Annotated in this window: 104 protein-coding genes, 1 tRNA gene, 1 pseudogene and 1 riboswitch (2 of these 107 only partly in view); of the genes and pseudogenes, 48 read left to right on the top strand and 58 right to left on the bottom strand. The window is 61.4% G+C overall.

Annotation, left to right across the window (positions count from 1 at the left end):
* The 4 genes in view from ABWV64_RS08940 to ABWV64_RS08925 are tightly spaced (at most 5 nt apart) and all read left to right on the top strand, a layout consistent with a single transcriptional unit that may run on beyond the window.
* Positions 1-534, top strand: partial view of an ABC transporter ATP-binding protein gene (locus ABWV64_RS08940; RefSeq protein WP_353344193.1) — the 3' portion only. The gene continues 591 nt to the left of window position 1, outside the view; only the last 534 of its 1125 coding nucleotides appear in the window; the start codon falls outside the window, past its left edge; the stop codon is at positions 532-534.
* A 3-nt stretch (positions 535-537) separates the two neighbouring features.
* Entirely contained in the window at positions 538-1428 is an 891-nt protein-coding gene (locus ABWV64_RS08935) for an ABC transporter permease subunit (RefSeq protein WP_353344191.1), read from the top strand.
* On the top strand, positions 1425-2240 hold the full coding sequence (locus ABWV64_RS08930) for an ABC transporter permease (protein ID WP_353344189.1): 816 nt from the start codon (positions 1425-1427) through the stop codon (positions 2238-2240). The genes ABWV64_RS08935 and ABWV64_RS08930 overlap by 4 nt, the downstream gene beginning before the upstream one ends.
* 5 nt (positions 2241-2245) lie before the next feature.
* On the top strand, positions 2246-3574 hold the full coding sequence (locus ABWV64_RS08925) for an NAD(P)/FAD-dependent oxidoreductase (RefSeq protein ID WP_353344187.1): 1329 nt from the start codon (positions 2246-2248) through the stop codon (positions 3572-3574).
* Positions 3575-3597: 23 nt separating this feature from the next.
* Here the strand turns inward: ABWV64_RS08925 and ABWV64_RS08920 are convergent, their stop codons facing one another.
* The 9 genes from ABWV64_RS08920 to ABWV64_RS08880 all read right to left on the bottom strand — a co-directional run bounded on the left by ABWV64_RS08920 (position 3598) and on the right by ABWV64_RS08880 (position 15252).
* Entirely contained in the window at positions 3598-4521 is a 924-nt protein-coding gene (locus ABWV64_RS08920; RefSeq protein ID WP_353344185.1) for a DMT family transporter, read from the bottom strand.
* Between the two features lie 165 nt (positions 4522-4686).
* On the bottom strand, positions 4687-5187 hold the full coding sequence (gene msrA, locus ABWV64_RS08915; RefSeq protein ID WP_353344183.1) for a peptide-methionine (S)-S-oxide reductase MsrA: 501 nt from the start codon (positions 5185-5187) through the stop codon (positions 4687-4689).
* Complete coding sequence (gene msrB / locus ABWV64_RS08910; protein WP_353344181.1) at positions 5184-5633, bottom strand: peptide-methionine (R)-S-oxide reductase MsrB; 450 nt, start codon at positions 5631-5633, stop codon at positions 5184-5186. The genes msrA and msrB overlap by 4 nt, the downstream gene beginning before the upstream one ends.
* Positions 5634-5712: 79 nt before the next feature.
* Positions 5713-6750 (bottom strand): tRNA epoxyqueuosine(34) reductase QueG, encoded by a 1038-nt coding sequence (gene queG / locus ABWV64_RS08905; RefSeq protein ID WP_353344179.1) that lies wholly within the window; start codon positions 6748-6750, stop codon positions 5713-5715.
* A 12-nt stretch (positions 6751-6762) separates the two neighbouring features.
* Positions 6763-7428, bottom strand: a complete 666-nt coding sequence (gene fzlA, locus ABWV64_RS08900; protein WP_353344177.1) for an FtsZ-binding protein FzlA — start codon at positions 7426-7428, stop codon at positions 6763-6765.
* A 58-nt stretch (positions 7429-7486) separates the two neighbouring features.
* Positions 7487-8122 carry a monofunctional biosynthetic peptidoglycan transglycosylase gene (gene mtgA, locus ABWV64_RS08895; protein WP_353344175.1) on the bottom strand — a complete coding sequence of 212 codons (636 nt, stop codon included), beginning with the start codon at positions 8120-8122 and terminating at the stop codon, positions 7487-7489.
* A gap of 193 nt (positions 8123-8315) precedes the next feature.
* Entirely contained in the window at positions 8316-12854 is a 4539-nt protein-coding gene (gene gltB, locus ABWV64_RS08890) for a glutamate synthase large subunit (protein ID WP_353344173.1), read from the bottom strand.
* A 60-nt stretch (positions 12855-12914) separates the two neighbouring features.
* A complete protein-coding gene (locus tag ABWV64_RS08885; protein WP_353344171.1) occupies positions 12915-13673 on the bottom strand; it encodes a hypothetical protein in 759 nt (252 codons plus the stop codon).
* 145 nt (positions 13674-13818) lie between these two features.
* Positions 13819-15252 (bottom strand): NAD(P)-dependent oxidoreductase, encoded by a 1434-nt coding sequence (locus tag ABWV64_RS08880; RefSeq protein WP_353344169.1) that lies wholly within the window; start codon positions 15250-15252, stop codon positions 13819-13821.
* A 234-nt stretch (positions 15253-15486) separates the two neighbouring features.
* Here ABWV64_RS08880 and ABWV64_RS08875 point away from each other — a divergent pair, with 234 nt between their 5' ends.
* Positions 15487-16290: an undecaprenyl-diphosphate phosphatase gene (locus ABWV64_RS08875; RefSeq protein WP_353344167.1), complete on the top strand. Its 804-nt coding sequence runs from the start codon at positions 15487-15489 to the stop codon at positions 16288-16290.
* A gap of 64 nt (positions 16291-16354) precedes the next feature.
* Here ABWV64_RS08875 and ABWV64_RS08870 read toward each other — a convergent pair whose 3' ends face one another.
* Complete coding sequence (locus tag ABWV64_RS08870; protein WP_353344165.1) at positions 16355-17338, bottom strand: complex I NDUFA9 subunit family protein; 984 nt, start codon at positions 17336-17338, stop codon at positions 16355-16357.
* A 150-nt stretch (positions 17339-17488) separates the two neighbouring features.
* Between ABWV64_RS08870 and ABWV64_RS08865 the strand changes: the two genes are divergently transcribed.
* The 3 genes from ABWV64_RS08865 (at position 17489) to ABWV64_RS08855 (ending at position 19235) form a co-directional block, all read left to right on the top strand.
* Positions 17489-17574, top strand: a tRNA-Leu gene (locus ABWV64_RS08865).
* A 155-nt stretch (positions 17575-17729) separates the two neighbouring features.
* The gene (locus tag ABWV64_RS08860) at positions 17730-18512 is read left to right on the top strand and encodes a crotonase/enoyl-CoA hydratase family protein (protein ID WP_353344163.1); all 783 of its coding nucleotides are present in this window, start codon (positions 17730-17732) and stop codon (positions 18510-18512) included.
* Positions 18513-18632: 120 nt separating this feature from the next.
* Positions 18633-19235: a glutathione S-transferase gene (locus tag ABWV64_RS08855; protein WP_353344161.1), complete on the top strand. Its 603-nt coding sequence runs from the start codon at positions 18633-18635 to the stop codon at positions 19233-19235.
* Between the two features lie 95 nt (positions 19236-19330).
* Here the strand turns inward: ABWV64_RS08855 and ABWV64_RS08850 are convergent, their stop codons facing one another.
* Positions 19331-19990, bottom strand: a complete 660-nt coding sequence (locus ABWV64_RS08850) for an outer membrane protein (protein WP_353344159.1) — start codon at positions 19988-19990, stop codon at positions 19331-19333.
* A 223-nt stretch (positions 19991-20213) separates the two neighbouring features.
* Between ABWV64_RS08850 and petA the strand changes: the two genes are divergently transcribed.
* The 3 genes from petA to ABWV64_RS08835 are packed head-to-tail and all read left to right on the top strand — an operon-like array spanning position 20214 to position 22912.
* A complete protein-coding gene (gene petA / locus ABWV64_RS08845; protein WP_353344157.1) occupies positions 20214-20777 on the top strand; it encodes a ubiquinol-cytochrome c reductase iron-sulfur subunit in 564 nt (187 codons plus the stop codon).
* Positions 20778-20788: 11 nt separating this feature from the next.
* Entirely contained in the window at positions 20789-22102 is a 1314-nt protein-coding gene (petB, locus tag ABWV64_RS08840) for a cytochrome b (RefSeq protein ID WP_353344155.1), read from the top strand.
* Positions 22103-22117: 15 nt separating this feature from the next.
* The gene (locus tag ABWV64_RS08835; protein ID WP_353344153.1) at positions 22118-22912 is read left to right on the top strand and encodes a cytochrome c1; all 795 of its coding nucleotides are present in this window, start codon (positions 22118-22120) and stop codon (positions 22910-22912) included.
* A 139-nt stretch (positions 22913-23051) separates the two neighbouring features.
* Here the strand turns inward: ABWV64_RS08835 and ABWV64_RS08830 are convergent, their stop codons facing one another.
* From ABWV64_RS08830 to ABWV64_RS08815, 4 genes are all read right to left on the bottom strand, one after another.
* Complete coding sequence (locus ABWV64_RS08830; protein ID WP_353344151.1) at positions 23052-23744, bottom strand: thiamine ABC transporter ATP-binding protein; 693 nt, start codon at positions 23742-23744, stop codon at positions 23052-23054.
* On the bottom strand, positions 23731-25302 hold the full coding sequence (locus tag ABWV64_RS08825) for an ABC transporter permease family protein (protein WP_502902629.1): 1572 nt from the start codon (positions 25300-25302) through the stop codon (positions 23731-23733). The genes ABWV64_RS08830 and ABWV64_RS08825 overlap by 14 nt, the downstream gene beginning before the upstream one ends.
* Entirely contained in the window at positions 25278-26255 is a 978-nt protein-coding gene (gene thiB, locus ABWV64_RS08820) for a thiamine ABC transporter substrate binding subunit (RefSeq protein ID WP_353344147.1), read from the bottom strand. The genes ABWV64_RS08825 and thiB overlap by 25 nt, the downstream gene beginning before the upstream one ends.
* Before the next feature lie 37 nt (positions 26256-26292).
* A riboswitch (TPP riboswitch) is annotated at positions 26293-26401 on the bottom strand.
* A gap of 68 nt (positions 26402-26469) precedes the next feature.
* Entirely contained in the window at positions 26470-27837 is a 1368-nt protein-coding gene (locus ABWV64_RS08815; RefSeq protein ID WP_353344145.1) for a dicarboxylate/amino acid:cation symporter, read from the bottom strand.
* A 147-nt stretch (positions 27838-27984) separates the two neighbouring features.
* Here ABWV64_RS08815 and aroC point away from each other — a divergent pair, with 147 nt between their 5' ends.
* Positions 27985-29100 (top strand): chorismate synthase, encoded by a 1116-nt coding sequence (gene aroC, locus ABWV64_RS08810; protein ID WP_353344143.1) that lies wholly within the window; start codon positions 27985-27987, stop codon positions 29098-29100.
* Positions 29072-30049, top strand: coding sequence for an AEC family transporter (locus ABWV64_RS08805; RefSeq protein ID WP_353344141.1), 978 nt, complete (start codon positions 29072-29074; stop codon positions 30047-30049). The genes aroC and ABWV64_RS08805 overlap by 29 nt, the downstream gene beginning before the upstream one ends.
* Here ABWV64_RS08805 and ABWV64_RS08800 read toward each other — a convergent pair.
* The 4 genes from ABWV64_RS08800 to ade form a co-directional block, all read right to left on the bottom strand.
* Positions 30034-30918 (bottom strand): DMT family transporter, encoded by an 885-nt coding sequence (locus tag ABWV64_RS08800; protein ID WP_353344139.1) that lies wholly within the window; start codon positions 30916-30918, stop codon positions 30034-30036. The two genes, ABWV64_RS08805 and ABWV64_RS08800, sit on opposite strands and share 16 nt — an antisense overlap.
* 91 nt (positions 30919-31009) lie before the next feature.
* A complete protein-coding gene (locus ABWV64_RS08795; protein ID WP_110795824.1) occupies positions 31010-31297 on the bottom strand; it encodes an HU family DNA-binding protein in 288 nt (95 codons plus the stop codon).
* Between the two features lie 132 nt (positions 31298-31429).
* A complete protein-coding gene (locus ABWV64_RS08790) occupies positions 31430-32914 on the bottom strand; it encodes an AMP nucleosidase (RefSeq protein ID WP_353344137.1) in 1485 nt (494 codons plus the stop codon).
* A 29-nt stretch (positions 32915-32943) separates the two neighbouring features.
* Positions 32944-34749 carry an adenine deaminase gene (gene ade / locus ABWV64_RS08785; RefSeq protein WP_353344135.1) on the bottom strand — a complete coding sequence of 602 codons (1806 nt, stop codon included), beginning with the start codon at positions 34747-34749 and terminating at the stop codon, positions 32944-32946.
* A gap of 155 nt (positions 34750-34904) precedes the next feature.
* On the opposite strand from ade, the gene ABWV64_RS08780 reads away from it, so the two are divergent.
* Both ABWV64_RS08780 and ABWV64_RS08775 read left to right on the top strand, forming a co-directional pair.
* Positions 34905-35795: an SDR family oxidoreductase gene (locus tag ABWV64_RS08780; protein WP_353344133.1), complete on the top strand. Its 891-nt coding sequence runs from the start codon at positions 34905-34907 to the stop codon at positions 35793-35795.
* Positions 35796-35819: 24 nt separating this feature from the next.
* Positions 35820-36422 carry an exopolysaccharide biosynthesis protein gene (locus ABWV64_RS08775; protein WP_353344131.1) on the top strand — a complete coding sequence of 201 codons (603 nt, stop codon included), beginning with the start codon at positions 35820-35822 and terminating at the stop codon, positions 36420-36422.
* A gap of 6 nt (positions 36423-36428) precedes the next feature.
* Here ABWV64_RS08775 and dxs read toward each other — a convergent pair whose 3' ends face one another.
* Genes dxs through ABWV64_RS08760 form a run of 3 tightly spaced genes read right to left on the bottom strand, consistent with a single transcriptional unit; the run spans position 36429 to position 39540 of the window.
* Positions 36429-38363, bottom strand: a complete 1935-nt coding sequence (gene dxs / locus ABWV64_RS08770; protein ID WP_353344129.1) for a 1-deoxy-D-xylulose-5-phosphate synthase — start codon at positions 38361-38363, stop codon at positions 36429-36431.
* A 58-nt stretch (positions 38364-38421) separates the two neighbouring features.
* Positions 38422-39291, bottom strand: a complete 870-nt coding sequence (locus tag ABWV64_RS08765) for a polyprenyl synthetase family protein (RefSeq protein WP_502902628.1) — start codon at positions 39289-39291, stop codon at positions 38422-38424.
* Complete coding sequence (locus ABWV64_RS08760; protein ID WP_353344127.1) at positions 39292-39540, bottom strand: exodeoxyribonuclease VII small subunit; 249 nt, start codon at positions 39538-39540, stop codon at positions 39292-39294.
* Positions 39541-39680: 140 nt separating this feature from the next.
* Between ABWV64_RS08760 and ABWV64_RS08755 the strand changes: the two genes are divergently transcribed.
* Complete coding sequence (locus ABWV64_RS08755; RefSeq protein ID WP_353344125.1) at positions 39681-40652, top strand: phosphotransferase; 972 nt, start codon at positions 39681-39683, stop codon at positions 40650-40652.
* Here the strand turns inward: ABWV64_RS08755 and ABWV64_RS08750 are convergent.
* From ABWV64_RS08750 to ABWV64_RS08740, 3 genes are all read right to left on the bottom strand, one after another.
* Entirely contained in the window at positions 40649-41578 is a 930-nt protein-coding gene (locus tag ABWV64_RS08750) for a histone deacetylase family protein (RefSeq protein WP_353344123.1), read from the bottom strand. The genes ABWV64_RS08755 and ABWV64_RS08750 overlap by 4 nt on opposite strands.
* Positions 41579-41639: 61 nt before the next feature.
* Positions 41640-42341 carry a response regulator gene (locus ABWV64_RS08745; protein WP_353344121.1) on the bottom strand — a complete coding sequence of 234 codons (702 nt, stop codon included), beginning with the start codon at positions 42339-42341 and terminating at the stop codon, positions 41640-41642.
* Positions 42338-42835 (bottom strand): MarR family winged helix-turn-helix transcriptional regulator, encoded by a 498-nt coding sequence (locus ABWV64_RS08740; protein ID WP_353344119.1) that lies wholly within the window; start codon positions 42833-42835, stop codon positions 42338-42340. Before ABWV64_RS08740 ends, ABWV64_RS08745 begins: the two co-directional genes overlap by 4 nt.
* A 182-nt stretch (positions 42836-43017) precedes the next feature.
* Here ABWV64_RS08740 and ABWV64_RS08735 point away from each other — a divergent pair, with 182 nt between their 5' ends.
* Complete coding sequence (locus tag ABWV64_RS08735; RefSeq protein ID WP_353344117.1) at positions 43018-43887, top strand: branched-chain amino acid aminotransferase; 870 nt, start codon at positions 43018-43020, stop codon at positions 43885-43887.
* Positions 43888-43943: 56 nt separating this feature from the next.
* Here ABWV64_RS08735 and ABWV64_RS08730 read toward each other — a convergent pair whose 3' ends face one another.
* The 6 genes and pseudogenes from ABWV64_RS08730 to ABWV64_RS08705 form a co-directional block, all read right to left on the bottom strand.
* A complete protein-coding gene (locus ABWV64_RS08730) occupies positions 43944-44744 on the bottom strand; it encodes an SDR family oxidoreductase (protein WP_353344115.1) in 801 nt (266 codons plus the stop codon).
* A gap of 118 nt (positions 44745-44862) precedes the next feature.
* A pseudogene (locus ABWV64_RS08725) lies at positions 44863-45741 on the bottom strand (ABC transporter permease); the annotation flags it as partial.
* Between the two features lie 13 nt (positions 45742-45754).
* Positions 45755-47035: an ABC transporter permease gene (locus tag ABWV64_RS08720; RefSeq protein ID WP_353344113.1), complete on the bottom strand. Its 1281-nt coding sequence runs from the start codon at positions 47033-47035 to the stop codon at positions 45755-45757.
* 126 nt (positions 47036-47161) lie between these two features.
* Positions 47162-48274 carry an extracellular solute-binding protein gene (locus ABWV64_RS08715; RefSeq protein WP_353344111.1) on the bottom strand — a complete coding sequence of 371 codons (1113 nt, stop codon included), beginning with the start codon at positions 48272-48274 and terminating at the stop codon, positions 47162-47164.
* Positions 48275-48388: 114 nt separating this feature from the next.
* Positions 48389-49489, bottom strand: a complete 1101-nt coding sequence (locus ABWV64_RS08710; protein WP_353344109.1) for an ABC transporter ATP-binding protein — start codon at positions 49487-49489, stop codon at positions 48389-48391.
* A gap of 207 nt (positions 49490-49696) precedes the next feature.
* Positions 49697-51073, bottom strand: coding sequence for an aspartate aminotransferase family protein (locus ABWV64_RS08705; protein WP_353344107.1), 1377 nt, complete (start codon positions 51071-51073; stop codon positions 49697-49699).
* 261 nt (positions 51074-51334) lie between these two features.
* Between ABWV64_RS08705 and ABWV64_RS08700 the strand changes: the two genes are divergently transcribed.
* The 5 genes from ABWV64_RS08700 (at position 51335) to ABWV64_RS08680 (ending at position 56854) form a co-directional block, all read left to right on the top strand.
* Complete coding sequence (locus ABWV64_RS08700) at positions 51335-52516, top strand: M24 family metallopeptidase (protein ID WP_353344105.1); 1182 nt, start codon at positions 51335-51337, stop codon at positions 52514-52516.
* Positions 52513-53679 carry an acetylornithine deacetylase gene (gene argE, locus ABWV64_RS08695; RefSeq protein ID WP_353344103.1) on the top strand — a complete coding sequence of 389 codons (1167 nt, stop codon included), beginning with the start codon at positions 52513-52515 and terminating at the stop codon, positions 53677-53679. The genes ABWV64_RS08700 and argE overlap by 4 nt, the downstream gene beginning before the upstream one ends.
* A gap of 8 nt (positions 53680-53687) precedes the next feature.
* Positions 53688-54344, top strand: coding sequence for a GntR family transcriptional regulator (locus tag ABWV64_RS08690; protein ID WP_353344101.1), 657 nt, complete (start codon positions 53688-53690; stop codon positions 54342-54344).
* A 212-nt stretch (positions 54345-54556) separates the two neighbouring features.
* Positions 54557-55546 carry an NAD(P)H-dependent flavin oxidoreductase gene (locus ABWV64_RS08685; RefSeq protein WP_353344099.1) on the top strand — a complete coding sequence of 330 codons (990 nt, stop codon included), beginning with the start codon at positions 54557-54559 and terminating at the stop codon, positions 55544-55546.
* A gap of 138 nt (positions 55547-55684) precedes the next feature.
* Positions 55685-56854: a CaiB/BaiF CoA transferase family protein gene (locus ABWV64_RS08680; protein ID WP_353344097.1), complete on the top strand. Its 1170-nt coding sequence runs from the start codon at positions 55685-55687 to the stop codon at positions 56852-56854.
* Here ABWV64_RS08680 and ABWV64_RS08675 read toward each other — a convergent pair.
* The 4 genes from ABWV64_RS08675 to ABWV64_RS08660 form a co-directional block, all read right to left on the bottom strand.
* Entirely contained in the window at positions 56830-58230 is a 1401-nt protein-coding gene (locus tag ABWV64_RS08675) for a hypothetical protein (protein WP_353344095.1), read from the bottom strand. The two genes, ABWV64_RS08680 and ABWV64_RS08675, sit on opposite strands and share 25 nt — an antisense overlap.
* Before the next feature lie 75 nt (positions 58231-58305).
* On the bottom strand, positions 58306-59451 hold the full coding sequence (locus ABWV64_RS08670) for a zinc-binding dehydrogenase (protein ID WP_353344093.1): 1146 nt from the start codon (positions 59449-59451) through the stop codon (positions 58306-58308).
* 109 nt (positions 59452-59560) lie between these two features.
* Positions 59561-61858: a glycosyltransferase family 2 protein gene (locus ABWV64_RS08665; protein ID WP_353344091.1), complete on the bottom strand. Its 2298-nt coding sequence runs from the start codon at positions 61856-61858 to the stop codon at positions 59561-59563.
* A complete protein-coding gene (locus ABWV64_RS08660; RefSeq protein ID WP_353344090.1) occupies positions 61855-62898 on the bottom strand; it encodes a glycosyltransferase family 2 protein in 1044 nt (347 codons plus the stop codon). Before ABWV64_RS08660 ends, ABWV64_RS08665 begins: the two co-directional genes overlap by 4 nt.
* A 288-nt stretch (positions 62899-63186) precedes the next feature.
* On the opposite strand from ABWV64_RS08660, the gene ABWV64_RS08655 reads away from it, so the two are divergent.
* On the top strand, positions 63187-64059 hold the full coding sequence (locus tag ABWV64_RS08655; RefSeq protein ID WP_353344088.1) for a hypothetical protein: 873 nt from the start codon (positions 63187-63189) through the stop codon (positions 64057-64059).
* A gap of 67 nt (positions 64060-64126) precedes the next feature.
* Here ABWV64_RS08655 and ABWV64_RS08650 read toward each other — a convergent pair whose 3' ends face one another.
* The 4 genes from ABWV64_RS08650 to hemP form a co-directional block, all read right to left on the bottom strand.
* Positions 64127-65008: an FkbM family methyltransferase gene (locus ABWV64_RS08650; RefSeq protein ID WP_353344086.1), complete on the bottom strand. Its 882-nt coding sequence runs from the start codon at positions 65006-65008 to the stop codon at positions 64127-64129.
* Positions 65005-65859, bottom strand: a complete 855-nt coding sequence (locus tag ABWV64_RS08645; RefSeq protein ID WP_353344084.1) for a hypothetical protein — start codon at positions 65857-65859, stop codon at positions 65005-65007. The genes ABWV64_RS08650 and ABWV64_RS08645 overlap by 4 nt, the downstream gene beginning before the upstream one ends.
* Before the next feature lie 34 nt (positions 65860-65893).
* Entirely contained in the window at positions 65894-66778 is an 885-nt protein-coding gene (locus ABWV64_RS08640; RefSeq protein WP_353344082.1) for a hypothetical protein, read from the bottom strand.
* 159 nt (positions 66779-66937) lie between these two features.
* The gene (hemP, locus tag ABWV64_RS08635; protein WP_353344080.1) at positions 66938-67135 is read right to left on the bottom strand and encodes a hemin uptake protein HemP; all 198 of its coding nucleotides are present in this window, start codon (positions 67133-67135) and stop codon (positions 66938-66940) included.
* Between the two features lie 325 nt (positions 67136-67460).
* Here hemP and ABWV64_RS08630 point away from each other — a divergent pair, with 325 nt between their 5' ends.
* The 7 genes from ABWV64_RS08630 to pqqE all read left to right on the top strand — a co-directional run bounded on the left by ABWV64_RS08630 (position 67461) and on the right by pqqE (position 73498).
* Positions 67461-67913, top strand: coding sequence for a (2Fe-2S)-binding protein (locus ABWV64_RS08630; RefSeq protein WP_353344078.1), 453 nt, complete (start codon positions 67461-67463; stop codon positions 67911-67913).
* Positions 67914-67923: 10 nt separating this feature from the next.
* On the top strand, positions 67924-70191 hold the full coding sequence (locus tag ABWV64_RS08625; RefSeq protein ID WP_353344076.1) for a xanthine dehydrogenase family protein molybdopterin-binding subunit: 2268 nt from the start codon (positions 67924-67926) through the stop codon (positions 70189-70191).
* Positions 70192-70347: 156 nt separating this feature from the next.
* The gene (gene pqqA, locus ABWV64_RS08620) at positions 70348-70452 is read left to right on the top strand and encodes a pyrroloquinoline quinone precursor peptide PqqA (protein WP_353344074.1); all 105 of its coding nucleotides are present in this window, start codon (positions 70348-70350) and stop codon (positions 70450-70452) included.
* A 22-nt stretch (positions 70453-70474) separates the two neighbouring features.
* Positions 70475-71365: a pyrroloquinoline quinone biosynthesis protein PqqB gene (gene pqqB, locus ABWV64_RS08615; RefSeq protein WP_353344072.1), complete on the top strand. Its 891-nt coding sequence runs from the start codon at positions 70475-70477 to the stop codon at positions 71363-71365.
* Positions 71362-72117, top strand: coding sequence for a pyrroloquinoline-quinone synthase PqqC (pqqC, locus tag ABWV64_RS08610; protein ID WP_353344070.1), 756 nt, complete (start codon positions 71362-71364; stop codon positions 72115-72117). The genes pqqB and pqqC overlap by 4 nt, the downstream gene beginning before the upstream one ends.
* Positions 72114-72389: a pyrroloquinoline quinone biosynthesis peptide chaperone PqqD gene (gene pqqD, locus ABWV64_RS08605; RefSeq protein ID WP_353344068.1), complete on the top strand. Its 276-nt coding sequence runs from the start codon at positions 72114-72116 to the stop codon at positions 72387-72389. The genes pqqC and pqqD overlap by 4 nt, the downstream gene beginning before the upstream one ends.
* Positions 72386-73498 carry a pyrroloquinoline quinone biosynthesis protein PqqE gene (gene pqqE / locus ABWV64_RS08600; protein WP_353344066.1) on the top strand — a complete coding sequence of 371 codons (1113 nt, stop codon included), beginning with the start codon at positions 72386-72388 and terminating at the stop codon, positions 73496-73498. The genes pqqD and pqqE overlap by 4 nt, the downstream gene beginning before the upstream one ends.
* Positions 73499-73522: 24 nt before the next feature.
* Here pqqE and ABWV64_RS08595 read toward each other — a convergent pair whose 3' ends face one another.
* The 11 genes from ABWV64_RS08595 to ABWV64_RS08545 all read right to left on the bottom strand — a co-directional run bounded on the left by ABWV64_RS08595 (position 73523) and on the right by ABWV64_RS08545 (position 85284).
* Positions 73523-75739, bottom strand: coding sequence for a hybrid sensor histidine kinase/response regulator (locus tag ABWV64_RS08595; RefSeq protein ID WP_353344064.1), 2217 nt, complete (start codon positions 75737-75739; stop codon positions 73523-73525).
* Positions 75740-75749: 10 nt separating this feature from the next.
* Positions 75750-76907 carry an FIST N-terminal domain-containing protein gene (locus tag ABWV64_RS08590; protein WP_353344062.1) on the bottom strand — a complete coding sequence of 386 codons (1158 nt, stop codon included), beginning with the start codon at positions 76905-76907 and terminating at the stop codon, positions 75750-75752.
* A 40-nt stretch (positions 76908-76947) separates the two neighbouring features.
* Positions 76948-77679: a response regulator gene (locus ABWV64_RS08585; protein ID WP_502902627.1), complete on the bottom strand. Its 732-nt coding sequence runs from the start codon at positions 77677-77679 to the stop codon at positions 76948-76950.
* A gap of 187 nt (positions 77680-77866) precedes the next feature.
* On the bottom strand, positions 77867-79633 hold the full coding sequence (locus tag ABWV64_RS08580) for a PQQ-dependent methanol/ethanol family dehydrogenase (protein ID WP_353344060.1): 1767 nt from the start codon (positions 79631-79633) through the stop codon (positions 77867-77869).
* A 228-nt stretch (positions 79634-79861) separates the two neighbouring features.
* The gene (locus ABWV64_RS08575) at positions 79862-80305 is read right to left on the bottom strand and encodes a c-type cytochrome (protein WP_353344058.1); all 444 of its coding nucleotides are present in this window, start codon (positions 80303-80305) and stop codon (positions 79862-79864) included.
* Positions 80306-80478: 173 nt separating this feature from the next.
* The gene (locus ABWV64_RS08570; protein ID WP_353344056.1) at positions 80479-81024 is read right to left on the bottom strand and encodes a tetratricopeptide repeat protein; all 546 of its coding nucleotides are present in this window, start codon (positions 81022-81024) and stop codon (positions 80479-80481) included.
* A 74-nt stretch (positions 81025-81098) separates the two neighbouring features.
* A complete protein-coding gene (locus ABWV64_RS08565; protein ID WP_353344054.1) occupies positions 81099-81890 on the bottom strand; it encodes a lanthanide ABC transporter permease protein PedC in 792 nt (263 codons plus the stop codon).
* On the bottom strand, positions 81887-82621 hold the full coding sequence (locus ABWV64_RS08560) for a lanthanide ABC transporter ATP-binding protein PedB/LutE (RefSeq protein WP_353344052.1): 735 nt from the start codon (positions 82619-82621) through the stop codon (positions 81887-81889). The genes ABWV64_RS08565 and ABWV64_RS08560 overlap by 4 nt, the downstream gene beginning before the upstream one ends.
* A gap of 33 nt (positions 82622-82654) precedes the next feature.
* Positions 82655-83104, bottom strand: coding sequence for a cupredoxin domain-containing protein (locus ABWV64_RS08555; RefSeq protein ID WP_353344580.1), 450 nt, complete (start codon positions 83102-83104; stop codon positions 82655-82657).
* A gap of 19 nt (positions 83105-83123) precedes the next feature.
* Positions 83124-84080, bottom strand: a complete 957-nt coding sequence (locus tag ABWV64_RS08550) for a YVTN family beta-propeller repeat protein (protein ID WP_353344050.1) — start codon at positions 84078-84080, stop codon at positions 83124-83126.
* Between the two features lies 1 nt (position 84081).
* Positions 84082-85284 (bottom strand): lanthanide ABC transporter ABC transporter substrate-binding protein PedA1, encoded by a 1203-nt coding sequence (locus tag ABWV64_RS08545; RefSeq protein ID WP_353344048.1) that lies wholly within the window; start codon positions 85282-85284, stop codon positions 84082-84084.
* A 157-nt stretch (positions 85285-85441) separates the two neighbouring features.
* Here ABWV64_RS08545 and pedF point away from each other — a divergent pair, with 157 nt between their 5' ends.
* Positions 85442-86128 (top strand): cytochrome c-550 PedF, encoded by a 687-nt coding sequence (gene pedF, locus ABWV64_RS08540; protein WP_353344046.1) that lies wholly within the window; start codon positions 85442-85444, stop codon positions 86126-86128.
* A 1-nt stretch (position 86129) separates the two neighbouring features.
* Entirely contained in the window at positions 86130-87032 is a 903-nt protein-coding gene (locus ABWV64_RS08535) for a transporter substrate-binding domain-containing protein (protein WP_353344044.1), read from the top strand.
* A gap of 2 nt (positions 87033-87034) precedes the next feature.
* On the opposite strand, the gene ABWV64_RS08530 is transcribed toward ABWV64_RS08535, so the two are convergent.
* Both ABWV64_RS08530 and ABWV64_RS08525 read right to left on the bottom strand, forming a co-directional pair.
* Positions 87035-87931 (bottom strand): FAD:protein FMN transferase, encoded by an 897-nt coding sequence (locus tag ABWV64_RS08530; RefSeq protein WP_353344042.1) that lies wholly within the window; start codon positions 87929-87931, stop codon positions 87035-87037.
* On the bottom strand, positions 87928-90006 hold the full coding sequence (locus ABWV64_RS08525) for a 4Fe-4S binding protein (RefSeq protein WP_353344040.1): 2079 nt from the start codon (positions 90004-90006) through the stop codon (positions 87928-87930). The genes ABWV64_RS08530 and ABWV64_RS08525 overlap by 4 nt, the downstream gene beginning before the upstream one ends.
* A 132-nt stretch (positions 90007-90138) precedes the next feature.
* On the opposite strand from ABWV64_RS08525, the gene ABWV64_RS08520 reads away from it, so the two are divergent.
* Positions 90139-90525: a DUF1761 domain-containing protein gene (locus tag ABWV64_RS08520; RefSeq protein WP_353344038.1), complete on the top strand. Its 387-nt coding sequence runs from the start codon at positions 90139-90141 to the stop codon at positions 90523-90525.
* Between the two features lie 264 nt (positions 90526-90789).
* On the opposite strand, the gene ABWV64_RS08515 is transcribed toward ABWV64_RS08520, so the two are convergent.
* The 3 genes from ABWV64_RS08515 to ahcY form a co-directional block, all read right to left on the bottom strand.
* The gene (locus ABWV64_RS08515; RefSeq protein ID WP_353344036.1) at positions 90790-91131 is read right to left on the bottom strand and encodes a DUF2853 family protein; all 342 of its coding nucleotides are present in this window, start codon (positions 91129-91131) and stop codon (positions 90790-90792) included.
* A gap of 127 nt (positions 91132-91258) precedes the next feature.
* Positions 91259-91996, bottom strand: a complete 738-nt coding sequence (locus tag ABWV64_RS08510; protein WP_353344034.1) for an extensin-like domain-containing protein — start codon at positions 91994-91996, stop codon at positions 91259-91261.
* 66 nt (positions 91997-92062) lie between these two features.
* Positions 92063-93454, bottom strand: a complete 1392-nt coding sequence (ahcY, locus tag ABWV64_RS08505; RefSeq protein WP_353344032.1) for an adenosylhomocysteinase — start codon at positions 93452-93454, stop codon at positions 92063-92065.
* 404 nt (positions 93455-93858) lie between these two features.
* Here ahcY and ABWV64_RS08500 point away from each other — a divergent pair, with 404 nt between their 5' ends.
* From ABWV64_RS08500 to ABWV64_RS08485, 4 genes are all read left to right on the top strand, one after another.
* The gene (locus ABWV64_RS08500; protein ID WP_353344030.1) at positions 93859-94488 is read left to right on the top strand and encodes a VPLPA-CTERM sorting domain-containing protein; all 630 of its coding nucleotides are present in this window, start codon (positions 93859-93861) and stop codon (positions 94486-94488) included.
* A gap of 82 nt (positions 94489-94570) precedes the next feature.
* A complete protein-coding gene (locus ABWV64_RS08495; protein WP_353344028.1) occupies positions 94571-95164 on the top strand; it encodes an HD domain-containing protein in 594 nt (197 codons plus the stop codon).
* 91 nt (positions 95165-95255) lie between these two features.
* On the top strand, positions 95256-96485 hold the full coding sequence (locus ABWV64_RS08490) for a serine hydrolase domain-containing protein (RefSeq protein WP_353344026.1): 1230 nt from the start codon (positions 95256-95258) through the stop codon (positions 96483-96485).
* Positions 96482-98455, top strand: coding sequence for an acetoacetate--CoA ligase (locus ABWV64_RS08485; protein WP_353344024.1), 1974 nt, complete (start codon positions 96482-96484; stop codon positions 98453-98455). The genes ABWV64_RS08490 and ABWV64_RS08485 overlap by 4 nt, the downstream gene beginning before the upstream one ends.
* A gap of 58 nt (positions 98456-98513) precedes the next feature.
* Here ABWV64_RS08485 and ABWV64_RS08480 read toward each other — a convergent pair whose 3' ends face one another.
* Positions 98514-99065, bottom strand: a complete 552-nt coding sequence (locus ABWV64_RS08480; RefSeq protein WP_353344022.1) for an ActR/PrrA/RegA family redox response regulator transcription factor — start codon at positions 99063-99065, stop codon at positions 98514-98516.
* A gap of 85 nt (positions 99066-99150) precedes the next feature.
* Positions 99151-99780 carry an SCO family protein gene (locus tag ABWV64_RS08475; RefSeq protein ID WP_353344020.1) on the bottom strand — a complete coding sequence of 210 codons (630 nt, stop codon included), beginning with the start codon at positions 99778-99780 and terminating at the stop codon, positions 99151-99153.
* 94 nt (positions 99781-99874) lie between these two features.
* Between ABWV64_RS08475 and regB the strand changes: the two genes are divergently transcribed.
* The 8 genes from regB (at position 99875) to trxA (ending at position 111876) form a co-directional block, all read left to right on the top strand.
* A complete protein-coding gene (regB, locus tag ABWV64_RS08470; RefSeq protein WP_353344018.1) occupies positions 99875-101266 on the top strand; it encodes a sensor histidine kinase RegB in 1392 nt (463 codons plus the stop codon).
* Between the two features lie 75 nt (positions 101267-101341).
* Positions 101342-102928: a PAS-domain containing protein gene (locus tag ABWV64_RS08465; RefSeq protein WP_353344016.1), complete on the top strand. Its 1587-nt coding sequence runs from the start codon at positions 101342-101344 to the stop codon at positions 102926-102928.
* Positions 102929-102982: 54 nt separating this feature from the next.
* Positions 102983-103459, top strand: coding sequence for a tRNA (adenosine(37)-N6)-threonylcarbamoyltransferase complex ATPase subunit type 1 TsaE (gene tsaE / locus ABWV64_RS08460; protein WP_353344014.1), 477 nt, complete (start codon positions 102983-102985; stop codon positions 103457-103459).
* Entirely contained in the window at positions 103456-104490 is a 1035-nt protein-coding gene (locus tag ABWV64_RS08455; protein ID WP_353344012.1) for an aminoglycoside phosphotransferase family protein, read from the top strand. Before tsaE ends, ABWV64_RS08455 begins: the two co-directional genes overlap by 4 nt.
* Positions 104466-105155, top strand: coding sequence for a nucleotidyltransferase family protein (locus ABWV64_RS08450; protein WP_353344010.1), 690 nt, complete (start codon positions 104466-104468; stop codon positions 105153-105155). The genes ABWV64_RS08455 and ABWV64_RS08450 overlap by 25 nt, the downstream gene beginning before the upstream one ends.
* A complete protein-coding gene (gene addB / locus ABWV64_RS08445) occupies positions 105152-108115 on the top strand; it encodes a double-strand break repair protein AddB (RefSeq protein ID WP_353344008.1) in 2964 nt (987 codons plus the stop codon). Before ABWV64_RS08450 ends, addB begins: the two co-directional genes overlap by 4 nt.
* The gene (gene addA / locus ABWV64_RS08440) at positions 108112-111495 is read left to right on the top strand and encodes a double-strand break repair helicase AddA (RefSeq protein WP_353344006.1); all 3384 of its coding nucleotides are present in this window, start codon (positions 108112-108114) and stop codon (positions 111493-111495) included. Before addB ends, addA begins: the two co-directional genes overlap by 4 nt.
* 60 nt (positions 111496-111555) lie before the next feature.
* Positions 111556-111876 (top strand): thioredoxin, encoded by a 321-nt coding sequence (trxA, locus tag ABWV64_RS08435; protein ID WP_353344004.1) that lies wholly within the window; start codon positions 111556-111558, stop codon positions 111874-111876.
* A gap of 65 nt (positions 111877-111941) precedes the next feature.
* Here trxA and ABWV64_RS08430 read toward each other — a convergent pair whose 3' ends face one another.
* A complete protein-coding gene (locus ABWV64_RS08430) occupies positions 111942-112853 on the bottom strand; it encodes a hypothetical protein (protein ID WP_353344002.1) in 912 nt (303 codons plus the stop codon).
* 112 nt (positions 112854-112965) lie between these two features.
* Here ABWV64_RS08430 and hslV point away from each other — a divergent pair, with 112 nt between their 5' ends.
* The 3 genes in view from hslV to ABWV64_RS08415 are tightly spaced (at most 60 nt apart) and all read left to right on the top strand, a layout consistent with a single transcriptional unit that may run on beyond the window.
* A complete protein-coding gene (hslV, locus tag ABWV64_RS08425) occupies positions 112966-113523 on the top strand; it encodes an ATP-dependent protease subunit HslV (protein ID WP_353344000.1) in 558 nt (185 codons plus the stop codon).
* Positions 113520-114830: an ATP-dependent protease ATPase subunit HslU gene (hslU, locus tag ABWV64_RS08420; RefSeq protein WP_353343998.1), complete on the top strand. Its 1311-nt coding sequence runs from the start codon at positions 113520-113522 to the stop codon at positions 114828-114830. The genes hslV and hslU overlap by 4 nt, the downstream gene beginning before the upstream one ends.
* Positions 114831-114890: 60 nt before the next feature.
* A protein-coding gene (locus tag ABWV64_RS08415; RefSeq protein WP_353343996.1) for an alpha/beta hydrolase crosses the window boundary here: on the top strand, positions 114891-115343 show its 5' end (the start). Its footprint extends 663 nt past the window's final position; 453 of the gene's 1116 nt are visible here — the first part of the coding sequence; the start codon lies at positions 114891-114893; its stop codon lies beyond the right edge, outside the window.

The following is a 115343-nucleotide window of genomic DNA, read 5'->3' as shown; positions in this document are numbered from 1 at the left end:
GGCACGACATTCGTCATCGTCACCCACGACCAAGAAGAAGCGATGACCGTCGCCTCGCGCGTGGCGGTGATGGACGAGGGCCAGATCGTTCAAGTCGCAACCCCCGCGCAAATCTATGAAGCGCCCAATAGCGTCTATGTCGCGGATTTCATCGGTGATGTGAATATCATCGAAGGCGCGGCCTCGCCCTGTGCCGATGGCTATGAGGTCCGCTGGGCCGAGGGGCAGGCGCCTTTCGTCGCCAAAACCAAACAGGTGCTCGCCGAAGGCCAGCGTATCAGCCTCGCAATCCGGCCTGAAAAAGTCTCTATCTCTGCGCAAAAGCCCGAAAACGAGGTCAATGCCGTCGAGGGCAGAATCATCGACATCGCCTATTTGGGCAACCTGTCGACCTATCACGTCGAGGTGGCGGACGGCCTCATGATCAAGGCGCAAACCGCCAATACCCGCCGCCTGTCGCGCCGCGAACTGACGTGGGAAGACCGCGTCTGGCTCAATTGGACCGACACCGCCGCCGTCGTGTTGGAGCGCTGAGCGATGCGCCGGTTTGTCCTCATCGCGGTGCCCTATGTCTGGCTTGCGGCGCTGTTCTTGGTGCCCTTTTTGATCGTGTTGAAAATCTCGCTCTCCGACACGGCTTTGGCGATCCCGCCCTATACGCCCAAGCTCGATCTCGACGGCGGATGGGAGGGCATCCGCAGCTTCTTCCAAGGGCTGGATTTTGAAAATTTCACCTTCCTGACCCAAGATGCGCTCTATTGGAAAGCCTATCTGTCGAGCTTGAAAATCGCCGCCGTTTCGACGTTTTTCACCCTACTCGTCGGCTATCCCATCGCCTATGCCATGGCCGCCGCCCGCCCCGAATGGCGGCCCACCTTGATGATGCTCATCATCTTGCCGTTCTGGACCAGCTTCTTGATCCGCGTCTATTCGTGGATGGGGATTTTGAGCCAAGAGGGCTATCTCAACCAACTGCTGCTGTCCTTGGGGCTGATCTCCGAGCCGCTGATCATCCTCAACACCAATTGGGCGGTCTATATCGGCATCGTATATACCTATCTGCCCTTCATGATCCTGCCGATCTATGCGGCGCTCGAGAAGCTGGACGGATCATTGATCGAGGCGGCCGAAGACCTTGGCTGCTCGCGGCTGTCGGCCTTTTGGCTGGTGACCTTTCCGCTGTCCAAAGGCGGGGTTATCGCGGGGTGTTTTCTGGTCTTCATCCCCGCGCTTGGTGAATTCGTCATTCCCTCGCTCTTGGGCGGGTCGGACACATTGATGATCGGCAAAGTCCTGTGGGAAGAGTTCTTCTCCAACCGTGACTGGCCCGTGGCCAGCGCCGTCGCGGTTGTGCTTTTGCTCTTGCTGATCGTGCCGATCATCCTGTTCCAACGCAACGAGCAAAAGGCGCGGGAGGCAGACCAATGAGACGCATGTCATGGTTCAATACAGTCTCTATTACGCTGGGATTCGTGTTTTTATACCTGCCGATGGTGATCCTTGTGGTCTATTCGTTCAACGAGTCCAAACTGGTGACCGTCTGGGCGGGCTTTTCGACCAAATGGTATGCCGAGCTGTTGGGCAACGAGGCCTTCTTGGACGCCGCTTGGGTGACCATCAAGGTGGCGCTGGCCTCCTCGACGCTGGCGACGGTTTTGGGCACGATGGCGGCCTATGTTCTGGTGCGCGCGGGGCGGTTTCGCGGGCGCACGCTGTTTTCCGGCATGATCTACGCGCCTTTGGTGATGCCCGAGGTGATCACCGGCCTGTCGCTCTTGCTCTTGTTCATCGGCATCGGATTGGACCGCGGGATTTTCACCATCATCCTCGCCCATACGACATTTGCGATGTGCTATGTTTCGGTCGTGGTTTCCTCGCGGCTAGTGAGCTTTGATCGCGCCCTCGAAGAGGCGGCGCTTGATCTGGGCTGCACGCAATTGCAGGCCTTTCGCCTCGTGACCTTGCCGATCATCTTGCCCGCCGTGGTGTCGGGCTGGCTCTTGGCCTTTACCTTGTCGCTCGACGATCTGGTGATCGCCTCCTTTACCGCCGGTCCCTCCGCCACGACCCTGCCGATCAAGATTTTTTCGGCCGTGCGCCTCGGGGTCAGCCCCGAGATCAACGCACTGTCGACCATTATGATCGGCATCGTGACCATCGGGGTGATTTCCGCCTCGCTGATGTCCAAACGCCACAGCCTGCGCCAGCAGGCCGAGGAACAAGCCGCCGTGCGGGGCTGATCTCGGTGCGGCGCATCTATCCCGATCACACCTATGGGCCTGCGCCTCGCGCGCGCTGCTATTGGCCCACAACAGTCTCTAACACGGCGCAAGACCCGCCCCTTTCCGGCGCGCAAAGCACCGATGTCGCGGTCATCGGCGCGGGGTTTACGGGGCTGAACGCGGCGCTGTCGTTGGCGCAAGACGGGGCTCCGGTGACGGTATTGGAGGCCGAAGACATCGGATTTGGCGCATCGGGGCGCAACGGCGGGTTTTGCTGTTTGGGCGGGGCAGCGGTATCGCACAAAAGCCTGACCAAACGCTACGGCGCGCAGGGTGCGCGCGCTTGGTATCGCACCGAGATTGCCGCCATCGAACAGGTCAAATCGACCCTGCACGCGCATGATATCGACGCCGACACCCATTCGAACGGCGAAACCGTCATGGCCCATAGCCCCCGTGCGATGACGCAGATCCGACAATATTGCGCAGAGATAGAGACGCATTACGGCCTCGCGCCGCAAATCATCGAAGGCGAGGACCTCGCCGCGCAGGGGATGAAAGGCGCGTTTTTCGGCGCCATGACCGTGCCCAGCGGTTTTGGCCTCAACCCGATGAAATACCTCGCCGGATTGGCCCGCGCCGCGCGATCCGCCGGCGCGCAAATCCACCCCCATACGCCCGCTCTTCGGATCGAGACCTTGGCCGAGGGGTATCTGCTTCATACGCCCAAAGGCACGCTGCGCTGCAAAAGGCTGATCATTGCCACCAACGGCTATTCCAGTGAGGATGTGCCGCCGTGGATGGCGGGGCGGTTCTTGCCCGCGCAATCCAATGTGCTCGTCACCCGCCAGATGACGCCCGAGGAAATCGCGCGCGGATGGTCGAGCGAGCAGATGGCCTATGACCACCGGTTTTTCCTGCATTACTTTCGCCTGTTGCCCGAGGGGCGGATGCTGTTCGGCATGCGCGGCGGGCTGCGTTCATCCGCGCGCGCGGACCGGCAAACCTTGGCCACCACCCGCAAACATTTCGAGGCGATGTTCCCCGATTGGGCCGATATAGAGACGCCTTTTGCGTGGAACGGGCTCTTGTGCCTCACCTCCGAGCTGGAGCCCTATTGCGGCCCGATTCCCGAAATGGCGGGGGCCTTCACCGGGTTCGGCTATCACGGCAACGGCGTGGCGATGGGCAGCTATGCGGGCGCGATTTTGGCCGATCTGGCGCAGGGGCGCACGCCGCGCCGCCACTATCCGGCGATCATGCAAACCGCGCCGCGGCGCTTGGGATTGGGGCGGTTGCGGCGGCTGGCTTTGGTGCCGCCCTATTTGTTGGGGGCGCTGACAGGCGGGTGAAATAGAGACTATTTCGGCCCAATTCACCCCTGCGGCGTCATGCCAGAGCGCGCTTTGGAGCGCTGCAATCCAAGCCGGTGCTCGCGCCAGATGATCATAACCCCTGCCAAGATTACCAAGGAGGCCCCGCCGATCATCGTGCCCGTGGGCACCTCGTGGAAGATGAAATAGCCAATCGCCAGCGCCATGAGCATCGAGGCGTAATCAAAGGGGGCGACCACCGAAGCATCGGCAAAGCGGTAGGCGGAGGTGAGGAAAATCTGCCCCATTCCGCCCAATATCCCCGCACAGCAAAGCATCACCAATTCGCGCGGCGCGGGCACCACCCATCCGAAGGGAAGGGTCAAAAGCGACAAGAGCGTCGAGGTGATCGAGAAGTAGAAAACGATGGCCGAGGTTTGTTCGCTTTGCACCAGTTTGCGCACATAGATTTGCGCCAGCGCCGCGCAAACCGCCCCCATAAGCACAATGATCGCGCCGACGGCTTCGGCGGTTTGCATCGTCTCGCCTTCGAGAAGCGTCAGGCGCGGCGAGAGGATGATGATCACCCCGACGAGCCCCAAAGCCACGGAAAACATGCGAAAAATCCGCACGTCCTCGCCCAGAAACATCGCCGCGAATATCACCGTCAATAGCGGCGCGGCATAGCCGATGGCGGTCACCTCGGGCAAAGGCAACAGGCCAAGCCCCGCAAACATGCAGCCCATCGCCGCCGTGCCGACAAAACCGCGCCAAAAATGCCCCAAGGGCGAGGCGACCTTGAGCCCGGTGCGCAGATCGCCGCGCGCGGCGAGCCAGACGAGGATCACCGGAATGGCGAGGGCCGAGCGGAAAAACACCGCCTCGCCCGCAGGCACATGGTCAGAGACGGATTTGACCAGCGCGGCCATGAGAATGAACATGGTGACAGAGCAAAGCTTGAAGGCGATGCCTTTGGCCGGATGCATGGCAAGGGTTCCCGTGAGGCGCTGTGATGGCCTCATGGATCGGCAAGGCGGCGGGCAAAGTCAATCACCGGAAACTACGCTATATGAGCGCCGCACAAGGTAAAGGCGGCCCGCAGGCCGCCTTGCTTGTCTTGCCAAATGTGTCTCTAATCCGCGGTTTAGAGCCTAGTTTTGCCGCGGCAAAACCCAATCGGCCCGCGGGAAATGGCAGGTGTACCCATTGGGGATACGTTCGAGATAATCTTGATGCTCCGGCTCGGCCTGCCAAAAATCGCCCACCGGTTCGACCTCGGTCACCACCTTGCCTGGCCACAGGCCGGAGGCCTCGACATCGGCGATGATGCGCAGGGCCTCGGCCTTTTGCGCCTCATCGGCGTAGTAGATCGCAGAGCGATAGGACAGGCCGCGATCATTGCCTTGGCGGTTGAGCGTGGTCGGGTCGTGAATTTGGAAGAAGAACTCCAAAAGCCGCCGGTAGGTGATGCGATCAGGGTCGAAGAGGATCTCGATCGCTTCGGCATGGGTGCCGTGATTGCGGTAGGTGGCATTGGGGACGTCGCCGCCGGAATATCCGACGCGGGTCGTCACCACCCCGGGCAGGCGGCGGATAAGGTCCTGCATCCCCCAAAAACAGCCGCCTGCAAGAACCGCGCGCTCCTCGTTCATTGCGCATCCTCCACTTGATCCAGATAGGCGCCGTAGCCTTCGGCCTCCATCTCCTCTTTGGGGATGAAGCGCAGGGAGGCCGAATTGATGCAGTAGCGCAGCCCGCCGCGATCTTGCGGCCCGTCGGGAAAGACATGGCCGAGGTGGCTGTCGCCATGAGCCGAGCGCACCTCGATGCGGGTCATGCCAAGGCTGTCGTCACGCAACTCGGCAACATGGGCAGGCTCGATCGGTTTGGTAAAGCTGGGCCAGCCGCAGCCGCTGTCGTATTTGTCGGCAGAGGCGAAAAGCGGCTCGCCGGAGACGATATCGACGTAGATGCCGACCTCTTTGTTGCTCAGGTAGGCGCCGGTTCCGGGGCGTTCGGTGCCGCTTTCTTGGGTGACATAGAACTGCTCGGGCGAAAGCGCGGCAATGGCGTCGGGGTCTTTGTGGTAGCGGGTCATGGCGGTCTCCCTCAAATCTGTGCGCCTATTAGATAGACGGATTACGCCGCTTGGAAAGGGGGCTTCACGGCGGCGTGTTTTATGTGTCGGCCATGAGCCGCCGCGCCGCCCATGTTGCCGCGTCGGCAACGGTGGGGTCAGGATCGCAGATCAGGCTCTGAACCTGCGCAAGATGGCTTTGGTCGGCGGAATTGCCGATGGCGTAGAGCACGTTGCGCACGAAGCGATCGCGCCCGATACGTTTGATTGGGGAGCCGGAGAAAAACGCGCGAAACTCCGCATCGTCCAGCGCCGCCAATTCGGCCAGTTTGGGCGCGCGCAGATCATCGCGCGCGTGGTAGCGGACTTCGCGGGCCTCGACGGCGAATTTGTTCCACGGGCAGACCGCAAGGCAATCGTCACAGCCATAGATGCGGTTGCCGAGCAGCGGGCGCAGCGCCTCGTCCACCGGCCCGTGATGCTCGATGGTGAGGTAGGAAATGCAGCGGCGCGCGTCGATTTGATAGGGCGCCGGAAAGGCCCCCGTGGGGCAGATATCGAGACAATTGCGGCACGATCCGCAATGATCGACCTCGGGCGCATCCTCGGGCAACTCCAATGTGGTAAAGACCGAGCCGATGAAAAACCAACTGCCCAGATCACGCGAGACAAGGTTGGTATGTTTGCCCTGCCACCCCATGCCCGCCGCTTGGCCCAGGGGCTTTTCGGGCACCGGCGCGGTATCGACAAACACCTTCACCTCGCAGTCCTGCTCGGCGATCAACCACCGCGCCAGACGCTTGAGGCGCTTTTTGACCAGATCATGATAATCGCGGTTTTGGGCATAAACAGAGACTGCTCCGGCGTCTTTTTGCGCCAGAACCTGCATCGGGTCATGCTGCGGCGTGTAGCTTTCGGCGAGCATGATCACAGAGCGCGCTTCGGGCCAAAGCACCTGCGGCGCGGCGCGCCAGTGTTTGCGATCCTCAAGCCATGCCATTTGCCCGTGATAGCCCGCCTCCAAAAACGCATCGAGCCGCGCGGGCACCTGCGGCACGTCCCACGGGCGACAAATGCGGCAGGCGTCAAAACCTTCGCCGCGGGCCTGCGCGGTGAGGCGATCCTTTAGCGCCTGCATCGGCGCGCGGCTTTAGAAATCAAGATCGGCATAATGCGCGGGCGGCGGGAAACCCGACACCTGATCGGCCAGAATCGAGCGGAAGGCAGGGCGCGATTTGATCTTGGCATACCAATCCTTGAGCGTCTCGGAGCGGTTCCAATCCACGTCGGAGATATAATCAAGCGAGGACAAATGCGCGGCGGCGGCAAAATCGGCCAAGGTCATATTGTCGCCCGCCAGCCAGCGGCGATGCTCCAAAAGCCACGTCATATAATCGAGGTGGTATTTGATCCGCTGTGCGCCGGTTTTGATGTTTTTGCTGTCGGGATATCCGGCCTTCATCACCTTTTTATTGACCCGCTCATAGAGCAGATTGGCGGTGACTTCGTGGTGGAATTTATCGTCGAACCACGACACCAGACGGCGCACCTCATAGCGCGCATCGGCGCCTTGCGGCATCAGGCTCGGTTCGGGATAGGCCTCGTCGAGATATTCGCAAATCGGGGCGCTTTCGGCCATGGTCTTGCCGTCGATTTTGAGAACCGGCACTTTTGCGGCGGGGTTGCGGCGCAAGAAATCGGGGTCCTGCTCCCAATATTTCTCTTCGATCAACTCGCATTCAATCCGCTTTTCGCCAAGCACCAGCCGCACCTTGCGGCAAAACGGGGAGAGCGGAACATGATAAAGCGTGGCCATATGCGCGAACTTTCTAAGCGGTCTTTGCCCACCTGAATGCCCTGTTGCGGCGCGGTTTTCAATCCTCGAAACAGGCGGCGCGCCCATCCGCGCGAATTGTGGCCGCCCCGTCGAGGATTTGCGCGGCGCGGCGGCGGATGCGATCCGACGGCTTGCTGGCCGAGCGGGTTTTGGGGCTGGGCAGGACGGCGGCAAGCCGCGCGGCCTGCACTGCGCTCAAGGCTTCGGGGCCGATGCCGAAGTAGTGGCGCGCGGCGGCCTCGATGCCAAAGACGCCTTCGTCAAATTCGGCGATATTGAGATAGACCTCGATGATCCGCCGCTTTGGCCAGACCGCTTCGACCATCGGCGTCAGCACCGCTTCGAGCGCTTTGCGCAGCCATGAATGCCCGTGCCACAGATAGACGTTTTTGACCACCTGCTGGCTGATGGTCGAGGCCCCGCGCCCCGCGCCTTCGTCCAATGCGGCGCGGATCGCCTTGAGGTCAAACCCCCAATGGGTGCAAAAATTGGCGTCCTCGGCGGCAACCGCCGAGCGGGCCATGACGGGGGCGATGTTTTCAAGCGGCACCCAATGGAAATCCACATCGCCAAGGCGGCGCTCTTCGGCGCGCATATAGTGGCCGATCGTAGGGTTAATGACGCGGTGGGCCAGCACGATCAAAAGCGCCAGTGCGGCAATCCCCAATAGCATACGCCCAGCCCAGCGCCGCACAAAGCGAAGCGGGTTGATGCGGGCGGCGAGGGCCTGCTTGGGGGTTGGTTTTTTCGTCTTCTTTGCCACGCGCCATTCATAGGGCGCGCGCGCAAAAATAAAAAGCCCCGCGAGGCGCTATGGCGTCGCGGGGCCGGTGTTTATGGGCGCGGCCTTTTGGCCGAAACAGAGACTACTGCGCCGGAATAGCACCCTCTTCAAGCGACAAAGGCGCGGGGATGTGGATCAACATTTCCTTCGGGCAGACCTGCACAAAGTTGGCTTTCTCCATGTCCCAATGCTGCAAGATCGCGGCGGCTTTGCGGCTGCCGGTCTCTTCGAGGTGGCGTTCGATCAACCCTTCAAGCTGGCCCAGCCAGTGGTCAACCGTGACGGGGCAGGTCACCAGCGTTTCCATGTTCATCATATCCGCCGCTTTGCCCTCGGGGTCGTAAAGATAGGCCATGCCGCCGGTCATGCCGGCGCCAAAGTTCGCGCCGATCTCGCCAAGGATCACCGCCACGCCGCCGGTCATATATTCACAACCGTTCGACCCGCAGCCCTCGATCACCACGCTGGCCCCCGAGTTGCGCACCGCAAAGCGTTCGCCCGCGCGGCCCGCCGCAAAGAGGAAACCGTCGGTCGCACCGTAAAGCACGGTGTTGCCGATGATGGTGTTGTCGGAGGCGACCAGAGGGCTGGCCATCGGGGGGCGCACCACGATGGTGCCGCCCGACAGACCCTTGCCGACGTAGTCATTCGCATCGCCCGACACCTCAAGCTTCAACCCAGGCGCCGCGAAGGCCCCCAAGGATTGACCCGCGCTGCCCGCCAGTTTGACGGTCAGGTGGTTCGCTTGCAGCGCGTTGCGCATGCCGAAATTGCGCACGATATGGCTCGAGGTGCGGGTGCCGACCGAACGGTGGGTGTTTTGCACCGCATAGCTCAGCTGCATCTTCTCGCCATCTTCCAAGAAACGCGCGGCGTCGCGCACAATCTCGGAATCGAGCGTGTCGGGCACGCTGTTGCGCGGCTTGTTGCGATCATATGCGATGTCTTTGGCGCCATCGACGGTGATCAACAGCGGGTTGAGATCGAGATCGTCCAGATGGTCCGCACCGCGGCTCACTTGGCTGAGCAGATCGGCGCGGCCGATCACCTCGTCGATGCTGCGCGCGCCGATACCCGCGAGGATTTCGCGCACCTCTTGGGCGTAGAAGGTGATCAGGTTGACCACTTTATCCGCCGTGCCGGTGAATTTGGCGCGCAGGGCTTCGTCTTGCGTACACACGCCGACGGGGCAGGTGTTCGATTGGCACTGACGCACCATGATACAGCCCATCGCGATCAACGCGGCGGTGCCGATGCCGTATTCCTCGGCACCCAGCATCGCGGCCATGACGATATCGCGGCCGGTGCGCAACCCGCCATCGGTGCGCAATGTCACCCGCTCGCGCAGGTTGTTCATCGCCAGAACCTGATGCGCCTCGGTGAGGCCCATTTCCCACGGCAGACCGGCGAATTTGATCGAGGTCGCAGGGGAGGCCCCCGTGCCGCCATTGTGGCCCGAGATCAGGATCACGTCGGCTTTGGCCTTGGCCACGCCCGCCGCGATGGTGCCCACGCCCGACGACGCCACCAGCTTCACGGTGACCTTGCAGCGCGGGTTGATCTGTTTGAGGTCATAGATCAACTGCGCCAGATCCTCGATCGAATAGATATCGTGGTGCGGCGGCGGCGAAATCAACGTCACGCCTTTGGTCGAGTGACGCAAACGCGCGATCAGGTCGGTGACCTTCATGCCAGGCAATTGCCCGCCCTCGCCCGGTTTTGCACCTTGGGCGACCTTGATCTCCAACTCTTCGCATTGGTTCAGGTATTCGGCGGTCACGCCAAAGCGGCCCGAAGCGACCTGTTTGATCTTGGCCGAGGGGTTATCGCCATTGGGTTCGGGCACGAAATGCGCCGGATCTTCGCCGCCCTCGCCGCTGTCGGATTTCGCGCCGATGCGGTTCATTGCGACGTTGAGCAATTTATGCGCCTCGGGGCTGAGCGCGCCCAAGGACATGCCAGGGGTCACGAACCGTTTGCGGATCGAGGTGATGCTTTCGACCTCTTCGATGGGGATCGCTTTGCCCAAAGGTTTGATCGCCAGCACATCGCGCAGATGGGTCGGCGCATTGGATTGCATCGCCTTGGAATATTGCTTCCACAGCTCATAAGAGGCGCGGTTACAGGCGGCTTGCAACAGGTGCATGTTCTGCGCGCCCCATGCGTGGGTCTCGCCCGATTTACGCGCCTTGTAGAACCCGCCGATGGGCAGGATTTCCGACCCCGAGGCCCAGCCTTTGGCATGGACTTCTTCGGCTTTGGTTTGAATGCCCGACACGCCGATGCCCGAAATGCGCGAGAGCATACCTGGGAAAAACTCGGCGCACATGGCGCGCGACAGGCCGACGGCCTCGAAGTTCAAACCGCCGCGATAAGAAGAGATCACCGAGATGCCCATTTTGGCCATGATCTTGAGCAATCCGGCATCCACCGCCTCGCGGTAGCGCTGCACGTTTTCCGACAAAGTGCCGTCCAGAAGGCCGCGCTCGATCCGGGCGGCAATGCTGTCCTCGGCGAGGTAGGCGTTGACGATGGTCGCGCCGCAACCGATCAGCACGGCGAAATAATGCGGGTCGATACATTCGGCCGCGCGCACCCCGAGCGAGCAGAAGGTGCGCAGCCCCTTTTGCGTCAGCCAGCTATGGACCGCCGAGGTGGCAAGGATCATCGGCATGCCGACCTTGCCCTCACCCTGCTCCATATCGGACAGAACGATATGCCCGCCGCCCGAACGCACCGCGTCCTCGGCTTCGGCGCGAATCCGGTCAAGCGCCGCACGCAGCGCGCCCTTGCCGCCGCCCGCAGGGAAGGTGCAATCGATCACCGTCAGATCGGCGTTGAAATATTTGGTCAGCTCGTCGAATTGCGCATTGGCGACGAAGGGGCTTTCGAGCACCAGAATTTCGGTCTGGGCCGAGCTTTCGTCGAGCACGTTCTTGAGGTTGCCGAACCGCGTTTTGAGGCTCATGACGCGGAATTCGCGCAGGCTGTCGATCGGCGGGTTGGTCACCTGCGAGAAGTTCTGGCGGAAGAAATGCGACAGCGGGCGGTATTGTTTGGACAAAACCGCAGAAGGCGTATCATCACCCATCGAGGCGAGGGTTTCCTTGCCATCCTCGGCCATGGGCGCGAGGATTTGTTCAAGCTCTTCAATGGAATAGCCTGCCGCGATTTGACGGCGGCGCAGATCGGCGCCCGAATAAACCGCGCTTTCCTCGATATTGCCAAGCACCTCTTCGAGGTCTTTGATCTTGCCGACCCAATCGCCGAAGGGCTGGCTTGCGGCCAGTTTGTCCTTGATGTCGGTGTCGTGGTAAAGCTTGCCCTCGGCCATATCCACGGCCAGCATCTGCCCCGGACCCAGCGCGCCTTTTTCGACCACGGCGGCCTCGTCAAAGGGCACCATGCCCGCCTCGGAACCGGCGATCAGGATGCCGTCGCCGGTCACCACATAGCGCATCGGGCGCAGGCCGTTGCGGTCCAGACCCGCGCAGACCCAGCGGCCATCGGTCATGGCCAGCGCGGCGGGGCCGTCCCATGGCTCCATCACGGAGTTCACATAGGAATACATGTCGCGCCATGCTTCGGGCAATTCGACCGCCTGTTTGGACCAGCTTTCGGGCACCAGCATGGTTTTGGCCATGGGCGCATTGCGGCCCGCGCGCACCAGAACCTCGAACACCGCATCCAGAGCCGCCGAATCCGACGAGCCGCCCGGAATGATGGGTTTGATGTCCTCGGCCAGTTCGCCAAAGGCGCTCGACGCCATGCGGATCTCGTGGCTTTTCATCCAGTTGAGGTTGCCCTTGAGCGTGTTGATCTCGCCGTTATGGGCGAGCATGCGGAAGGGCTGTGCCAGCCACCATTGCGGGAAGGTGTTGGTCGAATAGCGCTGGTGATAGATCGCAAAGGCGCTTTCGAAACGTTCGTCTTCGAGATCGGGGTAGAAAACCGCGACCTGTTCGGCCAGCATCATGCCCTTGTAGATGATCGAGCGGCAGGACAGCGAACAGATATAAAGCGCGCCCACGCCCTGCGCGGCGGCGGCTTTTTCGATGCGGCGGCGGATCACGTAAAGCTCGCGCTCGAAGGTCTCTTCATCCACGCCTTTGGAGTTCGAGATCAGGATTTGCTCGATCTCGGGGCGGGTCGCATTGGCCTTGTCGCCGAGGCAGTCGATATCCACCGGCACATGGCGCCAGCCATAGATATAATAGCCCATGCGCAGCACTTCGCTCTCGACGATGGTCCGGCAGGTTTCCTGCGCGCCAAAATCGGTGCGCGGCAAGAACACCTGACCGACGGCCATCAATTCGCCCATGCGCGGCTCGTGGCCGGTGCGGCGGATCTGGTCGTAGAAGAAGGGCACGGGGATTTGCACGTGGATGCCCGCGCCATCGCCGGTCTTGCCATCCGCATCGACCGCCCCGCGGTGCCAGATCGCCTTGAGCGCGGTGATGCCATTGGCGACAACGGCGCGCGAGGGTTTGCCGTCGACCGACACCACGAGACCCACACCACAAGACGAATGCTCATGCTCCTCGCGGAACATGCCGTTCTCTTCCATCCACTGGCGTTTGGCGGCTTCGGCAGCGGCCCAGCTTGCGTCATATTTGGTCATGCGTCTTCTCCACATTTGCCCCCGCAGGGGACAGCCTTGACAGGCCCGTTTTCGCGGCTCTTACGAACCCTCGTCTGTTTGCCACGTCGGCGCGAAATGCTCGCGCGCGTATCGGGCATAGTCTTGCACGGCCTTTTTGAGGGCCTTGCGATCGCCGGTCAGCTTGGCTGCCACGGCTTTGTTCAACACGCCTGCTGCCTTCATCTTTTCCGCCGCGTCATGGCCGCAGCGGGGCAACATATTCATCGTCAGGTTTGCCGCTTCGGGCAAAAGAGCCGCCTGCGCCTGATCCTTCTTTTGTTTGCGCCCGAAGGTCACATAAAATTCGGTCCCGCCCTGCTCGGTCACCACGTCACCGGCGGTTTTCACCGGATAGGTGCCGTGGTTCTTCATCACCCCGAGCCAGCGGTCTTCTTGCACCAGATCGGGGTGCATCGAGACCTGCGGCACAAAGGCCGCCACGCGGGTGACCGGCACAAACCGCGGCAAGATCATCGCGCCATAGCCGCCCATCGAATTGCCGATGGTGACAATCTCGGTGACCTCCTCCATATCGCGGATGCGGGTCACGTAATCGACGATCTTCTCCATCAACCCCGCGCGCGAATACCAGCTCCAGCGCAGATCACTCACAAACAACACCTTGTTTTGCCCGCCCATCGACGCCGCGCCCAAAAAATCGTCTCGCGGGCTGCCGTCGTCGTGGCGGTGTTGGATCGAGGTGAAAGAGACGACCATGCGCGGACCGCTCCCTGCGAGCCACCGCAAGCGCAGCGTCTCATCCTCTAAAATATCCTCCACCTCCTTGGCGGTGCTCAAACTTACACTTCCTTAATCACATGCGTCAGCAGGGCTGACATTGCTACAGTCCGGCATCGGCGCGCAGAACCGACAAAATACCGACGTTTTACCGACGCGATACAGCCCGCGATATTTAGGGCCGCTGCACCGGTGGTTTCGCGCTTTATTCGGCGGCGATCTCCTTGGCCCCTTCGAGGTAGGTCAGGATCGCTTCGGCGCTGTCGCGCCCGTCCTTGATCGCCCAAACCACAAGGCTCGCGCCGCGCACGATATCGCCCACGGCATAGACGCCTTCGAGCGAGGTTGCGCCGCTGGTAAAGGCGGCTTTGATCGTGCCCCAACGGGTGACTTCCAATTCCGGCGTATCCCACAATGCGGGGATGTCTTCGGGCTCGAAACCGAGCGCCTTGACCACCAGATCGGCCTCTTCGACGTAATCGGCGCCTTCGATGACTTCGGGGCTTTGACGGCCCGAGGCATCGGGCGCGCCGAGGCGCATTTTTTGCACCATCACGCCCGAGACGGGATCACCGGCAAAGCCTTTGGGCGCGGCGAGCCAGACAAATTCGACGCCTTCTTCTTCTGCATTTTGCACCTCGCGCTGCGAGCCGGGCATATTGGCACGATCGCGGCGATAGAGGCATTTGACCGAGGTCGCGCCTTGGCGGATCGCGGTGCGCACACAGTCCATCGCCGTGTCGCCGCCGCCGATGACGACGACCTTCTTGCCCTTGGCGTTCAGCTCGCCGCTCTCGTATTCCTCGACGGTGTCGCCAAAGTTCACGCGGTTGGAGGCGGTGAGGTAGTCAATCGCCCGCACAATGCCGTCGCTGCCCGCGCCAGGCCCTTGCAAATCACGGGTTTTATAGACGCCCGTGGCGATCATCACCGCGTCGTGTTTGCCGCGGATGGCGTCAAAGCTGATGTCTTCGCCGACGGTGCAATTGAGCACAAACTCGACGCCCGATTGTTCCAGTTGCGCGATGCGGCGCATGACCACATCCTTCTCCAGCTTGAAGCCCGGAATGCCGTAGGTGAGCAATCCGCCCGCGCGGTCATAGCGGTCATAAACCGTGACCTGCACGCCCGCGCGGCGCAACACATCCGCCGCCGCCAGACCGCCCGGACCCGCGCCGATGATGCCGACCGATTGGTCGCGCTCGACGCTCGGGGTGATCGGTTTGACCCAACCGTTTTCCCACGCGGTGTCGGTGATGTATTTTTCGACCGAACCGATGGTCACGGTGCCGTGGCCCGATTGCTCGATGACGCAATTGCCCTCGCACAGACGGTCCTGCGGGCAGATGCGGCCACAGATTTCGGGGAAAGTATTGGTGGCTTGGCTGACCTGATAGGCCTCTTCCAAACGGCCCGTCGCCGTGAGGTTGAGCCAGTCGGGAATATTGTTGTGCAGCGGGCAATGCGATTGGCAATAGGGCACGCCGCACTGGCTGCAGCGGCTGGCCTGCTCCTCGGCCTTGGCACGGGCGAACTCGGCGTAAATCTCGTCGAAATCCTGATTGCGTAGACCTGCGTCACGCTTCTCGGGCATATCCCGCCCGACCGTCACAAATTTCAGCATCGGTTGCTTCGCCATTGCGCTGCCTCCTGAAGGTTCATGATTGCCCAAAAAGGGCGTTGCGCAGGGTCTATACAGATCGAGACAGGAATAAAAGTCATAAAAGCTGACTTATTATTGAGAAAGGGGCGGAAATTGCGGCTTGCGGCGCAAATTTATGCGAATATTAGGACCGATACGGACCAAACAAGCCCCTTCCCTTCCCGCTTGGAAGTTTTATAGCTGATTCTCAACAGTTTCGGGAATATCTCTATGAGCCTCTTCCATCTTTTCCTCGTCGCCGTGATTCAGGGTCTGACCGAGTTTTTGCCGGTCTCGTCCTCCGGCCACCTGATCCTTTTGCCGAAACTCACCGGCATGGCGGACCAAGGGTTGATGATCGACGTCGCGGTGCATATCGGCACGCTGTTTGCGGTGGTTTTGTATTTCTGGCGCGACGTCGCCATGGGCCTTGCGGGTATCCCGCGGATGGTCACGGGGCGCATCGACACCGAAGGGTCCAAGCTGGCGTTTTTGTTGATGATTGCGACGGTGCCAGTGATCGTGGTGGGATTGATCCTTAAGGTAACAGGGCTGAGCGATATGATGCGCTCGGTCGCGGTGATCGGATGGGCGATGTTGATCTTTGGCGTGGTGCTCTATTGGGCGGACCAGCGCGGCGCGCAGACCAAACAGACTGCCGATTGGTCCCTCGCCGATGCGATCAAAATGGGCCTGTGGCAAGCCGTTGCCCTGATCCCTGGCACCTCGCGGTCGGGCATCACCATCACGGGGGCGCGGCAGATGGGCTACGGGCGCGAATCTGCGGCCAAGCTTTCGATGCTCATGTCGATCCCGACGATCATGGCCAGCGGCATTTTGCTGGGGCTTGATGTGGTCAAGGCGGGGGATTGGAGCGCGGCGCGCGATGCGGGGATCGCGGCGGCTTTCGCCTTTGTCGCGGCGCTCTTGGCGCTGGTCTTGATGATGCGATTGCTACGCTCGGTCAGCTTCACGCCCTATGTGATCTACCGCGTGATCTTGGGCGTGATCCTTTTGGGCATCGCCTATAGTTGATGCAAAACGCCCGCGCGGGTCTCGCACGGGCGCTTCATTGCATATAGATCAGGCCAAACGCCGCCTATTGAACACGCAGGTTCTTGGCCGATTCCTTGATCGCGGAATATTGCCCCGAGGGGCGGAAGCGCCACAGATACTCGGGCAAGATCGCGCCCATATTGGCGGGGGGGATGCCCAGATCGGCAAAGGTTTTCTCGCCGCCGCTGACGATGTTATCCACGCGCAGATTGCGGACCTGATCGGAGGTGACGGGCGCTTTGACGATGCCAAGCGACAGCTTTTGCACGCCCCCGAAGACCGAGGCCATAATGCCGGCCATCCAGAACGGCAGGTTGACGATCACACGGCGGCGGCGGATCACCTCGCACATGCGCTGCATCAGGGTGCGGAAATCTTCGACGTCCGGCCCACCCAATTCAAAGATGCCGCCCGCAACCGCGCCTTCGGCGCCCAAGGCCGCGGCATGGGCCACATCCTCGACATAGACCGGTTGAAACTTAGTCGCCGCGCCGACGACCGGTAGGATCGGGCTGATCGCGGCCATCTGCGCGAAGCGGTTAAAAAACGCGTCCTCGGCGCCGAAAATGATCGACGGGCGCAGGATCATCGCATCCGGCATGTGGTCCAGAACGGCGGCCTCACCTGCGGCTTTGGTGCGGGCATACTCGCTGTTTGAGCCCGCATCCGCGCCCAGCGCCGAGACATGCACCATGCGCGCCACGCCGCTTTCGGCGGCGATACGGGCAACGCGGGCCGCGCCGTCTTTTTGCACGGCTTCAAAGCTGTTCTTGCCGCTTTCTTCCAAGATGCCCACGCAGTTGACCACCACATCGGCCCCCTGCATTGCGGCGCGCACCGAGGCGTCGTCGCGAATGTTGCACAAGATCGGTTCGACCTGTCCCGGAGTGCCGTAGGGCCGCACGAACATCGCCTCATTGGGGCGGCGCACGGCCACGCGCACGCGCCATCCGTCCTTGGCCATGCGGCGGGCGATGTAACGGCCGACGAATCCCGATCCGCCGTAAATGGTGACAAGTTTCGACATGAGGCAGGCCTCCGATTGAGGAAAATACACCGCCTTTCCTAGACCTTGACGCCCCCTGCGGCAAGGTGATTTGCGCGACATGCTAAAAACCCCATGAATCCTTATTGACAGCACCGGACCGTGGGTCTAAACGCCGCTCCACGCACCTGTGCCCAGGTGGCGGAATGGTAGACGCGCTAGCTTCAGGTGCTAGTACTCGCAAGGGTGTGGAGGTTCGAGTCCTCTCCTGGGCACCAAATTCCCCGACGATTATCACCTTTGACCCGCCTCGCACATACACGCCCGCACAGGCGGCAGCGCGCTTGATACGTGCCACGTGGCTTGCAGGCGCACGCGCCCTGTGGAACACAGAAGGGCAAGGCAGTTTATCGTTTGAGGGGGAGAGCGGCGGATGGGCTTTGAGACACTGGATGTGACGCGCGACGGGCGCGGGGTGATGTCGCTGCAACTGGATTTGCCGGAAAAACGCAATGCGCTCTCGGCGCAGATGCTGGCGGAATTGACGCAATTCGCCCAAGAGGTGAGCGCCGACACCGGCGTGCGGGCCGTTGTTTTGTCGGGCAAGGGCGATCTGTTTTGCGCGGGCGGCGATTTGACGTGGATGATGGCGCAGATCAAAGCCGACCGGCAAACACGGATGCGCGAGGCACGCAAGCTGGCCGAAATGCTCGGTGCGCTGAACACGATGCGCGCGCCGCTGATCGGCAAAATCCATGGATCGGCCTTTGGCGGTGCGGTCGGTATGGCCTCGGTGTGCGACGTGGTGATCGCGGTGGAGGGCACGAAATTCGGCTTTACCGAAACGCGGCTGGGGATCATTCCGGCCACCATCGGGCCTTATGTTCTGGCCCGTATGGGCGAGGGGCGCGCGCGGCAGGTGTTCATGTCGGCCCGCGTTTTTGACGCCCGCGAGGCGCAGGGGCTTGGCCTCGTTAAATCCGTGGTCAGCGCCGATCAGATCGAGGCTGCTGTCGAAGCCGAGGTCGCGCCCTATCTGGCGGTGGCGCCGGGGGCGGTCGGGCGCGCCAAGGCCCTCGCGCGGATGCTCGGCCCGCGCATCGACGATGCGGTGATCGACGCGACAATTGTCGCGTTGGCCGATGCATGGGAAAGCGAAGAGGCCATCGAGGGCATCGCGGCGTTTTTGGAAAAGCGCAAGGCAAGCTGGGCCTGAGCACGCTCGGGCACCGTCCCCCCCTCTCCCCCGTATCTTCCGCGATAGACAGGGCCGCGCCGCGCGCCTAACGTGGCCGCGAATGGCGCCGCAGCGCGCCGCGTCTGGGAGGACAAATCCATGCAGCTTATCCATTCGCCCGCCTCGCCCTTTGTGCGCAAAGTCTGCGTTTTGATGGAGGAGGTCGGCCTCGCGGATCAGATCGAGAAAATCTCGGTCGCCACCTCGGCGCTCAATACCGCGCCCGAAGCCGCCGCCGCCAACCCCACCGGCAAGATCCCTGCCCTGATCCGCACCGACGGCCCCGCGATCTACGACAGCCGCGTGATTTGCCGCTACCTTGATGACAAGGCGCAATCGGGCCTCTACCCCGAGGCGCGATTGTGGGAGGTTTTGACGCTCGAAGCGACGGCGGATGCCATCATGGAATCGGGCGTGACGATGGTCTATGAGGCGCGGCTGCGCCCTGCGGAAAAGGTTTTCGACGGCTGGGTCGAGGCACAATGGGGCAAGATCGAGCGCGCCCTATCGGTGATCAACGAGCGCTGGATGAGCCATTTGAACGGCCCGCTGGACATGAGCCATATTGCCGTGGCCTGCGCGCTTGGCTATCTGGATTTTCGCATGGATGATCGCGGTTGGCGCAAGGGCAATGATGCTCTGGACGATTGGTATGCCGCGTTTTCGCAGCGCGCGTCCATGACGGAGACCGCGCCCGAGTGACGGCGCAAAGGCAGGGCGCAGCGCGCTCTGAGCAGGACACAAAAAAGCCCCGACCGGTAGCGGATCGGGGCTATTGCGTTTCGCCTCAGCTTTGATCAAAAATTCAGCGCGACGCCGACGTTGATGGCATTTGTGATCAACGGAAAGGACATCGTGCCGCCGCCTTCCAGCTCTGCTTCGTTCTTGGAATAGGTGAACTGGTATTCGGTAAAGACGGCCCAGCGATCGGTCAGATCATATTTCACACCGGCGATGGCTTTGGCGGCGGGGCCGGTGACTTGGTAGCCGTAGGTTTTCTCGCCATTGGCAAAGACATCTACATGCGGGATCGCAAGGCCGATGCCTGCGCCGACATAGGGGGTTATGAACTTCCACTGGTCCGGCCAACGTTTCATCACATTGGCCGTAAGAATGTTATGGCCATCGGTGAATTCGAGCCGCGAGAACCCCGCGGGCATTTCCGATTGCGGCGCATAGGCTTTGGTATGGGTCAACTCGACGCCAAAGCCGAGGTTATTGGGCTTCCACCACATCGCGCGCAAACCGTAGTAGGGCGGGGGAGAGAAGCTTTTGCCCTCCCATCCGATGAGCGCGCTATAGGGCGCGCCGGTTCCAGGCGCGGTGCCCTCAACGCGGCTGTGCGGCGAGGACTGGCTTCCGCCATAAAAGCTCAATTCGATCTCGGCGCTCGCGGGCGCGGCAAGGCCGAGCGCGACAAAACCAGCCGTTACAGCGATGTTAAGTGATTTGACCATATTGAGCTTCCATTCATGGCAGGCGACGCCTTCAGATATAGATGTGATATACCCTTCGGCAACGGGCCTCAAGCGCGACACAAACGCGCCCCCTTGGTTTTAGGCGCACCTTTGTCTGGACGTGGGCGAAAAGCCCCGCTAAATACCGCCACGGATAGGCAGCAGGATTCCTGCGGCCCGAAACCGCATAGGCCGCAAGCAGGCCGAAGAATGGAGTAAGCTCGTGTCCCACGCAGAAGATCACGAAGGCACCCGCAGAGATTTCCTCTACTACGCAACGGCTGGCGCCGGTGCTGTAGCGACTGGTGCAGCCGTCTGGCCCTTGGTCAACCAAATGAACCCCTCCGCCGATGTAAAGGCCTTGGCGTCGATCCGCGTCGATGTCTCCGATGTTGAAGTGGGCACACAATTGACCGTGAAATGGCTCGGCAAGCCGGTGTTCTTCCGCCGCCGCACCGAAGAAGAGATTGCAGAAGGCCGCGCCGTCGAACTGGGCCAGTTGATCGATAAAACCGCCCAGAACCCCAACAAGGACGAGGTCGTTCCCGCAACGGACGAGAACCGCACCTTGGACGAGGCGGGCCAATGGCTGGTGATGATCGGCGTTTGCACCCACCTTGGCTGCGTTCCGATCGGTGATGGCGCTGGTGAATTCGGCGGCTGGTTCTGCCCCTGCCACGGGTCGCACTACGACACGGCTGGCCGTATCCGCAAAGGTCCTGCTCCGGAGAACCTGCACATCCCCGTCGCGGCCTTTGTCGACGACACCACGATCAAATTGGGTTAAGGACGCGTATCATGGCTGGAATTCCGCACGATCACTACGAGCCCAAAACGGGCGCTGAAAAATGGCTTCATTCGCGCTTGCCCATCGTGGGCATGCTCTATGACACCATCATGATCCCCACACCCAAGAACCTGAACTGGATGTGGATCTGGGGCATCATCTTGACCTTCTGCCTTGCGCTGCAAATCATCACCGGCATCGTGCTGGTCATGCATTACACGCCGCATGTCGACCTTGCCTTTGCATCGGTCGAGCACATCATGCGCGACGTGAACGGCGGGCATTTCCTGCGCTACCTGCACGGTAACGGCGCATCGCTGTTCTTTATTGCGGTCTATCTGCACATCTTCCGTGGTCTCTACTACGGCTCCTACAAGGCGCCGCGCGAAATCACATGGGTGATCGGCATGATCATCTACCTGTTGATGATGGCGACGGCCTTTATGGGCTATGTGTTGCCGTGGGGCCAAATGTCCTTCTGGGGCGCGACCGTGATCACCGGCCTGTTCGGCGCGATCCCGTTCATCGGCGAGCCTTTGCAAACATGGCTCTTGGGCGGACCGGCGGTGGACAATGCCACGCTGAACCGTTTCTTCTCGCTGCACTATCTCTTGCCCTTCGTGATTGCCGCGCTTGTTGCGGTCCACATCTGGGCCTTCCACACCACGGGCAACAACAACCCCACAGGTGTTGAAGTGCGCCGCGGCTCGAAAGAAGAGGCCCAAAAGGACACGGTTCCCTTCTGGCCCTACTTCGTGATCAAGGATCTCTTCGCTCTGGCGGTGATCTTGACGGTGTTCTTTGCCATTGTCGGGTTCATGCCCAACTACCTTGGCCACCCCGATAACTACATCGAAGCGAACGCTCTGGCGACGCCTGCGCATATCGTGCCGGAATGGTATTTCCTGCCCTTCTACGCGATCTTGCGCGCCTTCACCGCCGATGTTTGGGTGGTGCAGCTGGTGTCCTTTGTCACCGGCGGTATCGTCGATGCGAAGTTCTTCGGCGTTCTGGCCATGTTCGGCGCGATTGCCGTGATGGCTCTGGCGCCTTGGCTGGACACGTCCTCGGTGCGTTCGGGCCGTTACCGCCCGATGTTCAAATGGTGGTTCGCGCTTCTGGCAATCGACTTTGTGGTGCTGACATGGGTGGGCGCGATGCCGACCGATGGCATCTACCCCTATATCTCGCTTCTGGGCGCGACCTATTGGTTCGGCTACTTCCTCGTGCTGCTCCCGCTGTTGGGCGTGATCGAGAAACCGCTCACACCGCCAGCGACGATTGAAGACGACTTCAACGCGCATTACGAAAAACCGGCTGAATAAGAGGACATGGGACAAATGTTTAAGAAACTCGCGATTACCGCAGTTGCCGCCCTGACCTTTGGGGCTGGCGCCGCCACTGGCGCCGGAGACACCGGCCATAAATTGCACGATGTGGACTTCTCTTTTGAAGGCCCCTTCGGCACCTATGACCAGAACCAGCTTCAGCGCGGCCTCAAGGTCTACACCGAAGTTTGTTCGGCCTGCCACGGTCTCAAATTCGTTCCGCTGCGCACGCTCGGCGACGAAGGCGGGCCGCACCTGCCCGAAGAGCAGGTCATTGCCTACTCGCAAAACTTCTCGGTGGTCGACAAGGAAACCGGCGAAGACCGCGAAGCCAAGCCGAGCGATCACTTCCCTGCCTCCGCTTTGGAAAACGCGCCGGATCTGTCGCTTATGGCGAAGGCCCGCGCCGGATTTCACGGCCCCTATGGCACCGGTTTGAACCAGCTCTTCAAAGGCATCGGCGGACCCGAGTATATCGTCGCCATCCTCACCAGCTACACCGGTGAGGAAAAAGAAGAAGCAGGCACGACCTACTATGAGAACACCGCCTTCCCTGGCGGCTGGATCGCAATGGCGCCGCCGCTCGCGGGCGAAGACGTGGACTTCGACGATGGTCACAGCAACTCGCTGCACCACGAAGCCGAAGACGTCGCCGCCTTCTTCATGTGGACCGCCGAGCCCAAAATGATGGCGCGCAAGCACGCGGGCTTTGTTGGCGTGATCTTCCTGACGCTCTTGTCGGTCTTGCTCTATCTGACCAACAAAAAGCTCTGGGCCAAGGTCAAAGGCCCGAAGAAAAAGCACTAAGCCGCTTTGGGATAAACACGATCAAGCCCCGCCCTCACATTGAGGCGCGGGGCTTTTTCTTGGCCGCCGCGTCCTATGGCATTCCGCGCCGCGATCCTCGCCAGATCCGTCCGCTCCGCCCAAGGCGGGCGGCGGCGCGTCAACCCAAATAGGCCCTCAAGGCGGGCGGCGGATCGGCCAGTAGCGCGCCGGTGTCCTGCGGCGGCAGGGCGCGCCCCTCTGCCACCAAAACTGCCTGCGGGCATAGGCGCATCGCGTCCGAGGGGTCGTGGCTGACCATCAGCACGGTCGCGCCTTGGCTATCGGCCATATCCGCCACCAGATCGAGCATCTCCGCCTTGAGCGCGGGGCCAAGCGCCGCAAACGGCTCGTCCAGAAGGACCAGCGGGTTTTGCTGCACCAAGACCCGCGCAATCGCCACACGGCCCTGTTGCCCGCCCGATAGCTGCGCAGGCTTGCGGGTGCCGTAGCCGTGAAGGCCGACCTGCTCCAACGCGTGATCCACCCGCGCGTGTTGATCGGCTGAGAGCCGCAAATCGGGGCGCAGGCCAAGACCGATGTTTTGCGCCGCCGTCAGATGCGGGAACAGATTGTGATCTTGAAACAGCATCGACACCATGCGCGCGGCGGGGGCGGCGCGCGTGATATCGCGCCCCTGCCAGACCACCCGCCCCGCCGCCGCAGGCACGAATCCCGCGATACAGCCCAATAGCGTCGATTTTCCGGCCCCCGACGGGCCGATCACCGCAGCGCGCGCGCCTTGAGCGATACTCAAATCCGCGTCCAGCGCGAAATCCCCGCGCCGGATGGCCAATGCCTCAAGCGTCAACATCGCGCCGCCCCCTTTGATCGAATATCCAAAACAGCGAGAGGCTGAGCGTCAGCAAGATCAGCCCTGCCCCCGCTGCGGCCTGCATTTGATAGGCCCCCATCAAACGGTAAATCTGCAGCGGCAGCGTCGCCCATTGCGGATCGGCAAAAAGCACCACAACGCCCAAATCCCCCATCGCCAAGGCCGCCGTCAGCCCCGCACCAAAGGCCAAAGCGCCGCGCGCGCGCGGCACGATCAACAGCCGCAGCCGCGCCGCGCCGGTCAGGTCCAAATGATCGGCCAGCGGGCCAAAATCAGCCTCGGCTTTGCGCACGGCGGGGGCAATCACCCGCACAGCAAAGGGCAAGGCCATCAGCGCATTCACCGCCACCGTCACCGGCAAGGCAAGACGGGCGGGCGCGATCAGCGGGTTGATCAAGATGAAAAGCCCGGTGCCGACCACCAAGGGCGATATCGCCACGCCCAAAAGCCCGATGCTGCGCGCCCCGCGCCACCGCGCCGTGCTAAGCCCGAGGGCAAGCGCAAGGGTCAAGACCGTCGCCAGCAGCGCAATGATGAGCGAATGAAGGCTGGCCTCGGCGATCAATCGCCACACCGGCGCAGTGATCTCGCCCATGCCCGCCAGACCGCGCAGAACCACCATTGCCAAAGGTCCGGCCACAAACAGCGCCGCCACAGCCAAAGCCAAGGCATCGCCCCAGCGCTGCGCCGCCCCATCCGCGTCAAAGCGGGTCACGACGGCGTCCATACCGCGCCCGAAACCGTCCGCGCGCGACAGACGCGCCGCAAGCAGCGCCGCGAGCCCGACAAGGCACAGCTGCGCCAATCCCAGCGCCGCCGCGCGGGCAAGGTCGAAATCAAGGGTGAAGGCTTGATAGATCGCCAGTTCAAGCGTCGTGGCGCGCGGCCCGCCGCCCAAGGTCAGGGCCACGGCAAAGCTCGACAGGCAGATCGCAAAAACGATCAGCGCAGCGCCAGACAAGTAGGCGCGCAGCATCGCCGCCTCGATGCGCCAGAAGACATCGCGCGGACGAAACCCCAAAGAGGCGGCAAGGCGAAAATGTTCGGCGGGCACGGATTGCCAGCCTTGCAAAAGGATGCGCGTGGCCAGCGGCAGGTTGAAAAACACATGGGCCAAAACCACGCCATGCAAGCCGTAGATTTGAACCGTCGGCAGGCCCAGCGCGCCAAGAGCGGAGTTGAGAACACCGCTGCGCCCGAAGATCGCCAAAAGGCCCAGAATCGCAACAATCACCGGCAAGATGAACGGCGCGCCCAAAATCGTAATCAGCGCCCCGCGCCCGCGAAACCGCCGCCGCGCCAAGGCGCGGGCGACCGGAATGGCAAGGGCCACCGAGAAAAGCGCCGAAAGCGCCGCCTGCGCCACAGTAAAGCGCAGCGCCGCAAGATCGCTGGCGGCGATGCGCGCGCCCGTTTCGGCGCGCCACGCGACGGCGGCCAGAGGGGCGAGGATCAAGGCGGCGACAAAAACGGCCGCCGCGATCCCCGCCCATCCTTTTGGCATCTGCTGCGCTATTGCGACAGGGCCGCGAGCCATTCGGCCAAGGCCTCCTCGCGGATCTGCGGCGCATCGGCAAGCGGCACCATCAGGGCCTTGTCAGGGGAGATAAGCGTCTCGAAACCTTTGGGCAGGCCCTGCGCTGGGGTGACCGCCGGATACATCCAGTTGGTCGTCGAAATCACACCTTGGAACGCATCGGTCAGCATGAATGCGAGGAATTTATCCGCCAGTTCCGGCACATCGCTATTGGCCAGTTTTGCGGCGACCTCGACCTGCAGGTAATGGCCTTCGGTGAAGGGGGCTGCCGCTTTGCTGGCATCCTCTTCGGCGATCAGGTGATAGGCGGGCGATGTGGTATAGCTGAGCACCATGTCAGCCTCGCCCGCGAGGAACAATCCATAGGCCTCGGACCAGCCTTTGGTGACGGTGACGATATTGTCCGAAAGCCCCTCCCAAATGGCGGGGGCCTCGTCGCCATAGACCGATTTCACCCACATCAACAGACCCAAACCCGGCGTGGACGAGCGCGGGTCTTGGATCACCACTTTCAAATCGGACGCGCCAAGCGCCTTGAAATCGCTGGGCGCGTCGAGGTCCGCGTTTTTCACAAAGGCAAAATAGCCCCAATCGAAGGGCACGAATGTATCGTCCTCCCATGCGATGGGCAGGGCATAATCGGCCCGCGCCGTGGTGGGGGCAAAAAGGCCGGTCTCGCGCGCGGCGGCGACAAGGTTGTTATCAAGGCCGAGGACCACATCGGCCTCGGTGCGCGCGCCTTCGAGCTTGAGGCGCGCCAAGACAGATGCGCCATCGCCTGCGGCCACGAATTGCAGATCGCAATCACATGTCGCTTCGAACGCGGCTTCTACCGCAGGACCAGGGCCCCATTCGGTGTCAAAGCTGTCGTAAGTATAGATCGTCAAAATGGGCGTTTCGGCCAGCGCGCTGCTGGCTGCGAAAAGTCCCGTGGCAAGTGCAAGATACTTCATGGCATCCTCCTATATGCGACGGGCGGAACGGGCGCGTGGAGCATGTCCAAACCTTCCCTCCGCCGGTCTTAACCGGTTCAGGTTCAACGGGTTCGCAAAATCGCATCTCAGCTGCGTACAAGCACGCAGCACCCCGAGGTAAGGCGGAACCTAGGCGCGGCGCGGCGCGGTGGCAAGGGGTGATCTGCCCGACTGCCGCGCCGCGCGCTTTGGCTTAGTGAGGTTTGGCGTATTGAGCCAGTTCGGCCTCGGCCGCCTCGTCAATGTCCAGATCATCGAGGGTCATCACCCCCGCATCGGGGTCGTTGAAGATCGCCATATCGACCTTGCCCTCGCTTTTGGCGACAATCGAGGTGACCACGGCATCGCCCGTGATATTCACCGCCGTGCGGATCATATCCATCAAACGGTCCACGCCGAGGATCAAGGCAATGCCCTCGATGGGAAGGCCGACCTGCCCGAGCACCATAGTCAGCATCACCAGACCCACACCAGGCACGCCCGCCGTCCCGATCGAGGCCAGAACCGCCATGGCAATCACGGTGATATACCCACCAAGCCCCAGATCAATGCCGTAGACATTGGCCAAAAACACCGTGGCGACGCCTTGCATGATCGCGGTGCCGTCCATGTTGATCGTCGCGCCGAAAGGCACGCAGAACGAGCCGACAGAGTTGTTCACGCCGATGCGCTCGGTCACGCAGCGCAAGGTCACGGGGATCGTTGCGTTGCTCGAGGCAGTGGAGAAGGCGAAAATCTGTGCGGGGCGGATTTTGCGCATGAAGGTGATGGGGTTGAGGCCCGACATCAATTTGAGCATGATCATCAGCGTCACGAAGAGATGCGCAAAAAGCGCCAGAACCAGCGTGACGACATAGGCCAGAACGGGGATGAACAATTCGATGCCCTGCTCGGTAAAGGTCTTGGCGATCAGGCAGAACACACCAATGGGCGCAAAGGCCATAACGATGCCGACGACCTTCATCATCACCTCGTTCATATATTCGCTGGCCTCGACAAAGCCTTTGGATTTCGCGCCAAGCATCAAGACCGCCACGCCCAAAATCACCGTGTAAAAGATGATTTGGAGCATCTCGCCATTGGCAAAAGCGGCGACCGGATTGGTCGGCACAATGGCGGCAAACACGTCCCAAACCGTCGGCGCCTCGCGGCCTGTGACACCCGAGGTATCGACCCCGTCCATGACAAACCCTTTGCCCGGCCCGATGAGGGATGCGAGCAAGATCGCCACCGCAATCGCAATCGCCGTTGTGGTCAGATAGAGCGCAAAGCTCTTGCCGCCGACACGGCCCAGAATGCGGATATCGCCGATCCCCGTCACGCCGCAGATCAGCGAGAAGAACACCAAAGGCACCACCAGCATTTTCAAGGCGTTAACGAACATCTTGCCGATCATGGCGAAAAGCCCGCCGACAATATGCGTGTTGATGAAGTCCGACCCGATCTTGTTGAAGATCACGCCAAGGATCAGCCCGCCAACCATGGCCAGCATGATTTGCGTCGTCAGGGACATTTTCGACGGCTTGCCGCCCGATGCCCCGCTTTGCGTTGCGCTTGTCATTGTCATTCCTTCCTGTTGCTTATGGTCCAAGTTTTGCACGCTTTGCGAGAAACACAAAATTTTCGCACGCTCGGCGCGAATTCACGCGGAAGATTGCCTCTGACTTGAGCAGTTGATAGAGCAGGCAAAAGAAATCGGGAGCCGCTCATGTCGCTTAATACATTCGGACATCTTTTCCGCGTCACGACCTGGGGCGAAAGCCACGGGCCAGCTTTGGGCGCGACGGTCGATGGCTGCCCTCCGGGTGTGGCGGTGGATGCGGGCATGATCCAAGCGTTCCTCGACAAACGCAAACCCGGCACCAGCAAATACACCACACAGCGGCGCGAGGCCGATGAGGTGGAAATCCTGTCCGGCGTCTTCGAAGGGCAAACCACCGGAACGCCGGTGCAATTGATGATCCGCAACACCGACCAGCGCTCGAAAGATTACGGCGACATCGCCGAAAAATTCCGCCCCGGCCATGCGGATATCACCTATTGGCAAAAATACGGCATCCGCGATTATCGCGGCGGCGGGCGCTCTTCGGCGCGCGAGACGGCGGCGCGTGTGGCGGCGGGCGGATTGGCGCGGGCGGCGCTCAAAACATTTTTGCCCGACTTGGACATCACCGGCTATCTGACCCAGATCGGCCCGCATAAAATCGACCGCGAGCGGTTCGATTGGGACGAGATCGGCAACAATGTCTTTTGGTCGCCCGATGCGGTCGCCGCCGGTGAGTGGGCCGACTACATGGACGCCCTGCGCAAAAGCGGCAATTCCGTCGGCGCGGCCATCGAGGTCGTGGCGCGCGGCGTGCCTGCGGGGCTTGGCGCGCCGGTTTACGGCAAGATCGACACCGATCTGGCCGCCGCGATGATGAGCATCAATGCCGTCAAGGGCGTGGAAATCGGCGAAGGTATGGCGGCGGCAGAACTGACCGGCGAAGAGAATGCCGACGAGATCTTCATGGGCAATGATGGCAAGCCGGTCTATTCCTCCAACCATGCGGGCGGGATTTTGGGCGGGATTTCCACCGGTCAGGATCTGGTCGTGCGCTTTGCGGTCAAACCGACCTCCTCGATCCTCAAGACCCGCCAGACCATCACCAAATCCGGCCAAGCCGCCGAGATCATCACCAAGGGCCGCCATGATCCCTGTGTCGGCATCCGCGCCGTGCCCGTGGCCGAGGCGATGATGGCCTGTGTGATCCTCGACCATATCTTGCTTCACCGCGGCCAGATCGGCGGCGCCGTTGGCGAGACCCGCGGCAAAATCGGCTGAGCGGTTGGGCAGCATCCTCGCCATTACCGCGCCGATTTTTGCGCTGATCGGGCTTGGCTATGCCAGCGTCTATTTCAAAGGCTTCACCAGCGCGGAAATGCGCGTCTTTGGCCGCTATGTGATCAACATCGCTTTGCCCGCGCTGCTGTTCAACGCCGTGGCGCAGCGCGATTTCTCCGAGGTCATGGACAGCGGCTATATGCTCACCGTGATCCTCGCGGGGGTGATGACCATGGGCGCGGTCTACGGCTGGTTCGCGCTTCAAGGCACCGGCCCTGCGCGCCGCGCCATCGGGGCGATGGGGGCCACGGTGCCCAACACCGGCTATATCGGCTATCCGGTGCTTTTGCTGGTGTTTCCCGATCTGGCGGGCGCGGTATTGGCGATGAATATGGTGGTCGAGAATTTCCTGATCATCCCGACCGCCCTGATCTTGCTTGAACTGTCACGCCCGCGCGAAAAAGGCGGCATGATGCGATTGATCCGCGAACTGGCGCTGACCCTGTTGCGGCGGCCTTTGATCATCGGTTTGACCTTGGGCATGGTTGTCTCGCTCATGGGGGTGCCGGTGCCCGAAGCCTTGGTGCGGCTCATGGGGCTGATCGCCGCCTCTGCCGCGCCGATTGCTCTGTTTGTGATTGGCGGCACATTGGTCGGCCTGCCCACCAAGGGCAACCGCGCCATGGCGGCGCAAATCGCAGGAGCAAAACTGTTGCTGCATCCTGCCTTGACGGTTCTGGCCATGGCGCTTTTGGCCTATGGCGGCCTGCCCGCCCCGCAGGGCGATTTTGCCACTGCGGCGATCTTGTCTGCGGCGATCCCGATGTTCAGCATCTTTACCGTATTGTCGCAAGAATACGGTCATGAGGGGCTGGCCTCCCTGACCCTGCTTTTTGCGACCACGGCGGCGTTTTTCACGCTCTCTGCGCTGCTTTACATTTTGGTCTGAGCGGCGGGGCGCTGTTTGGACAGTTGCACGGCCAAAATGCCTGCTGCGATAATCGCGACGCCCAACACATCGCGCGGCCCGATGCTTTCGTCGATGATGATGGCCGCGATGGCGACGCCAAAGAACGGGTTGAGGAAATGGAAGGTCGCCGCCTTGGTCGCGCCGATCATGCCCACCAAGGTGAACCAGACCCATGTCGCCGCCAGACCCGGAACCAGCGTCGTATAGACAAAGGCAATGATCAACGGCGCGGTCCACGTCACGGCGAGCGTTTCGGTGGCGGCAGAGACCACCGCAAGGCAGGCCGCGCCCACCAGCATCTGCAGGCCGACGATCATCATCACATTGCCGCCCGAAGAGGCCCCGCGCACCGACAAGGTCGCCACCGTCAGCGCCACGGAGCCGATCAAGCATAGGGTCAACCCGTAAGGGTCCACGCCCGCGTCCAGCCGCGCGCCCATGATCAGCCCAACGCCGATCACCCCCGCAATCAAGCCGACGATCCCCATCAGTGGCAGCTTGTCACGAAACACCACCCATCCGGCAAAGGCCACCATGAGCGGCATGGTCGAGGCGATGATGGAGGCCAGCGACGCCTCGATGGTTTGCATCGCGACAAAATTCAGCCCGAGGTAAAGCGCGTTCTGGCAGATGCCGAAAATCACCGTGGCACGCCATTGCGCGCGCGTCAGGCGAAAGCTTTGGCCCAGCGCCAAGGCAATCGCCACCCCCAACAGACCCGAGACCAGAAACCGCAAGGACAAGGACGCCAGAGGCGGCGCATAGGCGACGATCACCCGCGCCGAGGTAAAGGCCGAGGACCACATCAAGGCAAAGGCCAGCCCCATCAAGATTGCGCGCAGGTTCATGGTCTCTCCAATGGGCTATTGGTTTGGGCGCCCGAATGCAAAAGGGCCGCCCCTCGGGCGACCCTTTCGAAAACTTGGCAAAGATGCAAGCTTAGCCGTTGACGCTGTCTTTGAGCGCTTTGGCGATGGTCATTTTCACGACCTTGTCGGCTTCTTTCTTGATCTGCTCGCCGGTGGCGGGGTTGCGCACCATGCGCTCGGGGCGCTCGCGGCAGTAGATTTTGCCAACGCCGGGCAGGGTCACTGCGCCGCCGGCGGAAACTTCTTTGGTGATGATTGCAACGATCGCGTCGAGCGCACCGCTTGCGGACTTCTTATCGCTGCCCATTTCTTCGGCCAGAGCGGCAACAAGCTGGGTTTTGGTCATTGGTTTCGACATTTGGTAGTCTCCTTCACTTGCCCGATCTATGGGGCCTCACTGGCGGTATATAACCTTATGTTGCGTATCTACACAACGAATTGTGGTGTGAAACAAGAGAAAATAACGCATTTAGGGCATCTTTACCCTAGGTCAAAGGAAGGCTGTCTCGTCAAAAGAGCGCAATTTGCGGCTGTGGATGCGTTCGAGCGGCATTTCGCGCAAACTCTCCATCGCGCGAATCCCGATCATCAAATGCCGAGACACTTGTGTTTTATAGAAATCCGACGCCATTCCAGGCAGTTTCAACTCGCCATGCAGCGGCTTGTCGGAGACGCAAAGCAGCGTGCCGTAGGGCACCCGAAAGCGGAACCCGTTTGCGGCAATCGTCGCGCTTTCCATGTCCAGCGCCACGGCGCGCGACTGGCTCAAACGCTGCACCGGCCCCGAATGATCGCGCAACTCCCAATTGCGATTGTCGAGGCTGGCCACCGTGCCCGTGCGCATCACGCGCTTGAGGTCATAGCCCTCAAGCCGCGTCTCATGGGCCACGGCGGTTTCCAAGGCGATCTGGATTTCTGCCAAAGCGGGGATCGGCACCCAAACCGGCAGATCGTCATCAAGCACTTTGTCCTCGCGAAGGTAGGCATGCGCGAGCACGAAATCACCAAGGCTTTGCGAATTGCGCAGCCCCGCGCAGTGGCCGACCATCACCCAAGCATGCGGGCGCAAAACGGCGATATGGTCGGTGGCGGTTTTGGCATTGGACGGGCCGACCCCGATATTGACCAAAGTGATCCCCGAGCCGTCGCGGCGTTTGAGGTGATAGGCCGGCATTTGCGGCATTTTCATCGTCGGCGGGATCGGCGCCTCGGCATCGGTGATCTCGACATCGCCGGTGCTGACGAAACTGGTATATCCGCTATCAGGATCGGCCAGAACCTTGCGCGCATAGGCCTCGAATTCCGAGACGTAGAATTGGTAGTTGGTAAATAGCACGTGGTTTTGGAAATGCGCCGGGTCGGTGGCGGTATAATGCGACAGCCGCGCTAAGGAATAATCCACCCGCTGCGCGGTAAAGGGCGCCAAGGCTCCCGGTTCGCCCTCGGCGGGGACATAGGTGCCGTTGACGATATCGTCGTTGGTTGTGGTCAGATCGGGCACATCAAACACATCGCGCAGGGTGAATTCCGCCGCGCCCTCTTGCGGCACGTTCAGCCCGCCGGTTCCCGCCACGGCAAAATGCACCGGCATCGGCGTGTTCGAGGGCCCGATCTCGACCGGCACTTGGTGGTTTTCGAGCAAGAGACCGATTTGCTGTTCGAGATAGGATTTGAACAAATCCGGCCGCGTGATCGTCGCCGCATGGGTGCCGGGGACCGAGACATGGCCAAAGCTCAGGCGGCTGTCGATCTGGGCAAAGCTGCGCGTGGTGATCGACACCTGCGGATAAAAGGCGCGGATGCGGGCCTTGGGGTGGCCGCTCTCCATCGCCTCTTTGAAATGGCGGCACAGGAACGAGGTCGCCTCGCCGTAGAGCGCGATGAGATGCGCCACAGCCGCCCTTGCATCGGTAAAGCTTTGCGGTGCGCTGGCCTCGGGTGTGAGGATCGGCAAGCCTTGTAATTCGTCGTTCATCCGCGCGTCCTTTGGGTCGAAGTGCCCGATTATTCCGATGTGACCATCAGGTCGGTCAACTCGAACCGTGTGACATCCACAAGGCCCAGGTCGGAAATCCTCAGCTCCGGTATCACCACCAGCGCCAAGAGGGAATGCTGCATATAGGCGTTGTTGAGCGTGCAGCCGCAAGCGCGCATCGCCTCCATCATCGCGCCCGCTTTGGCGGCGACCTCGGCGGCGGGGGCGTCCGACATCAGCCCCGCGATGGGCAATTCGACAAGCGCGATCTCGGCCCCGTCTTTCCATATGGTGATGCCGCCGCCAACCTCGGCCAAACGGTTCGCCGCCGCGGCCATCATGGCGCGATCCGTGCCCACGACGATCATATGGTGGCTGTCATGGGCGACGGTGCTGGCCATGGCCATGGGGCCACGGTAACCAAAGCCCGACACAAAGCCGTTCACCACCGCCCCCGTGGCGCGGTGGCGCTCGACCAGAGCGATCTGGCAAATGTCTTGCGCGCCGTCCATTTCGACGCGGGCTTCGGAGACCTTGAGCTCGGCGGTGAGTGCCTTGGTCGGGGCCTGATTTTCCACCACGCCGATGACGCGGGCGGTGACGTGGTTGGCCCCCTCGGGGGCGGGAATGTCGAAATCCGTATCGCTCAGCGCATGGCCCAGATGCACGGTTTGCCGCGCCGCCTCGGGCCACGCGTAATGCGGGCATTCGGCAAGGCACACCCCGTCTTTGGCCACGGTTTGCCCGCGCGCGATCACCTGCTCGATCGGCAGGGTTTTCAGATCGGAGGTCAGGATCATATCCGCCCGCCGCCCCGGCGCGATGGAGCCGATCTCGCGCTCAAGCCCGAAATGCGTGGCGGTGTTGATCGTCGCCATTTGCAGCGCGACAAGCGGATCACAGCCGCAGTCAATCGCATGGCGCACCACGCGGTTCATATGGCCGTCCTCGACCAATGTGCCCGAATGGCAATCATCCGTGCACAAGATGAACCCGCGCGGATCGAGACCCTTTTCGGTGATCGCCGTGATCTGCGTTTCAACGTCATACCACGCCGATCCGAGCCGCATCATCGCGCGCATGCCTTGGCGGGTGCGGGCGATGGCGTCGGCCTCGCAGGTGCCTTCGTGATCATCCGCAGGACCGCCCGCGACATAGGCGTGAAAGGCAGGACCAAGATCGGGCGAGGCATAATGCCCGCCCACGGTCTTGCCCGCACGCTGGGTGGCGGCGATCTCGGCCAGCATCTTGGGATCGCCGTTCACCACACCCGGAAAGTTCATCATCTCGCCAAGACCGATGATCCCCGGCCATGCCATCGCCTCGGCGACGTCTTCGGGGGTGATCTCTTGCCCCGTTGTCTCCAAACCGGGGGCAGAGGGGGCGCAGGAGGGCATTTGCGTGAAAATATTCACGGGCTGCATCAACGCTTCGTCATGCATCATCCGCACGCCATCCAGCCCCAGAACATTGGCGATCTCATGGGGGTCGGTGAACATCGATGTGGTGCCATGAGGGATCACAGCGCGGGCAAATTCGGCGGGGATCAACATGCCGCTTTCGATATGCATATGCGCATCGCAAAGACCGGGGATCATATAGCGCCCCTTGGCCTCGATGATCTGTGTATCGGGCCCGATGCAATGGCTGGCGTCCGGCCCGCAATAGGCAAAGCGGCCGCCTGCAATGGCGATGTCCATATCATCCAGCACCTCGCGGGTGTGGACATTGACCCACCGTCCGCCTTTCACAACGGTATCGGCAGGCGCGCGCCCTGCGGCAACGGCGACGAGGGTGGGGGCGATATCGGCCCAGCTTGGAAATTTGATGCTCATGACAAAACCTTTCCTGTATTCACGCGCGGGTGCAAGGGCGAACCCGCGCATCGGGCCGCCAATCGGGGATTTGCGCCCATCGCGCGGGCGCTGCGGCCTGCTGTTGGCGTGGCGGCCTCTTGCCTTGGCGGCGCAGCTCGGCCAAGACTGCGCCCATGAGCAACACGACTATTCCGACGGATAAAACCCTCTTCTCCTATGGCCACGGTTACAGCGCGCGGGCTTTGGCGCGGCGGCTGGCGCCGCAGGGCTGGACCATTTTCGGCACCACCCGCAGCGCCGATAAACTCGGCGCGCTTGAGGGCGAAGGCATCACGCCGCTTTTGATCGGGCGCGACGATCTTGGCCCTGCGCTCGCACGCGCCAGCCATCTTATGATCTCGGCCGGACCGGACGCCGAGGGCGATCCGTTTTTGCGCAGCCACCGCGCCGAAATAGCCGCCCGCGCGCCGCATCTGGCATGGGCGGGGTATCTTTCGACCACGGGGGTTTATGGCGATCACGCGGGCGGATGGGTGGATGAGAACACGCCGCTTTGCCCTTCAACGCGGCGCGGCAAATGGCGCGTTGCCGCCGAGCGCGATTGGCAATCCATACCCGATCTGCCGCTGCATATCTTTCGCCTTGCGGGCATCTACGGCCCCACGCGCGGCCCCTTTGCCAAAGTGCGCGGCGGCACCGCGCGGCGGATCATCAAGCAAGGGCAGGTTTTCAGCCGCATCCATGTCGAGGATATCGCGCAGGTTCTCGAAGCCTCGATCAACCGCCCCCGCGCGGGCGCGGTCTATAACCTATGCGACAACGACCCTGCCCCGCCGCAAGATGTCATCGGTTACGCGGCTGAATTGCTGGGCCTGCCCCTGCCCCCCGCCGAGGATTTCGACCGCGCCGAGATGACCCCGATGGCGCGCAGCTTTTATGCCGAATCCAAACGGGTGCGGAACAATTTGATCCAAGAGGAGTTGGGTGTAGAATTGCTCTACCCCACTTACCGAGACGGGCTGCGCGCCCTACTTGATGCAGAAGACGGGGGCACAATGCCGTAACCGGCAGCAATGAAGGAGCGGCCCATGGACCGCGCGCCACAAGACAGCACCGACGCGCTGCGCAGCCTGAGCGAGATTTTGGATGCTGTGCAAGCGGCGGCAAAGGACGGGCGCGCCTCGGTCGAGGATATATTGACCCAAGTGGGCGACCATTCCTTCTCGCCGATCATCCTTGTGCCGGCGCTGATCCTTGTCTCGCCGCTGTCGGGGATTTTTGGCCTGCCCACGATCGGGGCGCTGTTCATCTTCCTGATCACGGTGCAAAAGCTGGTTGGCCGCCCGCATGTGTGGTTGCCCAAGGTCATCAAACGGCGCAGCGTTGCAGCAGAACGCTTGGATCGCGCCATCGCGTGGCTTCGCCCGATTTGCGCATGGATCGACGCGCGTATGGCGATCCGGCTCACTTGGTTGGTGACACGCGGCGCCAATGTGGCGACCTTGCTGACGATCATCGCCATCACGATGGTGATCCCGATGCTCGAAATCCTGCCCTTCATCACCTCGGTTCTGGCCACGGCCATCGCCTTTTTCGCCATCGGGCTTTTGGCCCGCGACGGGGTGTTTATCGTGCTGGGCTATATTTGGGTCAGCGCCAGTTCCGGCATGGCTTATTGGCTGATCGCGTGAAACCCGTCAGGCGCGGGTGCCGGATTGACCCGCGATCTGCGCCACGCCCAGCACCTCTAGAACCTTGGCTTCGATATCCGCCGCCGAAAGCGCGGCGGTGCGATACATATCCTCGGGCGAGGATTGATCGATGAAGATATCGGGCAAGACCATAGAGCGATATTTCAGCCCCTGATCAAACGCGCCCTGCTCGGCCAATAGCTGCGCGACATGGCTGCCGAACCCGCCAATCGCGCCCTCTTCGATAGTGATCAACGCCTCATGGGTTGCGGCCAGATCAAGGATCATCTCGCGGTCCAGAGGTTTGGCAAAACGCGCATCGGCAATGGTGGGCGTGATGCCGCGCGCGCCAAGCGCTTCGGCGGCTTTTTGCACCTCTGCCAGCCGCGTGCCAAAGGACAAAAGCGCCACGCGCCCGCCGGTCTGGATCATCCGGCCCTTGCCGATGTCGAGCGGTGTGCCGCGTTCGGGCAGTTCGACGCCGACCCCTTCGCCGCGCGGATAGCGAAAGGCAATCGGTCCCTCGTCATGCGCCGCCGCCGTGGCGACCATATGCATCAATTCGGCCTCATCCGCCGCCGCCATCACCACCATGCCTGGCAGATTGGCAAGAAAGGCTACGTCGAAGCTACCCGCGTGGGTCGCACCATCGGCGCCGACCAATCCGGCGCGGTCGATGGCAAAACGCACGGGCAGGCGCTGGATCGCGACGTCATGCACCACCTGATCGTAACCGCGCTGCAAGAACGTGGAATACATCGCGCAAAACGGCTTCATCCCGCCTGCGGCCAAGGCGGCGGTAAAGGTCACGCCGTGTTGCTCGGCAATGCCCACATCAAAACAGCGCGACGGGTAGCGTTCGGCAAAAAGCCCAAGCCCCGTGCCATCGGGCATCGCGGCGGTGACTGCGCAGATTTTCGGATCCTGCGCCGCCTCGGCCAAAAGCGCGCGCGAGAAGACCGACGTATAGGAGGGTGCGTTGGATTTTGCCTTGACCTGCTTGCCCGTCACCAGATCGAATTTCGCGGTGGCGTGGCCCTTGTCATCGGCGGCCTCTGCGGGGGCGTAGCCCTTGCCCTTGACGGTGTTGATATGGATGAGGATCGGGCCGGTGGCACGCTCCTTGACGGTGCGCAGCACGGGCAAAAGCTGTCCCATGTCATGCCCGTTGAGCGGGCCGATATAAGAAAAGCCCAAAGCCTCGAACAGGGTGCCGCCCACCGTCATGCCCTTGAGCATATCCTTCGCCCGCTTGGCGCCTTCGCGAAAGGGTGGCGGCAGCAAGGACACCGCACCTTTGGCGGCGGCTTTGAGCTCTTGGAACGGCTCGCCCGCGTAAAGCTTTGACAGGTAGGACGAGAGCGCCCCGACCGGCGGCGCGATCGACATCTCGTTGTCGTTGAGGATCACGATCAGCCGCTTGCCCAGATGGCCCGCGTTGTTCATCGCCTCAAAGGCCATGCCCGCCGACATCGCCCCGTCGCCGATCACCGCAATCGCATCGCCCGCGCCGCCCTCGCAGGCGCCGCCCAGATCGCGCGCCACGGCGAACCCCAAGGCGGCCGAGATCGAGGTCGAACTATGCGCCGCGCCAAAGGGGTCATAGGGGCTTTCGGAGCGTTTGGTGAAGCCCGAAAGCCCGTCCTTTTGGCGCAGGGTGCGGATACGGTCGCGGCGTCCGGTTAGGATTTTATGCGGATAGCTTTGGTGCGAGACGTCCCAGATGATCTTGTCCTTGGGCGCGTCGAAAATCGCATGCAGCGCCACGGTCAATTCGATCACGCCCAGCCCCGCGCCCAAATGCCCGCCGGTTTCGGAGACGGCCGAAATCGTCTCGGCCCGCAATTCGCCCGCCACTTGTTTGAGCTGCGCGTCCGAGAATTGTTTGAGATCCGCCGGAGAGGCGACCTTATCAAGAAGCGGTGTGTCAGGTCTGGTCATCGCATGGCCCTCCTTGGGGGGGCAAATTGGCACCCGCGCCGGTCATGGCGCAGCTTGGCTAGCTTTGACGCGAGATAACGAAACGCGCGGCATCCCGCAAGCCATCCGCGCCTGTGCCGTAAGGAGAAAGCGCATCCATCGCCGCTTCGGTCAATTCCTTGGCCCGCGCTTTGGCCCCGTCCAGACCCAAGAGCGAGACAAATGTCGCCTTGCCCGCGCTTGCGTCCTTTTGCAGCCGCTTTCCGGCGGTTTTCTCGTCGCCCTCTACATCCAAGATGTCATCGGCGATCTGAAAGGCAAGGCCAAGCGCCTCGGCGTAGGCCTGCATCGCGGCGGTATCGCCCCCGACCATGCGCGGCCCCGCCGTGGCCGACCACGCGATCAACGCGCCGGTCTTGCCGTTTTGCAAGGCAGTGATCTGCTGCAAATTCAACGGCGCGGCGGCGGTTTCGGCGGCGATATCGAGCGCTTGGCCCAAGACCATGCCGCGCGCACCTGCGGCCTGTGCCAATGTCAGCGCCAGATCGGCCCGCGCCTGCGCCGCCTCGGCCCCGCGCGGATCAAGCGCCAGCTCGAAGGCCAAGGATTGCAAGGCATCCCCCGCCAGAATCGCCGTGGCCTCGTCCCATTTGACATGGACCGTCGGTTGCCCGCGGCGCAGATCATCATCATCCATCGCGGGCAGGTCATCATGGATCAAACTATAGGCATGCATCGCCTCGATGGCGGCGGCGGGCCAAATCGCGCGCGGGGCCGTCACATCATGCAAAGCGGCGCTTTCCAGCACCAGATAGGCACGCAGCCCCTTACCGCCGCGCAGCCCGTATCGCATCGCCTCGATCACCGGCTGGTCGCCCATGGGGGCTAAAACATGCTCGAGATGCGCGCCCGCCTGTACGGCCCGCGCGGTCAGGTCGGTTTGAAACACTCAAAGTCCCTCGACAGGGGTGGTTCCTTGCGGCGCGCCATTGGCATCCAACGTGATCGCCGCGACCTTTTCCTCGGCTTCCTTGAGCTTGGCCTCGCAGCGCTTTTTCAACTCCGCGCCGCGCTCGTATAGCTTGATCGAATCCTCCAGCGCCACATCGCCGCGCTCAAGCTGGCCGACGACCTGCTCCAACTCGGCCATGGCCTGTTCGAATGTCATTTGGGATGGGTCTGTCGCGGTCTCGCTCATGGTGCGTCCTTTTGCGGCTGGCAGCTTTGGCGTGATCATAGCGGCGGGTGCGGCGGGGTTCAATCGCGCAGCGCCTTGCGCGCGCCGCCCGATTGCCGCAAGTTTCCCCCATGCAAGACAGCGAGCAAAAAAAGACACCCATGATCGAGGCCGAAAGCGCCCTGCGCGATCCGCAGGCGGCGCTGCATGCCACCGAGAAGCTGGAAGCTGCGGGCGGCGTGCATGAGGGTCTGCGCACGATGGTGCTGCACGATATTTTGCGCATCGTCCCGAAAAAACGTGCGCTGTTCGCGGGGACATTGCGCGGGCAGCAGGCGGTGTTTCGCCTTGCGCTCAGCGGTGACGAGAGGCGCCAGAGCGCCGAACAATGGGCCGAGCTGAACCGCATTTACCCGCATATGCGCGAGGGCGCCTACCGCGTGCCAGAGCCGATGTTTTTCGATCAAACCGATGGCATCACCGCGATCAGCCGCGCAGCAGGACGACCCTTGATGATGCATCTGTGGTCATTGCCGCGCGAAAAACGTTTGCCCGATATCGAGGCCAGCGCCCGATGGCTCGCGCAATATTGCGCACCCAGCACCGAGCGGCGCGGCGTGGATTGGCGCAACTGGGCGCGCCGCTGCGAAACCGCCGCAGCAGCGCAGCCCTTCGAGCAGCTCCAGAAAATCGAAAATAAGGTTTTGCAAAAGACCAAGAAACTGGGCCGTATGGTCAAGGATCTGGAATGGCGCGTGGCCGTGTGCCACGGGGATTTCCATCCGCTGAACCTGATCATCGCGCCCGATGGCACGCGGCTCACGGGGCTTGACCTTGGCTCGTCGTTTTTGATGCCGATCTACCGCGATATCGCGCGCTATCTGATCTACAACGCGCGGCGGCATTTGTGGACGGGCGATGCGCGCCGCTACGGCGTCGACGGGGCTTCGATCGACGCCTTTGCCCGCGCCTTCGCGATGAGCGACGACGAGCGTAACCTGTTCATCCCTTATATGATCGCGGTGGAAACGCTGACGCGGGTGGAATCGAAGAACGAGGTCACGACGCGGCTCAACAACAGCATCGAGCTGGCCGAGCGGCTGTTCGAAGACCTGCGCGAATTGACGCTTTAGGCCGAGAGCAGCGCGCCGACATGGGCGGCGCTGGCCTGCGCCAGAGCGTCCAGATCATAGCCCCCCTCCAGCAAGGACACCAACTTGCCACCGCAATGGCGCGCCGCGATATCGCACAGGCGTTCGGTCAACCATACGTAATCGTCTGTTTGCCAGTTGAGCTGTGCCAGAGGATCGCGCGCATGGGCATCAAACCCTGCGGAGACGAGCAGAAGCTCGGGTTTGAAATCCTCCAGCGCGGGAAAGACCTCGGCCTCATAGGCGGCGCGCATTTCGGCGCCTCCGCTGCCGGTTGCAAGTTCGATATTCATCACATTGCCATGCGCGCCGGTCTCTGACGCACGGCCGGTTCCGGGCCAGAGCGGAGATTGATGCGAGCCGATGAAAAGCGCGCGCGCCTCGTTCCAGAGCAGATCCTGCGTGCCGTTGCCGTGGTGCACGTCGAAATCCACGACAGCAACGCGCGACAGGCCGCGCCGCTCCATCGCATGGCGGGCGGCGATGGCGATATTGCCAAAAAGGCAAAATCCCATCGGCGTGGCGGTTTCGGCGTGATGGCCTGGCGGGCGGGCGGCGACAAAGGCCTTTTGCGCCGATCCGTCCAACACCGCATCGACGGCGGCAATCGCCCCGCCAACGGCGCGGCGCGCGGCGGTCATCGACCCCGCCGAAAGCCATGTATCCTCGTCCAGACGCGCGCGCCCCTCGTCGGGCACTCCGGCGGCGATCCGGTCGATATAGCTTTGCGGATGGCACAGGGCGATATCGGCATCCTCGCCGAGCGGCGCGGCGCGGCGATCAAGCGCACCGAAATCAGGACCGCCGAGCGCCTCGGCAATGCGGCGCAGGCGCGCGACTTGCTCGGGGTGACCCTCGGGCGTGACGTGATCGAGGCAATCCTCATGCATGAAAAGCGCGACGGTCATTGCGGTTCTCCCCCCTTCGGTTGGGGCCATCCTGACGCGGCGCGGCGCGCGCGGCAAGCCTCTATTCGGGGCTGAGCATATAGCCTTCGCCGCGCACGGTTTGCAGGTAACGCGGCTGTTTCGGGTCGGTCTCGATCTTGCGGCGCAGACGGGTGATTTGCACGTCGACCGCGCGCTCTTGGGCGCTGTCACCATCGCGGCCGAGGTCCTCGACCAAAGCGCTGCGCGAGATCGCCTCGCCGGCGCGGGCCGCGAAAATCTTCATCAACTGGCTCTCGGTGGCGGTCAGACGCACCAATTCATCGCCGCGCCACAATTCGCCGCGCTCGATGTCATAACGCACAGGGCCAAGAAGCAGCAGCTTTGGCGCCAGATCAGGCGGCGCCTGTTCGGGCATACGGCGCAGTATGGCGTTGATCCGCAGCAATAGCTCTTTCGGCTCGAAGGGTTTGGCGAGGTAATCATCCGCCCCTGCCTCCAGCCCCTCGATGCGCTCGGAGGTCTCGCCCTTGGCGGTGAGCAAAAGGATCGGCGTCGGCAGCGTTTTGGACAGGGCGCGGGTCAACGCAACACCGTCCTCTCCCGGCATCATGACATCAAGCACGATGAGGTCGAATTCCAGCCCTGCCAGAATACGCCGCGCATGGGCCGCATCACGGGCAGCGGTGACCAAGAACCCGTGACGGGTCAGGAATTTTTGCAGCAATCCGCGGATGCGCTCGTCGTCATCCACGATCAACAGATGCGGGGCAAGATCGCTCATGATCCGCCATCCTTGAGGCGCAAATAACGGCGGCGCATTTCGCCGTCCATCATCGCCTCCAATACGGTGCGAAACCCTGCGACGGCCTCGGGTCCGGCGGCGCGGTAGGCGCTGCGCATCCGGCTGCGCTGCGCATCCGAAAGCTTGCGCTCGAGCGCCGCGCCCTGCTCGGTCAAAAACAGATTGCGTTCGCGCTTGTCCGATTTGCCGACGCGCGATTCGACCAATCCGTCCTCGACCAAAGTGCGCAGCACGCGGTTGAGCGATTGTTTGGTCACGCCCAAAATGGCCAACAGGTTGTTCACCGTCGTGCCGGGCGCGCGGGCGATGAAATGCAACGCGCGGTGATGGGCGCGCCCGTAGGCCATACCCTCCAGTATGCGGTCAGGATCGGCGGTGAAGCCGCGGTAGGCAAAAAACATCGCCTCAATGCCTTGGCGCAATTGCTCGTCTGTCAAGAACAGAAGGTTCTCGCCGCCATGCACATCTGACATAATTCCCTCCTGACGTTCACATTTTGCCCGATTAGGGGGCAGTCTAGGTCAGCTATGTTGACATTCCAAGTCCTAACTGGTAGCGAATCTCGATTTTGGCGCAATATTATGTCCGTTTCGGGATTAACTAGCGCAACAAATGCAAACCTGCGGCTTGGCCGCGCAACGTGAAGGAACATAAGATGACGGGCGCATATGATGATCGCGACGGCAAAATCTGGATGGATGGCACACTTGTCGAGTGGCGCGATGCAAAGGTGCATATCCTGACCCATGCGCTGCATTATGCCTCCTCCGTCTTCGAGGGCGAGCGCTGCTACAACGGCAAGATCTTCAAGGGCGTCGAACATTCCAAGCGCCTGAAGCGCTCGGCCAATCTTCTGGATTTCGACATCCCCTATTCGGTCGAGGAAATCGAAGCCGCGAAATACGCGATGCTGGAGGCGAACGGTTGGACCGATGCCTATGTGCGCGCGGTGGCGTGGCGCGGCGCGGGCGAGGACATGGGCGTTTCGGCGAAAAAGAACCCCGTTCGTTTGGCCGTGGCCGGATGGGAATGGGGCAACTACTACGGCGATGCCAAGATGAAGGGCGCCAAGCTCGACATCGCGAAATGGCGCCGCCCCGATCCCGCGACCATTCCGTGCGAGGCCAAAGCCGCCGGTCTTTATATGATTTGCACCATGTCCAAACATGCCGCCGAGGCTAAGGGATGCTCGGACGCGTTGATGTATGATTATCGCGGCTATGTGGCCGAGGCGACCGGCGCGAATATCTTCTTTGTGAAAGACGGCGAAGTGCACACACCCAAACCCGATTGCTTCCTCAACGGCATCACCCGTCAGACGGTTTTGGGGATGCTGGCCGAGCGCGGCGTGACGGTGCACGAGCGCCATATCATGCCCGAGGAACTCGAAGGTTTCGAGCAATGCTGGCTCACCGGCACCGCCGCCGAGGTTACGCCCGTGGGGCAGATCGGCGATTTCAAATTCGAGGTCGGCGCTTTGACCCGCGACATCGCGGAGAGCTATGAGAAACTGGTCCGTATGTAAGCGATTGCCATGAAAGCCGTGAAGCGCCGCGCGAGAAATCGCGCGGCGTTTTGCGTTTAGCGCAGGGTGCGCTGCAACTTGGCCATGCCCGCGATCCAGCGATCATAATCCGCGGTTTTGTGCTGCATGTATTTGAGCACCTCGGGATGCGGCAGGACAAGGAACCGGCCCTGCTTTACCCCCTCGAGCGCGGCACTGGCCACCTCCTCGGCGCTCAGCACCCCATCGCCCAGCGCACCGGCATTGCGCGCGCTGTCGTCATCGGCGATCAGCCGATCCAACATCGGCGTTGCGACGCCTTGCGGGCACAGGATCGTCACCTGAATCCCGTGGTCCTTATGGGTCAGGGCGAGGCTTTCGGCAAAGCCAACGGCGGCGTGTTTGGTGGTCGAATAGACGGCGCTGCCAACTTGGCTCAACAGCCCCGCCGCAGAGATCGTATTGAGAAAGGCCCCGCCGCCGCGCGCCCGCATCCGCGGCACCAGAATACGCGCCGCGTGGATATGGGCCATGACGTTGACCTCCCACGCTTTTTGCCAGACATCGGCATCGGCAAAAGCGGCATTCTCGCCCTTAGGATCAAACCCCGTGGCAATGCCGGCGTTGGAGCAAAACAGGTCAATCGGCCCGTGGACCTCTTCGACACGGGTGATCAAAGCTTCGATTTGCTCTTGCGAGGAGACATCACAGGCACGGCCTTCGCCGCCGATCCATGCGGCGGTCTCGGTCGCGCCTGCCTCGTCGATATCAACGCAGATCACCTTGGCCGCGCCCGCCTCATGAAGTGCCAGCGCCAGCGCGCGGCCGATCCCATGCGCGGCGCCGGTTACGACCGCAATTTTACCATTGATATCCATGATGATGCCTCTCCCTGCTCGGTGTCAGGGCGAGGCTAGGCAGGGGCGCTTGCCGTGGCAAGCACCGCCGCGCATGACGCAGCGGCGCGGCGGGCCTTTGGCCCTGCGCACAGGGGCGTTAACCCGGGCTCATCCCGCGCAACCGTTCGGAGCGGCGGCGCAAAAGCTCAAGCGTGGTGAGAAGCAAAACCGAGATCACCACAAGGATCGTCGCCACGGCAAGGATGGTCGGCGAGATCTGCTCGCGCAGGCCGGTAAACATCTGCCAAGGCAGGGTCTTTTGCGCGGCAGAGCCGACAAAGAGCACCACGACCACCTCGTCAAAGGAGGTGATAAAGGCAAAGAGCCCGCCGGAAATCACTCCGGGCAAAATCAAAGGCATTTGCACGCGGAAAAACGTGGTCACAGGCCCCGCGCCCATATTTGCCGCCGCGCGGGTCAGCGAGCGGTCAAACCCGACGAGCGTTGCGGTGACGGTGATGATGACAAACGGAATGCCAAGCACCGAGTGGGCCAAGACGACTTTGACGTAGCCGACGAAATTCTTGTTCATGCCGAGGCTGTTTTCCATCCAGTTGCCCAGCGTGGAGTAGAAAAAGAACATTCCGGTCGCCGAAATGATCAGCGGCACGATCATTGGCGAGATCAGGATCGCCATGATCGCGCGGCGGAACGGCACGTGGCTCTGGCTTAGCCCGATGGCGGCCAATGTGCCCAAGGACACCGAGATGATCGTCGCAATCGGCGCGATGATCAGCGAGTTTCTGAAGCTGTGCTGCCAATCGGAGCTGGAGAAGAAATCGCGGTAATGTTTGAGGCTGTAGCCGTCGGGGTCGAGCGTGAGCATCTCCGGCGTGAAGGTAAAGAAATCCTGTGCGTTAAAGGACAGCGGGATGATCGTGATGATCGGCGCGATCAAAAAGAAGAAGATACATCCACAGATCACGCGGAAGGCGTAGAACCAGATGCGCTGTCCGGTGGTGGCATAGGGGGGAAGGCTGCTCATGGTCTTATCCCAACTTCACGTTATCGATGCCGACGATTTTGTCGTAGGCGTAATAGAGGATCAAAACCGCCGCCAAGAGGATCGCGCCAAGCGCCGCCGCCAGACCCCAGTTCAACGACGAGGAGATGTGATAGGCGATACGGTTCGAGATAAACACGCCCTTGGTGCCGCCGACGAGTTCGGGGGTGATGTAATAGCCGATAGCGAGGATGAACACGAGGATAGACCCCGCGCCAATGCCCGGAATGCTTTGCGGGAAATAGACGCGCCAGAAGGCGGTCCAATTGGTCGCGCCAAGCGATTTCGCCGCGCGCAGATAGCTGGGCGGGATGGTCTGCATCACCGAATAGAGCGGCAAGATCATGAAGGGCAACAAGATATGCGTCATGGCGATGATCGTGCCGGTGGCGTTGTTGATCATCACCAAACGGTTCGCATCATCGACCAACCCGATCCAGACGAGCAGATCATTGATCACACCTTGTTGTTGAAGCAAAACCTTCCACGCCGAGGTGCGCACCAGAAGCGAGGTCCAGAACGGCAAGAGCACGAGGATCATCAACAGGTTCGCCTGCCGCATCGGCAGGTTCGCCAAAATCCACGCCACCGGATAGCCGAGCAAAATGCACGAACCGGTGATCATCAAGCTCATGATCAGCGTGCGTTTGAACAAGGTGATATAGATTTGCTGGTTCTCGGGGCGCATCTCGACACCCTCCGGCCCGACCTGCAAATCCGCCGCGTTCAAAAAATATCCTGGTGTGTATTTGGGCGAATTGGCTTTGATCGTAATCCAGACCTCGGGATCATCCCAATCCTTGTCGAGGGCGATGAATTTATCCTTGAAGGGCGCGTCAGCGGCGAGATCCCATTTTTTGACCCCGCGCCCCGATTTGCGGAACAGCGAGGAAATCCCGTTCATTTCATAGTTCAACCGCGTGCCAAGGCGCGTATGCGTCTTCTCGGCGACGGCGACTTTCATATCGGCAGCCAGCGCCGCAAAGACCTCTTCATCGGGGGATTGGCCAGAGGTGCTATCCCAAGTTTGCAAGGCCGCGACGGTTTTTGGCAGGGTCTGCTGGACGATCTGGTTCTCGACCGAGCGGAACAACATATCGCCAATCGGCACGATGAAGGTGACCAGAACGAAGAGCAGCAAGGGCGCGACCAACAAGAGCGCGCGAATTTTCTGGCGGCGCAAGGCGCGGGCGAGGCTGGCCTTGAGAGGTTTGCCATCGGCGGCCATCACCGGACCGGATGTCTCTTGGGCTGTGGTATCACTCATGGATCATATCCCCGTTCATCGCGCGTTTGCCGCGTCTCGTCTTGAGGTCCGCGGCGCGAAGCGCGAGGGCGGACAAGCTGCGAGCGGGCCGGTGATCCGGCCCGCCGCTATCATGCGTCCGAAGACTTAGTTGGCGAGCCACGCCTGGAATTTCGCATCCAGATCGTCGCGGTAATCCGCCCACCACATGTAGTTGTTCACAAAGGTGTTTTCGGCGTTGGACGGCTCGGTCGGCATATGCGGTGCCATTTCGATACCCAATTCGGCATGGGTCGAAACCAGCGGCGCGGAGGAGGCGCGTGCGGGGCCGTAGGAGATGTATTTCGCCTGATCGGCCAAACGCTGGGTGTCGGTTGCGAACATCACGTAGTCCTTGACGCGCGCCAGACGATCATCGGCCAGACCGGCGGGGATCACCCAACCGTCAAGGTCGAACATCTGCCAGTTCCATGCCATGCCGATGGGCTGCTCTTTTTCGACGATGGCCGAGAAGAGGCGGCCGTTGTAGGCCGATGCCATGAAGACTTCGCCGTCAGCCAGCCATTGGATCGGCTCGGCGGAGGCGGACCACCACAGGGTGTCGGCTTTGATGGTGTCGAGCTTGGCAAAGGCGCGCGCTTGGCCTTCGTCGGTTTCCAATGTGTCGTAGACGTCCTCATAGGCGACGCCGTCACAAAGCAAAGCCCATTCCATGTTGGCGATGGGGTTTTTGTTGAGCGCGCGCTTGCCCGGATATTTCTCCAGATCAAACACGTCACATGCGCCGGTGGGCGCTTCGACGCCTGCGGGCACTTGGTCGGTGCGATAGCCGAAGGTCGTCGAGAAGACGATCTGCGGGATGAAGCATTCGGAGACCAGCATGTCGCCGAAATCATCCGCCGCCGAGGTGCCATCGGGCGCAGCGGCCAGATCGGTCGCCGGATCGATTTCCAGCGCAAGGCCCTCGTCGCACAGGCGGATCGCATCCGCGGCTTCGACGTCGACCAGATCCCACGTCACGTTGCCCGCTTCGCTCATCGCGCGCAGCTTGGCCACGGCTTCGGAGGAGCTTTCATCGTTGATGATCTTGATGCCGGTCTTTTCCATATAGGGCTCGTGGTAGGCTTTGAGCTGCGAGGCCGAATAGGCGCCGCCCCACGATACGATGGTCATTTCGCCAGCCATGTGGCCGTCTGCGCCAGCCGTGCCTGCGGTCATCGCAAGTGCTGTGGTGGCCAGAAGAGTTTTTGTAAGTTTCATAACTTTCTCCCAGTTAGTTCCCGTTTTTATGTGCAGGCCATTGGCAACGGGCAGAACCGCTATGGCCGCGGGGTATATCGTGCGCACGAAAGGGCAGCGCGCACGAATTCCGTCTCACGCGTCAAGCGCGTGGCAATCCTCGGGCATCCAGCCGATTTCGATCTGCTGTCCCGGCTTGAGGCGCACCTGATCGGGGGCGTTGCGGGTTTTGATGACAAATTCGTCATTGCCGGCAACGCGCAAACGGGTGCGGAAAATATCGCCCATATAGATGAATTCGAGCACCTCTGCCTTGAGGGTATGCGCATCGGCATGCAGGCGTTCTTTGTTATATTCGACGCGCTCGGGGCGGATCGATACGCGGGTGCGCTCGCCGACCTTGCTGACGTTGACCGGTTTGCAATCGATCACTTCGCCGCCGTCCAGTTCGACCAATGCCTTCGAGCCGCTGATCTGTTTGACCACGCCTTCCATGGTGTTGTTCTCGCCGATGAACTGCGCGACGAAGCTGTTCTCGGGCGATTCATAAAGCTGGTCTGGCGGGGCAAGCTGCTGGATGCGCCCGTCTTGGAACACGGCAACACGGTCCGACATGGTCAAAGCTTCGGTCTGGTCGTGGGTCACATAGACCACGGTAATCCCGAGATTGTCGGAGATCGCCTTGATTTCAAACTGCATTTTCTCGCGCAGCTGTTTGTCCAGCGCGCCGAGTGGCTCGTCCATCAACACCAGTTCGGGTTCAAAGACCAAGGCGCGCGCCAAGGCGACACGTTGCTGTTGTCCGCCCGAAAGCTGTGCAGGGCGGCGCCCGCCGAATGTGCCCATTTCGACCATGTCGAGGGCGCGTTTGACCTTGGCTTCGCGTTCCGATTTGCCCATTTTGCGCACTTCCAAGGGGAAGGACAGGTTCTCGGCAATCGTCATATGTGGAAAGAGCGCGTAATTCTGGAACACCATCCCGATGCCGCGTTTGTGCGGCGGGATGTTGTTGATCGAGATGCCGCCAAGGCGAATGTCGCCATGGGTGGCGGTCTCGAACCCTGCCAGCATCATCAGGCAGGTGGTTTTGCCTGACCCCGAGGGGCCGAGCATCGTGAGAAACTCGCCCTTGGGCATCGAGAGGTTGAGATCTTTGACGACGAGCGTTTCGCCGTCATAGCTTTTTTGAACGCGTTCAAATTCGACAAAGGCGTCGTTGTTCGCAGTATCGGCCAAAAGAGGCTCCCCGTTTTCGTTCAGCGGATTTTCCCGCTCGTTATCGCTAAACTAAAGCGCCTCAGGGACGCGGTTGCAACCTGATCGCGGCCTTTTTGGGCGAAAACCGACACCAACAGGAATAATGGGCAGTGGATTGGCCAAAAAAAGTCGATCTGCCTGCCTTATTCGCATCATCTGGTTCGGTTTTCTGCTCAAAACCACGCTTTACGCCACGCCAAGCACGCGGGTGACGGCGCGCTTTGTCTTCTCCACCACCTCGTCTGCCTCGGCGCGACTCAGGCAAAAGGGCGGGGCGAATCCGAGGATATCGCCTTGCGGCATGGCGCGCGCGATGACCCCCTCTTCGGCCAAGGCCGCGGCGATTTGCGGGCCGGTTTTGAGCGCCGGATCAAAGGGCGTGCGGGTGGCGGGGTCGGCGTCGAACTCGATGGCCGCCAACATGCCTTCGCCGCGAATCTCTCCGACATGGCGATGCCCGCCCAAGGCCTCGCGCAGCCCCGCGTTCAAATAGGCTCCGACCTCGCCGGCGTTCGCGATGAGGTTCAGATCGTCCAAAAGCCTCAGGTTCGCCACCCCCGCCGCCGCGCCGATGGGATGGGCCGAATAGGTCCAACCATGGCCGATGGGGCCGTTCTCGTCAGTCCCCTGCTCCAGCACCTTCCAGATTTTATCCCCGACAATCGAGCCGGACAAAGGCGCGTAGGCAGAGGTTAAGCCCTTGGCAATAGTGATTAAATCGGGCTTCATTCCATAGTGGTCCGATCCGAACATCGTGCCCAGACGGCCAAATCCGGTGACCACCTCATCGGCGATCAGCAAGATATCATGTTTGGCCAGAACCTGCTGCACCGCGGCCCAATAGCCCTCGGGCGGGGGCACAATGCCGCCCGTGCCCAGCACCGGCTCGCCGATAAAGGCGGCAATCGTATCGGCCCCTTCGCGCGCAATCAGCGCCTCCAGCTGCGCCACCAGATGGGCGGTAAATTGCGCCTCGCTCATCTCGGTCTCGGGGCGGCGATGATAATAGGGCGCCTCGGTGTGGATCACCTGCGACAGCGGCAAATCGAACTTCTTGTGGAACAATTCCAGCCCCGTGAGAGAGCCAGTCACCAGCCCCGACCCGTGATAGCCGCGCCAGCGCGAGATGATCTTTTTCTTCTCGGGGCGACCCAGTATATTGTTGTAATACCACACTAATTTCACGTTGGTTTCATTCGCGTCGCTGCCCGACTGGCCGAAATACACTTTAGACATGCCCGCAGGAGCGCGGTCCAGAATCATCTTGGACAGGGTGATCGAGGCCTCGGTCCCATGGCCGACATAGGCGTGATAATAGGCCAGTTCGCGCGCCTGATCGGCGATGGCCTCGGCAATCTCCTGACGGCCATAACCGACGTTGACGCAATAAAGACCCGCAAAGGCGTCGAGCATCTTTTTGCCGTCGCGGTCCTCGATATGACAGCCCTTGGCGGTGCGGATGACGCGGGTCGCGGTCTCGCCGCGCGCGTGCTGCGCCAGATGGGTCGAGGGGTGGAAAAAGCTCTCGCGGTCCCATTGGGCGAGTTGGTCATTGGTCAGCATTCGGGCATCCTCGGGTTAGGCAGTGAGTGGTGGCACAGGGGCAATTTTGGCGATCTGTATCACGTCGGTAAAACGTCGGTATAGCGTCGGTGCCCGCGCGGCCTCAGTTGTGCACAACTTTGCAGCACGAGCAATCCCACCCATGATGGATTGCCCAAAATTTAACTGATTTTCCAAAAACGACATCCCTGTGTCGTTTTCGAAGCGGACGAGTTGTGCACAAATTGGGTTGATCGAGTGACGCCATATCAAGAGGTCGCCATGCCCCCCATCTCTCTCGCCTTCACCGCCTCCGAATACGACCGCCGCCTTGCCTTGACCCGCGCCGCGATGGCGGCGCGCGGCATTGATATTCTCTTTGTCGAGGATCCGTCGAATATGGCGTGGCTGACGGGGTATGACGGTTGGTCGTTTTACGTGCACCAAGGGGTGATCTTGACGCTGGAGGCAGAGCCGGTCTGGTGGGGCCGCGGGATTGATGCCAATGGCGCGCGGCGCACGTCGTGGCTGGCCGAGGACAACCTGCGCCCCTATTCCGACCATTATGTGCAATCGACCGAATTCCACCCGATGCAACATCTCGCCGAGGTGATCAAAGACATGGGATTCGAGGGCGCGCGCCTCGGGGTCGAGATGGAGAATTACTATTTCTCGGCCAAGGCCTATACCACGCTTTGCGCCGAATTGCCCAAAGCCGAGATCGTCGATGCCACCGCTTTGGTCAATTGGCAGCGCGCGGTGAAATCCGCCGAAGAGATCGCCTTTATGCGCCGCGCCGCGCGGATTTCCGAGAAAATGGTCACCGGCGCGATTGAACGGGCCGAGGTCGGATTGCGCAAGAACGAGATGGTCGCCGAAATCTACCGCGATGCGATTTTGGGGGTCGAAGAGGATTGGGGCGATTACCCCGCCTTGGTGCCGATGGTGCCCTCGGGGGCCGATTCGTCGGCGCCGCATCTGACGTGGGACGGATCGCCGCTGATCCCCGAGCAATGCACGTTTTTCGAATTGTCCGGCGTTTACCGGCGCTATCACACGCCGCTGTGCCGGTCGGTCTATCTTGGCACGCCGCCCGATGATTTGCGGCGCGCCGAGGGGGCGTTGGTCGCGGGGCTCGAAGCGGGATTAGAGGCGGCGCGGGCGGGCAATCGCGCCTGCGATATTTTCAATGCGCTGGCCGTGCCCCTCGAAGCTGCCGGTATCAGCCGCAGCGCGCGCTGCGGCTATCCCATCGGGCTGAGCTATCCGCCCGATTGGGGCGAGCGCACGATCTCCTTGCGCGGCAGCGATCACACCATATTGGAGCCTGGCATGACCTTTCATTTCATGCCCGGCCTGTGGACCGATGATTGGGGGCTGGAGATCACCGAAAGCATCCTGATCACCGAAGAGGGCGCGGCGGAAACCTTTTGCAACGTGCCGCGCAAGCTCTTCGTCAAATGACCCCGCTTTTGGCAAGAACAGAGACTGTTTTGGCCGAACTCATCGGCTATCCCACCGTCTCTTCGGACAGCAATCTGGCGATGATCGCGGCGCTGGCCGAGCGGCTTGAGGATGCGGGCGCGCGGGTCGAGGTTCTGGCCTCTGCTTGCGGGGCCAAGGCCAATCTTTTCGCCACGCTCGGGCCGGATCGGGATGGCGGCATCGTCCTGTCGGGCCATAGCGACGTGGTGCCCGTCACCGACCAGAACTGGAGCCGCGATCCCTTTGTGATGCACCGCGAGGCGGGGCGGCTTTACGGGCGCGGGGCCTGCGATATGAAGGGGTTTATCGCCGCCTGCCTCGCCATGGCGCCCGAATTTGCCGCCCGCGATTTGCGCCGCCCGATCCATTTCGCCTTTACCCATGACGAAGAGGTCGGATGCCTCGGCGCGCGGGACTTGGTGCCGCAACTGGCCGCGCGCGGCATCCGCCCCGCGATGGCCCTGATCGGCGAGCCGACGATGATGCGAATCATCGAAGGCCATAAGGGATGTTGCGAATATCGTGCGGTTTTTCAAGGGGTTGAGGGGCATGGATCGGCGCCCGATCTGGGGGTGAATGCCGCCGAATATGCGGTGCGCTATGTCAGCCGCCTGCTGGAACTGAATGAGGCGCTCAAGGCGCGGGTGCCCGCCGGATCACGCTTTGACCCGCCGTGGAGCACGATCAACATCGGGCGGATCGCGGGGGGCGTTGCGACCAATGTCATCGCCCCGCGCGCCGAGGTGGAATGGGAAATGCGCCCCGTGGTGCAGGCCGATCAGGATTTCGTCAAAGATGCGATCACGGCCCATGAAGCGGCGCTGGATGCGCAGATGCGCGGGCGCGATCCGCGCGCCGGTATCACCACGCAGGTGATCGGCGAGGTCTGCGGATTGGAGCCGATGGAGCATAACGCCGCGCGCGATTTGATTGCGGCGCTGACCGGCGAGAATGGCGCCGATCTGGTGCCTTTCGGCACCGAGGCCGGATTGTTCCAAACCTTGGGTTGCGACGTGGTCGTATGCGGACCGGGGAGCATCGATCAGGCCCATAAGGCCGACGAATATGTGTCTCTAACACAGCTGGAAACCTGCCTTGCGCTGCTTGGCGGGATCGGCGACAAGATGTGCGAACCCGCATAGGAGCCGCCATGTCCGCCGAGGCCAAGGATCGATTGGAGCAGATTTACGAGACGCTGTTGCGGCGCATCTGCTTGCTCGAATATGCCCCGCGCACGCGGCTGTCGGAGGCGCAAATCGCTGCCGAATTCGACCTGTCGCGCACGCCGATCCGGCGGGTTCTGGCGCGGCTCGAAGATGCCGGATTGCTCGACAGCCAACATGGCGCGGGCACTTTTGTGACCGATGTGCCGCTGGGCGAGATGGCGCGCACCTATGCATTGCGCTGCGAATTGGCGGGGCTGGTGGGGCGGCTCTCGCCCGTGGCGATCACCGCCGCGCACCGGCGCGAGATGCAAGGCTTTGAGGATCGCGCCGCCGCGCTGCTGGCCACGCCCGATGCGCGCCGTTTTGCAGAACTCAACATGGATTTCTTTCGCTTTGGCGTCAGCCTGACGGGCAATGAGGCCCTGCGCGAGATGTCTTTGCGGCTCTATTACCAAACCGCGCGGATCTGGCTGACCTCGATCACACGGCTCGATCTGGCGGCAGAATCCGAGATTTTCGCCCGCGAGATCGCCCAGATCGGCGAGGCGATCCGTCTGGGCGATACGCAGGCGGCGGCGACGATCCGGCAGGCGCATATCTCGCTTTGCGTGACGCGGTTGCGTCAGTTTTCGCAAGAATAGAGACTGTTTTTCGCACCCCGCCGAGGGGCCGTGCGGCGCAAACACCGCCAAAATCCGCGCAAAAGAACCTTACGGCGCTTTGTGCATTTTGCTGTTTCTAAGCTCTGCGCGCTCCCCTAACCTCTGCCCCAGCGCCCCGATAATTGACGGGCACCGGTTTGCGCGCGCGAGGAGAGCGCGCCGGACGGCATAGCATCTGAGGAGATACCACAATGGCCCTGCCCGCAATTTTCGACACTCTGCGCCTGCCGCTGATCGGCTCGCCGCTCTTTATCATTTCCGGCCCCGATCTGGTGATCGCCCAATGTAAGGCGGGCATCGTCGGCTCGTTTCCGGCGCTCAATGCGCGCGAGGCGGCGGGCGAGGAGGTGCAGCTTGACCTGTGGCTGACCAAGATCACCGAGGAGCTTGACCGCCACAACCAAGCCAACCCCGACACCCCCGCCGCCCCCTATGCGGTGAACCAGATTGTGCACCGCTCGAACGCGCGGCTGGAGCGGGATCTGGAAATTTGCCACCGTCATAAGGTGCCGATCTGGATCACATCGCTGGGCGCGCGCGAAGAGGTGAACCAAGCGGCGCATGATTGCGGCGGCATCGCCTTGCACGATGTGATCAACAACAAATTTGCCCATAAGGCGATTGAAAAAGGCGCCGACGGTTTGATCGCCGTGGCTGCCGGTGCGGGCGGTCATGCGGGGGCGCAATCGCCGCTCGCCCTGATGCAGGAAATCCGCGAATGGTTTGACGGGCCGGTGTTCTTGTCCGGTGCCATTGGCCGCGGCGACAGCATTCTGGCGGCGCAAGCCATGGGCGCGGATGGCGGCTATGCGGGCTCGGCCTTTATCGCCACGACCGAGGCGAATGCCGATGCGGCCTATAAGAAAATGGTCGCCGAATGCACCGCCGAGGACATCGTTTATTCGAACCTCTTCACCGGCGTTTGGGGCAACTACCTCAAGCCGTCGATCGCCAAAACCGGATTGGACCCCGACCATCTGGAAATCTCCGATCCGTCGAAAATGGATTTCGGGTCGGGTCGGGCCAAGCCGAAAAGCTGGAAAGAAATCTGGGGCTCTGGCCAAGGCATCGGCGCGGTCAAAGAGGTGGTGCCTGCGGCCGAACTCGTCGCGCGTTTTCAATCCGAATATATCGCCGCGCAGGAGCGGCTGGCGGCGCAGCTCGGGTGGAAACGGGCCTGATCAGAGACTGTTTTGTGAGTTTGAGGGCGCCGCGCGACATGCACGGCGCCCTTTGTTTTGCCCGCCGCCTGCCGCGATTGTTGCGCCGCTGCGGGGGGCGCATTAACGTGATGCGATGATCCAAGCGGGAGGCAGATCATGGGACCGTTGACAGGAATACGGATCGTCGAATTTGCCGGCATCGGGCCGGGGCCTTTTGCGGGCATGATGTTGGCCGATATGGGGGCCGAGGTGCTCCGCATCGACCGCGCCGCATCGGGCGGCAAGGCGATGCCCGATCAGGCCTATGGCGATGTCTTGGGACGCGGGCGCAAATCCGTGACGCTTGACCTCAAGGACCCTGCGTCGGTTGAGGTCGCCTTGCGGCTGGTGGCGCAGGCCGACGGGTTGATCGAAGGCTTTCGCCCCGGTGTGATGGAGCGTTTGGGCCTCGGCCCCGAGGTCTGCGCCGCGCGCAATCGGGCGCTGGTTTACGGGCGAATGACCGGATGGGGGCAAGACGGCCCTTTGGCCCATGCGGCGGGGCATGACATCAATTATATCGCCCTGTCGGGGGCGCTTTGGGCGACGGGCGACAAAGAGGGCGCGCCGGTGCCGCCTTTGAATTTGCTCGGCGATTTTGGCGCGGGCGGGATGCTTTTGGCCTTTGGCATGGTGGCGGCGCTTTTGCGCGCGGCCAAGACCGGCGAAGGCGATGTGGTGGATGCGGCGATTGTCGATGGGACCGCCACGTTGATGGGCTTTATCTACGGGTTTTTGGCCAATGGCGGATGGCAAAACGCGCGCGCCTCGAACCGGCTCGACGGGGCTGCGCCGTTTTACGGCACCTATGCCTGCGCCGATGGCAAATGGATATCGCTCGCGCCCTTGGAGCCGCAGTTTTTTGCCCTGCTGGTCGAACGGCTCGGGCTGAGCGGTGCGGCGGTCGAGGGGCGCGATGATCCGGCTCATTGGCCCGCGCTTCGGGCCGAGTTAGAGACTGTTTTTCGCCAAAAAAGCCGCGACGAATGGTGCGCGGTTTTCGAGGGGACGGATGTGTGTTTTGCGCCTGTGCTTGATCTGGAGGAGGCGCCGCAGCACCCCCATAACGTGGCGCGCGGGGTGTTTGACACCTCCGCCGGATATGCACAGCCCGCCCCCGCGCCGCGTTTTGCCAATGCGCCCGCGCAAATGCCGCCGCCCGCGCCCCGCGCGGGGGCCGATAATGCCACGGCGTTGCAAGGCTGGGGCTTTGGCCAAGAGGAGGTCGAGGCCTTGATCGGTGCGGGGGTTTTGCGCGCGGATCAAGCGCCGATAAAGAACAAATAGAGCGTCAGCACCACGGTCATCAGCGCCGAGAAGCGCATGTTCCATCGCAACCCGATGGCCGCCGCGTCGCGCTCGATCACCCGTGCGGCGATGCGCACCGAGGCCGAAAAGGCCGACAATCCGACGATGATCGCCCATGACATCGTCACCATATGTGCAATCGACAGGTCCGAAAGCGCCAATCCAGGCAGGCTGGGCAGGGTTTCGACCGCGATGGTGACGGTGATGATCGGGTTGATGCCGATGACCGACCCGATAGCAATCGCCCAGAACGACAAGACCAGAACCGCGCCTTCGGACAGGCCCATCTGCGTCACCGCCGCGCCGACGGCGGGCAAATCGATCAGCGGCGGCACCAGAACGCCGATAAAGGCGGAGCCTGCGAATATGCCCACTTCGGAGCGCATCTGCGGCAGGCCGGGGATCACGTCGCGCAAGAGCCAGCCGCCCGAGGCGCGCAAAGGATGCGGATCGCCCGCGCCGCGCATCTGGATATAGATCCAGCCCAGCGCGATAAAGGGCACCGCGATGAGCAGCGCCGCGATCATCGACAGATCCAGCACCGCGGCGAGCGAATAGGCCAGCGCGGGGATCAAAACCACCAATCCCACCAAGGGCACAAGCGCCGTCAAGGGCGCGCCTTCGGTGCGATTGGCAGGGGTCGGTTTGGGATAGGTGAAGCGGTCCGTGACCCACCCCAGCCCCAGATAGACCACCGTTGCGGCAAGGCCCACGGGCAGGATGTCGATCCAGCGCACCGAAGGCAGGCCCGACAAAACGATGGCCAATGTCATGGTCGTCGGCGACCACATCGGGATCGAGCAAAAGCCGCGCAACATCGCCAATGTCATGCGCTGCAGCCGGATTTCGGAGACGCGCGGCTCGGTCGCGCCGCTGCGCGCATCGACGCCGCCTTTGATGATCGACCCCAAAAGCGACAGCGTGCCCAGATTGAGCAGCACCCCGAAAAGCGCCCCGCCCACGGTCAGCACCGTATAGCGCCGTCCGGGCGGTTGTTCGACCAAAGCCACGCCGCATTTGCGGATCATCGGCGAGCGCGCCGCCGCGCCCTGCAACAGGCTCAGCGCGGTGACGAAAAACGCCAAAAACGCGGCGCGATCCGTGGCCCGTGCCAAAGTGTCCAGCCCGATTTTGCCGCTCATGAGCATGAGGCCCGCACCGAGCAGCGAGATCATCACCAAAATCCGCGCGACCTGTGCCAGATGGCGCCATTCGCGCAAGAAAAACAGCAAAAGCGCCGGCCCCGCGATGGCGGCGGTCAGGGCGCTCGGCACACCGAGTTGCGCGGCGGCGGAGCTCAGGCAGACCAGCACCAGCAAAAAGGCAGAAGGCTCGGGACGGGGCGGCTGCGACATGACGCTGCCTTTCGAAGGGATCAGGGGAGGGGCGACAAAAGGCGGCGCGAGACCCCGCGCCGCCCCGCATTGGTATTAGCCAATCCCGTGAGGCGCAAGGATTTGCCGCAGCGCGCCGCCCGTGGCAAGTTTGTCAAAGCCTTCGTTGATCTCGTCCAGACCGATATAGCCGTCGATCAGTTGATCCACCGGAAGCTGGCCGCTTTGATACATTTTGAGGAAGCGCGGGATGTCGCGCACCGGCACGCATCCGCCCATATAGCAGCCGCAAATGGATTTCTCGTTGGTGACCAGATCACCATGTTCAAAGGCGAATTTCGCCCCGATCGGCGACAGGCCCGCGGTGACGATCCGCCCGCCGCGCGCGGTGATCGCATAGGCCGCCTCCATCGCCGGAATGGCGCCCGCCAGTTCGACCGAATAATCCACCCCGCCATGGGTCAGGTCTTTGACCTTTTCGACCAGATCGGGATCGCGCGCATTGATCGCATGGGTCGCGCCCAGCGCCAGCGCCTTGTCGAGCTTGGCCTGTTCGAGATCGATGGCAATGATCGTATCGGCGCCTGCGGCTTTGGCGCCCATGACCCCGCACAGGCCAACGCCGCCAAGACCAAAGACCGCCATCCGGTCACCCACGGCGGCATGGGCCGCATTGACCACCGCGCCCACGCCGGTCATCACCGCGCAGCCAAAGAGCGCCGCATCGGTCAGGGCGATGCTCTTGTCGATCACCACGACGCTGCCGCGATTGACCACGGCATATTCGGCAAAGCAGGACACGCCGACCATATGGCGGATGGTGTTGCCGTCGGCGTCCTTGATCCGGCTGCCGCCCGAGATCAATTCGCCCGCCGCGCGCGCCGCAGGGGCGGCTTCGCAAATCTGCGGACGTCCGCCAAGACAGGTGCGGCAGCGCCCGCAGGAGACCGAGAACTGGAAGACCACCGGATCGCCGACCTTGACGTCGGTGACGGCGCTGCCGACCTCGACCACTTCGCCCGCGCCCTCATGGCCCATGACCATCGGCACGGGGGCGGCGCGGTCGGCATTGATCACCGACAGGTCCGAATGGCACAGGCCCGCGCCGGTGACCTTGACCACCACATCGGTCGGTTTGGGCGGATCGAGGAACACATCCTCGATCTGCAAGGGTTGGCTTTTGGCATAGGGCGCCGGCAATCCGGTGGCGCGCAAAACGGCGGCTTTGCTCTTGAGTGTCATGTGATTTGTCTCTCTCCCTGAGTGTTCTTGGCGTGACTATGGCGGGTTTATGCGCCGCGATAAATGCCAAAGTCACCTTAGGGAAAGCGCGGGTGCGACGCGCGCGCGCCTAATGGTTTGTCTCGCCCGCCTCGACGGTAAAGAAAAACTCCTCCTCCGGATCGCGGGCGATCACCTCGGCGGGGACGCAATCGGGACCGGTGAGAAAGACCGCAGAGCCGAAATGCAAATGCATGCGGCTGAGCTTTTCGAGGCGCGGGCCGGTGAGTTCGGTGTAAAAGGCCGAATATTTCTCGGTCGCCTTCAGCGCGTCGATCTTGGCACGGTGCATTTCGACCGCATGCTCATGGGCGGCGCGGATTTGCGGATCGGCGAGCATCTTGTCCATCTCGGCCCGCATCATCGGCAGGCGCGACTGGATCGAGGTCTCTTCCTCGAAGTTGTTGTTCATGCGGAACCAATAGGCCAGCCCTTGGTCGCGGTCCACGTGGTTCACCCGCCCGCGGTCGCGTTTGACCAAAAAGCTTTCGGCGCTGCGCACGGCGTAGTGGTTCAGCTGCACCAGATCATAACCGTAGGTATCCACCGTCGAGCGCCAGCCGTTGCGAAACATCTCTTTGGGCAGGGGCGCGCCCGACCCGTTGACCCAATTGATGTCTTCCCAAAGCTGCGGGTTCAGCCCCTTGGGCCGGTGCACGCCAAGCTTTTTGAACAGGCCGATGGTTTTGAACAGGGTCTTGAAACCCCATGCCTGATGCGGTTTGCGGGCCAGTTCGGGGGCGCAGCGGGTGAATTGCTCGGTGATCGGGCGGTCATGGAATTCATGCACATCGCCATTGCCGAAAAGCCGCCACGTCATGGCGATCATATTGGCATCGGGCACGGCGGCAAACAGCGCGTCCAATGTGCCATCACCGGTTTTGATGTTCACATATTCATCGACATCGATACAGGTCACCCAACGGGCGTTTTTGATCACATCCTCGTTGTCGGCGTCCTGCAAGGCGGCGTGCTGCGGCTTGAGGCCGGATTTTTTGAACGGGTTGTCCTTGTGCTGCACGTAGCCTTTGGTTTGCAGCAGTTCGAGCAACGTATCGGTGCCGTCGGTGCAATCATTGGTATAGACGAGGAAATCGTCAAAGCCGATGGCGCGGTGATAGGCGAGCCATTCAAGGATAAACGGCCCTTCGTTTTTCATCGTGGTGACGATGGCGGCGCGGCCGCGGCCTTTGCTCGGATCATCGGTCGACAGTTCCGGCATGCGCACGGGGTTATGGCCAAAACGCTGCGTGCTCATCTCCAGCAAGGGCGGATGTTCGATCAGGCTGGTTTTCGGGACAATTTTGGACACCGAATCCGTCGGATGGCGCAGCGCCATATGCCGGTAGAACAGCCCCGCACGATCCGTCGCCGTGGGCACGCGGCCAATGCGCACCAAACGCCAGACCGCCTCGCTCGGGGCTATAGCAGGGGCGATGCACCAACGTTGTTTGAGCCCCTGCGCGTCGAATTGCACACAGATATGATCGGCAAAATGCGCCTTGTCATCCTTGCGCACCCGCCACGGATAGCAATGTTGCCCCAAAACGGGGATCACCCCCGTCGGCGCATCCACCGCGCCGTCGAACACGCTGCCTTGCGGACCGGGAAAGAGCAGGTCGTACACGTCGATATTGGCCACGGCCCGCGCCGTGCCCAAGAAGCGCGCGCGGCAAATCTCGTAGCTTAGAACCGCCGCCAAAGGGGCGGACCACGGTTCGGCCTCGGGGATCTCCATCCGGTCCTTGCCGGGGGCTTCGGGGACGCAAATCGGGTGGGCCTCGGGGGGGGCATCATCGGCGCCAAGCGGCGCATCGGCGTCAATCACCACAATCATGATGTCATGGTCTAGCTTCGCCACCATTCGGGCCAGCTTTTTGGCAAATCCGTCGCGCGCTGCCGGATCGGCGCGGTTGAGGATCACCGCGCCATCCATCGCATGTTCGCGCGCGTGATACTCGAGCCAGTCGCGCACGATCTCGGGGCGCTCGCCATTGCGCGTGGCCAAGGCGGCATTGCGCCCCTCGAACAGCTTTTGCTCGGCGGCGACGGGGATGACCTCAAGCTCCTGCCCCGCGATCTTGAACCGGATCGGGCCGACCGCCGTATCGACGTCGCATAAGAACCAAGGCGCGCCGCCGACCGAGCGCACCTCGGTCACGGTCGTCCCTGCCCCGCCCTCGATCAAGGCCGCATCGGCGCCTTGGCGAAAGTAGAGATCAACCTTGCGCTTGCCGTCTTCGAAACGCTCGACCGCGTTCAAAAGCGTCACGCCGCCGTGGCTGACGGTCTGCATCCGGCGGGTCAGGATCGTGGGTTTGCCCGCGCCACTATTGCGGGGGGATCGGGGCGATGTGTCCTTGCTCATGACGTGCTCTTTGCTTGCATCTGCTGCGCGATGAAGGCGCGCATTGCGGCCTCTTCGGGCGGGGTCGATCCGGTCAACAGGCCCAGCCGCCACAGGGTTTTGACATGGGCGATATCGTCGCGCAACGCGGCGCGGCGCGCGCCATGTTCGGCGCAGGCCTGCGCATGGGCGCGCGCCACCTCGGGATCGGCCAAAAGCGTCTCTAACTTGGCCCGAGTTGCCGTCATCATCGGCAAAATCGCGCGGTCCTCGATGGTATTGAAATTGCGTTCCGCCCAATAGTCGAGGTCGATTTTGCGGTCCATATGGTTGGGCAATCCGCGCAGGGATTTGAGGATAAACTCCTCGGCCGAGCGCAAGGAATAATGGTTGAGCCGCGCCAGATCGGGGAAGCGCGCGGCGCTTTTGTGCCGCCCGTATAGCGAGATCAACGCCTCGTTTTGCGCAAACTCCGGCGCCATGGCTTGGCCCGAGGGGGCGGCCCAACGCGGCGCTGCGTTTTTTTTGTTGCGCGGGCGGTGCACGCCGAGTTTTTGAAAAGCCGCGGGCCGGATCAGGGATTTGAACAAATGACCCATCGGGTAATGCAAATCCTCGGGCGCGGCGCGCAAGAACCGCTCGGGGGTCAGCCCCTCGCCCATCGCCACCTGCCCGCCGGAGCCGAAAAGCCACCACGGCAAGGCAATCGCATCGGGCGCGCCGCAGGCTTGGATAAGGTCCGATACCGTCTCTATTTCGCCCGAAAAGCACAGAAATTCATCGCAATCAAAGAACATCGCCCAATCGGCGGATCGGGTCAGCGCATGATCGCCCAGCAATTTGAGCGCCTGCCATTGCACCGATTTGCGCCCCTTGGGGGCAAAGGGCAAATGGGTGACGCTGCCCGTCTTTGCCAAAGCCTCAAGCAACGCATCCGTGCCGTCATCGCAATCATGAGAGGCCACAAGCATATGGTCAAAGCCCGCCGCCAGATGGTGGGCAATCCATTCGAGCACATAAGGCCCTTCGTTGCGCATTGTGGTGAGGCCGAGAATCTTCAACCGCCTGCCTACTCTTTCCTGCTCGTTTGCGCCCTTTGGACGCGTTTTCGCCACCCTAACCCAGCGCGCGGCGCATATATAGAGCCGCACCCGCCGCCATCAGGCAAGGCAAAGCCGATGGTGCAGCCATGCAACGCCGCCGCCCGCAATGCCCGCCAAGCCCAAGGCTTTGGCAATATTTATGGCGCTAGGATCAAAACAGCATTAATTTCGGGCCAAGACCTGCAAGAAACGGGCCGGTATCACATTGAGGCAAAGGGCGCGCCGACCGCCGCCCGAGGAGAGATCATGAGTAAAGACTATCAAATCGCAGCCCTGTGGATGCAGGGATCTCTGAGCTTTTTAGAGCAACTGTGCCTCAAATCCTTCGTCGATGCGGGCCATCATGTGAAGCTTTACCATTACGGCGAATTGCAAAATGTCCCCGAGGGGATCGAATTGGCCGATGCCGACGATATTTTGCCCGATTACAACGTGCTCACCCATGCGCGCACCGGCAGCCCCGCGCTGCATTCGGATATTTTCCGCTACAAGATGCTGGAAAAAAATACCGATACGATCTGGGCCGATACGGACGCCTATTGCGTCAAACGCTTCGAGACGCCGAACGGGCATTTTTACGGCTGGGAGTCGGACAAACATATCAACGGCGGGGTTTTGGGCCTGCCGCAAGACAGCGACACTTTGCGCGAGCTGTTGGAATTTACCTCTGACGAATATGCCATACCCGAATATTACGGCGAGGATTACGTCAAGGAGCTCGAAGAGGCGCGCGAGGCGGGCAATCCGGTCCATGCCTCCGAGCAGCCTTGGGGCGTTTGGGGGCCGCATGCGGTCACGCATTTCTTGCATAAGACCGGCGAGGCGAAATATGCCCTGCCGCAAGAGGGGCTTTATCCCTTCACCTTCCGCGACCGGCGCAAGATGCTCAAACGCAACTTCGACGCCTCGCCCTATGTCACCGAAAACACCTATTCGATCCATCTTTACGGGCGCCGGATGCGCGCGCGTCTGGTCGAAAAGGAAGGCGGCGCGCCGCATCGCAAATCATTGCTCGGGCAATTGTTGATCAAACACGGGATCAACCCCGCCGATGCGCCCCTGCCGCCGTCAAAAGCGCAGGTCGAGGCCGCCAAGGCCGAAGCGGAAGGCAAGGCCTGAGCGCCCGCCGAGCAGAGGCGATATAGAGACTATTTAAGCGCAAAGCGGGGCTTTTCGGCCCCGTTTTCTATAGATCGCGCCGCGCGTCTGCGGGCACCATGGCGAAATAGCGCTCGATCTCTGCCCCATCGATCAGGCCGCGCGATTGCAGCTGCTCTAGCGCATAAAGCGTGAGGTCATAATTGCCCATGATGCTGTCGGCGATCACGGCCAGCTTGCGCATCTGGTCGTCCGAATAGCTGTTCACGAGGCGCATATTGCGCAAGAAGAACGCATCGCCATCCACCGCTTGGGCAAATTGCGCGCGTTTGAGGCGGCGTTTGAAGCCTTTGGCGAGGCTGGCATGTTTGAGCGTGGCAAAGCGCAGAAATTCGAACCCCTGCGCGACCAATTCGGCCTCAAGCTCGCCATAGCGCGGCTCGCCGAGGTAGAGCGGGAACATGCGCACTTCGGTTTGCACGGCAATCGCACCCGACAGCTTCTTGACCCCGTTCGAGATGATCGCCGTCTCGCTGCCCTGCACGTCGATCTTGAGAAAATCGACTTTTCCCACGGGTTTGAGACTATCGAGCCGCCGCGTCGGCATGTCGATAGCTGCCTTTTCGGTCATGCCTTTTTCAAAATGCAGATAGGCGGCGCTGGCCGGATCGGCGGGGAAAATCGAGGTGAACCCCGTGGATTGATAAAGATGCAGGGTCTTTTTCTTACCGTCGCCCAAAGCGTGCGGCAGATAGGTTTCGGCATCGGATTTGCGCGCCTCCAGCGCGGCGAGCGCCTCTTCTTGCGGCTCGAATCCGGTAACATTGGCATAGCCGCTGTCCAAAAGCGCCTGATAAGACACCTCGCCCTCGATCGGATTGGCGCCGATGTCGAGCACCTCGATCTTGCCATCCAGCGAGACGGTTTGAACCAGCAGATCAAGGCGGGCACGGTTGGCGGTGATGGTCATGATTTGCCCTCTCTCTCCTGTAGCGCGGCCTTGATCGCGACCCTTTGGTCGCGGCTCGCTTCGGCCAGCACGCGGCGCAGGCGGTGTTTGTGGTAATTTTTTTCGCCCGACTGCACCCGCGCCAGAACATTGGCATAGCTCACCGCAGGATGAAAGGCCCGCGCGGGATCGGGGGCATCGCGCTGGGTTTCGAACAAATGCGGTGGATTAGTGTCGAAATTTGCGCGGTCGAACATCTGCGGCAAGAGGCTCTCGAGGGCGCGGTGGGGCAGGCCGTCGGCCAAGGCGACGCTGGCGAGGATTGCCTCGTCGTTGATCTTTTCGCGGGGGCATTCGGTGAGGGCGCGGATGCGCAGCGCCTTCATCAACCGCACCGCGCGGGCCGAGGCGCGGCTGACCGGAAAAATGCACCCGTCGCGCGGCTCATAGCCCAGTTGCGCCAAACCGCGCGAATAGCGTTTGGGCGCGTCATGGCGGGCAAGCTGCGCGGCGAGGATGTCGTAGGGGCAGGCGGCAAGCGCCGTCATCAGCGCGCGGGCGGCCTGCGGGCCAAAGAACACATCCGATTCGATCAACAAGTAATGATCCCGATCCGGATAGGCCTCGACGGCGGCGTAGTAGCACATATCGCCGCACAGCCACCCCCAGTTGTCGGGCAAAGGCGCAAGGCCCAGCGCGCCAAGCCCCTCGGCGGTCAGGGCGATTTTGGCATAGGGGCCGGTATCGACGGCGCCGCGGCTCTCGTCGCAGACAAACACCACCTCGGCCCCTGCGCTGGCAAGGTTGGCGGCAAGCGCCTGCGCCACGTCGTCGAAGGCAAGGGCGCGGATCAAGGTAAGCGTGCGGGGCATGATCGTCAGGGCTTTCAAATATCAAAACGGGGGGTCAGGCCGAAATAAGCGTGACGCCCTCCATAGAGGCAATGCGTTCCAAATCCGTTTCATAGTTTTGGGTCATGCGCTCGAAGGTGTCCGCCGCCCATCCGGGCAGATCGATATCGATTGCAATCTGGTCGGGGCGGGCGAATTTTTCCATGAAAATCTCGATCACGCGCATCCGCGCCGTCTCGCTCAACTCGCTGCGCGCATCGAGGTAGGAGACAAGTCGCGCGTGGCCGTCGGGCGTCAGAATCGGGCCGAGCGGGTCGAGCGTGCCGCCCAAAGCCGCATCCTCCCCGACCCCCAAAGCGGCGCGCATGATCTGCGGCCAGACAAAGGGCAGCTCTTCCTTGGTCCACAGGATCAGCGGGACATCAGGGTTTTTCGCCTGCACCCGCGCGATCACATCGGACCAGCGCAGCGCCATAATGTCGGCGCCGCCGGTGATCTCAGCATAGGTGCCATAGGCGCCGCTTTGCACCAGTTCTGCGATCAGCATCGCCGGATTGCTCAGCCCCATAAGAAAGCTAAAGCGCGCATCGGGGAAAAGCGCGCGGGTCCATGCGGGGATGTCGCCCGCCGCGCCGAAAAACAACCCGTCGTCAAAGGCGGCATCGGCATTGCCGATCTGCTCGGTGTCGACGAAAAAGACGCGCCCCTCGCCCTCCGCCAGCCCCGAAAAGAGCAGGTTGTCTTGCGCCTCGGCGGGGGCGGGTTTGCCGCGCAGCCCTTCGGCCAGACGGCCCAGCGCGCGGCGGTAGTATTTAGGGCGTGGCACAGCGCAGTTTTGCGCGGCCAAAAGCGCGTCATTCTTGCGCAAGGACCAGATCAGCCCGTCGCTGCCATCCATCGCAGACCCGATTTGCAGCGCCACATGCACCGTTTTGGTCATCGGCCAAAGCCCTCTCAACAGGCGCAAAAACACTTTGGTTTGCGCATGTTGGAAGCCTAGCACGCCTGAAGCGCGGCGCGCAACGCGGGCGGCAAGAGCGACGGCCAGACGGGTGGCAAGCGGGGCAGGCGCGGCAAAATCCCTGCCTGCGCCGCGCGGCTATTTGGTCAAGATCAGCTTGCCCGCGCGGGTGATGCGCAGGGTGTAGGTTTGATCGCCCAGCTGGATATAGGCAAGGTTGCCGCCCGCCGTCAGGCCTTCGGCGCTATGGACCGGATGGTGGTCCGGATAGGCCGCCGCGCGGGCGGATTGGGGCGTGTCGTGATCGGGCGAAGCGGTCCAGTTCGTATGCAGCATGGCAAATGTCCTTTTTGGGAGGAAAGGGAGGGGTTTTCAGGTCGGGCGGTTGGCTGCGCTGGGCTTGGCTGTTTTTAATTCTGATCAATTTAATCAGGTATGTCAACATGACTATTAGAGTCAGGATAAAATTGCTGCAGATGCATAAGACTAAGGGATTACGACCATAGTCGTAAAACCCCCCATTACCGATATGCGAAATTCATTTCCGCACTAAGCTTTGCGGGCCTGCGCCTTTGTTTGGGAGGAGAAAGACGCGGCCAATAGGCGCGCGGAATTGGACGCGCTGCGAGTAATAATTCAACGTTTTCAGGGAGGAAACGATATGAAGACCCTAAAGGTGAACGGCACCGACCGCGCGGTCGATGTCGCAGATGGGACGCCCCTCTTGTGGGTGATCCGCGATTCTCTTGATCTTCCAGGCACGAAATTCGGCTGTGGCGCGGGGCTTTGCGGGGCTTGCACCGTGCATGTGAACGGCACGGCCGTGCGCTCGTGCCAGACCCAGATCGACTCGTTGTCCGATGGCGATGAGGTCACAACCATCGAAGGATTGAGCGCCGACGGGGATCATCCGTTGCAAAAAGCATGGATCGAAGAGCAGGTGCCGCAATGCGGCTATTGCCAGTCCGGCCAGTTGATGCAGGCCGCCGATCTGTTGTCGAGCAACCCCTCGCCCAGCAGCGAAGAGATCCGCAGCGCCATGTCCGGCAACCTGTGCCGCTGCATGACCTATGATCGTATCGAAAGCGCCATCATGCGCGCCTCGAAAGCGTGAGGAGCAGAACATGACATATCAAGACAAACCCGCACAGCCCGAGCTTAGCCGCCGCGGCTTCCTTGTCGCCTCTGCTGCCACCGGCGCTTTGTCGCTCGGCTATGGCGTCATGCCCACGGGCGCGGATGCGGCCAGCCATGCGGCCTCGATCTCGCCCTCGATGTTCTATGACATCCACGCGGACGGGCGCATCGTTGTGCATATCCCCAAGGCCGAAATGGGCCAGCATGTCGGCACCGCCCTGTCTCAGGCTCTGGCCGAGGAGCTGGAATGCGACTGGTCGAAAATCGAATTGGCCTATGTGGGGTTCAACCCTGCCTTTGGCCTGCATATCACCGGCGGATCGTGGTCGGTCAACTGGACCTTTGACGCGCTCAGCCGCGCGGGCGCCGCAGGGCGGATCGCGCTTGTCGAGGCCGCAGCGGAAAAATTGGGCGGCACGGCGGCCGATTACACCGTCGAGAACGGGGTGATTTCGGGCGGCGGCAAATCCGTCTCTTACGGGGATCTCGTCGCCATGGGCATCGAGCCGCGCGCATTTAGCGAAGACGAGATGAAGGCTTTGAGCCTCAAGGGCGCAGGAGATCGCAAGATCGTCGGGCAATCCATTCCCGCGCTCGATATTCCGGCCAAAACCAACGGCACCGCCAAATACGGCATCGACGTGCAGCTCGACGGTATGGTCTATGCCACGCCCGCCGAGCCGCCGGTGCGTTACGGTGCCTCGGTCAAATCGGTGGATGACAGCAAAGCCAAGATGATCAAAGGCTATGAGCGCTATGTCATCGTCAATGATCCGCTTGGCACGCAAACCGGCCTCGTGATGGCGATTGCCGACAGCTATTGGAACGCCAAACAGGCCGCAGAGGCGCTGCAGATCGATTATGATCTGGGGCCGAATGCGGCGGTTGATCTGGCCGCGATCCATGCCGAAAACGCGCGTTTGATCGAGACCGGAGAGGCCACGCGACTGTTCCTCAATGACGGCGATGCCGATGCGGGACTGGCCGCTGCGGACAAGGTGATGGAGGCGGTTTACGAGACCGGCGTCAATATCCACGCGCCGCTGGAGCCGATGAATTGCACCGTCGATATCAGCGCCGATGGCACCTATAACATCTATGCAGGCAACCAGTTCCAAACCCTGGTGATGGGTCTGGTCGGCGCGCTGGGCGTGGCCCCCGAAAAGATCATGTTCCACCAACATATGCTTGGCGGCGGCTTCGGGCGGCGTCTGGATTGCGACTATGTGGTCATGGCCTGCCTGACCGCCAAAGAGGTCGGCAAACCGGTCAAGATGGTCTATTCGCGCGAGGTCGATATGCAGGTGGACTTTACCCGCCCTGCGGCCACCGTGGCGATGAAAGCGGGCCTCAAAGGCGGCAAGATCGACACATGGCACGTCAGCTCGGCCTCGGCATGGGCCTCGGCGCGTCAGGCGCCCGCCTTTCTTGCGCCGGACCTGTCGGGCGATCCCGAGAAGAAGTTGGACGGGTTTGCCGTCAACGGCGCCGATCATTGGTATACGATGCCGAACCAAAAGGTGCTCTTGTCGATGAACGCCGTGGCCCAAGGCGCGATGCCTCCGGGGCATTTGCGGTCGGTCGGACCGGGTTGGCAGTTCTTTGCCGGTGAAAGCTTCATCGACGAGATCGCCCATGATCTGGGCGTCGATCCGCTCGAATTGCGGATGTCGATGCTGGACGGTGCGGGAAAGAACGCCGGCGCAGGCATCACCACGGGCGGCGCGAAACGTCTTGCGGCGGTGCTCAAATCGGTGGCGGACCGCTCCGGCTATGGCTCCGATCTGGGCGAGGGCCGCGGCATCGGCCTGTCGGCGGTGACGGCGCAGGAACGCGCCTCGGCCTCTTGGACCGCCTGCGCGGCGGATGTGACGGTGGATAAGGCCACCGGCGCGGTGAAGGTCAACAAGCTGACTTTGGCGATGGATGTGGGGACTTCGGTGAACCCCACCGGCGTCAAGGCACAGCTGACCGGCGGCGCGCTTTGGGGCATGTCGATTGCCTTGCTGGAGGATGGCACCTTTGAAAACGGCGCCATTCAGGATCGCAATTTCGACACCTATACCCCGATGCGGATGTCGGACCTGCCCGAGCTTGACGTCGAATTGCTTGAGGTGAACGGCTATCCGACAGGTTGCGGCGAGCCGGGGACAACGGCGGTCGCGCCTGCGATTGCCAATGCGATCTTTGCCGCCTCTGGCGCGCGGGTGCGTTCCTTGCCGATCACGCCGGAAAAAGTGAAGGCGGCGATGTAGCCGCGTGCTATCATCTCGATAGAATCAACACCGGAAAGGGCGGCGCTCCTGCCCTTTCCACCCGTCATAAGACCGCGCATTACACCCTTAGTCGTATTTGCGCATTCACCCGCAGCGCATAGGCTGCACATAGAAATCTTTAGGGAGGATACTAAGATGGCTTGGACGAAACCGACAGCAGTCGAAATCAACTGCGGTATGGAAATCAACATGTACGGCCCTTCGGAAGACGATCGCGGCGCAGAGCGCGACCTGTTTTAATCCATAAGGACCGATAGCCCCCGTGTTCATTACGATACTTGGCGCGGGCGCGGGCGGTGGCCTTCCGCAATGGAATTGTGGCTGCCGCAACTGCACAGACGCCCGAACGGGCCGACTGCCACCGATGACACAATCGTCGGTGGCGGTTTCCGTTGATGGGGTGGACTGGGTGGTTTTGAACGCCTCGCCCGACATCCGTGCCCAATTCGCCTCCAGCCCGTCGATGCATCCGACATCCCTGCGCGGTAGCCCCGTGCGGGCGGTGGTCTTGACCAATGGCGATATCGACCATGTGGCAGGCTTGCTGACCCTGCGCGAAAAGACGCCTTTCACGGTCTATGCCACATCCGAGACGCTCGGCATTCTGGATCGCGACAGCGTCTTTGCCGTGCTTGATCCGGCACTGGTGAGCAAAGAGACCATCGCGCTTGACGCGGCCTTCAGCCCGCTGGCGGGCCTGCAAATCACCCCCTTCGCGGTTCCTGGAAAAGTGCCGCTCTATATGGAGGGCGCCGAGGTCGATACCGAAGCCATGGGCGAGAATACCGTCGGTTTGCGGATCACCGACGGGGCCAAGGTGCTTTACTATATCCCCGGCTGTGCGACCCTGCCCGATTGGTTGGTGGCGCGGCTTGGCGAGGCGGATATGCTGCTGTTTGACGGCACGGTTTGGGAAAACGACGAGATGGCGCAAACCGGCACCGGCGCGAAAACCGGCGCGCGGATGGGGCATATTTCCATGCGCGGCGATGCAGGCTCTCTGGCCCGATTGAGCGGGCTGACGCAGACGCGCAAACTCTATATCCACATCAACAACACCAATCCGATTTTGCAACCGGACGGGCCGGAACGCGCCGAGGCGCTGGCCCATGGGTGGCAGATCACCGCCGATGGCATGGAGCTTGAATTATGACAAATGCCGCCCTTTTGCCCCCCGACAGCGCCGCCGATTTCGAGGCCCGCCTGCGCCAGATCGGGGCCGAGCGTTATCATGACAAACACCCGTTTCACCAATTGCTGCATTCGGGCGGCTGCACCATCGACCAAGTGCGCGCTTGGGTGATCAACCGTTACTACTACCAAACCCGCATTCCGATGAAGGACGCGGCCTTTATGTCGCGCGTCTCCGATCCCGACCTGCGCCGCGCGTGGCGCTCGCGCATCGAGGATCACGATGGCGGGGTGGAGAGCGGCGGCGGCATTCGCCGTTGGCTCAAACTGGCCGAGGGCGTCGGGCTTGACCCTGATTATGTCGCCTCCGAGGTCGGTATTTTGCCCGCCACCCGTTTTGCCGTGGATGCTTACGTGCGTTTTGTGCGCGACGAGCCGCTCTTGCCCGCCATGGCCTCCTCGCTGACCGAACTCTTCGCGCCGACCATCCATAAAACGCGGATCGCCGGATTGCTGGAGCATTACGATTTCGCCAATCCCGATACGATCGCCTATTTCCAACACCGGTTGACCGAGGCACCCAAGGATGTGGCCTTTGGCCTCAAATGGGTGATGGACCGCGCCCTGACCCGCGCCGACCAAGACGCGGCGGCGGCGGCGCTGACCTTCAAGACCGAGGTGCTTTGGGCGCAGCTTGACGCGCTGCATTCGGCCTATGTCGCCCCCGCCCGCATTCCGCCTGGCGGCTGGCAACCGCATGAAGGGCTGTTGTGAGCGGCGCGATCCCATATCTGCCGCGCGGGGTGCGGCGGCATTTCGACCGCGTGCGCGGACGGGCGGTTTTGCTCGGGCCAGAGCGCGCCTTGATGCTCGACCCCATTGGCGACGCGATCCTCGGCGAACTTGACGGGTCGCGCAGCGAGGCCCAGATCGCCGCCGGTCTGGCCGAACGTTACGGCGCGCCGGTTGAGGCCGTGCAAAGCGACGTTCACGAATTTCTATCCGGCCTAGCCGAAAAGCGCCTTGTCGAGATGAAACAGCCATGAACGCCCCCGCAAAACCACGCCCGAACCCGCCGATTGCGATGCTCGCCGAGCTGACGCACCGCTGTCCGCTGTCCTGCCCTTACTGCTCGAATCCGCAGGAACTCACGGCGATTTCTGCCGAGTTAGAGACTGATCAATGGGCAGATATCTTTCGCCAAGCCGCCGATTTGGGGGTGCTGCAATTGCACCTGTCGGGGGGCGAGCCCGCCTCGCGGCGCGATCTGGTCGATCTGGTGATCGCGGCGCGCGAGGCGGGGCTTTATACCAATCTGATCACCTCGGGCATCGGGTTGACGCCTAAACGGCTCGAGGCGCTCAATGACGCGGGGCTCGATCATATCCAGCTTTCGGTCCAAGGCGTTGCGCCACAACTGGCCGATTGGGTCGGCGGCTATAAGGGCGGGTTCGAGCGCAAGATGCATGTCGCCGAACATATCGCGCGGCTTGGCTTTCCGCTGACGCTCAATGCGGTGATGCACCGCCATAACCTCGATGATCTGCCCGCCACGATCGAGCTTGCGCTCAAGCTTGGCGCGCGGCGGATGGAGGTGGCTTGCGTGCAATTCCAAGGTTGGGCCTTGGAGAATCGCGCGATGTTGCAGCCGACGCGCGAACAGGTCGATGCCGCCAAAGCCTTGGTCGCCAGCGCGCGCGAGACCCATCGCGGCGCATTGGTCATCGATTTCGTGCCGCCCGATTACTACGCCGATTTTCCCAAAGCCTGCATGGGCGGATGGGGCTCGACGGGCCTCAACATCGCGCCGGACGGCAAGGTTCTTCCCTGCCACGCCGCCGAGACGATCCCGCATCTGACCTTCCAACACGCCCAAGACGTGCCATTGGCCGAGATCTGGTATGACGGGCCGGCCTTTGCGGCCTATCGCGGCACCGATTGGATGCCCGACCTGTGCCAAAGCTGCGAGCGGCGCGACGTGGATTTCGGCGGCTGCCGCTGCCAAGCCATGGCCATCGCCGCCGATGCCAGCGCCACCGATCCGGTGTGCCGCAAATCGCCCCATCGCGGGTTGGTCGATGCGCTTTTGGAGGCGGAATTGGGCGCGCAGGCGCAGCAAGACTTCATCTATCGCAAGCTGCCTGCCAAGGCCTGATCCCCCGCCCGATCAGAGCCTGTTTCAGCCCAAATCAACCGGAACCGTCGTGGCAAGGAAGGTTTCCAGATGCCTTGCATCAAGCGGTTTGGCCATCAATTCGGCGCCGATCTTTGCGCATGTCTGGCGCAATTCGACCGAGCGGTTGGCCGAGATAATCCGCGCGGGCACGTCGCCATAGGCGCGGCGCAACCGCGCCAAAACGTCCAAACCGCTTTCGCCGTTGTCGAGTTGATAGTCGATGAGCATCGCATCGGGTTTGATCTGGATTTCGTCGAGCAGCGCCATCGCCTCATCGCCCGAGCGCACATCCAGAACCGAGGCGTTCCATTTGCCCAATAGCAGGCTGATCGCGCGGCGCACTTCGATATCATTCTCGACCAAAAGCACGATCAATCCGCTTTCCGTCAGCTTGCGTTCGGGGCGCGGCGCGGGGGTCGTCACGGGCAGCGCCTTGCCGCCCTCGGCCACCTGCATATTGACGAAAAACCCCGTGCCCTGCCCCGGAACGGACCAAAGGCTGAGTTGATGGCCCAGCCGCGCGCAGGCGCGTTCGACAATCGCAAGCCCGAGGCCCAGACCTTCGGGCGCGCTGGCGGAGGTGTCGAGGCGGTGGAACTCTTGGAAAATCGCGCTTTGATGCTCGTCGGCAATCCCCGGTCCGGTGTCCCACACCTCAAGCCGCACCGACCCGCCGTTGCGCCGCACCCCTACAACCACGCGGCCCTTATCGGTATAACGGATCGCATTGGCGATGAGGTTTTGCAAAATCCGGCTGATAAACAACGGGTTGGAATAGACCATCGCCGATGTGCCGACGACGCGGAAATCAAGGCCCTTCATCTCGGCATGTGGGGCAAATTCGTCGCGCAGACGGGCCAGAACGCGGCCCAAGGGAACGGCGGTTTGCTCAAGCCCCGCCGTGCCCGCGTCCAGCTTGGAGATATCGAGCAGCGCCTCGATGATGTTCTCGACGCTTTCCAGCGCGCCAAAGGCTTTGCGCACGATGTCCTTTTCGGCCGGATCGCGGTCGGTTTCGGCCAAGGAGGCGACATAGAGCTTGGCCGCCGACAGAGGCTGCAACAAATCGTGGCTGGCCGCCGCGACAAAGCGCGATTTGGAGGCATTGGCGCGCTCCGCCGCGCCCAAAGCATGTTCCAGCTCCAGAGTCCGCTCGGCCACGCGCTCTTCGAGCAAGGCATTGGCTTCAAACAATCTTTTGGCGGCTTCACGCTCTGCAGTGATATCGGTGAGCGAGACCACAAAACCGCGATCGGGCATCTCTTGGGCGAAGAAATCCAAAATCGCGCCGCTTTTATGGCGCAGCTCAAAGGACAGCGGGCGGCGTTTTTTCGGCGCGTTGATCCATTCCAGCACCGCCTCGCGCGGCATAGAGGCGGGAAATTCCAACCGGTCCTGCATCCGGTCGAACAGCGTATCGAAATGCGCGCCAAAGCGGAATTGCGAGGCCGGAAGCGCGAGCAATTGCCCGATCCGGCGGTTCCACCCCACCAGATGCGTGTCCTTGTCGAAAATCCCGACGCCTTGGTTCAAATGGTCCAACGTGGCGCGGATCATGATCGCCTGTTGGTCCATCAACTTGTCGCGCGCCTCGCGCTCCAGCCGCATGATATCGGTGACGTCGGTTTGCAAAATCACCGTGCCGCCATCGGGCGTGCGGTGCGCCGAAACCTGCACCCAGCGATTGCCGACCAGTTTGACGTTAAAAATCGCGTGCTGGTCTTCGTGCCGCTCGATCCGCATCTTGCGCCATTCGGCGCGCTCTTCCTCATTGCGCAAATCGATGCTGGCGCTGCGGCTGACGGCATCGACATATTCGGCAAAGCTCATGCCGGGGAAAAGTTGCTCTTTGAGATCGCCCAGATGCATCGAAAACCGTAGGTTATAAAGCACCAAAAGGTCATCGGGGCTAAAGAGCGCGAATCCTTCTTCCACCGCTTCAATCGCGGCGGTCAGATCCGAGCGCGCGGCCTCTGTCGCGCGGTTGGCTTCGGCCAGACGGGCATTGGATTCGTTGAGCAAATCGAGCACTCGCTCGAGGTCTTGGGTGCGTTGGCGGACCTGATCTTCGAGCAGCGCGGCGCGTTCGAATTGCGCATAGGCGGCGCCGGATTGATCGGTCACCTGCTCGACCCGCCGCATCAATGCGTCGGTGATCTGCAGCAGCTTTTCATGCTGCCGCTCCAGCGAGTCGTCGGGATTGAGCAAAGAGTGCACCATTAAGCGGCCTTCACGATTCGGGCAGGTAGATCGCAACACCTGTCATTGTGTGGTTCACATGTTTGGCGTCAATCTGTTCGCCGTAGGTGGCAAAGCCGACAACGCGGTTTTCCTTGAGAATTTTGGAAATCTTGCTGGTCTGCTGGTCCTGTTCGGCCTCGATCCGCCGCAGCAGGCAATCACAGGCAAAGATCGTATCGAGCGGCCCCGCATCGGCGAGCTTTTTCAACTCGCGCTGCAGATGGTCGGCAAGGTCTTCGGGTTCGGCCAAAGTCAGCACCAATCCCTCATCAATGGCCGAGAAAAACACCAGATCATCGCTGTCCTCGATGCGCTGGATGGCGCGGACGTGATGGGCGCCGCCGATGCGCACCACCACCGGATGGGCCGCGTAGGTGAAGGTATCAAGCTGCTCGGGCACCATCCCCAAGATGCGCGCATATTCGCGCGCGGCGGGTTCGGCGTTGATTTCATGCACAACGCGGCGGGACGGATCGGCGCGGGTCACCACCATGCGGGTATCGGTCGGCGTCAGATGTGCGAGGCTGAAGACCTTTACGGGGCAACGGGTGCGCACCAAGGACAGGACCGCCGCGTTTTGATAGGTTTTGCCGCCGTAGGAGACATAGGTATCGGCAAAATCCTCGCCGTCCCCTGCAGAGCCGCCGAAAAGCTGCATCGGGCCAAGACCGGGCGCGAGGGCGCTCATCAATTCGTCTTCTTTGCGCGACAATCCGTCGACCGTGAGAAAGGCGAACTCATGGGCCATATCGCGCGCATCATGGGTCAGTTTCGCGCGGGCGCGGATCACATCACCGATCAGGGTTTGCGGGTCGATCTCGTCCAGCGGTTCGATCAACATCGTATCGGCGAGAAACAGGCGCGACGGCAGGGCCACGGCGACGATTTCGCCCTCGGTATAGCCTTCGGCGGAAATCTCGCCCGCCGTGGTGCAGCACACCACCGGCGTATCGCCGAAACATTCGTCGGCGCGGCGCACGACGTGGTCGAAATCGGCCGTGTTAGAGACGAAAAGATAGATCAAAGACAGCTCTTCGGCGCCGAGCGCGGCGCGCAGATCGGCGACCGGATCATCCGCATCGCAAGCAACATGAGCCGTCAGCAGCGCGGAGCCGGCTGCAAAAGCAGGTGGAAGTGTTTGGCCCATTCTCCTCCCCGATCATAGGCGCGATCTGTTTGACTATGCGTTAGTAGCCGCCGCCCTCACCTTGGGCGATGCTGGAAAACCGCGCCTCTTGCGCGATCAAAACAGCCTGCGTGCGGCTTTGCACCCGCAGCTTGCGCATAATCGCCGTAACATGCGCCTTTACCGTGGTCTCCGCAATCGAAAGATCATAGGCGATTTGTTTGTTGAGCTTGCCCTCACAGATCAGGTTCAAAATCCGCGCCTGTTGGTTGGTCAGGCTGGACAGGCGCGCCATGGCCGCCTCTTGCTCGTTTTCGGGCGCGGCGGATTCGTCGGGCATATAGAGCCCTTCGGGCACGAAAACCTCGCCTGCGCTGATCGCATCAAAGGCTTCGCGAAAAACGCTGCGCTGGCTGTGTTTGGGGATGAACCCGCGCGCACCGGCGCGGATGGCCGAGGCGATGATGCGCGGCTCGGACATCGACGAGACCACGATCACCGGCACCGAGGGCGCCGCATTGATCAGGCGCAACAATCCGTCCAACCCGTTGACGTCCGGCAGGTTCAGGTCAAGGAAGATGATGTCGGGCGACAGACCTTCGGCAAGCCGCTCCAACGCGCCCTTGAGGCATTCGGCGGTCTTGACGGTTTGCACCTCAAGCACCGCGCGCAAGGTCATCGAGAGCGCATCGCAAAACAGCGGGTGATCGTCGATCACCATCGCCGTGTTCAGCGCCTTGTCTGCAGCGCCCCGATCTGCGGGGCCTCTGTCGGTCGGACGGGCGGGGGTCATTGCGGCTCTACTCCTGAACGGTGGAAGTTTCAGGGTAACAAATAGCACGCCGCGCGGCACTAGCCAAAAGGTCGAAGATCATATGGTTTACGCGCATCCGGCCTGCCGTGCGCGCAGCGATGGCGTATAAAAAAACGCGCGCCCCGAAGCGATCCGGGACGCGCGCTGATTGCCTTGGGAGAAGGACTTATTTCACTTCGGCCAACTGCTTGGGCAGTTTGAAGGTCCAAAGGGTGCCGCCTTGGTTCAGGAAGCTGACCTTTTTGGCCACTTCGCCACCCCAGAGCGGAACCGCGCCGCCCCAGCCGGAGATGACCGAAACATATTGCTCGCCATCCATTTCCCATGTGACGGGCTGACCCACGATGCCGGAGCCGGTGTTGAACGACCAAAGCTGTTCGCCGGTTTCGTCGTCAAAGGCGATGAAGTCACCCTCGGGAGTGCCGGTAAAGACAAGGCCGCCTGCGGTGGTCATCACGCCGCCCCAAAGAGGTGCTTCGTTTTTGAATTCCCACTTCCATTCGCCGGTCGCCGGATCGATCGCCTTGAGGCTGCCGATATGGTCTTCATACATCGGTTTGATGGTGAAGCCCGAACCGAGGTAGGCCGCGCCTTTTTTGTAGGTCACAGGCTCGTTCCAGATGTCCATGCCCCATTCGTTGGAGGGCACGTAGAACAGGCCGGTTTTCTGGCTGAACGCCATCGGCATCCAGTTTTTGCCGCCAAGGAAGCCCGGTGCGGAGAAGACCACATCGCCCTTCTTGCCGTCGGCTGCCGCAGCGGGGTTGCCCGGACGGTTGTCCTCGACAAAGATCGGACGGCCGTTTTCATCAATGCCCGACGCCCATGTGATGTCTTTGACGAAAGGCGTGCCGGAGATGAAGCTGCCGGTTTCGCGGTCCAGAACGTAGAAGAAGCCGTTCCGGTCAGCCGTGGCAAAACGCTTGTCGCCGTTTTTGTCGGTAAAGGCGACGACTTCGTTCACGCCGTCATAATCCCAACCTTCGCGCGGCGTGGTTTGGAAGTGCCATTTGATCTCGCCGGTGGCGGGGTCGATGCCGATACGCGATGCGGCATAAAGGTTGTCGCCCTTGTTGCCCTCGGTCGGTGTGCCTGCGTCGCGCAGGTGGCTGTTCCACGGTGCGGGGTTACCGGTGCCGAAAACGATGGTGTCGGTTTCTGCGTCATACGAGCCGCCGAGCCATGTCGCGCCGCCGCCGGTTTTCCACATATCACCCGGCCATGTGGCATTGAGCGTGCCGGTCATGGTGGATTCTTTGCCGTTGAGCGTGCCCATATGGCCTTCGATCACGGGGCGGGTCCAAACCATTTCGCCGGTTTCGGCGTTGCGGGCCTGCACTTCGCCAACGATGCCGAATTCACCGCCGGAGTTGCCGGTGATGACAAGGCCGTTCACGATCAGCGGGGCCGCCGTGTAGGAATAGCCCGCTTTGTAATCCGCGATTTTCTTGTTCCAAACGACATCGCCGGTCTTGAGGTTCAACGCCACCAGACGCGCATCGAGCGTGCCAAAGATGATGTTGTCGCCAAAGATCGCGCCGCCGCGGTTGATCACGTCACAGCAGGGCAGGATGCCTTCGGGCAGACGCGCGTCATATTGCCAAAGCTCTTTGCCGGTACGCACGTCGATGGCATACATGCGCGAATAGGAACCGGTGATATACATCACACCGTCATAGATCAGCGGCTGGGTCTCTTGACCGCGCTGCTTTTCACCGCCAAGCGAGAACGCCCATGCCGGCATCAGGTTCTTGACGTTTTCCTTGTTCAGCGTCTCCAGCGGGCTATAGCGCTGCAGATCGCGGCCCATGCCGTTTGTGACAATCTGGCTGGTGTTCATCTGGTCGTTGGCCAGATCCTCTTCGGTCACACCGGCAATCGCGGTCCCTGCCGCCATAATGCCGATCGCGACGGATGCGATAAAGCGATTCATTCGGTCGTCCTCCCTAGGTTCTACCTACCTTTCCGGCAGGCTCCATTGCGCGCATCACGCGCGTCCGGTGAGAGGAGGCTAAGGGAAGGCCGCGGCGCAAGGTATAAGCCAATGGTCGTATCCCAAATTCCGTCAGGCGGTTTCCCTTGGGTTAGCCCGCCTGACGAATCGCAGCTGCGGCGCGGACAGGCCCGCGCCGAAACCTGTTTTTGCTCAACGGATTAGGCTCTATTCCCCGTTCAATTTTTCGGTCAGAGCCGACCCGTCGCGGGTTGTGATCGAACGCAGGTAGGCAAGAATAAAGTCCTGCACCGTGCGATCCTCGATTCCGACGTGGCGCATTTTCGTGCCGGGCATAAAGCCGGTGTTATCCTCCATCCATGCGCGCAGCGCCGCTTCGGTCCAAACAATGCCCGAAGCCGCCAAGGCGGTGGAGTAATCATAATCCTCAACCGTGCCCGCCCCGCGCCCGATGATGTTTTCCAGCGGTGGGCCATAGGAGGCATCGGAGGAATTATCCGCATGGCACCGATGGCATTCGCCGTCAAAAAGCGTCTTGCCTGCGGTCACTTTCACCTCGTCGTAGAGCTGGGTGCTTTCGGCCAGAAGCGGCGCGCCGAATGCAGGGGCAAGAAGGGCGGCGAAGGTGGCTGCGTGAAACAAACGGGTCATGGCGTGATCTCCTGATTGGGTTGGCCCTATGCTACGCCTCGCGCCGCCGCGCCAATTTGATCGATATCAACCGCTGCCCCCTCCTTTGGTCGTAGGGGCGCAAGGGCTTGGCACAAAAAACCCCCGCACGGGCAAACCGGCGGGGGTATTGCAATCAGGATTGCGAGACTGCCCTAGAACATCGGACCATATTTCCAGTTGTCCGCATCCGGCGTGACCTCGTCGAGGTCGTAATCGGCGCGCTGCATCCGCTGCGCGATTGCCAATCCCTGCGCCGCCGCCGCATCGACCATGGCGCGGCCTGCATCCACGTCCTGCGCCACGCCGCGCCCGCGCATCAGCGACAGGCCGTAATTGAATTTGCCCACCGGATCACCCGCCTCGGCGGCGCGGCGGCTCCATTCGGCGGCGGCATCGGGGTTTTCATCGGCGCCAAGCCCGTTGTCGTCCATTTGGCTGAGCCATGTCATCGCGCCGGTATATCCAGCCTCGGCGCATTGGTTGAACAATTCGCGCGCGTCATCGTGATCGCCCTTCTTTACCATCAAATATCCGGTGGCGCAGGTGACCATGTCGGTTTGCCCGCCGCGCACATTTTTCATCACGCGGTTGAGGGTCATTTCTTCGGGGTTCAAACTTCCGCCGCCCAAATCGTCATCGCTTTGGGCCAAGGCGGGCGCGGCCATCAAGGCGGTCAAAAGGGTCAATCGTATCAACATGGGATGGGTCCTCCTAAGGCAAAGCCTAACAAAACAAGGCGGAGGCGTCATCACCCCTATGGTCGCAAGTTAGGTCAACCCTTGCGCCGTATCATGCCACGCGCCGGATCATAGCCCCACAGCGCCAGCGCCAAAAACGCCAAACCCGCCGCGATGGTCACAAAAATCGCCAGAATATTCACCTCGGCATAAAGCGCGAAGCGGATCATTTCCACCGCATGGGTAAAGGGGTTGAGGGCGCAAATATCGTGCAAAAGCTGCGAGCTTTCGGCCATTTTCCACAGCGGATAAAGAGCGGAGGACAAAAAGAACATCGGGAAGATGACAAAGTTCATCACTCCCGCGAAATTTTCGAGTTGCTGGATAAAACTCGACAAGGCCAGCCCCAAACCGCCAAGCATCAACCCGCCCAGCAGCAGCGCGGGCAGCACCGTCACATAGCCAAGCGGCGGCATGGTGATCCCGAACAGGGCCGCGACCGCGAGGAAGCTATAGACCTGCAGGATCGAGATTGCCGTCGAGCCGATCAACTTGCACACCAAGAGCCACCAGCGCGGCATCGGCGAGGTCAAAAGCAACCGCATCGACCCCATCTCGCGGTCATATACAAGGCTGAGCGAGCTTTGCATCCCGTTGAACAAAAGGATCATCCCGCACAGTCCCGGAATGATATAGGTCTCATAGGTGATATAGGTTTGGTAGGGCGGGATGATCGACATGCCCAGCGCGGCGCGAAACCCCGCTGCAAAGACCAAAAGCCACACCATCGGGCGCACCAAGGCGGCGAGAAAACGCTCGCGCTGGCGGACAAAGCGCAACGCCTCGCGCGCAACGATGGCGCGCAGGACCAAAAACGCCCCGCTCACAGCGCCACCCCCGCATCGGCGGTTTGGCCCGTGTGCTGCAAAAACACCTCGGTCAAAGGGCGGCCAGCGGCGATCTCTGCCGCGCGGCCGTTTTGCAAAATGCGACCCTGATGCAGCATGATTAGCTGATCCGCGTCTTGGATTTCATCGGTCAGATGCGTCGCCCAAAGCACGCAAAGCCCCGCCTCGGCCAAAGCGTGCACATGAGAGACAATTCCGTGACGCGCAGCCACATCAAGACCCACGGTCGGCTCGTCCAAAAGCAATACCTTGGGCCGGTGGATCAAGGCGCGGGCGATTTCGGCGCGGCGGCGATGCCCGCCGTTGAGGCTGCGCGCCTTTTCATGGGCGCGTTCGCGCATGCTCAATTGATCAAGAGCGCCGTCAATCCGGCGCGCCGCGTCCTTGCCGCCAAGCCCTTGCAGCGCGGCAAAATACGACAGGTTGCGCCGCACCGACAGGTCGAGATCCAAAGTGGTTTGTTGAAACACCACGCCCATTTGCGCCAATGCCGCGCGCGGATGGGCGGCCATATCGGCGCCCGCGATTTCGATGCGCCCCTGCGGCGGCGTAAAAAGCCGTGTGAGAAGGGAGAACAGCGTCGATTTACCCGCACCATTCGGCCCGAGCAGGGCGCAAAACCGACCCTCGGCCACCTCGAAAGACACGTCATCAAGCGCCTGTTTCGGACCGTAGAAAAAGCTCAGGTTTTGCGCGCGAATCCCGCTCACGGGCGGACCGCTGCGCTGCGTCTGTCGGCGGGGTTATTCAATCGTGATCTCCAAACGCTGCGTCTCGCCCGTGGTGCCAGGCACATGCAGGTTATACGATCCGGGCTTGAGCGCAATAAAGCCGATTTCCATCGTGCCCGCCTCGTCAAATTCGACACTATCAAGGCCCAAAGGACGGATTTCCAACCCTTCGATCACGATCTCGTCGATCCAGATCGCACGAAAGAAATCGGCCCCCTTGAGCGCCAGCTCCTGACTGCCGTCCGAAGTGATTTCGACCTCGTAATAGGCGCCGGATTTGAGCCGCCACGGCGCATCGCTCAACGGCATGCCCGCCGACAAGATCACCTCGGGCAGGTCGTGTTTGTTCTTGCTGGACAAAAGCCCCGCCAATCCGAATTTCGGCGCGTCTTCATCCGCCCATGTCGGCGCGGAGGTGGCCAATAGGATCGCGCTCAATGCGGCTATTTTTGCGGTCTTCATCATCTTCTTTCTCCAATCTTCACGGACGCAGCGCCGCGCCCCAAGGGAAGCGGCCGACTTTGATGGTTTTGATCGCCTTGCGTTTGGCCACATCCACGACCGTCACATCGCCGGACACGCCATTGGTGGTGAACAGCAGGCTCTTGTCGCTGTTGAACGCCATATGCCAAACCCGCCGCCCAACGAGAATATAATCTTCCACCTCATAGGTTTGGGCATTCACAACGGCCAGATGGTTGGCGGGGCCAAGGGCGACGAAAGCGGTCTTTTCGTCTTCGGTAAATTCAAAGCCGACGGGCTGAATACGGTCCTCGTGAATGCCGGTGATGGCAAAGCTCATTTTGGCAAGTTCCGCCTGATCAGAGACTGAAAACACGCTCACCGTGCCGCCGATTTCGGCGCTGACCCAAAGCTCGGTGCCCTCTTTGGTGAACTCGGCATGGCGCGGGCGGGAATCGACCAAAGTGTTGGCAAAGAGGCTTTGAGTTTCCGTGTCGATCCAATGGGCCATATTGGTGGTTTCGGAGGTGGTGATCGCGATTTTGCCATCGGGCGAGACGGCCATGCCTTCGGGTTCGATCCCGACGTCGATTTGCGCCACAACGCGGCGATCAACCACATCCACCACCGTGGTGATGGCGTCATCTTCATTGGCGATATAGAGGTGGCGGTCGTCAGGGTGCAGGACGAATTGCTCGGGGTCTTCGCCCGACGGCAGATCGTGCAATATCTCGCCGGTGTTCGGGTCCATCACCTGCACCGTGTCGCTGTCGGAGGCACAGATATAAACGCGGCTGTAATCATGGCTGAAGGTGATGCCGCGCGGGCGCTCGCCGGTCGCAATCGTGCGGATGACCTCCAAACTGGCGACATCAATCACGCTGACCGTGTCGTCCTTTTCGTTGGTTACCCAGATTTCTTCGGCGCTCAGGGGCGCGGCGAAAAGACAGGCGATCATAGCGAAACGTAGATACATATCACTCTCCTTCAAAAGCAGTGCAGGCGCTTTCGGGGCGGTCCAGCCCGAGGCTGTCCAGCTCGTTATTTTGATGCAAGAACCCGTCGAGCGGCGCATTGGCGACGACCGCGTCATCATGCAAAAGCGGGATCGGTTGGCGCAATTGCCCGTTCCATGCGCGATAGGACAGGGGCCGCCCCTTAAAGCCTGCCAACTCGAATGTATCGGACAGGATATAGGCGCGAAGCGTCTCTATTTGGGCGGAATTCACGCGCGTCATCGCCTCGCCAAGGCTGCGCATTGCGGCCCAAGCGGCGTAATCGCGCGGCTGCATATCGCGCCCCGCCAGATCGCGGAACCGAGATTGCAGTTGCGCCGCGCCCCATTGTTCGACCACGCGGCCCCATGCAGCGGGGCGCAGGCCGACCGATCCGGCAACAGGCCGCGCCAGCCATGTATTATAGACCACATAGCGGGCAAAATCATTGGCCTCATCCGCGACAATCAACACGTCATGATCGCCCAAAGCTTGGGTGAAAAGCGGCACCTCTTGCGAGGCAGTGCGGCGCATATCGGCATCGGCGCTCCAATCCGCGCGCTTGCCCGCCCGAAGGCCGAATTTGGCCAAGCTGGCCTCGATGGCAGCGGCGAAGGCTTGGTCTTGCGGGGCGGGGCCAGCGATGAGCGCGGTTTTGCCCCAACGCTTAGAGACCAAAAATTGCGAAAGCGCATCGGCGCGCATCGCATAGGAGGCGGCGGTATGCAGCAGGTTCGAGCGGCATTTCGCGCTGCGCAGCGCGGGATCGGGCGCGCCCACGTTGAACAATATCGCGCCCTTGGCCTCGGGCAAATCCGCAATCTGGAGCAACAGGTCCGGCGCGGCATCGATGATCAGATAGGGCGATGCCGATAAGGCAGCGCGCGCCGCCTCGACGCCATTTTCAGGCGAAACAGTGACTGTTTCCAGCGCATAGTGATGATTCAAAAACCGCCCCGTGGTGGCATTGTCGGCGCGCGCCAATTCTGCCCCCGCACGGCCCAAATCCTCGGGCACGGGATCAAGGTTCGACAGGGTCGGCGGCGGCGCGGGACGCGCGGAAAGATAGGTGACCGCAAGGTGCGGCCCCTCCTTCGCGCTCGTTTGGGCCAAGGTTTGGGTCGGCGCTCCAAACAGCCCCAAACCTCCAAGCAAAACCAACCAGATGCGCAAACGCAGCCTCATGACACTCCTCCCTGACAGACGAGGCTAGAGCGGCACCGCAGGCGGGACCACTACGACCATCGTCTCGCCTTTCGTATATTTAAACCAAAGTCCAATAGCGATAGGCTCACGACACACCTTATGACACATGTCGAACAGGTATATGGGAGGAAACCACATGACATCTTTGCGCAAACTGCCCGCGCGCGCTGCTTTGGCCGCTTTTTGCACGCTGGCGGGAGCCGGTATGGTTTATGGTCATGGCGATGTCGCGCCGCAACCGATGAACACTGATGCGCTGCCCGATGTGGGCGAAGAGTGGTTGACCGAAAACCCCTACCGCGACCAAGGCGACGAGGTTTGGACCACGGCAATCGAAATCGGCGCGTCGGGCTATAACCAGAACTGCGCGCGTTGCCACGGGCTTGAGGTGATTTCGGGCGGTTTGGCCCCCGATTTGCGCTACCTTGAGGCCGAAGAATACGGCGATGAATGGTATGCCGAACGCTTCCGTGTCGGCTATACTCAAAATGGCACCACCAAAATGCCGGCCTTTGAAGAGGTTTTGGGGCAAAAAGCCGGTTGGGCGATCCGCACCTATATCGAAACCCGCCCTGATCAGGACATGCTCGACGAATACGCGGACGAGCTTCAAGCCCTGCGCGACAGCCTCGCCGATGGCAGCGCCGATGTCGCAGCGGTCAAACCGCGCCTTGAAGAGATCGCGGGCAAGATCGAAACGCTCTCGGGCGCGCCGGTGGCCGATTCCATCGCCTTTCGCGCCGCCAAGCAATTGGATGGATCGGAGGGGGCGATGAAGCAAGCCGCCGAAACCCTGACGATCGGACTATCGGTCGCGCATTAACATGCGAAATGTCTTGCGCAACACCGCCTTCGGGCTTGTCGCCTTAGCCTGCCTTTCGGGGCAGGCTTTTGCGCGTTGTGAGGATTACGTCCCGCAGCCCAAACCGCAAAACGCCAGCCGCGATATCGTTGGGCAAGACCTCGACCAAATCACCGAACGCGGCTGGATCGACATCGCATTGTTCGAGGATTTCCCGCCCTATTCCTATCTGGAGGGCGGCAAGCCCGTGGGGATCGACGTCGAGATCGGCGCCTTGATCGCCGATGCCTTGGGGGTCGAGCCGAAATTCAGGCTGGTCGCGGCGGGCGAGAACCTTGAGGCCGACCTGCGCAATTGGGTGTGGAAGGGGCCGGTCACCGGCGGGCGCGTTGCCAATGTCATGATGCATATCCCCTATGACAGCAGCTTTGCCTGCCGCGTCGAACAGGTGGTGTTTACCGGACAATATGCGACCGAAGGCATTGCGATTGCCTATTCCGAGGCGGCCTATCCCGATGGCGAAGCGCCGGTTCCGGCCTATTTCCGCTTTGATACGGTCGGCGTCGAAAACGACTCGATCTCGGATTTTTATCTCACCGCTTTCCCCGGCGGGCAGCTTTCGGGCAACATGCGCCGCTATCCGGCGACCCAAGATGCGATGGCAGCCTTGGCCGCCGGAGAGGTCAAAGCCGTGATGGGCCCGCGCACGCAGCTTGAGGCGGGTGCCGCCGCCGGTATCAAAGTCCATCAGCCGCCCTTGCCAGGGTTTTCTGTGGGCAAATGGACGTTGGGCACGGCGGTGAATTTTCGCTACCGCGCCTTGGGATATGCGGTGGATGATGCGATTTTTGCCGCGCTAGACGACGGGCGGATCGCCGCAATCTACGCCAAATACGGCGCGACATGGCAGGCGCCCGAGCGCTAGGGTCAAACCCGCCGCTGGCCCACTTCGCCCTCAAAGCTGACCAATATCACCCGCACCGCATCGGCGCGCCGTGCGAGAACGGCGTCGATCTGCGCCCCGTCCATATGGCACATCGCGGTCGAGAGCGCGTCGGCAACGGCCGCAGTCTCGGCCTCCACCGTCACTGACGACCAAAGCGCAGGTGCAAGGCCAAGCGGATCAAGGACATGGCCTTGGTCCGGCCCAAGGCGCAGCGCCGCGGGGCTGGATGTGGCCAAGGCCGTGCCGGTCAGGCTTTGCCAGCCATGCAGATCGAGCGCCGGATCCGACAGGCCCAAGCGGAACGGGCCGCCAAGCGCGCGATACTCGCCAATATTGACCAAAACTTCGCGCGCACCGAGATCGCGCAAATACGCGGTGACCAGATCAGTGGCAAAGCCTTGGGCAATCCCGTTGAGGGTCAAGGCCTGCTCCGCGCCGATCGCGATATGATCGGGCGTGACTTGCACGCGGTCGAAACCGATACTGGCGCGCGCTGCGGCGATATCCTGCCCCCGCGCCAAGGCGTGCCAAAGCGGCTGCACCGTGGGGTCGAACCGCCCGCCCGTCGCGCCATGCATCTCGCCGCACAGCGTCAGAAGATCGGCAAAATACCGTGGCGGCTGGCGTAGGGACTTTGCGCGATTAAGCAAGGATAGGGTCGATTTTTGGTCATAAAGGCTGAACTGCTGCTCGATCTGGGCCAAAAGATGCGGCACCGCGCGCAGAGCCTCGGTCTCCATCCCGTAAAGCGTGACCTGCGCCTCGGCGCCCAAAGCTGTGCCTTGCCAACGGGCGGGCACGCTGCGCGCGGTCGCGGCAGATCCGGCAATCGCACCGGCGGCGGTGATCGACAGAAATCGGCGGCGCGTGAGGCTCATGCGGCGATCTCCCGCTTGGCTTTGCGCGCCTTGAGGATCAGCGGCACGCATTGCGCCGGATCGTCGTGGATCGTCACGCAATCGAGGCATTGAAAACATTCCGAATAATCGATGGCGCCGTTTTGCTTGATCGATCCGTATTTGCATTTCACCTTGCACAACTGGCAGGGCGATCCGCATTCGGCGCGCCGGTCGATCCATTTGCGCCTGCGCAGCAAACCGCCAATCGCCATGACCGCGCCCAAGGGGCAGACATAGCGGCAAAAGCCTTTGAAGGTGACCATGCCGAGCACAAGCCAGAACGCCGCATAGGCGACGTAATACCACTCGCGCACGAAATAGACGGTGATGGCGGTTTTGAACGGCTCGATCTCGGCCACTTTATCGACGCTGGCAGGGTTGTAGAACACGGCGGCAATCATCCCCAAGAGCACCAGATATTTGACCGATTTAAGCCGCGCGTCCCATTTGGCAGACGGCTCAATTTTGGGCAGCCGGAGCAGGCGGCCAAGACGGTCGGCGAATTCTTGCAGCGCGCCAAAGGGGCACAGCCAGCCGCAAAAGAACCCCCTGCCCCAAAGCACAAAGCTGACAATCACCACGGCCCAGATCATCAAGGAGAAAGGGTCATAGAGAAGATAGGCGAAATTGCCCCCCTCCCACAGCGTGCGCAATGTCGCCAGAACGGTGACGATGCTCAATTGCCCCTGCCCGTGCCAGCCGACAAACCCAAGCATCACCGCCAGCACCCCAAGGCGGATCGCGCCGAACCGCGGGTGCGCCGCCAGTTGGCGCATCGCAAAACCCATCACGATGCCCAGCGCGGTCAGGCCCACGGCCAGAACCACCAGATCCGTGCTGCGCCCGCGGAGGGCTTCGACCCACGGCGGCACGGGGCGCGGGGCGAGGTCTTGTTTGTAGAACCGCTCATCGGTTTTAAGCTCGACCGACAGGTCCTTTGTGCCGATCTCGGGTTGGAAAATCCCGTGGGCGCGCGGGGCCTGCAGGGTCAAGATCCAAGGCCGCGAGGGATCGAAGCCAAGACGGCGATCCGAGCGCAAGATAATCGCGGCCGCGTCCGAAAGCTCGCTCGGCAGATCGTCGTTCAAGGTGATGAACAGATCCGCATCGCGAAGGGCCACGGGAAACCCGTCTTGGACCGCCGAAATACGGTCGGGCGCGGTGTTACGCACGAAATTGTCCGACACCAACCCGTGCCGCCCTGCATCCAGCAAGAGCACCGGCGCGGCATCGGGCGTCACGGCGCGAAAGGCCGCAAGTTCGGCCAATGTATCGGGCGCAAGCACTGCACTGGCGATCGATTGCGGGCCCAGATCAATGGCATAAAGGTCAAGATATATGCCGCTCGGATCGTCCAGAGCCAGCGGATCGTCGCCCTCCCAAAGCGTGCCTTTGAACAACGCCTCGACCTCGGCGTTGCTGACCGTCAGACGGCCCACGAGACCCTGATCGAGCAGGTCGGCCCATGTCAGCGTCTCGGTGACCGCGGGGTCGGGATAGGACGGCGGGCCGGTGTTCACGCCTTGCATCTTTTCGCGCGCGACGCCGAGGGCGGCGGCGAGGATGCTTTCATGGGCGATGCGCACGCTAGCCGTGGCTTTTGTCACCCCGTCGAGATAGACCAAAGCGCCGCCCGCATCGGCCGCGCCATAAGGGGTGCCGACCACCAAAGGCGTGCTGATCGAATGGCCGCGATATTGTTCGACGAATTTGTGAAACGGCGCTTGGCCGAGGCCAGAGACAAAGATCGGCTCGTTGTGATCGAGCAGGCGCACATCGATGAATTTGGCCTCGGCATCGAGAATGACCAACAGGTTGATCGGCGCTCCGGAAAATCCAGGCAACGGCGCAAGCGGTTCGGTTTGAAAGACAAATCCGGCCTCGGCGCCGCCGGAATTGAGCAACTGATAGACGCCCTTGTCATTGACCAATTCGCCCAAGGAATAGGGCGGCACGACAAAGGGTTCTATCGCGGCGCGGTCGAAAACCTCGGCGCGGAGCGGCGCAGCCAGCAACACCAGCAGCGCAAAAAGAACAGAAATGGCCTCCCTCATAGGGCGCAGATTGGCGCGCCGTGCGGACCCGCGATATGCGACAAAGGTATGAGAGGCGCGGGCCTGCCGAAAACACTGGCCAGATCTATGTGCGGCGCGCTAGCCTGAGGCAACCAAGGGGAGGATCGCGAGATGATAGCAGTCTTACTGGCGGCGCTGGCCGGATTTGCGACAGGAGCCGTATGGTATATGAGCCTGTCGAAGCCGTGGATGGCCGCAGCGCAGATCGAGACAGACGAGGCCGGAAAGCCCAAGGGCGGATCATTTGTGCCGTTTATCTATAGCGGGGCGGCGATGATCCTTGTGGCGGGAATGATGCGCCATATGTTTGCCATGGCCGGCATCGACGGCGCAGGCGCGGGATTTGTTGCGGGGATCGGGATCGGCGCGTTCTTTATCACGCCATGGCTAGCGATGTGCTACGCCTACGGGATGCGTAAACCTGCATTGGCTTTGATTGATGGCGGCTATGCCTGCCTTGGCTGCGCAGTAATCGGCGCGGTGCTCGGCGCGATGTAGGAACCGGCAGGTTCAAACCGCAGGTCCGCCTACAACGGCGCTCAAAAAACACGAAGGGTCCCAGCCAATGCCAAGACCCTTCGCCACCCCACGTGCTCCCTACACACCACACGTGAATTAGAATTTCGGGTCCGGCCATCCTGACGCGGAACAACTTTTTATACCTCATTTCGGCCTCGCCACAAAGGCGCAAGTAGGCAAAATGCACCGCAATAAAAAAACGCCCGCTTAAGGAAGCGGGCGTTTCTTTTGTATCGCAATGGCTTAGCCGTAGACGGCTTCTTTGCCGAAATGTTTGGTCAGCATGTAATAGACAACGGCGCGATATTTGTTGCGCTCGGATTTGCCATATGTCTCGATGACACTATCGATGGCATCCATCAATTCGGGGCCGTCCTTGAGGCCCAGCTTTTTGACGAGGAAATTGTCTTTGACGGTTTCCAGCTCGGATTTGTCGCTGCCCGCGACGGTCGAGGCGTCCGCATTATAGATCGACGGGCCGCAGCCGATTGTGACCTTGGTCAAAAGGCCCATATCGGGCGTCATCCCGCATTTGTTTTTCAAATCATCCGCGTATTTCGCAATTAGGTCGTCACGTTTTCCCATGGTCTTCTCCCACCTTTCGGCTGTTTTGCCATTACTCCACCACGCTCCTTTTGGAACGTTCGCAGCAAGCCTAGCGGCTAATTTTGCCAAGACAAAAGGATTTTTGGCCGCTTGGGCCGAATGCGGCCTAGCCGCAACTGTTCCATCCGGTATTTTGCATGTGAAAATGATCGGCATGCAGGGCGTTATATTCCGGTCCGAGCACGGTGTTGAACCAAAGACAGGCCCCTTGCTGCGCGGCACGCAAAAACGCGGCGTCCGGCGCGGCGCCATTCCAATCGGCCTTGAGGCTTAATCGCTTTCCATTGGCAAAATCAAAACCGGAAATATCGATTGCATCCGCGCTGGCGTGGGTGCTCATGCGCGAGGTCTCGCCCGAGGGGGTGCGGATGGCGCGGCAATTGTAGCTCGAATAATGCCGTATGCCGGTCAGCTCGGTGCCAAGATGGGCCGTCGCGGCGGGCTGCAATGCGTGACGCTCCCACATGGCGAGGCGTAGGGCGATCGGGCAGCGGGTTTCAAGCGGCTTCAGCTTCGCCGCCCCGACCGAGGCCAGCCGCACCCGCCCGCGAATATGGCAAACCTCGGAAGCCTGCAGATCGCTCATGGCGCTGGCGGATACCGAGGAGGCATCGAGCACCGATTGGCACAGCGCCGGATCGCTCAGAGCGCGCGATAGCTTCCATTTTGTGATGGGCGTAACGGGATCTGCAATGCGCAGAGGTTTGACCGGGTTCCATTCATCGCGCAGCGGCGTGTCAGGATGGTAAAGCGCAAGATATCCGCCCCAGACCAGCCCGCCAAAAAGCGCCAGCGTGACCGTCACGCGGCCGAGCGCCAAAGCCGCCCGCATCAGCTTGCGCAAATATAAAACCGCCCGAGACGGGCTCGGGCGGTTAGGGGTGTGACCGTCTTCGTCCATAAGACGTATTTAGTAACGATAATGCTCGGGTTTAAAGGGGCCTTCGGGCGTAACACCGATATAGGCCGCCTGTTCTGCGTCCAGTTTGCTGAGCTTCACGCCGATCCGGTCAAGGTGCAGACGTGCGACCTTCTCGTCGAGATGCTTGGGCAGGATATAGACTTGGTTGTCGTAATTCTCGCCGCGCATCCAAAGCTCCATCTGCGCCAGAACCTGATTGGTGAAGGACGCGGACATCACGAAAGACGGGTGACCCGTGGCATTGCCAAGGTTCAAAAGGCGCCCCTCGGAGAGCAGGATGATGCGATTGCCGGAAGGCATTTCGATCATATCCACTTGCTCTTTGATGTTGGTCCATTTGTGGTTCTTCAGGCTGGCCACCTGAATTTCATTGTCGAAGTGGCCGATGTTGCCGACAATCGCCATGTCCTTCATCGCGCGCATATGCTCGATGCGGATCACGTCTTTGTTGCCGGTGGTGGTGATGAAGATATCGGCGCTCTCGACCGCATCTTCGAGCAACACAACCTCGAACCCGTCCATCGCGGCTTGCAGCGCGCAGATCGGGTCAACTTCGGTGACTTTGACACGGGCGCCTGCGCCGCTGAGCGACGCGGCAGAGCCTTTGCCCACATCGCCATAACCGCAAACCACGGCGACCTTACCGGCCATCATCGTATCTGTGGCGCGGCGGATCCCGTCCACGAGGCTTTCTTTGCAGCCATATTTATTGTCGAATTTCGACTTGGTGACAGAGTCGTTCACGTTGATCGCAGGAAAAGGCAATTGGCCTTTCTTATGAAGATCATAGAGGCGGTGCACGCCGGTGGTGGTTTCTTCCGACACGCCTTTGATGGCTTCGCGGGTTTTCGTGAACCAACCGGGGCTTTGTGCCATGCGTTTCTTGATCTGCGCGAAAATCGCCTCTTCCTCTTCCGAGGTGGGCACTTCGATCAAATCCGTCTCGCCCGCCTCGACGCGCGCGCCGAGCAAAACATAAAGTGTCGCATCGCCGCCATCATCGAGGATCAGGTTCGCACCCTCGGGGAATTGGAACGAGCGGTCGAGGTAATCCCAGTGCTCGACCAATGTCTGGCCCTTGATGGCGAAAACCGGTGTGCCGCCCGCGGCAATCGCGGCTGCGGCATGGTCCTGCGTCGAGAAGATGTTGCACGATGCCCAGCGCACGTCGGCGCCCAGCGCGACCAATGTTTCAATCAAAACAGCGGTTTGAATGGTCATGTGCAGCGAGCCGACGATGCGCGACCCTTTGAGCGGCTGGCTCTCGCCATATTCGGCGCGCAAGGCCATCAGGCCCGGCATTTCGGTTTCGGCGATATCAAGCTCTTTGCGGCCATAGGCGGCGAGGTTGATATCCTTAACAATATAATCTTTGGTCACGAGCGGTTTCTCCAGATGTGTCACGCGAGGCCCTAACAAACTCGGCGCGTTTTCACAAATCAATCCGCGCGTGTTCGGCGCAGTTATCTACGCGGGCAGCTAAAGATCGCGTTAATCGGCAAATGGATGGCGCATTGGGGCTGCGGGCGCCCATGCATGTGGGCGCGATTTCGCCCAAACGAATCATCTGACTCGCGGCGTTTTGGTGACGTTTGGTTAACTTAACCGGTTGTTAACCGCGATTTGGGAAACAATAGGAAATACGGCAAAAGATTGACGATGACGCGAAGTCAATGACACGATTTTGCCCTGTTTTATTTGAGTTGTAGGCCCCGTGTGTGCCAAATGGATGTAGATCACAAGATCGTCGCGCTCTGCGCTGCCAAATACCTAGGAGACATTTGATGTCGATAATTTCCAACCTTAAGTCCTACGCCCTCGGGCTCGGACTTGCCCTCGGCGCTCTGAGCGTCGTTGCGCCCGGCGCCGCGACGGCTTCGACCGTCGATGCCGATTTCACCATGTCCGGTGCTTTCGCCTATGATGCCGATATCCCTGCCCTGACCCTCTCGGGTTCGGGCGCGGCTGCGTATTACGTCACCGATCCTTCGGTCGACAAATTCTACGCGCTGACCTTTAGCCTGACCCTCTACCCCGACGATGCCAGCGGTCCGCTCAGCGTGACCGATACATTCAGCATCGGCAACGTTTCGGTCGCGGATGTGATGGGCGCCTTGTCGTTCATTTCGGCCGGCGGTATCTACGGTTCGGTCTCTGACGGGCTGCAAATCGTTCACACCGGCTTCTACACCACTTCCGCCACCAGCGGCGTGATTGACGTCATCACCATTTTCTTCGGTGACATCCTGACCACCGAACTGGCTTTGGCGCTGACAGGTGAAATTCCGGACGAAGACGGTTTGGGCGCATTTGACCTCTCGGTTGAAATGTCGGCCGTGCCGCTTCCGGCGACCCTGCCCTTGCTGCTTGTCGGCTTTGGCGGCTTTGCCGCACTGCGTCGCCGCAAGTCGTAAGACTTCCCGCGATTGATAGTTTTGAGGGGCGATCTTCGGGTCGCCCCTTTTCTTATGCGCGGATTTGCGGTTTCTAGAGATCATGAAACAACCACGCGCATGGCAACGGATGCTTTCGGGACGTCGGCTCGACCTGCTCGACCCGACCCCAATGGACATCGAGATCGAAGACATCGCTCACGGGCTGGCCTTTGTCGCCCGTTGGAACGGTCAGACCCACGGCGATTTTGCCTATTCCGTGGCCGAGCATTCCTTGCTTGTCGAAATCCTGTTCCGTCGCATGGTGCCCAGCGCGCCGGTGAAATGGCAATTGGCCGCGCTTTTACATGACGCGCCCGAATATGTGATCGGGGATATGATTTCGCCGGTCAAAGCCGCCGTTGGCGCGGGCTATGGTGCGCTTGACGACCGGCTCGCTGCGGCCATCCATATCCGCTTTGGCCTGCCTGCGGCGATACCGGCGGCGGTCAAGAAACAGATCAAGAAAGCCGACCGCATCTCCGCTTGGATGGAAGCCGTCGAAATCGCGGGATTCTCGCGCGCAGAGGCCGACAAAATCTTCGGCGCTCCCGATCCGGCAATGACCGATGGCCTTTCGATCCGCCTGCGCCCGCCGGTCGAGACGCGGCAGGATTTCGTCGCCCGCCACGCCGCTTTGATCCGCGCAATGCCGTAGTTTCCGCGCGCTTTGCCCGCCAAATCGCTGCGCTTGGCTCTTGCCTCGCTGACTGTGCTGCAACATGCTGCACACAAACAGGGAGAGAGAGATGACGACGACACACGGTTTTGACGCCGCCCGATTGGCGCGCCTTGGCGATTGGATGCAGCGCTATGTAGACGAGCGCAAATACCCCGGATCATCGGTTCTGCTGCACCGGCATGGCGAAGAGGTTTATCACAACACTTGCGGGATGCGCGACATCGAAAAGGGATTGCCCTTCGAGCGCGATACAGCGGTGCGCATCTATTCGATGACCAAACCGATCACATCGGTAGCGATCATGATGCTGGCAGAGCGCGGTCTTTTTCACCTCGACGCGCCGATCTCCAACTTCCTGCCCGAATTCTCGCAGATGCGCGCGCTCAAACCCGATGCCACCTCGATCGACGATACCGAACCCTGCGCCACGCCGAACCTGCAACAGCTTTTGACCCATACCAGCGGGCTGAGCTATCCGTTCAATCCTGGCATTTTGCCGCGCGAGATGGATGCACAGGGGATCATTTTCCGCGCCGATGATGCGGTTCTGGAGGAAACCACCAAACGTCTGGCCACCCTGCCCTTGGCCTTCAAACCCGGCGCGCGGTGGGAATATTCGGTCTCAATCGACGTGCTGGGGCGGATCGTCGAGGTGGTTTCGGGCAAAGACCTGCGGACATTTTTCCGCGAAGAGATATTCGAACCCCTCGGCATGACCGAAACCGATTTTCACGTCCCGCAAAGCTGCCGCGAGCGTTTTGCCGCGCTCTACACGCCTTTGGCAGGCAACCCGATGGACCTCAATTCTGCCAAGGAAGGCGGCGAGACCCTGCGCTGTGTCGAGCGGCCCGAAAGCTCCATCTTCCTTGAGCCGACGCTGTATTCGGGCGGTGGCGGCTTGGTCAGCACGCTCGACGATTACATGAAATTTGTCGAAATGATCCGGCGCGGCGGCGTGGCGGGCAAGACGCGATTGTTGTCGCCGAACACGCTCAAATTCATGATGCGCAACCATCTGGAGGGTGACATCGCCTCCATGGGGCCAAGCAGTTTTGCCGAGCAGCCGATGCGCGGCACGGGCTTCGGGCTTGGCGGCTCTGTCGTTTTGGACCCCGGCCGTGTGGGCGTGCCGAGCAGCGTGGGCGATTTCAGTTGGGGCGGCATGGCTTCGACCTTCTTTTGGGTCGATCCGGTGCTTGACCTCACGGCGGTGTTCTTCACCCAACTCACCCCGTCAAGCAGCTATCCCAGCCGCGCCGAAATGAAGGCCATTGTGCACGGAGCCCTGACCGAATGAGCACGCCATCCCCCGAACGCCCGATCCTTTGGACGCCCAGCGCAGAGCGCGCGCAGGCCTCCACCATGGCGCAATTCACGCGGTTTTTGGCCCGAACGCGCGGCCTGAACTTTGCCGACCACACTGCGCTTTGGGAATGGAGCGTCGATGATATCGATACCTTCTGGCCCGCGATCATCGAGTTCTTTGATCTGCAGTTCGATACGCCATGGCAGACGATCCTTGCCGAGCGCAAAATGGAAGGGGCGGAATGGTTTACCGGAGCGACGCTCAATTACGCGCAGCAGGTTTTGCGTCACGCCCAAACCCACCCCGACAAACCTGCCCTGACCAGCTATTCGGAAACTTTCGGTCGCAAGGAGCTTTCGTGGGGCGAGCTTGCCGCGCAGGTTGCGTCGCTCGCGGCGCATCTGCGCGAAATGGGCGTCGGCATGGGCGACCGCGTGGTTGCGATCTTACCCAATACGCCGCCCGCCTTGGTCAGCTTTCTGGCCACGATAAGTGTTGGCGCGATTTGGTCGCTTTGCTCGCCCGATATGGGGCATGCGGCGATTTCGGACCGGTTCCGCCAGATCGAGCCAAAGGTGCTGATCGCGCAAGATGGCTATGTCCACGCCGGAAAAACCCATGACCGCCGCGATGTTATCGCGCAGATCGCTTCCGAATTGCCCAGCCTCATCGCACAGGTTTGCGTGCCCGTGGTCGCGGAAGTGCCCGAAGGGGCCGTGGATTTTCAGAACCTGATCCGGCGCAAAACGCCTCTGGTGATCGATCCGGTGCCGTTTTCGCACCCGATCTGGGTGGTGTATTCTTCGGGCACGACCGGCAATCCCAAACCCATCGTCCATTCGCATGGCGGGGTTTTGGTCGTCGGCCTCGCGCAAAGCCTTCATATGGATTTGGGGCCGGATGACCGGTTTTGCTGGCTGACGTCTTCGGGCTGGGTGATGTGGAATTCGCAGTGGACCGCGCTTGCGGTTGGCGGGTCTGTCGTCAGCCATGACGGCGCGCCGAACCATCCCGATCTGTTGGAGCTTTGGCGCATTGCGGCGGATGAAAAGCTGACGTTCCTTGGCGCAGGCGCCGCCTATTTCATGGGCTGTCAAAAGGCGGGGATCACGCCGCGCGAGGCGGTGGACCTGAGTGCGCTGCGCTCGATCGGATCGACCGGATCACCCCTGTCGGCGGAGGCCTATGAATGGATTTACAACGATGTGAAATCCGACGTCTGGCTCGCGCCGATCTCGGGCGGAACGGACCTTGCGGGGGCCTTTGTGGCGGGCCATCCCGAATTGCCGGTGCGCGCCGGAGAGATGCAAGCGCGGGTTTTGGGCAACGGTGTGCGCGCCTTTGACGAGGCCGGAAACGAGGTGATCGGCGAGGTGGGCGAATTGGTCTGCACCGTGCCGCTGCCCTCGATGCCGCTTTATTTTTGGGGCGACGAGGACGGCAGCCGTCTGCATGAGAGCTATTTCGACACCTATCCGAATGTGTGGCGGCATGGGGATTGGATCGAGATCACACCTGAGGGCGGTTCGATCATCTATGGCCGCTCGGATGCGACGATCAACCGGCGCGGGCTACGGCTTGGCTCCTCCGAGATTTATCGCGCGGTCGAGGCCCTGCCCGAGATCATGGATTCGCTGGTGGTGGATTTGGAGTATCTGGGCAAAGAGAGCTTCATGCCGCTGTTCATCGTTCTGGCCGAGGGCGCCGCGATGACCGAGGCTTTGGAGGCGAAGATCAAAGCCGCTGTGCGCGAGCATGTTTCGGCGCGGTTTGTGCCCGATGACATCGTGGTCATGGCCGAAGTGCCGCGCACGATCTCGGGCAAAAAGCTGGAAGTGCCGGTGAAAAAGCTGCTCTTGGGCGGCGATCCGGCGAAGGTGGTGAACCGCGATTCAATGGCCAATCCGGCTTGCTTCGATGATTACATCGCCTATGCCGAGCGCCATCGCAAACCCGCATAAAGACGCGAAACGCGGCGGAACAGAGCCTGTTTCGCCGCGCGAATTGCAATCGCGCCCGTCAGCGCGGGGAGCGTTTGGCCAAGATACGTTGCAGCGTGCGGCGGTGCATATTGAGGCGGCGCGCGGTCTCCGACACGTTTCGATCACATAGCTCGTAAACCCGCTGGATATGCTCCCAGCGCACGCGATCCGCGCTCATCGGGTTTTCGGGGGGCGGGGGCAATTCGTCGCCGCGCGCCAACAGCGCATTGGTGATATCCGTCGCATCCGCCGGTTTGGACAGGTAATCCGTCGCGCCGATTTTGACCGCCGCCACCGCCGTGGCAATCGCGCCGTAGCCGGTCAAAACCACGACACGGCAATCGGGGCGCTTGTTGCGCAGCACCTCCACCACATCGAGGCCGTTTCCGTCGCCGAGCCGCAGGTCGCACACCGCATAGGCGGGCGGGCGGGCGGTTGCGATGGCCTTGCCGGCAGCGACAGACAGCGCCGTTTCCACTTCGAAACCGCGCTTTTCCATCGCTTTGGCCAGACGGCGCAAAAACGGCTCGTCATCATCAAGAAGCAATAGCGTCTTGTCCTCGCCGATATCCGCCAGATCTTCCGCCATCCTGCTCTCCCTACGCGCAAATATTCAGTCGATTCTATATGGCGTTGGGCAAAGCGTCAAACGCCGTTGCCATTAGACATAGGGCTTATTTTGCAGCGTCAACAAAGCATTGGATACGGTCAGCCATGGCCTCGGGGGTATCGCCGCGTTTGAAAAACTCGACAAACCCATACTCGGGCAGCACCAGATAGCTTTGGGTCGAATGATCCACGAGGTAGAACTCCTCGTCGCCCTCTTCGGGTTCATGCGCCTTGAAATAGGTGCGATAGGCGCGGCTGGCGGCGGCGACCTGCTCGGGACTGCCGGTTAGCCCATACATGCGCGGATGCAGATTGTCGGTAAAATCGCGCAGCACCTCGGGCGTGTCGCGTTTGGGGTCGATGGAGATGAACACCGGCTGGACGATCTTGCCGCGCTCTTCGAGAATCTCGATCGCTTCGGCGTTGCGGGCATTGTCCAGCGGGCAAACATCGGGGCAGAAAGTATAACCGAAATACAAAAGGCTCGGCTGGTTGATCACATCCTTGTCGGTGACCGTCTTGCCGTTCTCGTCCACCAACTCGAACGCGCCACCAATCGTAGCCCCCGTGGCCGACCCGCGGCATTGGGCAAAGATGTCGCCGTCATTTGCGCCTTTGGCAAACCCCATGACCCAGAGCGCGATCAAGAGCGTTGCCAAAACTGCGGCGGCGAGCAGAGCATAGATACGGGTCATTTCGGTCTCTTTCTTCGGTTGTCGCTTGCGGCGCTTGGCGCGATATCTAACATGGAAGACCCATCATGCAACACGGACCAGAACGCCGCACCCTATGAGCCAAAGCCAACCCGACCTATACATCACCAACCAGCGCGGCAACTGGATCCGGTTGCGCACGTTGATTGCGCTGCGCTGGGGGGCGATCATCGGGCAGGTGACGGCTTTGGTCGCGGCCAAACAGTTATATGATCTCAATCTCGAATTCGGGCTGTGTTATCTCGTCGTCGGAATCTCGGTGATCGCCAATCTGGTCGCCACCTTTGTCTTTCCCGAAAGTAAGCGCCTGACCGAGGTGCAAAACCTCGCCTTGGTGATGTTCGACCTGTTGCAACTGGGCTTGCTGCTGTTTTTGACCGGCGGTTTGCACAATCCGTTTTCGATCCTGATCGTCGGTCCTGTCACGGTGGCGGCGGCGGCTTTGACGCTGCGCTCGTCGGTCTTGGTCGGGGTGACCGCGATTGTCATCGTCACGGTGCTTTCGCAACATCATCTGCCGCTGCGCACTGAGCAGGGGTTTGTGTTGCGCATCCCCTCTGTTTTCGTCTTCGGCACATGGGCCGCGATCAGCATCGCCACGGTGTTTATGGGTATCTATTCGCGCTGGATCGTGACCGAGATGCACGCCATGTCCGATGCCTTGTCGGCGACGCAAATGGCCCTGTCGCGCGAGCAAAAGCTGACCGATCTGGGCGGGGTGGTCGCCGCCGCTGCGCATGAGCTTGGCACGCCTTTGGCGACGATTAAATTGGCCAGCGCAGAGTTGATCGAAGACTTGAGCGATTTTCCCGATATGCAAGAGGATGCGCGATTGATCCGCGAGCAAGCCGACCGGTGCCGCGACATTCTGCATTCGATGGGCCGCGCGGGCAAAGACGATTTGCATTTACGCCAAGCGCCGCTGATTGCGGTGATCGAAGAGGCCGCCGAACCGCACCGCGATCGCGGCAAAGCCTTGATGATCAGCGAAGGCCCTTCGGCGGGCAGCGCGGTGGCGGGGCCGTCGATTTTACGCCGCCCCGAAATCATTCACGGATTGCGCAACCTGATCCAGAATGCCGTCGATTTCGCCCGCGCCAATGTCTGGATCGAGGCGTTGTGGGATGAGGACACGATCACCGTGCGGATCATGGATGACGGGCGCGGGTATCCCGCACATGTTTTGGGCCGGATCGGCGATCCGTTTATCCGCCGCAACGCTGCACCTCGCGACCAAAGGCCAGGATATGAGGGCATGGGGCTTGGGCTTTTCATTGCCAAGACGCTGCTGGAACGGTCGGGTGCCGAGTTGAGTTTCGCCAATGGGTTGGACGTCAGCCGTGACCCCAAGGAGGTGCCAAAACCCTCTGGCGCTGTGGTTGAGGTGGTCTGGCCGCGCCAAGAGGTGGACGCGCGCGCGGCCCGAAATGCCCCCCCATTGGGACCGAACAAACCGTTCGAAATTTAACTATTTAGTCACCGATTAATCTGGAATTAACCATTTCGTTCTGTTGTGGTGGGTGCAGCTCACAGGACATTTTTCATGCTCGATCCGCTCTATCTTGAATATGCAGGTTTCTTTCTCATTGCTCTTTCCGTTGCGATCGCCGCGCTTTGGATCGTTTCCGTGGCCGAACCGCGCAATCGGGATCGAGATATCGCCGCGCTGGACGGACAAGACGGTCGTCAGGTGCATTTCGTCTTTGATGGCGATGCGCTTTACGAGGCCTCATTGCCCGCAGAATTGATGTTGAACAGCGCACCGACACCGCCCACGGATTGGAGCGGCGTGCGCGCGCATCTTTTGCCGCGCTTTCCGACGTTGCCCGAAGATTGGCGTCTGGTCCAAGAAGGCATATCGATGAGTGTGCATGCCGACGAGCCTGCCGATCTGGGCGAGATCACGATGGCCCGCAAAGGCAACCGGCTTCGTATGACATTGGTCGAAGCGCAGGGCAGCGAACCCGAGCACCGGCTTGATCTGCTCGAACGTGAATTGCAGACCCTACGCCAAGCCGCAAAAGGCGCGCCCTATCCGATTTGGCAAACCGGCGCGCAGGGGCAGCTGTTGTGGTATAATGATGCCTATAGATTACTTTTTGCCCGCGTGACCTCGGGCGACAAGGATCCGGTCAAGGCAGGGCCGTTGTTTGATTTGGACCTCGAAGACAGCGGGCGGCGGATGCGCCTGCGCAACTCGTTGAAATCCCAAGTCTCCGACGAGGTGTTTTGGTTCGACATCACCTCATCACGGTTCGACGATGTATGGATGAACTACGCCACCGACGTGAACGCAGTGGTCAGCGCCGAAGTCGCCCAGCGCAACTTTGTCCAGACCCTGACCAAGACCTTCGCTCAGCTCTCCATCGGGCTTGCGATTTTTGACCGCAACCGGCAACTGGCCCTCTTCAATCCCTCCTTGATCGACCTGACCTCCCTGCCGGCGGATTTCCTGAGCGCGCGGCCCAACCTGCTGTCGTTCTTCGACCGGCTGCGCGACAAACACATGATGCCCGAGCCGAAAAACTATTCCTCTTGGCGCGAACAGATTGCCGATCTTGTCGCCGCCGCGACAGATGGCCGGTATCACGAGACATGGACCCTGCCCTCTGGTCAAACCTACCGTGTCACGGGCCGCCCGCATCCGGATGGGGCGGTGGCCTTTTTGTTCGAAGACATCAGCGCCGAGATCACGCTGACCCGCCGGTTCCGTTCGCAAATCGAACTTGGCCAAACCGTCATCGATAAAATGGGCGAGGCGGTTGCGGTCTTCTCCCCGACCGGTGTTCTCACCCTGTGCAACAGCGCCTACCGCGATATGTGGGGCATTGATCCCGAGAACAGTTTTGCCGAAATGACCATTTCGGATTCTATCTCTCATTGGGAAGAGAAATGCCCTGCCGCCCCATCATGGGCGCGCGCGCGCCGCTTTATGACGGCCTTTGGCGAACGCAGCGCATGGAAGGCCTCGGAGAAAACAGTCAGCGGCGCGATGTTGGACTGCCGGTTCGAGCCGCTCAGCGGCGGTTCCACCTTTGTGTGCTTTAGCCACGCCCCCAGCGGCACGCCCACCGGCGCACCCAATGGCGCGAAGGACGCTGCCGCCGAGGCGGAAACTGCACAAAGCTAGGCGCTTTGGCCGCTTGAGCCTTGCAGCGGCGGCGCGGTCGGGTAATCTCGCGCCATGTTGCGCAGCCCCGTTTCCTTTACCTTTCCTGATGCCACGGCCACCGCGGCCTTTGCCCGCGCGCTCGCGCCGCGCCTTGGGGCGGGCGATATTATCGAACTCGAAGGCGGTATCGGAGCCGGAAAAACCCATTTTGCGCGAAGCCTGATCTCCGCGCGGCTGGCCGAGCCCGAAGACATTCCTTCGCCGACCTTCACGCTCGTGCAAACCTATGACGCCCGCGATGGCGTCGAAATCTGGCACGCCGATCTCTATCGGCTCTCAACCCCCGACGAGGCCGTGGAGCTGGGTTTGGACGAGGCTTTCGAAACCGCAATTTGTCTTGTTGAATGGCCCGACCGGTTGGCGGATTTGCGCCCGCCTTCGACGCTGCGCCTGTCGCTCGCAACCACTCAAACCGAAGGCGAGCGCGATGTGATCCTCTCGTGGAACGACCCGCGCTGGCGCGAAAAACTTCAAGGACTGATACCATGACCGATCGCGCCTCTCAGGCGGATGCCTTCCTTGTGCGCAATGGCTGGGGCGGCGGCGCGCGCGCGCCTTTGGCGGGCGATGCGTCCAACCGCAAATACGAGCGGCTCAAACATGCCGATGGCCGGATCGCGGTCTTGATGGACGCGCCCACGGCATTGGGCGAGGACGTGCGCCCCTTTGTTCTCATCGCGCGCCACCTGTCCGGCCTCGGGCTGAGCGCGCCGCAGATTTACGCCGAAGATGCCGCCAATGGGTTTTTGCTACTGGAAGACCTCGGCGACGCCCTGTTTGCCCGTGTGATGGCACAAGACGGCGCAATGGAGCGCCCGCTTTATGAGGCGGCAACCGACGCGCTTTTGCACCTTCATAAATCGCCGCCCCCCGAGGGCCTCGCGCCCTATTCGCCGCGTGTCATGACGCAAATGGCGGCGCTGGCCTATACGTTCTATCTTGGCGGCAGCACCGAGATGTCGGCGCAAGAGGCCGCGCAGCGCGCCACAGCCTTCGCGGATCGGTTCGAGCCACTCCTCCAATCGGGGGCCGCCGAGGCGAGCGTATTGATCCAACGCGACTATCACGCGGAAAATGTTTTGTGGCTGCCCGAACGGGACGGGGTCGCAAAGGTTGGCCTGCTCGATTTTCAGGACGCTCTTGCGGGGCATCCGGCCTATGATTTGGTCTCAATGTTGCAAGATGCGCGGCGCGACGTGCCCGATTTGATCGAGAGGCAAATGATCGCGCGCTATGTCGCGACTTCGGGGCGCGAGGCCGCAGGCTTCGAGGCAGCCTACCACCTGCTTGGCACGCAGCGGAACCTTCGGATCTTGGGCGTTTTCGGACGGCTGTGCATGCGCGATGGCAAAGCGCATTACATCGATTTCATTCCGCGCGTTTGGGGCTACCTGATGCGCGATCTGGATCATCCGGCGCTCGCGCCCGTGGCCGAGATGTTGCGGCGCGATCTGCCCGCGCCCACTGACGAGATATTGCAAAGGCTCAAAGACAAATGCGCGACGCTCCCCAAGCCTTGATGCTGTTTGCCGCCGGATTCGGCACGCGGATGGGCGCGCTGACACAGGCGCAGCCCAAACCGATGATCGAAGTTGCCGGCCGGCCCTTGATCGATCACGCGCTGGACTTGGCCGCGCCTTTGCGCCTGCCCCGCGTGGTGGCCAACCTGCATTATAGGCCTGAACCCCTCGCGGCGCATCTATCGCCCAAAGGCGTGGCGCTTTCGATCGAGGCGCCCGATATTCTTGAAACCGGCGGCGGGTTGCGTCATGCCTTGCCGCTGTTGGGTGCGGGGCCGGTTTTCACGCTCAACACCGATGCGGTTTGGCATGGTGAGAACCCGCTGCAATCGCTGCTCGACGCTTGGGATCCGGCGCGGATGGATGCGCTTTTGATGTGCATCCCCAAGGCGCAAGCCATGGGTCACAAGGGTCAGGGGGATTTTATCCTTGCCCCTGACGGGCGCGCCGCGCGTGGGGCGGGATTGATCTATGGCGGGGCGCAGATCATCAAGACGGATCTTCTCGCCGAGGTGTCCGAGACAGCCTTTTCGCTCAATGTGCTGTGGGACCGGATGCTGCGCGACGGGCGGCTTTTCGGCATGGCCTATGGCGGCACGTGGTGCGACGTTGGCCACCCGCAAGGCATCAAGGACGCCGAAGCCATGATCGGATATCGCGCATGACCCACGGCGACAAAGCCAAAGTCTACTACCTCGCCCCCGGTGTGGATTTTCCGCAAGGGGTTGTCGAAGGTTTGCTCGCGCGGTTCAAAGGTCAGCCGCCAGAGGCCTTGGCCGAGGTGCAGCTTATCGTGAACACAACCCGCATGGCGCGGCGTATTCGGGCGCTGTTTGATGCAGGGCCTGCGCGGATTTTGCCGCGTATCGAGCTTTTGAGCAGCCTAGGGCAGAGCGTTGAAGCCGCCGATATTGCACCCGCGGTTCCGGCGCTGCGCAGACGGCTCGAACTGACGCGGCTCATCTCGGAACTGCTCGACGCTGATCCGACGCTTGCGCCGCGCGCGGCCTTGTTCGACCTCGCCGACAGCCTTGCCGCGTTGATGGACGAGATGCAAAGCGAAGGCGTGCCCCCCGATGCGATTGCGCGCTTGGACATCAGCGATCAATCGGGCCACTGGCACCGGACGCAAAAGTTTCTCACCATTGTGGAGCGGTATTTTGGCGAGGCAGGCGAGGCGCCGGACGCAGAAACACGCCAGCGTATGGTGATCGAGAGGTTGGCGCAAAGATGGGCCCAAAACCCGCCGTCGCATCCGGTGATCCTTGCCGGTTCAACCGGATCACGCGGGGCAACGCATCTGCTGATGCAGGCCATCGCAAAGCTGCCGCAGGGGGCGGTGATCTTGCCGGGGTTGGATGATCACATGCCGCAAGCGCTTTGGCAGGTACTGGACGAAGAGGACGGCGCGGCGATACGCAAGCGTATGCCCGCCGAGGACCACCCGCAGTTCCGGTTTCGCAAGCTGATGCGCGCGCTGGACCTATCGCCCGCTGATATCACGCCGTGGCACAGCACAGCGCCCGCCAATCCCGCGCGCAACGCGGTGATTTCTTTGGCGCTGCGGCCTGCACCGGTCACCGATCAATGGCTCGAAGAGGGGCCGCGCCTGCGCGATATTTCCGGCGCGATGGAGAGGGTCACGCTGCTGGAGGCGCCGGATGCGCGCAGCGAGGCGCTCGTGATTGCCATGCGACTGCGCCAAGCGGCGCAAGAGGGGCAAACCGCCGCCTTGATCACGCCCGACCGGATGCTGACGCGGCGGGTGACGGCAGCTTTGGACCGTTGGGGCATCGTGCCCGATGACAGCGCCGGCACGCCCTTGCAGCTTAGCCCTCCCGGACGTTTCTTGCGCCATGTCGCAGCGCTTTATGATGCGCGGCCAAGCGCCGAAAGCCTTATGACGCTGCTCAAACACCCCCTGTGTCACAGCGGCAGCACACGCAATTTGCACAATCTTTGGACGCGCGATCTGGAGCTCTACATCCGCCGCAAAGGCTGGCCGCATCCAGAGCCGGAACATTTGATGGCATGGGCCGCCGCGCAAAAGGAAGCCGCATCCATCACGCGGTGGGCCGCGTGGATTTGCGCGCATGTTCTGACCGCCCAAAAGGCGGAAAATGAAAGCCTCACCGCGCGCCTGCAGCATCACATCGCCCGCGCCGAGGCCTTGGCACGCGGCCCCGATCTGGAGCGCGGCAGCGGCGCGCTTTGGGAGGAGGCCGCAGGACGCGAGGCCGCCCAGATGATCGCAAACCTGCGCGCCGAGGCGGGGTATGGCGGGGATATCTCCGCCCGCGATTATCAAAACCTCTTTGGCGCGGTGTTGGCGCAGGGCAAGGTGCGCAGCCAAGATACGCCGCATCCGCATATTCTGATCTGGGGCACGCTTGAGGCGCGCGTTCAGGGGGCCGACCTGTTGATCCTCGCGGGGCTGAATGAAGGAAGCTGGCCCGAGGCGCCGAAACCCGACCCGTGGCTCAACCGCAAAATGCGCTATGATGCGGGGTTGTTGCTGCCTGAACGCCGGATCGGTCTATCGGCCCATGACTTCGAGCAAGCCGCCGCCGCGCCAGAAGTCTGGATGACCCGCGCGCTGCGCTCTGATGACGCCGAAACCATCGCCTCGCGCTGGCTCAACCGTTTGACCAACATGCTCGATGGCCTGCCCCAGCAAGGCGGAACCGAAGCCTTGCAAGACATGCGTGCACGCGGCGCGGTGTGGCTGGCCCGCAAGGACGTGATGGAGGCGGTCACGCCCGTGCCCCCTGCCCCGCGCCCCTCGCCCAAACCGCCCCGCGCGGCGCGGCCTTCGGAGCTTTCGGTCACCGAAATCCGCCATCTGATCCGCGACCCATATGCGATCTACGCCAAACATGTGCTCAAATTGCGTCCGCTCAACCCGTTGATGCGTGCGCCCGATGCGATGATGCGCGGCACGGTGATCCACGATGTGTTCGAACAGTTCGTCAAAGAGACGCTCGACGACGAGAGCGCCCGCACACCCGAACGCCTGCTACAGACCGCACGCACGGTTCTGGGCGAGGCCGTCCCATGGGCCGATATGCGCGTGATCTGGCAATCGCGCATCGCTCGCGTCGCAGATTGGTTCGTGGAAACCGAAACGGCGCGGCGTGCGCTGGCCCGCCCTGCGGCCTTTGAGGTCAGCGGACGGGCGATGATTGCTGGGCTTGGCTTTACCCTCAAGGGCAAGGCGGACCGGATCGATTTGGACACGCGCGGCGGGGCCCATATTTATGACTACAAAACCGGCACACCCCCTTCGGAAGCGCAGCAAAAGGAATTCGACAAACAACTGCTTTTGGAAGCCGCGATGGTCGAGCGCGGCGCCTTCGAGGCGATCCAGCCCAAACATGTGGAGCGCGCGGTCTATATCGGATTGGGCAGCAACCCCAAGGACGTCGAAGCGCCCCTGTCCGATATCTCTGCCGCGCAAATCTGGTCCGAGTTCGAAGAGTTGATCGACAGCTATATGTCCGAAGAGCAGGGATTCACAGCGCGCAGCGCCATGCCGAAAACCGACGATGCGAGCGACTATGACCTTCTATCGCGATTTGGCGAATGGGATATCACGCAAGCACCAGACGGGAGGAAGGTGCCATGATGCAACGTGATGATGCCAGCCTGAGGCAAATCGAAGCCGCGCGGCCGGATGCGTCCACATGGCTGTCGGCCAATGCCGGATCGGGCAAGACGCGGGTTTTGACGGATCGCGTGGCGCGGCTGCTGTTGGAGCATGTCGAACCCGAACACATCCTGTGCCTGACCTATACCAAGGCCGCCGCCAGCGAGATGCAAAACCGTCTGTTCAAACGCTTGGGCGATTGGGCGATGCTGGGCGATACCGATCTGCGCGCGGCCTTGGATGATTTGGGCGTCTCCGGCCCGCGTGATGAGACGGCCCTGCGCGCCGCGCGGCGGCTTTTTGCCCGCGCGATCGAAGCCCCTGGTGGGTTGAAAATCCAGACCATCCACTCTTTTTGCGCCGCGCTTTTGCGCCGTTTTCCGCTAGAGGCACAGGTCAGTCCGCAATTCACCGAGATGGACGAATTGAGCATCTCGATTCTGCAAAAAGAGATTTTGGAGGAGATCGCGTCGGGGCCCGATGCAGAGGTCTTTGAGGCACTGGCCTTGCAATTCACCAGCGATGAGATGGACAAATTGATCGGCGATATTGTCCGGCATCGCGACGCCTTTGCCGCGCCGATGGGTCGCGACGAGGCCCATGCAATTTTTGATCTTCCCGAAGGCGCAAGCCTTGAGGCGCTCGAGGCACAAGTGTTTTTGGGTGGCGAGGCGCAGATGCTGGCGAGGCTGGCCGAGGTGTGCGCAAAGGGCACGGCGAGCGACGTCAAGCTTTCGAGCAATCTAAACGCCATTGCGACCCTTGGCCTTCATGCCCTTGCGCAACTCGAAGACTGCTTCTTGTTCAAGTCCGGCGAGAACAAAAACCAGGCCAAAATAGGCAAGCTGCCAACCAAAGCCACCCGCGCCCTCATTCCTGATCTTATCGACGATCTGGAGGCCTTTATGTTGCGGGTCGAGAGCGCGCGACAGATCCGCCTCGGGTTAATGGCGGCCGAGCAAACCTTGGTTCTCAACCGCTTCGCACAAGTATTCTTGCCTCGCTACGAGCAAGCGAAACAGGGGCGCGGATGGCTCGATTTCGATGATCTGATCGTCAAGGCCCGCAATCTTTTGATCGACCCGCGCGTGGCCGAATGGGTGCTTTACCGCCTCGACGGCGGGATCGACCATATCCTCGTGGACGAGGCGCAAGATACCAGCCCGATTCAATGGCAAGTCATCGAGCAACTGGCGCAGGAATTCACATCCGGCGAAGGCGCGCGCGCGGATATCCCGCGCACCATTTTCGTGGTCGGGGACCGCAAACAATCGATCTACTCCTTCCAAGGCGCCGACCCGCGCGAGTTTGACCGTATGCAGGCCGAATTTGGCGAGAGGCTGGCAGCGACGAACTCGCCCCTCAATAGCTTGGAACTTGAATATTCCTTTCGCTCGTCGAGCGCGATTTTGAACGTCGTCGACGCCGCCTTTGAGGGGAGAGGTGCCGCGGGGTTTACCTCGCAAAACCCGCACCGCGCGTTCAAAGACGCCATGCCAGGCAGGGTCGACTTGTGGCCCTTGGTTGAACCGGCGGAGAAAGAGGACGTCGCCGATTGGCATCGCCCCGTTGATCAGCTTGGCCAAAGCCACCATAGCGTCGTTCTGGCCCGCCGTATCGCGGGCGAAATCAAACGGCTTCTTAACGAAAAGGCCCCTCTTCCAGTGGAACAGGGTCGATCCGGCAGGTTCACGACCCGACCTGTGCAGGCCGGAGACTTCCTGATCCTTGTGCAAAGCCGCGGCGCGCTATTCGAGGCGATCATCCGCGAATGCAAGGCGCTTGGCCTGCCCATGGCGGGCGCCGACCGGTTGAAGGTGGGCGCGGAAATGGCGGTGCGCGACCTCAAGGCACTTCTGTCGTTTCTGGCGCTGCCAGAGGACGATTTATCGCTCGCAACGGTGCTCAAATCACCGCTCGCGGGATGGGACGAGAGCGCGCTTTTCGATCTTGCGCATGACCGCGGCAATGGCCCGCTTTGGCCCGCGCTGCGCGCCCGCGAGGCCGAGCATCCGCATTTGCTTGAAATGCTGCACGACCTCAATGCGCGCACCGATTTCTTGCGGCCCTATGATTTGATCGAACGGATTTTGACCCGCTGGGGCGGGCGCAGGGCGCTGCTTGCACGATTGGGCGAAGAGGCGCAGGACGGGATCGACGCCCTGCTCAGCCAAGCGCTGACCTATGAGCGCACCGCCGTGCCCAGCCTGACCGGATTTCTGACGTGGATGGAGAGCGACGAGCTTGAAATCAAACGCCAGATGGAAAGCGCGGGCGACCGCATTCGGGTGATGACGGTGCATGGCTCCAAGGGGCTTGAGGCTCCGATTGTGATTTTGCCCGAAACGGTCAAGCGCGACCGCCACAACGATGCGAAGGTGATGGAGAAAGACGGGCGGGCGATCTGGTCTGCCGCGGGCGCAAACGCGCCGGACACGGTTTTGGCCCTGCGCGACGATCAAAGCGGCGCGCAAAAGAACGAAAAGCAGCGGCTCCTTTACGTGGCGATGACCCGCGCCGAAAAGTGGTTGATCGTTGCAGGCGCAGGCAAGATCGAAAGCAATAATGCGGATTGGTATCTTGCGACCGAACGCGCGATCAAGGCCTGTGAGGGTGTGGAATACGATTTCGGCTTCGGCACCGGTTTGCGGGTCGAGCACGGCGATTGGGCCGGATTAGAGACTGAATCTCCCGCGCCAACGTCGCCACCCCAAGAGATCGCTTTGCCTGCGTTTTTCAACGAGACCGTGCCCAAACCGCTGCCCTTACCCGAAACCTTGAGCCCCTCTGATTTGGGCGGCGCCAAAGCTCTGCCCAGTGAGGCTGGCCTTGATGAAGAGGCGGCGATGCGGCGCGGGCGGCAAGTGCACCGATTGCTAGAACATCTGCCTTTCTTCGAGCGCCAGACGTGGCCGCAAACCGCAAGAGCGCTTTTGGCGAGTGATGCAGATCGCTCGACAGAGGAAGAGACCGCTGCGCTATTATATGAGGCGCGCGGCGTGCTTGAAAATCCTGCTTTGAGCGAGATTTTCTCCCATGGCGCGCTTGCGGAGGTTCCGATCAGCGCCGATATCGCGCAGCTCGGCGGTCGCCGCATACACGGGGTGATTGATCGGTTGATTGTAACCCAAGACCGCGTGCTGGCGGTCGATTTCAAGACCAACGCCGCCGTGCCAACCACCGTTTCGCAATGCCCCGACGGACTTTTGCGGCAAATGGGAGCCTATGCGCTGGCTCTGGCCCAGATCTATCCAGAGCGCGACATCTCGACGGCGCTGCTTTGGACAAAGACCGGCGAGTTGATGACATTACCACATGATATTGTGATCAACGCCGTGTCGCGCACCCAGATATCTTGACGTTACCCTCTGCGGTTCTTAGGTTCACAGCCAAGTTCCCAGCTTTCAGGAGATGCTGCTATGGCCACCGTTGCCGTTACCGATGACACCTTTGACGCCGAAGTGCGCCAATCCGACCTGCCCGTTGTGGTGGATTTCTGGGCCGAGTGGTGCGGCCCGTGCAAACAGATCGGACCGGCTCTCGAAGAGCTGTCCTCCGAGATGGAAGGCAAAGTGAAGATCGTCAAAGTCGACGTCGACAGCAATCCCAATGCCCCGTCGCAAATGGGCGTGCGCGGTATTCCGGCGCTGTTTATCTTCAAGGATGGCGAGGTTGTTTCCAACCGTGCGGGCGCCGCGCCCAAAGCCACGCTGCAAAGCTGGATTGAAGACAGCATTTAAGTCTTGGCTGAAAAGATGAGCAGGGGCGCCTTCGGGCGCCTCTTTGCGTTTGTAGCATGGCCTTCTTACACGGGCCAACCATAACGGCGCAGCGTTGCGCGGATTTTGTCGGGCGCAGTGTCAAGGCTCGCGTTGATCGACATATGCTGCAAGAACCACCAAACGTAAGCGGCATGGGCGACGCTCCAATCGGGCGCGCAGGTGATAGCTTCGCGCGCGCCAATATCGGCAACATTCAAAGCGCGGTGGTGAAAGTCGATTTGCGCAAACAGGACGCTGGGCTTTTTGAAGAAATGTGCAGCAAAGGCGACCGAGGAATTTTCGCTCACGACATAATCGCAACGGGCCAAGAGGTCTTCCATCTCGCCCCTGCGTAGCGATAGGCGCGGATGGGCATGCGCAAGAACTTCGAGCGCGCCAAGCTCTTCGGCGGAATAGGATTCTTTGGGGTGCAGGCCCGCGATCACGAGGCGTTTGGGATCATGCGCCAGCACGGCCTCGATCATGTCAACGGGCGAGGCGGTTTGAAAACTACGCCGCTCCAATATCCGCCCCTGCAGCGGGACATAGACGAAACCCTCTCGCGTGACATCCGGCGCGCCAAAGAGGCGTTTGCGCCAGCGGCGATAGAATTGCACCGCCTCCTCTTGCGGCACCTGCTCGGGGTCGAATTCCGCCATCGCCACCCGCCATTCCCACCGCTTTGCGCTGCGCTCGATCTGCCAGAACGGATAATAGAGGTTGCGCCGGATGGTCAAAGCACGCTCGTGAAGCGGGTCATCCATATGGAACAGCGCATAGCCGTCAAAACGGGCCGAGGCGAGGCGGTTTTCGACACTATTCTGGCGGAAAACACTCCGAAGCCCTGCGCTTTCGAGGACGTCAACGAGCTTGGCGATAAAGGGGTGTTTGCCCGCTTCGGCGCTGGCTTTCATCTCTTCATCGAGGAAAAACTGAACGGTTTGGCTCTCGTGCATGCCGGCACGCTATCGCGGCACAATGTTGCGGGCAAGGGTTGCCAAAGGCGGGCGGGCCTTGTGCCGCCCTGCCCCACGCTCCATATATTGCCACAAGATAATGGAGGCACGCATGGCACAAGACCAATTCCCCGGATGGCACGGAACAACGATCATTGGCGTCAAGAAGGGCGGCAAAGTGGTGATCGCGGGCGACGGGCAGGTCTCGCTTGGCCAAACCGTGATCAAAGGCAGCGCGCGCAAGGTGCGCCGGCTCAGCCCGGGCGGCTATGACGTGGTGGCGGGATTTGCCGGATCGACGGCCGATGCTTTTACATTGCTCGAACGGCTCGAGGCCAAATTGGAGGCCACCCCCGGACAATTGGCGCGCGCCTCGGTAGAATTGGCCAAGGATTGGCGGACCGACAAATATCTGCAAAAGCTCGAAGCCATGTTGATCGTGACCGATGGCGACGAGTTGCTCGTCATCACGGGCGCCGGCGATGTTCTGGCGCCCGAACATGACGTGACCGCCATCGGGTCGGGCGGCAATTTCGCCCTCGCCGCCGCGCGCGGCATGATGGATAGCGATAAAGACGCCGAAGCCATCGCCCGCGCCGCAATGGCCATCGCCGCCGATATTTGTGTTTATACCAATGGCAACCTGACCGTAGAGAGCATTTCGAAATGACCGACCTGACCCCCCGCGAGATTGTATCCGAGCTTGACCGCTTTGTGATCGGACAGGCGGACGCAAAGCGCGCCGTTGCCGTTGCCTTGCGCAATCGTTGGCGCCGGCAACAGTTGCCCGACGATTTGCGCGACGAAGTATATCCAAAGAATATCTTGATGATCGGACCGACCGGCGTCGGCAAAACCGAAATTTCGCGGCGGCTGGCCCGCCTCGCACGCGCGCCATTTATCAAGGTCGAAGCGACGAAATTCACCGAGGTCGGCTACGTCGGGCGCGATGTGGAGCAAATCATCCGCGATCTGATGGATAGTGCGATTGCGATGACCCGCGAGCAGATGCGCGAAGACGTCAAGGCCCGAGCGCATGGCGCCGCCGAAGAGCGTGTGATCGAGGCCATTGCCGGAACGGATGCGCGCGAGGCGACGCGCGAGATGTTTCGCAAGAAGCTGAAGTCAGGCGAATTGGACGAGACGGAAATCGAGATCGAAGTGGCCGATACCGCAGGCTCCGGCATGCCGATGTTCGATATCCCTGGGCAGCCGGGCGGGCAAATGGGGATGATGAATCTGGGCGATATTTTTGGCAAAGCCTTTGGCGGAAAAACCACAAAACGCAAGGTGACCGTGGCGCAAAGCTATCCTTTGCTCATTGGCGAAGAGGCCGACAAGCTTTTGGACGACGAGGCCGTCACACGCGCGGCGCTCAGCGCGGTCGAACAAAACGGCATTGTTTTTCTCGATGAAATTGACAAAGTTTGCGCCCGCTCAGACGCGCGCGGCGGGGATGTGAGCCGCGAAGGTGTGCAGCGCGACTTGCTGCCGCTCATCGAGGGCACGACGGTTTCCACCAAATACGGGGCGGTGAAAACCGATCATATTCTCTTCATCGCCTCCGGCGCGTTTCACATTGCCAAGCCATCGGACCTGTTGCCCGAGTTGCAAGGGCGCTTGCCGATCCGCGTCGAATTGCGCGCCCTGACCGAGGAAGATTTCGTGCGCATTCTGACCGAAACCGACAATGCGCTGACCCGCCAATATACCGCTCTGATGGCCACCGAAGAGGTGCGCGTGGATTTCACACCCGAAGGCATTGCCGCCCTCGCCCGCATTGCCGCACAGGTGAACCAATCTGTCGAGAACATCGGCGCGCGGCGGCTCTATACCGTGCTAGAGCGCGTGTTTGAGGAGTTGTCCTTTTCTGCCCCTGATCGGGGCGGCGAAGGGATCACCGTAGATGCCGATTTTGTTGATAAGAACCTCGGCAGCCTGACCAAATCGGCGGATGTAAGCCGCTATATGCTCTAAACCTCTGGTCATTCGCGCGCGTCCTGCTACATGCTTGCTCCATCTTTGATGGGGACAGATATGCCGCGCGTGATCACCGTTCTTGTATTGCTGCTGTTGGGCGCGGGGTGCGCCGACCGGACATTGGCCACATTGGTGCCCGAAGCCCGCAATATCGGCACGATCTATCCGGTGTTCGTTGCCACATCGCGTGCGCGCAACGATGATGGCAATTTCGGCAAAGACCGCAGCAGAACACTCAGCTACGCACAGCTCGACGTTTCTATCCCGCCGGAACATATCCCCGGGAAAATCCGCGCGGCATCGACACGGCCGAACCCGCAGCGCGAATTCACCCTTGCCGGTAAGACCAATTTTGATGGCAAAAACGCCTTCATAGGCAGCCTCGCGCAGGAGATAAAATCGCGGCCACGCGGCGACCGCGAGGTCACGATTTATGTGCATGGCTATAACAACAGCTACACCGACGGGGCTTACCGGATTGCCCAGTTGATGCATGATATCGAGTTGCCC

This window comes from Litorivita sp. NS0012-18 (assembly GCF_040371945.1).
GTDB lineage: Bacteria > Pseudomonadota > Alphaproteobacteria > Rhodobacterales > Rhodobacteraceae > Litorivita.
Note: the sequence above shows the minus strand (reverse complement) of the source record. Positions and strands in the feature narration are given on the sequence as shown.

Coding starts and splice junctions, on each gene's coding strand:
- ABWV64_RS08935 (WP_353344191.1), top strand. CDS start 538: ATGCGCCGGTTTGTCCTCATCGCGGTGCCCTATGTCTGGCTTGCGGCG.
- ABWV64_RS08930 (WP_353344189.1), top strand. CDS start 1,425: ATGAGACGCATGTCATGGTTCAATACAGTCTCTATTACGCTGGGATTC.
- ABWV64_RS08920 (WP_353344185.1), bottom strand. CDS start 4,521: ATGCATCCGGCCAAAGGCATCGCCTTCAAGCTTTGCTCTGTCACCATG.
- msrA (WP_353344183.1), bottom strand. CDS start 5,187: ATGAACGAGGAGCGCGCGGTTCTTGCAGGCGGCTGTTTTTGGGGGATG.
- msrB (WP_353344181.1), bottom strand. CDS start 5,633: ATGACCCGCTACCACAAAGACCCCGACGCCATTGCCGCGCTTTCGCCC.
- queG (WP_353344179.1), bottom strand. CDS start 6,750: ATGCAGGCGCTAAAGGATCGCCTCACCGCGCAGGCCCGCGGCGAAGGT.
- fzlA (WP_353344177.1), bottom strand. CDS start 7,428: ATGGCCACGCTTTATCATGTTCCGCTCTCCCCGTTTTGCCGCAAGGTG.
- mtgA (WP_353344175.1), bottom strand. CDS start 8,122: ATGCTATTGGGGATTGCCGCACTGGCGCTTTTGATCGTGCTGGCCCAC.
- gltB (WP_353344173.1), bottom strand. CDS start 12,854: ATGACCAAATATGACGCAAGCTGGGCCGCTGCCGAAGCCGCCAAACGC.
- ABWV64_RS08880 (WP_353344169.1), bottom strand. CDS start 15,252: ATGGCGAAGCAACCGATGCTGAAATTTGTGACGGTCGGGCGGGATATG.
- ABWV64_RS08875 (WP_353344167.1), top strand. CDS start 15,487: ATGAGCCTCTTCCATCTTTTCCTCGTCGCCGTGATTCAGGGTCTGACC.
- ABWV64_RS08870 (WP_353344165.1), bottom strand. CDS start 17,338: ATGTCGAAACTTGTCACCATTTACGGCGGATCGGGATTCGTCGGCCGT.
- ABWV64_RS08860 (WP_353344163.1), top strand. CDS start 17,730: ATGGGCTTTGAGACACTGGATGTGACGCGCGACGGGCGCGGGGTGATG.
- ABWV64_RS08855 (WP_353344161.1), top strand. CDS start 18,633: ATGCAGCTTATCCATTCGCCCGCCTCGCCCTTTGTGCGCAAAGTCTGC.
- ABWV64_RS08850 (WP_353344159.1), bottom strand. CDS start 19,990: ATGGTCAAATCACTTAACATCGCTGTAACGGCTGGTTTTGTCGCGCTC.
- petB (WP_353344155.1), top strand. CDS start 20,789: ATGGCTGGAATTCCGCACGATCACTACGAGCCCAAAACGGGCGCTGAA.
- ABWV64_RS08835 (WP_353344153.1), top strand. CDS start 22,118: ATGTTTAAGAAACTCGCGATTACCGCAGTTGCCGCCCTGACCTTTGGG.
- ABWV64_RS08830 (WP_353344151.1), bottom strand. CDS start 23,744: ATGTTGACGCTTGAGGCATTGGCCATCCGGCGCGGGGATTTCGCGCTG.
- ABWV64_RS08825 (WP_502902629.1), bottom strand. CDS start 25,302: ATGGCTCGCGGCCCTGTCGCAATAGCGCAGCAGATGCCAAAAGGATGG.
- thiB (WP_353344147.1), bottom strand. CDS start 26,255: ATGAAGTATCTTGCACTTGCCACGGGACTTTTCGCAGCCAGCAGCGCG.
- ABWV64_RS08815 (WP_353344145.1), bottom strand. CDS start 27,837: ATGACAAGCGCAACGCAAAGCGGGGCATCGGGCGGCAAGCCGTCGAAA.
- aroC (WP_353344143.1), top strand. CDS start 27,985: ATGTCGCTTAATACATTCGGACATCTTTTCCGCGTCACGACCTGGGGC.
- ABWV64_RS08800 (WP_353344139.1), bottom strand. CDS start 30,918: ATGAACCTGCGCGCAATCTTGATGGGGCTGGCCTTTGCCTTGATGTGG.
- ABWV64_RS08795 (WP_110795824.1), bottom strand. CDS start 31,297: ATGTCGAAACCAATGACCAAAACCCAGCTTGTTGCCGCTCTGGCCGAA.
- ABWV64_RS08790 (WP_353344137.1), bottom strand. CDS start 32,914: ATGAACGACGAATTACAAGGCTTGCCGATCCTCACACCCGAGGCCAGC.
- ade (WP_353344135.1), bottom strand. CDS start 34,749: ATGAGCATCAAATTTCCAAGCTGGGCCGATATCGCCCCCACCCTCGTC.
- ABWV64_RS08780 (WP_353344133.1), top strand. CDS start 34,905: ATGAGCAACACGACTATTCCGACGGATAAAACCCTCTTCTCCTATGGC.
- ABWV64_RS08775 (WP_353344131.1), top strand. CDS start 35,820: ATGGACCGCGCGCCACAAGACAGCACCGACGCGCTGCGCAGCCTGAGC.
- dxs (WP_353344129.1), bottom strand. CDS start 38,363: ATGACCAGACCTGACACACCGCTTCTTGATAAGGTCGCCTCTCCGGCG.
- ABWV64_RS08760 (WP_353344127.1), bottom strand. CDS start 39,540: ATGAGCGAGACCGCGACAGACCCATCCCAAATGACATTCGAACAGGCC.
- ABWV64_RS08755 (WP_353344125.1), top strand. CDS start 39,681: ATGATCGAGGCCGAAAGCGCCCTGCGCGATCCGCAGGCGGCGCTGCAT.
- ABWV64_RS08750 (WP_353344123.1), bottom strand. CDS start 41,578: ATGACCGTCGCGCTTTTCATGCATGAGGATTGCCTCGATCACGTCACG.
- ABWV64_RS08745 (WP_353344121.1), bottom strand. CDS start 42,341: ATGAGCGATCTTGCCCCGCATCTGTTGATCGTGGATGACGACGAGCGC.
- ABWV64_RS08740 (WP_353344119.1), bottom strand. CDS start 42,835: ATGTCAGATGTGCATGGCGGCGAGAACCTTCTGTTCTTGACAGACGAG.
- ABWV64_RS08735 (WP_353344117.1), top strand. CDS start 43,018: ATGACGGGCGCATATGATGATCGCGACGGCAAAATCTGGATGGATGGC.
- ABWV64_RS08730 (WP_353344115.1), bottom strand. CDS start 44,744: ATGGATATCAATGGTAAAATTGCGGTCGTAACCGGCGCCGCGCATGGG.
- ABWV64_RS08720 (WP_353344113.1), bottom strand. CDS start 47,035: ATGAGTGATACCACAGCCCAAGAGACATCCGGTCCGGTGATGGCCGCC.
- ABWV64_RS08715 (WP_353344111.1), bottom strand. CDS start 48,274: ATGAAACTTACAAAAACTCTTCTGGCCACCACAGCACTTGCGATGACC.
- ABWV64_RS08705 (WP_353344107.1), bottom strand. CDS start 51,073: ATGCTGACCAATGACCAACTCGCCCAATGGGACCGCGAGAGCTTTTTC.
- ABWV64_RS08700 (WP_353344105.1), top strand. CDS start 51,335: ATGCCCCCCATCTCTCTCGCCTTCACCGCCTCCGAATACGACCGCCGC.
- argE (WP_353344103.1), top strand. CDS start 52,513: ATGACCCCGCTTTTGGCAAGAACAGAGACTGTTTTGGCCGAACTCATC.
- ABWV64_RS08690 (WP_353344101.1), top strand. CDS start 53,688: ATGTCCGCCGAGGCCAAGGATCGATTGGAGCAGATTTACGAGACGCTG.
- ABWV64_RS08685 (WP_353344099.1), top strand. CDS start 54,557: ATGGCCCTGCCCGCAATTTTCGACACTCTGCGCCTGCCGCTGATCGGC.
- ABWV64_RS08680 (WP_353344097.1), top strand. CDS start 55,685: ATGGGACCGTTGACAGGAATACGGATCGTCGAATTTGCCGGCATCGGG.
- ABWV64_RS08675 (WP_353344095.1), bottom strand. CDS start 58,230: ATGTCGCAGCCGCCCCGTCCCGAGCCTTCTGCCTTTTTGCTGGTGCTG.
- ABWV64_RS08670 (WP_353344093.1), bottom strand. CDS start 59,451: ATGACACTCAAGAGCAAAGCCGCCGTTTTGCGCGCCACCGGATTGCCG.
- ABWV64_RS08665 (WP_353344091.1), bottom strand. CDS start 61,858: ATGAGCAAGGACACATCGCCCCGATCCCCCCGCAATAGTGGCGCGGGC.
- ABWV64_RS08655 (WP_353344088.1), top strand. CDS start 63,187: ATGAGTAAAGACTATCAAATCGCAGCCCTGTGGATGCAGGGATCTCTG.
- ABWV64_RS08650 (WP_353344086.1), bottom strand. CDS start 65,008: ATGACCATCACCGCCAACCGTGCCCGCCTTGATCTGCTGGTTCAAACC.
- ABWV64_RS08645 (WP_353344084.1), bottom strand. CDS start 65,859: ATGCCCCGCACGCTTACCTTGATCCGCGCCCTTGCCTTCGACGACGTG.
- ABWV64_RS08640 (WP_353344082.1), bottom strand. CDS start 66,778: ATGACCAAAACGGTGCATGTGGCGCTGCAAATCGGGTCTGCGATGGAT.
- hemP (WP_353344080.1), bottom strand. CDS start 67,135: ATGCTGCATACGAACTGGACCGCTTCGCCCGATCACGACACGCCCCAA.
- ABWV64_RS08630 (WP_353344078.1), top strand. CDS start 67,461: ATGAAGACCCTAAAGGTGAACGGCACCGACCGCGCGGTCGATGTCGCA.
- ABWV64_RS08625 (WP_353344076.1), top strand. CDS start 67,924: ATGACATATCAAGACAAACCCGCACAGCCCGAGCTTAGCCGCCGCGGC.
- pqqA (WP_353344074.1), top strand. CDS start 70,348: ATGGCTTGGACGAAACCGACAGCAGTCGAAATCAACTGCGGTATGGAA.
- pqqC (WP_353344070.1), top strand. CDS start 71,362: ATGACAAATGCCGCCCTTTTGCCCCCCGACAGCGCCGCCGATTTCGAG.
- pqqE (WP_353344066.1), top strand. CDS start 72,386: ATGAACGCCCCCGCAAAACCACGCCCGAACCCGCCGATTGCGATGCTC.
- ABWV64_RS08595 (WP_353344064.1), bottom strand. CDS start 75,739: ATGGTGCACTCTTTGCTCAATCCCGACGACTCGCTGGAGCGGCAGCAT.
- ABWV64_RS08590 (WP_353344062.1), bottom strand. CDS start 76,907: ATGGGCCAAACACTTCCACCTGCTTTTGCAGCCGGCTCCGCGCTGCTG.
- ABWV64_RS08585 (WP_502902627.1), bottom strand. CDS start 77,679: ATGACCCCCGCCCGTCCGACCGACAGAGGCCCCGCAGATCGGGGCGCT.
- ABWV64_RS08580 (WP_353344060.1), bottom strand. CDS start 79,633: ATGAATCGCTTTATCGCATCCGTCGCGATCGGCATTATGGCGGCAGGG.
- ABWV64_RS08575 (WP_353344058.1), bottom strand. CDS start 80,305: ATGACCCGTTTGTTTCACGCAGCCACCTTCGCCGCCCTTCTTGCCCCT.
- ABWV64_RS08570 (WP_353344056.1), bottom strand. CDS start 81,024: ATGTTGATACGATTGACCCTTTTGACCGCCTTGATGGCCGCGCCCGCC.
- ABWV64_RS08555 (WP_353344580.1), bottom strand. CDS start 83,104: ATGAAGACCGCAAAAATAGCCGCATTGAGCGCGATCCTATTGGCCACC.
- ABWV64_RS08550 (WP_353344050.1), bottom strand. CDS start 84,080: ATGTATCTACGTTTCGCTATGATCGCCTGTCTTTTCGCCGCGCCCCTG.
- ABWV64_RS08545 (WP_353344048.1), bottom strand. CDS start 85,284: ATGAGGCTGCGTTTGCGCATCTGGTTGGTTTTGCTTGGAGGTTTGGGG.
- pedF (WP_353344046.1), top strand. CDS start 85,442: ATGACATCTTTGCGCAAACTGCCCGCGCGCGCTGCTTTGGCCGCTTTT.
- ABWV64_RS08535 (WP_353344044.1), top strand. CDS start 86,130: ATGCGAAATGTCTTGCGCAACACCGCCTTCGGGCTTGTCGCCTTAGCC.
- ABWV64_RS08530 (WP_353344042.1), bottom strand. CDS start 87,931: ATGAGCCTCACGCGCCGCCGATTTCTGTCGATCACCGCCGCCGGTGCG.
- ABWV64_RS08525 (WP_353344040.1), bottom strand. CDS start 90,006: ATGAGGGAGGCCATTTCTGTTCTTTTTGCGCTGCTGGTGTTGCTGGCT.
- ABWV64_RS08520 (WP_353344038.1), top strand. CDS start 90,139: ATGATAGCAGTCTTACTGGCGGCGCTGGCCGGATTTGCGACAGGAGCC.
- ABWV64_RS08515 (WP_353344036.1), bottom strand. CDS start 91,131: ATGGGAAAACGTGACGACCTAATTGCGAAATACGCGGATGATTTGAAA.
- ABWV64_RS08500 (WP_353344030.1), top strand. CDS start 93,859: ATGTCGATAATTTCCAACCTTAAGTCCTACGCCCTCGGGCTCGGACTT.
- ABWV64_RS08495 (WP_353344028.1), top strand. CDS start 94,571: ATGAAACAACCACGCGCATGGCAACGGATGCTTTCGGGACGTCGGCTC.
- ABWV64_RS08490 (WP_353344026.1), top strand. CDS start 95,256: ATGACGACGACACACGGTTTTGACGCCGCCCGATTGGCGCGCCTTGGC.
- ABWV64_RS08485 (WP_353344024.1), top strand. CDS start 96,482: ATGAGCACGCCATCCCCCGAACGCCCGATCCTTTGGACGCCCAGCGCA.
- ABWV64_RS08480 (WP_353344022.1), bottom strand. CDS start 99,065: ATGGCGGAAGATCTGGCGGATATCGGCGAGGACAAGACGCTATTGCTT.
- ABWV64_RS08475 (WP_353344020.1), bottom strand. CDS start 99,780: ATGACCCGTATCTATGCTCTGCTCGCCGCCGCAGTTTTGGCAACGCTC.
- regB (WP_353344018.1), top strand. CDS start 99,875: ATGAGCCAAAGCCAACCCGACCTATACATCACCAACCAGCGCGGCAAC.
- ABWV64_RS08465 (WP_353344016.1), top strand. CDS start 101,342: ATGCTCGATCCGCTCTATCTTGAATATGCAGGTTTCTTTCTCATTGCT.
- tsaE (WP_353344014.1), top strand. CDS start 102,983: ATGTTGCGCAGCCCCGTTTCCTTTACCTTTCCTGATGCCACGGCCACC.
- ABWV64_RS08455 (WP_353344012.1), top strand. CDS start 103,456: ATGACCGATCGCGCCTCTCAGGCGGATGCCTTCCTTGTGCGCAATGGC.
- ABWV64_RS08450 (WP_353344010.1), top strand. CDS start 104,466: ATGCGCGACGCTCCCCAAGCCTTGATGCTGTTTGCCGCCGGATTCGGC.
- addB (WP_353344008.1), top strand. CDS start 105,152: ATGACCCACGGCGACAAAGCCAAAGTCTACTACCTCGCCCCCGGTGTG.
- addA (WP_353344006.1), top strand. CDS start 108,112: ATGATGCAACGTGATGATGCCAGCCTGAGGCAAATCGAAGCCGCGCGG.
- trxA (WP_353344004.1), top strand. CDS start 111,556: ATGGCCACCGTTGCCGTTACCGATGACACCTTTGACGCCGAAGTGCGC.
- ABWV64_RS08430 (WP_353344002.1), bottom strand. CDS start 112,853: ATGCACGAGAGCCAAACCGTTCAGTTTTTCCTCGATGAAGAGATGAAA.
- hslV (WP_353344000.1), top strand. CDS start 112,966: ATGGCACAAGACCAATTCCCCGGATGGCACGGAACAACGATCATTGGC.
- hslU (WP_353343998.1), top strand. CDS start 113,520: ATGACCGACCTGACCCCCCGCGAGATTGTATCCGAGCTTGACCGCTTT.